Raw genomic sequence first — 115,343 nt, 5'->3', positions numbered from 1 at the left:
TGCTATATTTTCCTTTCTTTTAATATAGTAGTATACGAAAACATAGAGCGCAAGGCTTGAACATAGAGTGAATGACATTTCAGACCATCGACAACCAATCTGAAAAATCGTATAGCCCGTACCGCTGCTTCAGCGGGGTCAAAAGCTTCTTTTCTAATGCTGAACATACAAGAAAAACCCTTGATTATCAAGGGTTTTCGAAGACTACGTCTATATGCGGTTGGCAGGGCCTGAACCTGCACGTTCATGGGACACCGATGCCCCGCGTAACTAATTTGTATTACTCGATAAAACCTACAGTATGCAAAAATCGTTTCAACATGGTTGCCGCTTGGGCTCGAGTTGCGAAATCCATTGGCGCGAATCGGTTACCATCCAACCCTGTTATGATACCCGCAGTAACCGACCGGGCAACTGCAGTCTCTGCCCATGAAGAGATCGAGCCATGATCCGTGAACGCAGCAAGTGCTTGGCTATCCCCTTGCCGATTTTCTCCAACGGACGTAATGGCTAATGCTCTAGCGATCATGACCGCCATCTGCTCGCGGCTAATCCGTTCATCCGGTCCAAAGCGATCCGCAGTTATCCCATTAACCAACCCTGCTTTCACTGCCGCTTCTACGGCAGGAGCGTACCAGGTAGTTGACGCAACATCGGTATAGCCCTTATACGCTGTGTCATGCTCCGTCGATATGCCCATTGAACGCACGAGCAATGAAGCGAATTCCGCCCGCGTGATGCTGGCATCGGCCGCAAAACGATCGGCCGAAACGCCGTTCACGATCAGCTTCGATGCAAGCAGTTCCACATCTGTTTTTGCCCAATGACCGTTCAAATCAATAAACGATCGATCGTTCGTCTCGACGACAGCATAGATACTATAATGAGGTACCTTCATAACAGCTTCTTTTTTACCATTTTCCCTCATGCTCAAATGAGTAGGGATATACGAAACTGTGCTAGAGATCGGGTCGTAATGAACCGCTATGACATTGCCCTTTGCAGATCCTGCTTCATATACAATGCCTCGGACCATATACGTACCGCCAAAATCCCGTATATCCACTACTTGACCGTTTGCTTCGACCATCACCTTAAAGTCCACCGCGCTGCCCAGTACTCGGAAGCCTATGTAGGTACCCATTCGTTCGAGATCAGTCCGTACCGAGCCACTGACTCGTTCCATCGAAGTCACGATTTTCAAATCCGATACGGCAACACCAAGGCGTTTGGCCAAGCCCTCCAGGTCAAGCACACTTGCCTTAAGCTCCAAGCTGGAACCGATCAGTTCGATTTGGATGACAGCATTCGGGAAAGACTTGGCTAAAGCCGCGATGGATCCACCGGAAAGCTGTACATGTACAGCTGGGTCTGTGTCCGTAACCCTAATGGTAATCACTGAATTTAAAGTATCCTTCAACAGTTCCGCAGCTTGATTTAGAATGTCGTCCGGTAGGGTTAGCTTCTGAACGCTCGTTCCGTCCCAAGTTGTTTCTGTTACCAGGACTGAGGGATCGACGATGATGACAATCCGGCCTGACGGATCTGTAATGATTTGGTACTTAGATGGTTCTGCAGTAGATGTCGGAGGCGAATTTGACTTTGAACTATTTCGTGACGGAATCGGCGTCGAATCGCTTACCGTTATCGTTAACATCTGTGCCGCCCCTCCGCTGAACGTGAACGTCAGGCTGGCTGTACCTGTTGGCTGTGCCTGCAAATACGCCTTCAAGATTGTTATCGTACTGCCCGTTAAGGTGTAGTCTGTTCCCAAAGTCAGGACCGTTGTTCCATCGGCTATACTTGTTAGCGTATTGCCGTTCAGCGTCAGCGCCGTCGTCACATCCACATTCGCCGCCGCTCCCGCATATTTATCAAAGCTTGCTGCTGTCGGGCTGATCGCGCTATTGCTCGGTGTCGAATCGCTTACCACAATCACAAGCGTCTGTGCCGCCCCTCCGCTGAACGTGAACGTCAGGCTGGCCGTACCTGTTGGCTGTGCCTGCAAGTACCCCTTCAAGATCGTTACCGTGCTGCCCATTACGGTATAGTCCGTTCCCAATGTGAGAGGCGTTACGCCACCCACAATACCGCTTAGCGTATTACCGCTCAGCGTCAACGTTGTCGTCACATTCACATTCGCAGCCGCTCCCGCATATTTATCAAAGCTTGCTGCTGTCGGGCTGATCGCGCTATTGCTCGGTGTCGAATCGCTTACCACAATCACAAGCGTCTGTGCCGCCCCTCCGCTGAACGTGAACGTCAGGCTGGCCGTACCTGTCGGTTGCGCCTGCAAGTACGTCTTCAAGATTGTTATTGTGCTGCCCGTTACGGTATAGTCCGTTCCCAAAGTGAGGGTCGTTACGCCGTTCGCAATACCGCTTAGCGTATTACCGCTCAGCGTCAGCGTTGTCGTCACATTCACATTCTCTGCGGCTCCAGCATACTTGTCGAAGCTTGCTGCTGCCGGACTGATCGCGCTATTGTTCGGTGTCGTATCGTTTACCGATATCGTAAGCGTCCGGGCTGCTCCGCCGCTGAACGTGAACGTCAGACTGGCCGTCCCTGTCGGTTGTGCCTGCAAGTATGCCTTCAAGATCGTTACCGTATTACCCGTAACAGTATAGTCCGTTACTGGATTCAGGACCGTAGCTCCATTCGCTACGCTGGTTAGCGTGTTGCCGTTTAGCGTCAGCGTTGTCGTCACATCTACATTCGCCGCGGCTCCAGCATACTTGTCGAAGCTTGCAACCGTTGGGCTGATCGCGCTATTAATATTTGCAATCTGTATCTTTGTGACCTTCTCATTGCCTGCCAGATCTTTAGCATATGTCGTATAGATGCCATTACTGGTAACCTCAAAGCTTCGAGCAGCCAGTATATCGGTCCCTGCGCTCGCAAATGCAGCGGCATTCCTATCCCCCGGCAGCCACTTCAGGTCGGCAAGCGAGTTGGCGGTACCATACGTTTGCGCTGTCACGGTCAGCGTCACAGGGTTATTCGTATTGGCCGTTGTCGATGGAACAACAGCTATTGACGGTGCAGCCGGCATATTCACTGTGAAGGCGAGATTTCCTGAAGTCTGAGCCAAGTAGATATCATCACCCTTATAATTTGCAGTGAGGGTGTGGGAGCTGGCTTGCAGAGTCGCAATGTTTAATTGGGCTGTTCCATTCACCGCAAGCGGCACGCTGCCTAACACAGTTCCCCCATCCTTGAAATCAACTACACCCGACGGCGTGTCGAAGGCACCGACAATCGAAGCTGTCAGGGTAATCGGCTGGAGATAAGTAGAGGATGTCACCGATGCGGTTAACGACGCTTGAGGTTTAATATATATATTTTTCGGTACCTTTTGCGAACCGTTCCCCGTTGTGTTGTCGCCGAGTAATTGTTGTGCTCCCCACGACCATAATCGGCCGTTGACATCAAGTCCATACGATACATCATAACCAGCCGATAGGGATGAGAATTGGAAAGGAGTCCCGTTATCCGATACCAGAACCCTATGGGGGACGTCAGAATTGGCGGTTGTGCCATCTCCTAATTGACCCAAAGCATTTAGCCCCCATGTCCACATATCGCCCTTATCATCCAACGCCAACACCTGCTTCTTTCCTCCGGTTATCTGTGTGAATTTCACCGGATCTCCGTTGTCCGTAACCGATATTTTGCCTGGGGACCATGTTGGCGTTTCCGAGGTTTGCCCGTTTCCAAGTTGCCCTTGATCGTTTCCTCCCCAAGTCCATACATTACCGCTAAGGTCGATTGCTAAACTTAAGTGCGTGCCCGTTCCATAACCTGAGCCAACCGCAATGCTTTGGAACTCGGTCTCCACATGATCATCCATTAAAGTTAATTTTTGGGGGTTATATGTGCTCATGTAAATCTCCCAAATATGCTGCGAGGAATCGATTGCAAGCCCCGCCTCATTGTTCCCCTCTATCGTTTTGAAGATCGGATCTCCAGCCAAAGACATTTTGGTAGGTACATACTCATCAGCTGTAAATGTTCTGAACCCCCAAATCCACAGCTTCCCGTTGCTATCCAGAGCAAGTGAACTCACACGTAAGGCGGCGATCTTCTTAAAAACAACGGCTACTCCTCCGTCATCCATCACATCGACTTTCGTCCAGACACGCGTGCTGGAGGTTCCTGCCCCGAGTCCCAATTGACCTAAACTATTATCACCTGTAGCCCACAGATGTCCGCCCCTATCCAGCGCAAGAGCGGAATTGAAGCCCACTTTTACTTCCTTGAACAACACTGGCAATCCATTATCCATGATCGTAATCAGCGTGGGCGTTCGGTATTCATTATTCAATGTCCCGTCACCCAATTCACCAAAGTCGTTCCTACCCCAACCCCATATACGACCTTTGTCGTCTAGTGCCAATGTTGTGTCGAATTGCGATGAAACGGATGTGAACATCATACCCGCAGCATCAACCTGTGCCGGCTTTAATAAAGGACATACGATCAGAATCATAAATAGAATAGCAGATATCAGTTTTCTCACAATAAATCCCCTCTCAAATATCGGGTAAATTCCCAGTTAAAATAAAAAATAGCGTTAACGATAGTTCCAACAGTTCGCGGGAATACGACACTTCCATACTATAATTCTTATAATTTGTAGGATAAGTGTAACAGAACCCTCTGAAAGGATTCTGAAAGAAACTAGCCATTACTGCATAGATCAGCATAGATCTATTCAAAGCCTGGTTTCGTTGCTGATAAAGTAAAAATATTACTACGAAAAATCAAAATAAAGATAAGGAAAGAAATTCATTACAACTATAATGAAATAGATAATAGGTATATTGTTCTTTTACAGGAAGGTTCATAATGCCTATGAACGATAGGGGGATACGAAATGGAATTGGGATTAGCAGGAAAAGTAGCTCTGATTACCGGTGGAAGCAAGGGGATCGGATTAGTAACAGCGATAACGCTGGCCTCTGAGGGCGCCCATATCGCCATTTGTGCTCGCAATGAGGATGACCTTCGCAGCGCAGCAGCGAAGATTGTTGAGAAAACAGGCGCAAACGTTCACTATATTCAAGCGAACGTTTCATCCCAGGAAGATTGTCAGAGAGCTGTTGCGGAAACCGTAGGGCACTTTGGGCGATTGGATATATTGATCAATAATGCCGGCACCTTCGCCGCCAGCCCTTTCGAGCAAGCTACGCACGAGGTTTGGACGCAGGATCTCGACTTGAAATTATTTGGTGCTATTCATTGTTCCAAAGCAGCGCTGCCTTACTTAAAAGAATCAGGTAAAGGCGCGATTGTGAACATGTCTACCTCCTCCGCCAAAACCCCTGGCGCGTCTACGCTGCCCACTTCGGTCAGCCGTGCAGCAGGCTTGGCGTTAACCAAGGCCATGAGTAAAGATTTGGCCTCCAGCCATATTCGCGTGAATGCCGTGTGTGTGGGATTAATTCAAAGCGATCAAATCGAAAAGGGCTGGAAAAACCAGCATCCTGAGCTTACCTGGGAGCAATTCTCGCAGCTTCCCGACCATCAAATTCCGTTGGGACGCATAGGCTATACACAGGAGGCGGCAAATGTCATTACGTTTCTCGTATCCGATGCGGCCTCTTATGTTACTGGCACGGCGGTGAATGTCGACGGTGGAAAAGGAGCCACACTATAAATCGTTGAAGAAGAAGACCCTCCAGCCTGATACAACAGGCTGGAGGGTCTTCTTCTCATAGCATTGGCCTTCCCTTACGCTTAAAGCTGCTTTCTCAAGGCCCATTGCCCCGCCTGAAGGATCAGCTTCCGGTACGTCGGGTGCTTGAATGATTCAACGTGATGCCCCGGCATAAGATAGACAACTCTGCCCAGACCGTACTCATGCGCCCAGGCAGCAGGCCACTTCTCGCCTTCATGGGTATATTCGAGCAGTACCGTCTTCTCTGACAACGGATCCATGTCATAACGGTAAGGCTCCTCATCCATCGTAAAGGGCTCAATTCCTTCTGTAATCTCGTGTTCTGCGGAAGTAAGATGGAAATCCAACGTTGTATAAGGAGGATGTCCGGTAAATTTGGCTCCTATCAATTGGCTCAGCTCATATCTGGCTTGCAGCGACACTCCATTATGAATAACTAGCAGCCCTCCGCCGCTGCTTACATAAGTTAATAGTCCCGCTACTTGCTCTGGCGTTACCTGAACGCGCCAGCTATCGGTATAGGAAATGAATAAATCGAATTCCTTGAGCTGTTCAACCGTCAACTTCTCCCGGTCTTCCGAAACCTCCACACGAATATGATCCACGAACACGCCGATGATGTCATCTGCAACCGCTTGAAGCGGATGATATTTGGCGTTTATAATGTCGCCCAGCAATAAAGCTTTTTTATTAGTTTCCATATGGCTTATAAGCCCCTTTCGATCTGTTTACCAGCTCATTTCCTCAGCCTTGTAATTAAGGAAAGCCGGGTGAGTTAATACCTCTTTGTTTTCTTGATACTGCAGCAGCGTTTCTACGATCTGTGAAGCCGCTTCCTCTGCTGCGACATCTGCGGATTCGTTTAATTTCCCACTCATATACGTCTTCATCCAGCCTGGGTGGATGACAAGAACTCGTCCGCCCTTGTTTTTCAATTGATTATGGACAAGGTTAGACTGAATGTTTAATGCCGCCTTCGACATGCAGTAGCCATACCAGCCCTCCCGCCATGTTTGATTAATTTGTCCGGCTTCCGAAGAAATATTGACAAGCAGTTTGTCTTCACCGTTCATAAGAAGTGGTAGGACAGCCTGCGTCACCCGAAGCGGACCCAATGCATTGACATTGAATAGCTGTATGATGTTGTTAAAATCGATCTCTCCAAAAATCTCATCGTCCTTGCGACCGCCGATGCCCGCATTATTAATAACGACATCCAGCTTACTCGTATGGCCGCCGATCACACTTGCAGCTTGCTGAACACTTACTTCGTCAGATACGTCCAAATCCATCACGATTAACCTACCGTCATACTCAGGTACTGCCTTGTCCAGCTGATCCCAATCACGCAAATATCTGCCAGCAAATACGGTATATTGCCTGTTCAGCAGCTGCAGAACCAACTCGTACCCCAACCCCCGGTCCGCTCCCGTTACAAATGCAAACTTTGTCATGGATAACCCACCCCGCAATCATTCTCTACACACTTATTCAAATTCGTTAACCGCCAATCATACTTTGACACTAGTAAACGATTTTTGCTTTCTGTATTCAACTGGCGTCAGCCCGTTATAGGATTTGAATATTTTGATAAAATAGCTCTGGCTGTCATAACCAAGCAGCTCGCAAATTTTACACATCGGCTCATTGGTCATATCCAGCAGTTCTTTCGCTCTTTCCATCTTCATTCGGGTCACATACTCAATAAACGTCTCTCCCGTTTCCTTCTTAAACAACCGGCTGAAGTAACTGGAATTCAAAAAGAGATGTTCGGCCACTTCCTCCAGAGAGATGCGTTTATCCAAATTCATGGACACATATTGCAAGGCATTCAGTACAGACAGACGTTTGCTATGGTCCATAATTTCTCCCGTCACCGATATGGCGGAATGGAAGTAATCGATAAGCCAGCTTTCCAGCTCCGTCAAGGTATCGATCTCTAAGATATCCTTGTGCATCACATCGACGGAATACGTGGACCGGAAATGCTGTAAGGATTGCAGCTTTAGCTTCAAATCGAGCAGCAGCTTCAATACCCAATCCTTAACCATCTCCGGCGGGCAAGACTGCTCCTTAAATACGTTCATCCAACGTTGGATCGTTGGGAGCAAGGCCGCTTCCCGTTTATCGATCAGAATGTCTCGGAACTCTTCATTAGCCTTATCGTAAAACGAGAATACGTGTGCTTTGACAAGCCCCCGATCCTGTTGTCTGGCGATCTCTCCCTCACCTAAATAAAAGCGTTGTGCTGAGCTGCCCAGCAGCCCTTTTAGACCCAGCTTCAGCTCATCATGGTTGGTGCTTATCGATCCGATCAAATAGTTCATGGTTATTTTCAAGGAACGGCGTAGTGCTCCTTGTATCAACTCAATCGTTCGTTTCGTTTGCTCATAAGGATTTACCTTAAGGCCTGGCGGGTACAAATACAGCATAAACGATTCTTTGGCATCGTAGCTGACATGAATCGTCCGGGAACTCTCCTTGTCCAATACCTCCTGAATCACATTATTGACAGCAAAACGCAAAATATCGTTGGAGCCGAATCGCTGGGTGACGCTTCTGTAGTTGCTGATAAAGCCCATGACCGGGAGGCATATTTGCCCTTGAAAGCTTAAGCCGAAGGCGTTCGCCTCCATTTGCCATTTGGCTGCATCCAAAATTGGTTCCTGGATGGTACTGCGAATAAACTTTTCCCTCATCAGCTCTTTGCTGCGATCAACCAGGTCCAGCAGATGGGTATGGAGTTGATCCTGCTGCTGTTCCTGGTCCAGTTTGTCCTTAAACTGCAGCAGCAGCTTCTCCAGATCTGCAGGATCCAGAGTATCCTTCAGCAGGTAATCCTGAACATTCAGCTTCATCGCCTGCTGTGCCAAACGAAATTCATTATGGCAGGACAGAATAGCGACCCGAATATCCGGTTTGCGCTGCTGCAGCTCACGAATGAGCTCCAAACCATTCATCTTGGGCATGCCAATATCCGTAATGACAATATCCGGCATATCTTCAGCGCACGCTTCCAGAGCGCTTATCCCATTCTCATGAACGCTGGTCAGCTGCAAGTCGAGGCGTACCCAGTCTATGGCTTCCGATAATAACTCAAGAACGGGATAGTCATCATCTACCAGCATCACTTTATACATCGCGGCGACCCTCCAATTCCCTTGGAAACAGCATCGTTACCCAGCTCCCTTTTCCGCGTTCACTGTCGATCTTCATTTCAAAGGCATCCCCGAAGGTTAGCTTCATCCGTTCCCAAACGTTAGGCAAACCCACACTGGAAAAGCGGTATTCATCCTCTCCCTCTGATGTGTCCAAGCCTTTGCCGGTCAGTACATTTTGACGAAGTGAAGCTAATACATGGGGTTCCATTCCTTGCCCATTATCCTCGACTACCACTACGAATTGCCGTTCATTTACTGTTGCCCTCAGCGTAATGGTTCCAGCGCATTGATTTAATCCGTGAATAAGCGCATTTTCAATAATCGGCTGTAAAAAGAATCTCGGTACCTTCTCATAAAGCACATCCGGTGACACATCAATTTCAAGGTTCACCTTTTCCTTTTGCCTCATATCCATTAATTGAACATACTCCTTGACGGTCCCCACCTCTTCGTGAAGGTAGATCAAATCTTGATCCTGAGAGATCGTCATTCTGAGAAGCTTGGAGAGTGAGCTCATCATTTGCGCGCTTTCCACATCACCTTTCCTCAGTACCTTCATTCGAATCGAATTCAGTACATTAAACAAGAAATGCGGATTGATCTGCACCTGCAGCATAGCCAGTTCTGCCTTGCGCTTGCGCGTCTGGGTTTCTGTAATTTCAGCAATCATATATTTGATGTGGTCCAGCATTTGATCTATGGACATGCCGAGATTTCCAATTTCATCCTGGCCCCGGATGTAGGAACGCACCTCCAAATTGCCTCGCCGTACCGTTGCCGCCACCCTTCCCAGATGCACGAGTGGCTTTGTAAAAGCTTGCAGGAGATAGAGCAGCAGCAATAAAAATACAAGGAATGAGATGACCTGATAAATAAGTACCCGCTTAAAGATCGAATCGATTTTGAAAATCGCTTTTTTATAAGGAATTAAAGACACCAGCTTCCAATCGGTAACGCTTAGCGGGAGCGTAGTCAGCAAATAATCTTCATTCTCAATACGGATGATATCCGAGGCACGCTCTGCCGCTTGCTTCACATAGGGGAATTGGGTGCCGACATGTTCGCTGTTCCTTTGTGAAAGGATCGTATCGGACTCATCCAGCAGCAAGGTTTCCTGACCCGATGCTATTCGGTTGAATATTTGGTTCACTTGATTTTCCATGACCGTTACAATGACATAGCCGTAAATATCGAGTCCATCACCACGCAGCGTGCGGGCTACAGAGAGTTGATGCGTGTTTTTTAATGATCTTTCGGTCGTAAACACCGTTGGCGCCGTGCCTACCCAGTAGGATTGAAGCCCGTTCAATTCTTTGAGCTTACCGAACCAAGGCTCTTGAAAGATTTGTGCCGGATCATACTCATACAGTGGGTAGTTCGTATAATACGTTCCGTTTTTCAATAAAATCGTCACATAGCTCTTCTCGCCGGTGAAAGTAATATTCGTGATTTTACTAGTGATCTTGTATCGGTCCGCAAATCTCCGATATTCAATATCGGCACCCTGGTACCCGGATTTTGAAACCTCATTCAAAATCGTGTTAATTTCGGAATCAATTTGAATATAATTTGCAATATTAAGCATGTATTTCAGCAGATTCGTGACGTAGCCGTCTACCAGCTTTAGTGATTCCGCAGCATTGGAGACCGCCTGCTCCTTAACCGCGTCTCGCGTTAAATAATTGTAGACCGAGATGGTTATACAAGCCGGAATCAAAATGCAGACAACGGATGCAATCATCAGTTTAAATCGAAGCGTTCGGGGTGGCACCATTCTAGCTAGCATTTTCCACATCTGCTATCCTCCCTTATCGACCTAGAAAGGGTATAGAACAGGCCCCCTCCTACTTGCTTCTATTATAACTTCTTATTTTTTATTCGTATCAATCAATTTTTGAACACGGTCCTTGGATTTTTTGATCATGGTGTCTATATCCTGCTTGCCGAAAATTAACAGCTCAAATTCCTCATTGATCGCTTTATTAATTTCAGCTTGATACGTAACAGGAGGAATCGACTTGCCTGACTTGTAACCGGTCATAACGTTCGTGATCGAGGCTTTATCCACCTTTTCCGGATTTTTCGTTTTGCTCAGAATGACCTCGACAATTTTACCCATTTCCTCCGGCTTTACTTTGCTCCATGATGGAATTTGCTTGCCTTGTACGATTTGACCTTCTGTCGTGTACCAACGAATGAACTTATAAGCTTCTTCCTTATGCTTGGAGCTGGCAGCAATAGCCATGTAATCGGTTATATAGGGTGCGTATCCGCTTGGATCGCCAGGCGCATTTTTGGGATATGGCGCTACTGCAACGTTAAAATTCAGCGGGAATTGGTCAGTGCCACCAAGCTCACTTGTAAACCAGCTGCCCATCAGAACCATACTTGTCGTTTGGTTAAAGAATGCAGGACGATAGTGCAGCTTTTGTGAAATTCTTTCGTCGTACGGAGTTAAGGATTTGTCCTCCTTCTCCATTTTGAGGTACAGCTCAAGCGTCTTTTTAAATAACGGGCTATCGAGATTTGATGTGCCGTCCGCTCTGAGGAACTCCATATTATCTGACTGATTGCCCAGCTCAAGCTTCATAAACTCCATGAATCCGCCGTCGGTCGGTCCGTGAAAAAATGCGCCGTAACGCTTGGTTGGGCCCTCGCCCTTCGTCAATTTCTTGGCGTAGTCCCTAAACTCATCCCAGGTCCAATCCGTAGGTACCTTCAGTCCAGCCTGATCCAAATGGTCTTTATTGAGGACCACATACCAAGGAGTCAGCTTCGTCGGCAGCGCGTAATATTTGCCGTTAAGCAGCGTATCTACCTTATATTCTTCGCTGACCTTAAAGCCTTCTTTGGCAATAAAATCATCCATTGGTGCGGCAATCCCCAGTGCAACCCGCTTAGCAAAGCTGGCCGGGTCCGTCAGCATCAAGACATCCATCGTTTCCCCGGATGAAGCGGCCAAATCGAGCTTTTTGTTAGCCTCAGCCGTATCTCCCTTATCGCTAAGCTGCACCAAATCAATCTTAATATCGGGAAATTTTTTCTCAAAAGCGGGAATGGTGTCCTTCCAGTTGTAGTTCGAGTCCATACCGTGCGTCAAAAATCGAATCGTAACCGGTTCCTTCGCTTTCCCGCCAGACGGTGTGCTGCTCCCCTCATTGGATTGCGTTTTACTTTCGGTTGAACAACCGGCCAACAGACTAAGTACCATAGTTCCTGCAAGCACAACCTTGAACTTATTGTTTTTCAAATGAACCCCTCCATCATTTGTGATAACGCTTCCACTTCTCGCTCATTGTAACAATATCTTGGGCTCCTTCTCTAAAAGAGAATTGACTTTTTTATCTAATATTTTGACTTTATAACGCCAACCCGCTCTATTGTTAACCTGATTATCCTTTAACGCCTCCCATCGAGATGCCTTCAATTACACTTTTTTGTCCAATCAGGAAAACGATCAGCAGTGGGAAAATAGCTGAAACAGCGGCTGCCATGATGAGTGAATAAAATTCGCCATTAATGCTCGAAAATTTTTGCATAGCCAATTGGATCGTATACAACTTATCTGTTCTTAAGAAAATTAGCGGATTCTGATAATCGTTCCATGTCCAAATGAATCGCAGGATGGCATATGTGGCTATAGCCGGACGCACCAGAGGAAGCGCAATGCTATAATAAATTCTGAAATGCCCCGCACCTTCCATTTTAGCCGATTCAATGTATTCATTGTGGATACCCATGAAAAACTGTCTCAGCATAAACGTGCCCAGTACACTAAAGCTATTAAGAACAATCAATCCCATATGGGTATCAAAAAAACCGACGGAGCGATATAAAATAAACTGCGGAATGAGAATCGCCTGTCCAGGAACCATATAGGTAGCCAATACGATCAGGAACAGCCACTTGCCTGCAGGAAATTGAACTTTGGAGAAGCCATAGGCTGCCAAGCTTGAAACCGTGCAGGAGATCAGCGTTGTAAGTACACTAATTTTAATGGAATTCCAATAGTACGTATAGAAGGGATATTTGCCAAACCATACCTCCGTGTAATTTTGCCAAGCATTCCAGTGGACAGGAATCCATTGAATCGGGAAATTAAATACATCGGCTTCAATCTTGAAGGATGCCGAAATCATCCAGAAAAAGGGCATTAGAAAAAGTAGGCTGAACACAAACATGATGATTGTAAGCGATAATTTACGTATATTGAGTGATAGCTGCACGCTGCTTCCTCCTTTCTAGTAATTGACCCATTTCTTTTGACCGAGCCATTGCAATATCGTAATAAGCAATACACAGAAGAATAAAACGGATGCCATCGAGGAGGCATAACCAATCTTCAAATTAACAAATGCCATTTCATACATGTCCCAAACCATCATCGAAGTGGATCTCATCGGTCCACCCCTTGTCAGGATGGCAATCAAATCGAATACCTTAAAGGTGGCAATGATACCGGACACTAGCAAAAAGAAAGTAGTAGGCGACAGGAGCGGCAGTGTGATTTTCTGAAATTTCACCCAACCGTTGGCACCATCAATGTCGGCCGCTTCATATAGATCCTTGGGAATGTTCTGTAGTCCGGCAATATAAATGATCATGTTAAAGCCGATAGAAATCCATATGGATACCATCATCAGTGAAGGCAGCGCGTAGGATGGGTCTGCTATCCACTTAGGCGGATTGTCAATACCGATAGAGGTCAGAAATTGATTCACAGGTCCTGTAGACGGATTAAAAAGCACCATCCACACGGTCGCAACAGCTACCACGCTGGAAATATAGGGCATGAAAAAAGCGACCTTAAAAAAACTTTTAAAATAAATATGCTTTTCGATAAGAATCGCGAGCACCAAAGAAATACCCATATAAATAGGGACCGTCAGTAAAAACATAGCGTTATTTTTCATCGACTTCAAAAACGCGGTATCGCTCATAAGCGTTTGGAAGTTACTCAGGCCAACCCATTTGAATCCTTGAAGCCCCATAATAAAGTTCCAATCGGAGAAGGATATCAGGAACGTCGCTATAATAGGGATCAGCGTTAAAAAAGTAACGCCTATAATCATCGGACTGACGAACAATAAACCAGCCAGGGATTCTTTGCGCTGCAGCGATCCTGTCCGTTGCTTAGAAATCGGTCTATCCATGGACACTACAGAGGAATTTCGGTTCATAACATTCACCTCTCTAATAAAATCTAATTATTGCTGTGCCGACCACTCGCGAATCTTTTTGTCGGATGGAAGAAAGAAGCCCATAGCGCCCAATAACGGCATAAACGAGCAGGCTGTAATGACCAGTGTCAAGCTGGTGGCATCAATCAAGCCTCCCAATGCTACGGCGCCAATCGCGCCCATACCGAAGGATAGTCCTGTAATCAGGCCCGAAACGGTTCCCACCTTGCCAGGTACCAGCTCCTGCACATAAACCACCGTGACAGAAAAACTGCTGTGATTGAGAACACCAAGTATAAATAGCAGCGGATAGGTCCACAGCTCATTGGCATGCGGAAGCAGCATGGCGAACGGAGCTGAGCCGAGCAGAGAAAGCAAGATCACATTTTTCCGGCCAATTCGGTCTGACAGCGGCCCCCCCACAAATGTTCCGAGTATGCCTGCACCCAAATAAATGAAAATATAAAGCTGCGCAGTGGGTACGGATATTTGAAAATGCTCAATCACGTAGAACACGAAATAAGTCGAGATGCTCGATCCAAACCAAGACCTGGCGAAAGCAATGAAAATGATCAGAATGATCGCATAGCGAATCGTTTTTTTGTGTTTTTCGTCTAACTGCCTGGCGTTCATACTGCTTTTTTTCACCGGAATGAGCGATAAATGCGCTCTATACCAGCGCGCGACCCACAGCTGAATAGCTATGCCTGCAGCAGCTAACAGCGTGAACCAAATCGCCCCGAATTGTCCGTATGGAAAAAAGATTAGTGCCGTCATGAGCGGCGCTAGCGCATTACCCGTGTTGCCTCCGACTTGGAAAATCGATTGTGCCAAGCCTCTGCGCGGCCCGGCAGCCAAATAAGAAATTCGCGACCCCTCCGGATGAAACATCGCCGACGCCAAGCCTACACAAGCAACAGCTGCGAGCACCATCGCATACCCCGGGGCAAAAGCCAGCCCCAGCATGCCGAGAACCGCGATTACCATACCAAGTGGCAGCAAATTCGGCGTAGGCCGCGCGTCCGCATACATGCCGACAAAAGGCTGTATAACCGAGGATGAAAAATACAAGATGAACGTAATCATACCTATTTGCGTAAACGACAAATGCAACGAATCTCTCAAGATCGGGTAAGAAGCTGGAATGACCGCTTGCAGCGCATCGTTGATCAAATGGGCCAAACTTATGGCAAATATGACAGGATAAATAGTAGGTTTTGCCTTCTGTTCACTTAATTCACTCATGGCTGTCTGTTAACTCCTTCTGATTGGTTCATGCTTTACTGTACCTCCCTTGCCTTTTTCATATTGTTCATTATAGGGGAATGAGTTTTTATAACTTTGCTCTATTTTGATTTTCTTTTGTAGAATTATGACTTTCTTCTCGATTTGTTGAAGGAGTGATTCCCGTACTGTACATCTTGACGACAAAAAAAGACAAGTGCGATATACACTTGTCCGGGTTGTGGAGGAATCCAGATTATTTTTAAGATAGCGGCCATCCAGTCAAAGATACAATCACTCATGGTTTCACAGTGGGAAAACGGTGTTATTTAATGCTATCAACTTCTAAAGGCCGCAGCGTAGATACGGTGTGAGAAGTTGTACCGGCCTTCTTTGTACTACTTTCAAAAGTCTTAATAAAAAAATAAAACATCAAGCTGTCAGACCTGATGTTTTAAAATCCAATGTTCTATGTCCTCTTCTTTCAATAATCCTTCTGCAACTCTTAATCCCAAATCAATGAGCTCACTCTGACTGTAATTTATTGTTATGTCATTAAGTGTGAGCAGTAACAACATAGTGGCAACACCAATGCGCTTATTCCCATCGACAAACCCATGATTCTTAATTAATGCGTAACTAATTACCGCGATCTTCCTAATAAGCCCTTCATATAATTCCTTACCATCAAAAGTTAATATTGCCTTATTTAAAGCACTATCGATTAATGTGCGATCCCTTATTCCATCCGATCCACCAGTTACATTTACGATCTTCCGATGGAATATTACGATCTGTTCTACAGTGACTGTATTCATTACTTTGCTAACTCCTCAAGAGCATCGCGATTCTCGACTATAATATCGTCCATTAAAGCTTCAAGTTTATTCTGATTTCTAGACTTGAGAAATTCCACAAAATCAATAACTTCTAATTTTTTATCCTCTGGTAGCGCTAAAAAATCCTGTAGCAACTTTTCTTCGATACTCATAGCTACACCCCCAAATACTGATACATCCAGTATACACCAAATTACTATGTATTTTAACATTGGCTTCATGAACTACTCACATATTATATATTGCCGATATTTCTTCTAACGTTTGTGTATCTACGAACCCTCACTGCCTTAAAGGAGCGTAGCAACTGGCCGCGACGCGGTTAGGCTGTACAGGGTTGTCTGCTGATTATGCTTCCTCGAAATTCCTCTTGCAGACCAAGGCCGTCAGGCCGCAGCGTAGATACGGTGTTATATGAAGGTCCGGCTTCTCGAGTCCGCTACAATCTTGTTATTGATATCACTTCTATTTCATTGCAATAAAACATAACGTCGTTATGACTTTCATAGTCATTAACTTTATAATTCAAATCACACCATCCATCTTCTCTTATATCAGTGACTTCAAATGCGGATAATTGTATACCATAATTCGTTGTACTTGAAAGCTGTAAGTTTTCTATTCCTTTGAAACGAAATTTAATTATATAGGTACTTACATCCTCTTTATACTCCATAGTGAAATCTAAGATAGGAACTTCATCAAAGAATTTATTAAGGACTTTATAAAAGTGAAATTCAGTAATGCAATTAAATTTAATCCAACAAAAAGAACTAAGTACAGAAGTTATTAACTCAAAGTTCTTTATTTTGTTATTCAATTTATCACTTTCTCTCATTAAAGATTTTCATAAAATGTTTCCGGACTTTCATATAACGTGGTATTTGCGAACTTCGCAAATACCACACAACTTACAGTTCGGGCAAGCTCCATAGCTCTTTCTTTGTCCCCACAGTCGCGAGTGGGTTAATACCTGATTTAATGGCCTTTCTGAGTCGTAGATGTAACAATTGGCCAACAGTCATCACAATTAACTTCTGTCTATTATGCCAACAAAGGTAATTGAAAACACATAAAGAAAAAGCATAAGTTGCTGATACGGCAACTTACGCTTAATTTATGCTTCCTTTAACATACGGTTTTTTTGGTTATTCGGATTTGCTTGTTTTTTACCAGCTAAGTCAAGTGTCTGTGCGGTTGAAGTATGAATTTCGTCGATAAGCTCTGGGTTTTTCAACAGTGACACGCCATAAGAAGGAATCATTTCTTTTATTTTCGGCTCCCACGCTTTGATATGTTGTGGGAAGCATTTATTGATGATCTCAAGCATAACGGAAACGGCGGTAGAAGCACCCGGAGAAGCGCCGAGCAATGCAGCTATCGAGCCATCAGCGGCATTAATAACTTCTGTACCAAATTGAAGCGTTCCTTTGCCAGCAGCCGTATCTTTAATAATTTGCACACGCTGACCTGCTACCAGTAAATCCCAATCCTCGCTTTTGGCATTCGGAACAAATTCCCGTAATGCTTCCATGCGCTTTTCTTTCGATAACATAACTTCCTTGATCAGGTAGGTGGTCAATGGAACGTTTTTTACACCTGCCGCCATCATCGTTACGAGATTATGTGGTTTTACGGAAGTTACCAAGTCAAACATGGAACCAAATTTCAAAAACTTTGGTGAAAAGCCGGCAAACGGTCCGAAGAACAACGATTCTTTATTGTCGATAAATCTGGTGTCAAGATGTGGAACCGACATTGGCGGAGCACCAATCGCAGCTTTACCGTATACTTTTGCACGATGCTTGGCTACAACATCCGGTTTCTGACAGACCATAAATAGTCCGCTTACCGGAAATCCACCAATACCTTTTCCTTCAGGAATACCGGATTTTTGCAGCAAATGCAGGCTTCCGCCGCCGCCGCCGATAAAGACGAATTTTGCAGCATGACTTTCAACGGTACCGTTATCGACATTACGCACTTTCAATTCCCACGAGCCATCGCTAGTACGTGTAATATCATCAACATTATGTTTGAATTTTATATCGACATTTTTACTTTTCAAGTGGTCAAACAATGTACGCGTTAAAGCGCCAAAGTTGACATCCGTGCCAGATTCAATTCTTGTAGCCGCTATAGGTTTATTGGATGTCCGGTCTTTCATCATTAGCGGAATCCATTCCATCAGCTTTGCCGGGTCATCGGAAAATTCCATCCCTTGAAACAGGGGATTGTCAGACAGTGCTTCAAAACGATTTTTTAAGAACGTTACATCTTGTTCCCCTTGTACAAAGCTCATATGAGGCACTGGCACGATAAAATCCCGCGGATTACGTATCAGATTGCTGTTAACAAGATAAGACCAAAACTGCTTTGAAACCTGATATTCTTCATTAACTTTAATAGCTTTGCTAATATCTATAGATCCGTCCGGTTGTTCGACGGTGTAGTTAAGCTCACACAGTGAAGAATGCCCCGTTCCCGCATTATTCCATTCGTTAGAACTTTCCTCTCCTGCGTTTTCACGCCTCTCTAACACTGTAATTTCCCAGTCCGGTACTAATTCTTTCAGCAGCGACCCCAAAGTAGCACTCATGATTCCAGCACCAATTAAGATAACGTCTGTTTTAGTTTGTCTGTTACTCATTTTTACCGTCCTTATGCCCTTAGATTTGCAGAAAAAATGTAGGCGCTACGAGCATGGTCGCGACCTATCACACATCTTTTCTGGATCAAATATAACCTACTCATAGTGTACCACTATTAATTGTAGATTAAAATATTAAAATTTACTATTATATGATAGTTGTAAACAAAAAAAGAACCAACGTTTATTATAGGCGAATGGATGACCTTATTTCAAATGTTGAGCGCTGTCCAGTTACTGGGATCAACTTATATAAGTGAAGCAAGCAGGAATAATAGAACTATCGTTCTCCGTCAGATTTAAGGTCATCTTAACTTTTAGCTATTCATATACCTTGTTTGACCAACTCATCCATTAACGTGGTAATTTATACGACAACTACCCCTAAAACCGAGTTTTAGAGGTCCTGGATGCTATTATCAGACAATATTTTTCACTGTTGCTCGTGAAAGGGTTCACCGCGGGAGTTCAAGCACAAGATCCTCCATATCCGTCCTCCGGATACCCTCACGGCAAAGCGCGTCCTCGCTGTTGATTACACACTACTCTACGGTAGGCTGTCTTAGCTTCGCGTCCATTTTATAATCTTTTTAACCAATCCATGATTGTATCTACCGCTTCCATATATCTCTGCCCTACGAGCACGCCGGTATGAGTTGTGTTCCAAAGCCCTTTATACTCAGCACGGAGGTGCTCCGCTGTCACTCTACCCCGACGGTCGTCATCATCACCGTTTACTGCTTTGACAACCAGGCAAGGGCAAGAAATCGAACTGCTGTCTATAGATATACCCTTTGCTTCGATTGAAAAAACAAAAGCACTAAATGCCTTCGATGACTCCATGGACAGATATTTCTTTTGAAATTCAATGTCATCTGTCGTTTCATCTATACTTGAAAGCTCTTCACGGACTGGTGCAGGCAATAGGATACCAGGTGTCATCTGGTCTAACTCTTTGTAGGGCACTACTTCAAAAACTTCTTTGCTTATGACTGAATCGATCAACACCAACCCGGCGATCTCGACGGTTTCGGCCAACTTTTGGTTCAAGATTCCCCCCATGCTAAATCCGATAAGAATCGGTGGAACCCCACACTCAGCGATAACCTCTTTCATATCCTCCAAATAATCCTCTAAAGTTAACTTCGTCATATCCAGTAGCCTACTTTTGTAGTGACTTCTCAAGTTCATAACATAGCAGTACCACCCTTCACTGATAAAGTGAGGTATATATTTGCTCCACATCCAGCTTCCAGTGAAGGCACCGTGTACAAAAAGTAACGGAGGCCTTTGTTTAGTTGCTTTAGGCAGGTTATCCCCCTCGAATATCTCTAAAAATAAATCGTTGTCCCCGATGTATTTCTCCGTATGATCAGGTAATTCTTTCGTAAAATCCCTCATGATTTTTCCTCCTCGCCATTTAATTTGATATCAAACTATATATCGAAAAAAATTTAAAAGTTGCCATAAATCTTTTTTAAAATGTTAAGCAAATCTTCTTTTTCTTTTTCAGAGATGTTGAAGTAAAACACGTCTAACATTTCTTTCGATATGGATTCAAAGATTGGTTTCAGCTCACTCCCCTTATGGGTTAAAGCAACATAAACAACCCTCGTGTCCTCTTTGTCCCTTTCCTTTGTCACATATCCGAGCCGAACCAGCTTGTCAACAAGTGCTGTGACTGTAGATTTATCCTTATTAATCCTTTTAGAAATGTCCGCCATCGTGAGTCTGGGGTTCTTAAATAGCGCATAGAAGATATCACCATGCGAAGTGCCTATACCGTCTACCCCATTCTTCACCATCTCATCTACAATAAACCGATTGACTCTCTCTCTAATTTTGGAGATTAATGAAATAGCATCTCTATTTTCCATAACCACATTATAGTTTGATATCAAACGAATGGCAAGTGCGCTTGGTGTGCTTCCCGCGGCGGGATACTGATGAAAGACCATCGACATTTATGGATCATTTAATTAAAAGCTTGCTGTTAGTTGTGGTAGGGCTCAGCATGTCATCTAAAGACCGAAGTCGAAGGGCATCTGGTTCGGTGCCCTACGCAGGGGTGACAGATGTTAGGAACGGTGGGGCAAATAACTACCTGCCATAGGTATACTGAAGTTGCTTGGACAGTGGCTTAGAATTACCACAATGCCACTGTTTAGAACATATAGTTAGAGTAGAAGCTCCGATATTTGATAAGTATTAAATGTACCTTTACATCCAGAGAATTTTGTAACTTCTCTATATTCTGTACGTTTTACTACATCCGTCAAGCAATATGATGCACCTGTTCTTCATCTTTTCAAAACGGTTCTAATTTATTTCAGCTTTAACAACTTGTCTCCTTCAGTAACCGTTTGTTTAATGAACCCAGATAATGTTTTAGGATATTTACCTAATCCAGTTGTCAATATAATTTGGTAATCCATAGATTGAAATTCAGAAATTCTATCCATACATTTATCCAAATTATCTTTATCAATCCCCAGGTTTTCAGGTGTATCAACAAGTAAAAACTGAGGGAATGGAATTCGATTCTTAGAGTCCAATGACATAGCCAAAAGAGTTAAGAAATATAAAAAACGTTTAGGTACATCTGAACTGGCTTCTCTATAATATCCATCGTTTATGATAGGCATGTAATCCTCATTAATCTCTGCGCTTGTTACTCCATTCAAAGTCTTCGTCATAAAGTCGTTGTAAATTCCATTAAACCGCTTAATTTGTGCTTGTATCAATTGTTCTATTACATCCTGCGTATTTCTCACTTTTGTTTGAAGCGTATTAAAATCATTTTTTGCTTTATTAAAAGCTCGTTCAATTCCTTCATACTTTTCAATGATTTTAATCCTATTTTCACTATCTTGAATAGCGTTCCTTAAGTGATATACACGTTCATTCAATTGGAGTAATTCTTGATTATTAGCATTCGTGTGCTGTTCGGCTTCTTTCAATTGGCTGCGTATGCCCTCCAAGTTCAAATGAATTTGCTTAATAACTTCTTGTAAGGACGAAATTTCTTTTCCACACGAATTGATAGCAACTTCTATGGTTTCAACTGATTTTTGTTTTGAGCGTAAAATCTCAATATATTCCTGCGAATTATAGAAGAAACGTTCACTTTGTCCCTCTTGTATTTCTGCACCACATAAGCAAATGCCACTGACACGTTCCACTTTATTAAAACAGCAAGGGCATAGGTCTGGAGAAAAAAGATGTAGTGTGTTATGAGAAAAAATAATTTTGTTAATATGTGAAACTTCTCTTATCAATTCTTCTTTCAGTTCAATCAAATCACGCTGTTCAAATGAGACATTGCTAAGATTCGTTTGAGCCTCTGCTAGTTCTTGCTCTTTATGGACTAACGCTTGACGAAGTTGTTGAATTTGTAGTTCGAATTTTGAAGAATCTGATTTTCTAGTCTTAACGTCATTACGCAATAGTTGAACTCGTTGAAGTTCCAGTTTATCATCTGTCAATTTTCTCAGCAGCTCGCTTGATGGAAAACCGCTTACGTCATATCCCATCTCGGTAGCCAAAACACCAAAATTATCAAATAATATTTTTTTGGCGTCTCTTTGCTTCTCATACTCACGTAATTGTCCAAGCATTGCATAGTAATCGGAGAATCGATGACCTACCAACAGCTCGAAAATGACTTTCCGTATATTAACTGAATCTGAAATAAAACTGCCATCTGTTTTATGCTCTTTATATATTCTTTTTGGTTCGGTCCCTTGGTCATAATGAATAAGACGAAACAAATCTGTAAAATTAACTTTAAAGTGAGATGTGCCTTGCCAAACGTCAACCACTTCAATACCAAGTTTTTGAAGTAGCCAGTCTGAATAAGTGGATTGACCCTCTGGCATATGTTGTCTGTTTAAATACAATGACTCATCCTTGCCATTCTTGTCTTGGACAATAATCATGTTATTCTGCTTTTGACCAAAATAACGTTTAATCAAGTAAGGCTCATGATTGATTTCAATTTCAAGAAGCACGAAATTATTAGTATCGTTTTTGACTTCTTTATGAACTTCTGTTTTAGAGAAATTAAACATGTGAACGTAATCGCCAAGCGCATAACAGATTAAAGCACTAAATGTAGACTTTCCTCCACCATTTCCAGCTTCAATAATATTTACGCCATCTGTTAATTTGGGTGAACTATAGGTGTACTTATCGCCATTGTAATGCACTCGATTAATTTTTAATCTTCCCATATATTTACGCCCCTTTTGCGAAACAATTCATCAAGTAATGAATCGGTTTTCATTGTTCTTATATATGAGAACATGGATTTTATTTGCTTGCTGTGTTCACGTTCCATTCGAAATAATTCTGAGGACGAAAACTCTTCTGGAAGATTTTCAATAGATAACCACATATCAAATGATTTTCTAGTTTCATTTTTGGACATGGAAAGAATGCCCTTTTGTTGAAGAGCATAGAACAATGAACCTGCCCAGTTTAGTCGCAGACGACTTTTTAAGTAGGTTTCTTTCAAATGATTTCTATCGATGGGCGAAGCTTTACTATCCAATGCTTTATTGGAAGCAACAATAGAAAATAATGCGTGATTAGACAAAAAAGGAATTAGATAATTTAATTTCGACCATTCTTGTAAACGTTGCTTCTCACTTGTAAAACCAAGTGTCTGTAAGAAAATTATCGTATTGTAAGCGAAATAATAATAATCATCTTCCGCGCTAAACATCATGCGTTTCTTAACATTCACATTGTTATTCTTTATTTGGTCACTCATTGCACATTCAACTCCTCCTGTCAAAAGCTAAATAACATGAGTTAATTAATTCATAAATCGTATCACGAACAGCATTTTCACTTTTGAAAGGGTAATGATAATCTTTACCCCAATCTTCTAAATGCGAATTCGCTGAACGAACCAACATATCTATCCAATCATCAACGACTGGCGGTTCAACTTTGTATTGGCGTGTTTGCTTATATACGACTCGTATCAGTTGTTCTTCACAAGATTCAAATACACGATAAAGATATGCACCACGTTCCTGAGGCTGAACTCTCAATAGTTGTTTTTCAATCGAACCAATTTTTCTTGCAAAAATCTCAAAAGTCGACTCATCATATTCAGGGGATACATCTTTAATTTTACTGTCAATATTTCGACCATCAAATGGTTTTTCCATCGACTCCCAATCTTCATAACATGGGTCTAATGGTTTTATAGATGCAACATTGTTACCTATTTCAAGAAATTTTGCTCTTACTGTATCTACATTAATCATTCGATGAAGAGGGTCTTTAAATGCTTGTCTTTTTTCAAGCTCTTTATCAAGTGCATCAATAATATATTGCTCTTTCCCAGATATGGTCACAGTATCATATAAGCGACAACTCTTAACTTTTGATACTAATGTGATTTCAAGTTCGTTTTCGTCTTCCTGGTCAAATTTCCAATCAATTTGTTTTAGGAATTGAATCCATATTTCATCCGGATATCTCTCAATTACATCTAAATATCCTGTCTCATTTTTGCCCGCGTATTGCTTTTTATAATCATCTAATATGATGCATTTCAAATAGGGAAGTACCTCATTATAGTCTTTATCTAATAATAGACGCATAAGTTCTTTTTCAGGTAGTTCCAGCTTATGTTTTTTCAATAACTCAGTTGTGCGTTCATTAGTAATACCAGTGTTGGTATAAAAACCAAAACGAATATGCTGTCCATGATGTAAAAAAACATCAAGAAAACTCACTAAACTATTCTTAACTTCATCTGAATTTAATGAAAAACATTTTGATTCATAACTTTTATCGCTCTCTAAATATTCATTACTTTTACCATTTCCATCATTTGAAGTAATATAGACATCCTCAATATACTCACATGCTACAAGCACAGATATATTAGTGGATTTTTCAAGTTCGTCAAAAATTAACTGGATAGCTCTTAATCGTTGCAGCCTTTCCCCCTTACTTTGCTCACCTACTACCCGACTGATAATACTTCTCTCCATAGGTTCCCTTCCTTATAATTATGAATCTTATGCACTATGGCATTTCGACATCATCCTCCATTTTCCTTTTTATTGTCCATATTTTTGGATTTTAAGGAATTAATATCCTAAAATGGAACATATGTTCCTATATTATCATTTTGGAATTAGAATATCCACAAAAAATATTCGTTGTAAGTGTTCATCCTGAATCCAATCCCCCAAAAAACTGATTTCGAAATTATGTAGTTCGAGATCTGTTCGTTAGTTGTAATTTGAATAACTTTTTCTTCGTTTACATCACTCCCACTATAAAGTAATATTTTTTGTTGTCTTCACATTCTTTCTTAGATTTCCAACCCTTGATAGCTTGAATGGTGCTGGCAGCGAATATAGCCACGTCATTTCGCCCTATTTTTGATATTTTTCAGTTTTAACGGGGCTATAGGCAAGAAATCCGCCTTGATAGGCTGTCAGCTCTCCACCACCGAGCGTCCTCCCATTACTAAAATAAAAATCGCCGTCCATTCCCGACAGGGAACGTAAACGGCGATAATTTTAGAGTCATCACATAACTGGCACAGTTCCAAACCGATATCACTTCGCAAAGCTAGTAGGCCAATCCGCCAGTACCTTGCCAAGCCGGTCAAGGTTTTGTTCATTACCTTCTACGCAGTACGGCTTAGCTTGTTCAAACTCCTCTTTTTTCTTGAAAAGTTGACGGAAGGTGACCCTGGTGCGGCCCTCGAAGCCCTCGAAGGTAGCCGTTACCCGAAATTCGTGGCCAGATAGATGATCAAGCACAACCCGCTCCGGCGGCACGATTTCAACAAAGACGTTATGGTTAGGATAATCCACGCCATCTGGTCCGTGCATAGTGTACCGCCACGTGCCTCCCGGCCTCATATCGCACTCGTGAAACGTATTCGTAAAGCCTTGCGGTCCCCACCATCGGGCTAACAAATCGGGAGTTGTCCAGGCCTGAAACACGAGCTCCTGCGGGACATCGTACTCGCGTGTAGCAATAAGTTCATTTTCACCTATTGTCATGTTCCTAACTCCCCTTCTACTACCTTACCCAGTGCGTCCAACATAACGTTTGTGCCGTGTTCCCGTACTTCCGGCGTATCGTGTCCGTCAAAGAACACACCTTGCTCCGTGAAAATCAGCTTCGTACCGCCCTCCAACTTGATAAGCTCGACCGTTGTGATCGAGACGGAGATGCGTATGCCGTCTGCATCCAGGGTGTACGTATAGACAATGCGCTGCTCTGGAACAAGCTCCTGGTAGTTGGCGTCGAAGGTAAAGATCGGCCCTTCCGGCGGCCCGCCGCTGCTGTACTCGCGCCCGCCAACCTGGAAATCGAAGATGTCTGGCTTCGAAAACCACTTGGCCTTGGCAATCGGGTCGGCCCATGCGTGATAAACCCGCTCCGGTGAAGCGGCATAAGTCCGCTCGACGACGAAGGTTCCATGCTTGACAAATCGTTCGTTCATTGATTCTCCTCCTTAAGTTTCGGAATACCGCTCTCTTCGGCAAGAAAGTCTCCCAACAGGTCCAAATGTCGCTCCCAACTCGTTTGCCGCTCAATGACCGGTTTCTCAAATCCCACCTTCATCGCTTGCAGAAGGTTCGTGAAATCTTCAACCGTTAATTCCGCCTTGCCCTGCATGAGCTTGGATACATAGCTGAGCTGCTCCAATAGTTTCTGCTGCAGTTTGATCTGTTCTTTGATTTGGTTTATCTGCAGGTTGACGATCTCAAGCGGACTGATCTGCCCGCCATTTAAAGCGGACTTAATCTCCTCGAGAGATAACCCCAGCTCCTTAAGCGATAATATCTGGTGCAATCGCGACAAGTCCAATTCATTGTACAGCCTGTGGCCGGATTCCGTTTGTCCCGACGGAGGGAACAACCCGATTTGATCATAAAACCGCAAGGTTCGTACGGTAAGCCCCGTCAGCTTGGCGAGATCTCCGACCTTCCAATGTCTCTTCATGAACCATCTCCACTCTTTGGCGCTAGCTAGGTACCGGTAGCTCTATTGTAAAACATTACGTTACGTAAGGTGCAAGCAAAATCGTGACGCTCTACCAGAATTTTTTTACGCCCCTGATTTTGAACACTAGCTATTATGTATAACAGCGTAAACTCCGCCGCTGCGCTCGTTAATGCCATTTTATAAGAAATATTCGTTTGGAAAACCAAGCATATATTCGAGTGTTTTTGAAAATTTAAGCAAACAAGATAGAGCCTCTATTCTGCCAAACGGAATAGAGCCTTAATCTTCACACTCAAGAGTAGCCAGTAACATATGACTCAAAGAGCCCTGCTATTTGAACTATTGCCATACAGTTCTCCAGTCACGAAAGCACCAGCGAAACGCGTTAACATGGTTAGCCTGAAGATGGTCCGAGTCCACCATCCTGTACCCGAATAGACTTGCATCCATATAAGCCTGATCCCAGCGTAGACGACTCAGACCGCAATGACTGGATTCCTCCACTTGCGCTTTGGCTTACTTTAATATTGTCCTTTAATAACAAAAAACGAGCCCCGAATTGTTCCAGCTAGTTTCGACTTCTGCCTAGCAAACTTAAACTTCCCTTCCAATTCCTTGGGTACCTCCATCCCCTCAGAAAGCTTAAAACCAACAGCCCGCTTCTTAGGGTCATCAACCGTGTACATGACATTGACCCCAAGACCATCCTCATAAAAGACGTAGGTAAATTGGATATTTTCCACTTGAAAACGCGACGTTTCTAAAGGCTTGGCCGCAAACGCAATATCACGTTCTTTCAAAATGCGGTTCACATATTCAAGGTTCTCCTGACTTTCGCTAGCTGGTACAACCGTATATTCATGTTTGTATTTATTCATAAAGTAACGGGCTTCATTGGCACGTAAACCAGCAAGCGCTTCTGCTACAGGTGAAGACTCTAAACCTACCGTAGACACATTTTTAAAATCAACGATATACGACATTTCCATCCCTCATTTTCTCTCATTATTTCTTGTATACAAAAATTCAATCTTCTTTATCTACCAAATATTATACCAAAAATGATTCAATATAAACGTTCACGTTTTGGATATGATAAACCACGTTGTTTGGTTCTAGGACTATTATCTTGCTTTTTTAATGTACAAATAAGACCGTCGAAGTAATCGACGGCCTCGTTCAATATGCAGACTTAGTGCTTATCGAATTCCACTCCGTATTTATTGAAGATGGTCTTGTATTTATTTTCGAAGATGCTCCATCGATTCTCTGTTCCGTGCTTTTCCTGCAAAGCCTTCAAATAATGTTGAGCCGCTGCTACATCATTGGATTGTAATAGCAAATGAAAGCTCTCTTCACCCAGATGTAAAAATGGACCTGAAGTGTAATAATCAACAATTGATCTGACACTGGTCATCGTATCATAGAAATGAATAACCTCTTCTAATCCGCTTAGCAGCGTTTTTATTAAATCATCCCTATTCGTATCAGAAGTGATAGAAAATCGATCTGGAACGGACTCAGCAATTTGCCCAATTCTTGCTCTGAAATGACACTCTGATTCTTTGGGTGCTGTCAGAATCTCTCTCGATTGTATCTGTGCCAACTCCGCTGAATAAATACCGCAGTTCACATAAAACATTACATTGTCCGCTGTATTGCCAGAGGATTTTTGGAAATTGAACATGTAGATGAGGTTTCCTGTTATCTTATTAAAATTCAAACTCTTCTTTGCGAAGCCACGCTTGGAAAGAAACGATTTAACGTCCTGCTTTATCAGATCGTTAAAGAAATGCTGCAATATGACCCCTCCTAGAAGATTGCTTTTTCTAAATTAACCCCATAAGAACGATTCTTCATCATCTCCATTTAAGCAAGGAGCCACACCTATACAGCTCATGTATTTTCAAGGTGGGGGGAAAATCCCGCCCTCACTTATGATACGGTTCAACGCAACAAATCTAAGGCAAAGTCGAAGGGCGCCCAGTTGGACGCCCTTCCGTCTTACACATCTGTTTCTAGTGCATTGTAATGAGTGATGCATCCGTTGTTTTATTTGAGCATTTGATACACTTGTTCGACATCCTTATCCCCGCGGCCAGACAAATTGACGATGATAATTTGATCCTGACCCATCGTAGGCGCCAGCTTCTTCGCGTAGGCAATCGCATGCGCACTCTCTAGGGCAGGGATAATTCCCTCCGTGCGGGACAGTTCCTGGAAGGCTTCCAGAACTTCCTCATTGGTGACAGTTGCATATTCAGCCCGTTCCGTCACCTTCAGGTGGCTATGCTCCGGCCCAATGCCCGGATAATCAAGTCCCGCGGCGATCGAATAGGTCTTCCTCGGCTGGCCTTCCTCGTCCAGCAGCACTAAGCACTTGAAGCCATGAATGATGCTCGGGACACCCTGGGTTAAGGATGGCGCTTGATCGGGCTCAACACCGATCAAGCGAACGGTTGGCTCGTCGATGTAATGGGCGAATGCACCAATCGCATTGCTGCCACCACCTACGCAAGCCACTACCGCATCCGGCAGACGGCCTTCTTTCTCCATAATCTGCAGCTTCGATTCTTCGCTAATAATCGCCTGAAAGTGCTTGACCATCGTCGGAAACGGATGCGGACCCACTGCGGAACCCAGCAAATAAAACGTGTTTTTATAATTGCGAACTAGATCGTCCAACGCTTCATCTACAGCGTCCTTCAATCGTCCTTGGCCTTTATGAACCGGCACGACAGTCGCACCGAGCAGCTCCATACGGAACACGTTAAGCGCCTGACGGCGTGTATCTTCAGCCCCCATGTAGATGACGCATTCCATATTAAACATGGCACAAGCCGTCGCCGTAGCAACACCGTGCTGTCCCGCACCGGTCTCGGCGATAATCCGCTTGGCACCCATCCGCTTAGCGAGCAGAATCTGGCCAATAGCGTTGTTGATCTTATGCGCTCCGGTATGATTCAGATCCTCTCGCTTCAAGTAAATCTTCGGCCCTCCCCAAGCTTTGGTCAGCCGCTCCGCATACGTCAGCGGATTCTCGCGACCAACGTATTCGCGCAGGTAATACCGAAGCTCTTCCTTATATTCTGGGTCGTCTCTAAACTTGTAAAATTGCTCACTCAAATAGCTCAACACTTCCTGCAATTCCGGCGGGACAAAGCTGCCCCCGAACTCTCCAAAGTATCCCTCTTGCTGCAAATCTTGCTCCATAAGTAAGCGCCTCCACTAATTGAAATAGAAATGGTAATCCACACCTAACATCTTACCATAAATTACAGAAGGCCTGAATATGGTGTTATGCAAAGTTATCTTTGCCTTTGAGATTAACAAGTTCGATAAATTGCTCAAGTGACTACATATTTTTTGTCCAAGTTCTTGCCATTAGTACAATCACACCATTTATTAGAAAACATTGTAGTTCGTACTTAAAAAAAATGTACCAACCTCTTTAGGGACTAAGAGTATTTCTCTAAATTAAGATGATTCACCCAACTTACAAGCCACTATGTTTTCCCTACATCCAAATTTTCTGTATTAATTATGACTATCCTTTGTTGATGTTCTTATGGGTTTTTATTTCCATGATCTGCACGACAGGCTGACGATTCGGTGCCGAGGCACTTCGAAAAATCGGCCTTTTTATTGATTTACCTTGTAGAGTTGACCGGCACGTTATCATAATCCCCAAATCTCATCCTGTCAAGAGATAATGTGCGAATGAGCGACATAGCGGGGGATCCCCCCTTATGCTTTCGAAATATGAATGAATTTCCGAGTATGAAGGGCGATATCGCTTTTTCCAATTCAACCGGTTTCATGTAAAATTTTCTTCAGGTCGATGGGGAGATAAGGGATGTACACACAAAGGACAGAACGCAATGAATTCAAGGCCATTACGAAAGACAGAAAGGGAGGAGCTGCATGAACAGCGTGGATAAAATCAGATTTATACTCCTTTACGGTGAAGCGCCTGAGGCAAAATGTTACGGGTACATGGAGTTGAATCGGGATGGCAATATGACCGCGCTCTACAATAGGTATGGCGAGGAAATAGACATGTATGGTGGACATGAATTTGTCAGGGTTCGGACGCTTGGCAAATTCGATGACAAAGACCGCGATAATTTTTATTCCTTGTTAGAAAGTGATGGTGTAGGATAATCTGCACGAGAGACTGGAGATTCGGTGTCAAGGCACTGCGAAAAGTCGGCTTTGTCGATTGATTAACCTTGCAGAGTTGACCTGCCTTCAGGTCGATCGGGGGGATATTGGATATACAAACAACGGACGGAACGCAATGAATATTCGGGAGGTAGAAGATGAACAAACGGGTTCAAGAGGCAAGTGGAATGAAGAGAGGGCCGATGTTAACTGCGCTACTCATCGGTGCATTTGTTGCGTTTCTTAACGAAAATTTACTTACCAATGCATTTCCTGGATTGATGCGGGAATTCAACGTTGCTGCTGCGACCATACAATGGTTATCGACGAGTTATATGCTCGTGATCGGCGTACTGGTGCCGGTGACCGCATTGCTGCAGCAATGGTTCACGACTCGCCAGATGTTTATGTCTGCGATGGCGTTATTTTTGGCCGGTACCTGCTTGTGTGCAGTATCCCCGGGATTCGGAATCTTGCTGATGGGCAGGGTTGTTCAGGCTTGCGGGACAGGATTATTGATCCCATTGATGATGAATACGATTCTCGCCCTTTATCCTCCAGAACGCCGGGGTGCCGCCATGGGTCTCATGGGGTTGGTCATTATGGTCGCCCCTGTCATCGGGCCAGCTTTGTCGGGTCTGGTCATCGATACCTTACATTGGCGATGGCTATTCTATATGGTGATTCCTGTCGCATTGTTTTCGATTATTTATGCATTCATGTACATAAAGAATGTGACAGAACAAACCAAGCCAAGGGTCGATATTTTATCCATTGTGATGTCAACCGTCGGTTTCGGTTGCATCACCTACGGCTTCAGCCAAACAATTCTTTGGGTTGAGCCTTTGGGTTACGGGTCAATTGCCATAGGCAGCCTCTTCTTGCTCTTGCTTGTATGGCGGCAGCTCACGATCAAAGAGCCGTTGATCGATCTTTCCGTATTCCGGCATCCTACTTTTTCTCTGGTTGCGGTATTGGTAGTAGTCCTGATGATGGTTCTATTCGCCACCACGACATTGTTGCCGATCTATATGCAGGATGTGAGGCAGTTGACAGCATTCGCGACAGGTTTACTTCTGATGCCAGGCTGCATTTTAAACGCAATGATGATGCCGGTTACAGGGAAATTATTCGATAAATTCGGGCCGAGATTCGTCATAGTGCCCGGATTGCTCTTGATCGCCATATCGTTGTGGCAATTTGCCGGCATCGACAGTGATACTGCGCAAGGTTCCATTCTATTCAATCATGTCCTCTTATTCTTAGGCATATCGTTCGTCGTCATGCCGGCTCAGACAACAGGATTGAATCAACTTCCGCGTCATCTGGTCCCCCATGGCACAGCCATATACAATACGCTCCAACAGATTGCTGGGGGAATTGGCATCGCATTGTTCGTCGGCACCATGTCATCCGGAGCCAATCGTTATCTTCACCATTCGCTAGATCCCACTGCAATGCACGAGAAAACACAAAGCATGGTTGCCGGTCTGCAAACGGTTTTTTGGATTGAATTTATTCTCGCCATACTTGTTTTGGTACTGGGTTGGTTTATAAAAAAGTTACCTGTACATAATGAAAATGACTCATTACAAGCACAGATTGAATCGTAAGTTTGCAACCGTACAAGAAGCAAAGGTCCCACCATAAAGGTCGGCCTCTTATTTCGTTGTACCTTAGAATCGCTGACTATAAGGAGAGCTGATCATGAATCGAATAAGGTGATTGAGAACAGGGTAAATAGATGGAAATATGAATTTTACTGAGTTTAAGAATTTCTTAACACTCACGAATGTTCCCTAACACAGCTTTTCGCCGTCACTTATGATACGGTTCAGCTCGTTGGCTGCTTCGGCAACGGACCCCATCCATATTTGTTCAAATGACATAATCGTTTCCGTTACTTATGATATGGCTCAGCTTAACGGGTCTATCGGCGAAAAATCCAGTGCGACGAAACACTCTGTCCCCATCTTAGCCGCATACCAAACAGCAGATACCGTTTGACCAGCACCTGCTGAATTCAAGCCATTCTATTTCTTCTATTCTACATCTAGCGAATGATCAAGACTGGCATTCAGCATGCGCAAGATCATGAGTAACGATTCAGATCTAGTCGCATTAGCATTCGGTTTGAATAAACCGTCCGACGTACCCTTTACAATCCCCATATCAGATAATGTATCAATCTCTGCCTCTCCCCAGTGTCCTACAACATCCTTGAACTTCGAATGCTTCACGAGATTCGCGTTCATTACTTTTGAAAGCATATCTACGATTTCCGCTCTGGTTATCGTTTGATTTGGTTTGAACGTTCCGTCTAAGTAACCCTTAGCAATGTCCATTTTTTTCAATGTAGCAATGGTACCTGCTGCCCAGTGACTTCCCTTGCTCTCCTCAACAATCCAATACGGCTAATCGGGTATATTGGGTATATTGGGTATATTGGGTATATTGGGTATATTATATTTAGTCTGACCGCATCGCTTGGTCAATGTCAAAGCAAAGCTGCATAGTCAGGCAGGCGCAGCATGCTGTGTACTTTTCCAGACTCATCGCCTGGCATACTTTTCTGATTAGGCAACTGTAGGGCTGCAAGTGCCTGATTACGAGCTTCGAGTTCCTCACATGTCCGCGGTAAGAGAAAGGTTCCACCGCTACCAGCTAGGGCTTGATTTGCCTCAGCAAAAGGTCGCATGATTTTTTCATAAGCTGCAAACGCCTCTTCGTGATGTTCGTGGGTGGCCAGTTCGCCTGCCAAAATATACGCTCCTACCAACGCGACACTTGAGCCTTGTCCTGACAAGAAAGATGCAGCGTAGGCTGAATCGCCCACCAGCGCGATGCGCCCCTTTGTCCAATGAGGCATGTGGATCTGGCTGACAATGTCATAATACAAATCGGCAGACTCCTTCATTGCCTCAACGAGACGAGGCACTATCCATCCGCTGTCGGCGAACATCTCGGCGGTCAACTTCCGCTGCCTATCGGCATCTTGATAATTGGTAAATGGAGGCTCTTCGGATGAGAACGTCAAAAAGGCATGTAGCGTATCGCTGTCTCCTACGGCAGACAATATGGCAAACCGTCCCGGTGTAGCGTAGGTGACAGATTCGTGAGACAAGCCTATATCATTCGGGATGGTAAAACCATTAAAGCAATAACCGAGATACTTACTAAACTGATTCTCTTCACCGAACGTGAGACGACGAGTATTCGAGTGCAAGCCATCGGCACCGATAACGAGGTCAAATCTGTCACGTCGTCCACTTTTGAAGGTGACGTCTACGCCATCGCCATCGTCATTCAGGCTGGAGATTGAATCATTAAACATATATCGGACCGGCTGAAGCTTCGTCAGATCAAAAAGAGACTCTGTCAGACTTCCCCGCGGCAATTCGATATCCCTCCCTTCCATACCGCCAGTTAGTTCCTCCGGCAGTAAGATCCCGGCAACACTACCGTCGGGATTGACAAAAGTAATCTTTTTCGAATGAATATGAGACGCCTGAAGCTGTGGAAGTATTCCCATTCGTTCGACTACGTCGATCGCTGTCCCCCGAACATCGATAGGGTAGCCCCCACCCCGGATCGTGTCCGAGCGCTCAACCACGGTAACATCAAATCCGTATTTGCAAAGCCAGAATGCGAGAGTTGGCCCGGCGATGCTTGCACCTGAAATTAGTACGGTCTTAGGCTTGTTAAACATATATTATTCCTCCTAATAAATGAAATTCGATAATAAGGTACGATACGTACCTTATGTCCATATGATATAATATGTTCATACGAAATGCAAATGCAATATAAAAACCATCAACAGCAATAAGAAATATTTTGAAAGAAGGAAACCATACATGAATAAAAAAGGAAATGAGGGATTTGGGAACGAGGTTCAGAACGCAGGTTCCAGACGCCGAGGGGATATCCTGGAAAATGCCATTCTTCAATCCGCTTGGGATGAGCTTAACGAGGTTGGCTATTCCCGTTTGTCGATGGAAGGAGTTGCTGCGCGGGCAAAAACTAATAAAAATGCCGTATACCGCCGATGGCCCGGCAAGGCAAAACTTGTTATTGCAGCGATACTCAAGCATGTGCCCAAACCTTCCATGGAAGCCCCGGACACAGGAAATTTGCGCATTGACGTACTTACGCTGCTTCTCAGCATAGCCAAACCGCTGCAAATGATCGGTGCCGAAACGATACATGGCATTATGGTCGATTATCACGGTAAAGATTTGATTTCTTCTTTGCCGCAATTCATGCATCGAGGTACCGAAGACAAATTAACAATAATAATGAGAACAATATTAAAAAATGCGGAGATGCGCGGAGAGATCAACCGGACACCAAGCAAATCGAGGGTGATGTCGCTTCCCTTTGATTTAATTCGGTACGAGTTGCTAACAACACACGAGATGCTATCCGACAATGCTATAACGCAAATTGTTGACGACGTTTTTTTACCGCTTGTCCTTTTTAATCGATGACAAGTCAACCCTGATAATTAATCCGGCATTATTCATATCAAGGAGATCTTACCGCACGGATCGGGATACAAAGAAGATATTACTTTGAGAATCTGGGCCATTGGCATTGAGCGCAAAAGCGTGCTTCAAAATAAGGAGATCAATGCAAAGTCGTATTTAGTTCTTGATCATGAAGCGATAAGAAAAATCAAATGACAGACCAGCGTTGCAGCTATTGAATCTGCAGCACTATTCACTTACAACGCTACTATGAGTGCATGTTTTACAACAAAGAGGGGTTCGTATCTCGAAACATCGCGCGTCGGTGAATTGTGATTTATTGAGCCGTGGCTCGTCTCCATATGCCAAATTATTCACAACAACTTAGAGGCAGTTATCACTGATGCCTGCCTTTAAGTATATAAAGGAGTTAAAGCATTGTCTAAGTGGGCAACGAATGCTTAGGAGATCTAATTCAGTTTATATATTCGAGATATGATAGGTGAAGTAGTTAGGGAATTGCATCATTCGCTGTTCGATCGGAACTCTTACTTTTGAACGAACAATGTACTTATAGTGTGGATTAAACAATGTCGTTATTCTAAATCTAATCATCGAGGGCTGATCATTACGTTTATACAGCTTAACGATACGGGGTGAACATGATGAGAAGAAATCAAGATCGACTCAAAGACGGAACGAACAAATTCATGCCCGGCAAGGTAGCGGTACTGGTGAAATGGAATAACAGGTCGCTTCTGGACAAGATGATTGATGACGGTACGCCTGTGAAGGAACTGGTGGCGTGGTGTAATGATAACGGGTTCCCGATCAGCCTTCCCCCTATGTACTCTTACATGAAGCAGCGCCGGGAAGCGATTGTAAACGGGCTCACGATGGAACTGATCCACTCAAAGGAAGACACGCTCAAGAAGGCGTTGGAAGATTCCACAAAAAAGAAGACAAGAGAACAGGGCAGCGCGACGAACCGGAAGAACCGCCGTGAAGATCGTGCCAAGGTTAAGGACACGTTGGAGAAGAAACTGGCAGATCAAGACAGCCCCAAGCGCATCCGGCACGATCTGGAGCTGTTGGACGAAGTAATACAGAAGGGCTTCGACACGTTGAGCAAGATGGAATTTTTCGCCTAAGCGAAATATATTTGTGCTCTGTTTCATCGTACCACTCTAAAGCGAAAAAAGAGCGCCTTTAGATTTTCGATGAAAACAACCAGAGGTTAGTCCATATCCCATTCTAAGAGGTGCTCTTATTGAAAAAGTTGCTTCGTATCCATTAAATTTCTTTTAATGATGCAATGCATTACCTTACTTGCTTAATGGTTTCATAACAAATATATGGTTTTAACCATTCGATATCCTGACTTTTATAGCATTCTAACAGCAATTGTTTCTTTGTTAATATTTTTTCATCTAATTTTTTTTCCGATGTTTCGAATACGTAGATATTTTGATAAACCAATTCATGAACAATTTTGGATATCGCGATGTGTTGTGTGTGTCCATATTCCCCTTTTAAGTTATGAGTGACCACTTTTGATATAGGTTTCCGTGCAAGTACCTCAGCTATATCTGATTTCAAACGAAGCTGATCAAAATCGCCATCCCATTTATCTTCATACTCCCACATTTCAAATTCCGCATGAACCTTCTTCATTACTTTCTGGAATTCTTTGCGTCTGAGCTTGTTGTTTCCGTTTGTCACACAAATGACCAGCCAGCCATTTTCTTGTATGAGCTGGGCCCCGCCAAATATCATTTCATCATCGGGATGAGCAACAATCATTATTTTATCATAGCTCATTATTTCTCTCTCATCTCAAGTACCCTTGTTCTATATATGTTAAATATTCTCTTTGTTACTATGGAAATATCCATAGATTTCTTCATATTTTGCCTCAACTCTTTTTTCCAATTTGCATGTTGTACTTTATAATGCACGCCATCTAGGATAGCTTTTGTAATATGTTTCTGATCCATAGGCAGATAACATTTATGATCACAGAAATAGTAGTTCAAGGCCTCATTGAAATTGTCAAGAGTAACTAAGCCAAACGTTCCTTCGGTACCAATCGCGATTACGGGGCATTCGCAAGAAATGGCTTCCAACGCAACTCTGCCAGTTCCCACAACATAATCGCATATCGAGTACAACTCAGACATATCCTTTCGGTTCCCAATATACTGGATTCGCTTTGAATTTATTTTATCGTTAATACGTTTCTTAATTCTCTCGGCATTCATACCACCGCCAGCGATAAGAAGATATAGATTAGGTAGTGCATCTAGTAATTTTTCTTCACTAGCATCTAACAACAGATTGCAAATCTCATACTTTGTATCCTCTAACCTGCTGGCGTACAGAATGACTTTGGATTTGTTGGGAATGTTTAATTTTCTTCTTAGATTCGACTTGTATGGCCTGAACTCTTTCATATCAATCCCATTTGGGATGAATACGGTAGTGATGCCACTCTGTTTCAAATGATTCTGAACGGGTACACTAACGCTAATAAGAGTAGGTTCAATTGAGCATTGTTTGAATAACTCCATTGATTCCGAGGGGTTGTAAAAAATTCCATGAAATGTATAAACCAAAGGTATATTTAATTCCTGAGACAATTGCACGGCAATCCTGCCACTGCTCTGTAAATGAGCGTGGATCACATTAATTTTGTTGATTCGAATCCAATTCTCAAGTTTCTGTTTATTGGTTTTTTCTTTATAAATTTTGCAATTAAGCATTTTAAATTTACTTTCGAGCGGCCCAGGATCCCCAGTTACAAATACAGAACTACCTTGTTTTATCAATTCTTTCGCAAGTGATAGAACATGCGTCTCCGTTCCTCCAATATCAAAAGCATCAAGCACCAATAGCACCCTTACGTCTTGACCTTCCAATTCCTCATCTCCTTCATTAATCAGGTAACTCTCAGTAAACCTTTATAATGTAATAAGTAATGAAGGAAGAAGTTGAAATGAAGCGGCTCCTAACTATAGCCCTGCAATATATATAGCAGTCCTGAGGGTTTCTCCCGCTTCCTCCTCAGCCGCAGCCGCTAGCTGCTGTACTTCTGTCAGAAACGGACGGTATTCACTCGCTTCCCGAGGCCCCGTAGAACCATGCAACCCCGTTTTCTCCATCGGTATCATATCAAAAATTTCGCCGTCACTTATGATACGGTTCACCTCGAATAATCTTAAACACCCGATACACCTGCTCCACCAGCACCAGCCGCATCAGCTGGTGCGGCAAGGTCATGCGCCCGAACGCCAGCTTCAGCTCGGCGCGCGCCAACACTGCGGGGGCTAAGCCCAGCGAGCCCCCGATCACAAACGCCACGTGGCTGCGCCCATACGTGGCCAAGCCCTCTACATGCCGCGCGAGCTCATCGCTCGTAAGCGGCATGCCATCAAGGGCGAGCGCCACGACGTAGGCGTCGCCCTTGATTTGCGCGAGGATACGTTCCCCCTCGCGCTGCCTGACGAGCGCCTCTTCAGCGGCGCTCATGGAGTCCGGTGCCCGCTCATCGGGCACCTCAACGATCTGCACCTTGGCATACGGCCCAAGGCGCTTCACATACTCGGCAATCCCTTGCACGAGGTAAGCTTCCTTCAACTTGCCAACCGCAATAATCTGAATCTGCTGCATAAGCAACCTCCTGTGATCTATTTTTTATGCCCAACCGCACTTTACACGCAGCCCCATACAAAAAAAGAAGCCCCAGCCGCAACCAACATGCGACAGTACGGCTTCTTTCCTTATCGCCCCTTACGCTATACAACCAAAAACCTTGCCTGCTCTGCACACCGCTCACAATGGACAGGTGGCTTCCATGCGGTAAAGGACACTTCCTGGATATCCACGATATCGGGTGCATCCTCATACTCATCAACGAACTGATCAATCGCTAATTCCAAATGCTCCTTGCATACGACAAACATAACCTGACCCCACTCTTCTCTATACTAGATCCTCGCTGTTAGCGGTCCTTCAGCTCTGCCATCGTCATGGTAGCAGTCGCCTTTTTCCCGCCGCGGTAATACGTAATCGTGATTTTATCGCCAATTTTCTTTTGACTGTATATATATTTACGAAGCGCCAGCGTGCTGTCCACCGCCTGCGTATCCAATTGTACAATAACATCGTTTGTCTTCAAGCCCGCATCTTTGGCAGGACCTGTGACATCGAGCACGATAATACCAGCTTTCACATCAGCAGGCAGCTTTAATACCTCTGTCCCTGTAAAAGATTGCAAATCCTGCGTCACCACACCCATATACGGCCTTTTGATCTTGTGGTCCTTAATCAGCACCTCAACAATCGACTTCACCGAATTGATCGGAATGGCAAAACCTAACCCTTCCACGCCAGTGTCAGCCACCTTCAGCGTATTGATTCCGACGATCTTACCTTCAAGATTGACGAGCGCACCGCCGCTGTTGCCCTGATTGATCGCCGCATCGGTTTGGATGACATCCATTTCCCAGTCATAATCACCCTGTGCGCCCAACGACACAGGAATGGTCCGCTTCGGCCAGCTGATGATGCCTCTGGTCACCGTTGGTGCATAACCCAAGCCAAGCGGATTCCCCACGGCAATTACCGTTTCGCCTGCCCGCAGCGCATCCGAATCGCCGAAGTCCGCTACCGATTTGATCCCGCTGCCTTCAATTTCCAGGACGGCCAGGTCTGTCATTTGATCCCGACCAAGCAGCGTTGCTTTCTTGCGTTCACCACTTGAGGTTACGACATCCAGCTGAGCAAAACCTTCCACGACATGGTTGTTCGTCACAATCCGCACTTTATCTCCCGATCTTTGGAACATAACACCCGATCCGAGTCCCATCGATCCGCGCGCGCCTGCCTTTTCGCCTTCCTTTTGAGAGCCGATAATGCTGATAACCGTTGGGCCAATCCTTTCTGCCGCTTTGACAACCGAGTCACTGCTCAGCTTCTGGGTATCCGTTCCATTCCCGGATGCAGACTCGGTTCCATTCGCAACAGCCGCAGCGACAGGTGCCGCTGCTGGCTCGGAGCCACTGCCCAGACGGAACAACGCTAAGACAATCAGCATAATGGCGGCTCCTCCGAAAGCAGGAAGAAGCCAGGAAGGGACTTGTCGTCTTCTATAGCCGCCATGAAACTTCTTTCCTTTGACAGACCATTCATTACGGCGAGACACCTTTGTAGAATAAAAATCATCGTCAAACAACCCCATCGTCTTCCGCTCCCCCCTCTGCCGTTCCCCGTACAGAGCACCCATCCATACTAGCAATCTCAAAAACTTTCAAATAACAGGAATGATTTCTACAAGTTCGGACTAGACTAAGTATATAACCCTTGAATCCGGAAAGGACGAACCCTCCCATGAATCGTATTAATCAGCATTTGGACCAGGTCAATTGGATTGCCCAGCTAGCCGATCTGAAGCATGCCCATTACCATAATAGCTTACTTGTTACAGCTCTTATCGAGCTGCTTGTCGAGAAAGGAATTATGACGGCACATGATATTGCCGTGATGTCGGCCGAGCTCGACAAGTCGTTTACTCCTCTTCCAGCCGATCCCAAGCTGTAGCGCGGTCATAATACGTATCCATCAGCCGGGCGCGGTGATCATCAGGAGCTAACCGCTCCTCCACCATCTGGCTGACCGTCAGTTTGGCTAAATCCATCATATTATGGTCGCGGCTCAAATGCGCCAAATACACACGTTGGGTTTTCTCTGTCATCACATCACACAAGCCGATACCGGATGCCTCATTGGATAAATGCCCGATATCACTCAAAATACGACGTTTAATATTCCACGGATATTTCCCGACGCGCAGCATCTCGACATCGTGGTTCGATTCCAGCACCAGTACGTCGCTATCGTCGATTTGCTCCTTTACCTTGGGGCTCATATACCCCAGGTCAGTTGCCACACTCAGCTTTTGATTCTCATGATAGAAGCAATAGCCTACTGGCTCGGCAGCATCATGGGAAATCCCGAACGATTCCACTCTCAGCTTGCCCAGATCCAATACACCGCCTGTTTCCATCACACAACGTTTGTCATTAGCAATCCCGCCTATCAGCCTATCAAGCTGCTCCCAGGTCTTTTCGTTGGCGTAAACCGGCAAATCATATTTACGAGCCATCGCTCCAAGACCTTTGATATGGTCGGAATGCTCATGCGTCACGACAATCGCATCCAGATCGGCGCCCGACAAATCCTTTTCGTTCAACAGCTGCTCTACCCGTTTCGCACTCAAACCGGCATCAATCAGCACCTTGCTATCCTCTGTTGCCACGATCGTACTGTTCCCCGTGGAACCACTTGCTAACACACTAAACCGTATTCCCATCTAACTAGCTCCCATCTGACCCCTTAACCTGATGCATTGCTTTTATTTTTCTGCGGCGGCTCAACAGCCCCGTTAAACGCATGCACATAATAAATATCTCCATTACCCAGCGTTACCCGCCAATACGGAACCAGGAACATCGTCTGTGAATCAAACACTTGGCCATGATAACCAAGCTTAATGCTGCTCACTACCGATCCGCTTGGGAAATAGGTTTCGATTAGGCTGCGAAGCACCGTATAAGGAGAGATTACCTTTTGCTCCTTCTGGGCACCTGTCAGCTGATCCTCCACATATCCCTGACGGTAAGCGGTCACCATCCCATTTTGCTCAATGAATTCAAGCCTTACTTCGAACATCGGCAGTGTCCCATACAGCTGATGAAATACATACAGCTCATTAGAACTCATCACCGGATCGTATTGATACTTATCCAGATTGGGGATGGCGGCCCGCGCTGCCACATTATCCTTGGAAGATCCTTTACTTGCCAATGGGTTATACTTGAACGGAATTTCGAGATTAATCTGCTTATTCGAATTTCCCGGCTCTGTAAACCTGACCACAATCTCCTTCAGACGAGGCACTTCCTTCGGAAGCTCTGCCGATATCTGAATATTTTTACTTTTCAAAAGCCGCTGAATTTCCTCTGCTGCGCTCGTCGTATTGGCATCGAACTCCAGCAGGTCGGAACGGGTCGTCCACAGCTGGTAGCCGAGCACAGCATTCAATATAAAGAATGACACGATGAGAATCATTTTGGCCCGGCCCCAGTCCATCGCTTACCCCCTTCTCGGCTTAACCGCTTGCTGTACACTTCTGCTTTATTCCAGAAATTCATAGCTTCCATCCCGCAGCTCTACAGCCCAAGCGGGTATCAGATCCATCGATTGATCATTGACAACAGTACGATATCCAGGAAATACGGAGATCACTGAATTCTTTTTGCTATATTCATTCAGCTTCTCATCCAGCGCATCGCCGCCGATAATCGTCGTCTCCTTGTTGCTTATGCTGCTCATATCGGGAATAATCGTCGATCGCTCATAGCTGGCGACTACCCCTTTTTGCACAATAATCTTCATCGGTCCGAGCGTATACATACGCTGATCGATCAACGGCAGCGAGCCGTAATATTGCCGGAAAATAAAAGGCTGATTGCCCGGAAGCAGCCGCTGCGGAACCTTTTGCAGAGAGTACACTCCGTTCCAACCACCATGCTGATTCACGAATTGAACCGCTGACAACAGGTTTTCCTGCAAGCCCTCTTTATTGTCAACAGCCGTTGCTGCTGCGACCGGGTCGGAATAGGTCATCCACCTCTGATCGTTTTTGAGCTGGAGGCCTCGCTTGGCATCTGTATAAATTTCTGAACCGTCGCGCTCTGAGAGATTGCGGGTAATCGCCGGATCCACGAAAAAGCTTCGCTTCAGCTGATCTACGGTGAACTGTTTGAACGGCAGTCTTACCTCGGCAAACGTAACAGGCTTCAACGGCAAATAATAATCCCCGTTCGTTGTTTTATAAGGAATCATCACTTCCTTACCACTTGCATCCGGCTTCTGCACCTCAGTGACAAACCGTTCAATATCCTTGCCGGAAATATCTGATTTCTGCACTTCATACACGAGATTCGGTATATCGGTGAACAGTACCGTCCTTACCTCATCCTTGGTTTCCTTCGTAAAGATCCAGATTTTAGTGATAGTATCATTTTCAAGCGGCATCTCACCCTTGAGCTGCATAACCCGTTGCAACACATTAATCGGTATACCATCACGAAATTTCACTTCGATACCTTGCTGCTTGTTGCGTACATCATCCCAATTTATGTTTAAGGCGCTCAGGTTCATTTTACGAAACCCTTCAAGCGAACGCTGATTTACACCCTCTACTACCATCCGATAAGCAGGTGTTCCTCGATACAGAACCGTATGCTGCAGGTTACCCACATGCAAAACAACCTGATCCGGAAACAATAAATCCTCCAGCACCGCCTGTGAGCCGATGCGATCCGTCTTTACATACTCGTCCTGCACTAAGGGATCAAAATTCGGGGAACTGTAGGATAAAAAATAGCTCTGTACGAAACTGAGTCCAACAAGCAATATCAGAGTAGCCGATTTCAGCGTCTCCATCATAATGCAGCCTCCTCATCCCCAGGGTACGGCAGCGTGAATGTCACTTTCGTTCCCTGACCAAACTCCGAATCCAGCCATACGTTCCCACCATGCAGTCTTACTATTTCCCGGGCAATCGAGAGACCAAGTCCTGTCCCGCCCATATTGCGCGAGCGAGCCTTATCCACACGATAAAACCGTTCAAAGATCCGACTCAAGTCCTTCTTCGGGATTCCGATCCCGTTATCCTGCACAGCAATTTCCAGCATATCCGGGTCAGGAAGGCGAGCACCAATCCTTATGTGTCCTTGCTCTGACGTATACTTAATAGCATTGGACACGAGATTATCGAGCACCTGGTCGATCCGGTCGCGGTCAATCTTGATTTCCTCCAGAAAAGGGGCTACCTCAATCACAATCTTGATTCCCCGCTGCTCCAATTGAAATGAGAACCGGTCTGCCACTTCTTCCAGCATCTCGAATACATTCGTGTATTCCTTGCTCAGTGTCGCCTGCTTCGAATCCAGTCTGGACAGCTGGAGCAAATCGGTTACCAGCCGAATCATACGCTCCGTTTCGTTACGCGTTACACTAATGAACTTGCCGGCCAGCTGCGGATCGTTGATAGCACCATCCTCCAAGGCCTCCACATAGCTTTTAATCGTCGTCAGCGGTGTCCGTAGCTCATGGGATACATTCGCTACAAACTCCCGTCTGGAGTCCTCCAGCTTCTCCTGATCCGTCACATCCTGGAGCATCGCAATGGTGCCGGAGCGGCCCTTTTCCGTATTGGACAGGCCTGTAAAGCTTAGCTTCACAGACAGCCGTTCTTCCTCGTCATGCTCAATCTGTAGCAGCAGCGTCGGATCTTCACCGAATTCGAACTGTCGCAGCACGTCCCTTGAAATACCGAGTACCTCATGCAGCTGTTTGCCCAGTGTCGTGTCCTCATTTACCTGCAAAATCTGCTTGGCGCGCCGATTAATCACAATCACCTTGCCATCATCGTCCGCAGCAATCAAGCCATCATTCATATTCGTGAGGATCGAGGCCAGCTTTTCCTTTTCCTCTTCATTCAAGGAAAGTGCTTCCTTCAAGCGCCCCATCATAAAATTAAACGTTTGCCCCAGCTGCCCGATCTCATCCCGGCCGAGTACCGGTACCTCCGCATTAAATCGTCCTTCAGCGACAGCCGTTGCCTGTTTCGTGATTGCTTTGATCGGGTTCGTAATGGTGGCTGACAGCATCACTCCGAGAATCGCCGTCAAGGCCAGCGCCATCAGCGTACCCGTGATCAAAAAACGATTGATTAAATTCATCGGCTTATACATTTCTTCCATGGAAGCGATAATATAAACCGCGCCGTTCACCTTGACGCCCGTACCTACAGGCTTGGCAATGATCATCTTGCGCACTCCGTCAAAGTCAGTAAACATCCGCTGGTTATCCTTAATTCCCTGTAAGGCACGAGTGACCTCGGTCTGGATGTTCTTCTGATTCACAACCGCCTGGTGGCTTGCCATCGACGTCGACAGCACAATCCCGTTGGCATCGATAACCTGAATCTCCGCATTGCTGATCGCAAACAAATTATTGACGACATCATTAAGATCGGCATTCGTCTTACGCGCTTCCCCTGACTTCGTCTCTTCATTGTTCACAGATAAGTAAGGCTCCACATATTGGGCCAGCAGCTGTGCCTGCGTGTTATGGGAATTAATAAATTCGGTTTTAAAATAGCTCTCCAGCGTCCGGGTAAAGTAGACTCCGATCAATTGCATCGCAATGACAATCAGCAGCACATAAATAATAATCAGCTTAGCCTGGATCGATTGAAAAAACCGAAGACCTTTCATGGATCAAAAGCTCCCGGTCTTCGGATTACGCATCATGTATCCGAGTCCACGGCGTGTCATAATATATTCCGGCCGGCTCGGGTCATCCTCGATTTTCTCACGCAGTCTGCGAATAGTAACGTCCACGGTGCGCACATCTCCGAAGTATTCAAAGCCCCATACAGCCTGCAGCAGATGCTCCCGAGTCATCACTTTGCCACTTTGCTTGGCCAAATATTGTACCAGCTCAAACTCACGATGTGTCAGATCCAGCGGCTGCTCTCCCTTGTACACCATATACATATCACTGTCGATAAATAAGTCATGGATCTTAAAGCCTTGGCGGGCATCCGATTCCACAGGAGGTGTCAGTTGCACCTTCGTCTGTCTGCGCAAATGCGCCTTCACCCTTGCCAGCAGTTCCCGGGTACCAAACGGTTTGGTGACATAATCATCCGCTCCCAGCTCCAGCCCCAGTACCTTATCAATCTCGTTATCTTTTGCGGTCAGCATAATGATAGGTGTGTTCAGCTTCATTCGTACCTCACGGCACACATCCATACCATCCTTAACCGGAAGCATCAAATCCAGTAGGATCAAGTCCGGCTTCTCTTCAAAGGCAAGCTCTACCGCTCTGCCCCCATCATAAGCGCATATGACCTCATGGCCTTCCTTTTCCAAATTAAACTTTAATATATCCGCAATCGGTTGTTCATCATCGACAACGAGTATTTTCGCCATCCTTACGATCACCGCCTGTTCCTTCTCGAATTCACTACCTGTATCTTACCACATCCTGAAGCGAGGATAAACGGCTGTACCTGCTTTAGACCGTCAATTTACACATCATGGTAATAAAAAGAGAGATAACGAGCAGCCTTTCGCTGCCGGTTATCTCTCAAGCTATCATTCACGATTCCAATAACATATAATTACGGTTTTGGGGAATATCCTCAACCTGTATAAGTGCTAACGATTCAAATATTTCGATGGATTTTCGGCGGTATCATTTTTTTGTACCTCAAAGTGCAAATGTACACCTGTAGAGTTGCCGGTACTGCCCATAAAACCTATCTTCTCGCCTTTTTCTACGATTTGTCCAACTTTCACATACATTTGACTCATATGTCCGTACAACGTTTTGTAGCCATTCATATGATCGAGAATCACATGATTGCCATAGCCGTTATCATAGCTCGCATATACGACCTTTCCGTTATCCGAAGCCAGGATCGTTTTATTCGGTGATGTGAGATCAAGCCCTTTATGCAATGCGCCCCAACGGTAGCCGAATGTACTGGTAATACTGTAGGATTGAACCGGCCATGCAAATTTACCTGTACCCTGGCCTGTAATGACCTTCGTACCCTTGCGCACAAGCGCCTTGACTGGCTGCACGACAACTTCCTCGCCCTGGACGGCTTCCTCAATGACCAAGCCATTCACTTTTGTAACGAGAATCGTTATTTTTTTCATGCCATTTTTGCCTTGCCTCAACGTCTCATCTGTCCCCAGCATCACGTTGCTGTCCTTTTCGAAATCCGTATCGAACTGGATCTCCTGGTTCTCGACTACCTTCTCTACGGTACGAACCGCTAATGTTGGCTGCAGCACGGTTAAATCAAGCTTTTGGCCTACTTTTAATTTATCATCAACGACCGTAGGGTTATTTTGATAGATGACTTGCTTGGAAATATTAAGCTTGGTTGCGATGCAGGAGACACAATCGCCCTGTACCACTGTATACTGTACCGGCTGCACATCTCCGGTTTCCAGCTTTTTTCTGAGCTCATCAGGATTGACTACATCCTGAGGCTGAATCGGAATATCGTGAAGCTCTACCTTTTGCACAAACTCTATCTTCTGCAGCTCCCCCGATTCTACGGGTGCCGCCGCTGATAGAATCCGAACCTTTGCGTCCTTCTTCTTATCGAGCACGTTCGTCTTGATCTGCTCCAGAACCTGATTGGCGGTTTCCTTGTTTTTCACAACGCCTACGTTTTTACCGTCAACCAACAGCTCGGTCCCGATCGGATAGGCTGATATATATCCTGTAAGCTTGTCCAACACTTCCTTATCGTTGGCTTTTGCCATGAAAGCCCTTTCAGCGCTATATGTGACCATAGGCTCCTGAACTACCATTCTCAAATCCTGTTGACTACTAGCTAATTCTTTGACTTTAGAAGCCTCAAACTGCTCAACCATCGATACATCAGACACGACACCAATCTCTGTACCATTCACGGACACATGATACACCTGGTTCATATTGCTAACAATATAATGGTTACCGCCCCATATTACTGCCGTAATCACACTGGCAACAGCTGCCGTCTTGACTAAGGTCCACTTATGTCCAAGTCTAAGGATTCCTTTTGTTCTATGTATCGCTTCTTCAGTTGCTACTGACGCCAATACTTGCTCGGTTTCCACGGTTTCTGCTGCTGATAAGGTACCTGTACTTTCTACTATCTCTACCAATTGTACGGTTTCTATCGATTCTGATGTTTCTACTGCTTGTACGATCTCTATCGATTCCTTAGAATCTACCGATTCTACGAGTTGGATTGCTTCTGCTGGTATATGTGATTGTTCATGTTCATTCGTCGATACGGCCGATTTCAGATGACGCTTTAAATTCAAATTGCGTAACGGGTTATTGGTAAGCTTCTGCTTCGACTTGTCCAGCAGCTCCTTAGCCCAGCCCATTCCTTTTAAAACACTCATATTGTTCTCCTTTAACTTGTTTTTTGCCAAATACATAAACAAAACTTAAGTAGGCATACTAATGAAAGCCGTAGGCTCTTAATCAATTTAACATAGGTTAACTGTGAATTTCAACACATTGTTAAGGAAGCGTGTAAACGAAGGTCGAAACATGACGGGGGTGTGAAGCCATTAAATGGAAAGTTTAATTGCCAGTTTTAGCAGTCAGGCAGATATGGAATCCGCGATCCGCTTACTGAAAGAGCAGGGAGTAATCGATATTAACATGCAAGCTGGGGATTTGGCTGCAGACAATGGAGCAGAGTCAGCGATCCCGAGCTTGTCGAATACTGCATCCGAACCCACCTCTGGATTCATGATGCAAGTCGTTGTCGAGTCATCGCGACTCCGCCAAACGGAGGATACGATTGCGAAATATGGAGGTATTGCAGGACAAGCCGGGGTGGAAGGCTAAGGTTTGATCATACCAAGAAGCTGGGAGAATTCTTCCGGCTTCAAATAATTTTTGAGGATCTTCTCGATTTCACTCAACTCACTGGCTGTGATCCCATCCTCCATCATACTGGAAATATGCTGAATTTCAGTCTGAGGGACACGGGTCAGCAGCAGTTTGAAAATCTGATTCTTATCCTCGTTGGATAGCTGCTCCTTTTTCTTCGTGAACTCTTCTCCAGAAACGACCACTTTTCCACCTGAACCAATATCCGTACTGCCGTCCGCTTTGAGACTGCTGCTTAAAGTGTTCGGTGAAGCTTCAGAAACCGCTCCAGCATTTGGCTTATTTAACCCACTGCCAGCTTCAGAGGAATTCGGGGTATTGGTCGAGCTTCCTGTGTTAGCTTGATTTTCCGATTTGCTCTCTTCTTTCTTGTCAGTACCCTGCTGATGTCCAAATACAGCTATCGCATCATTCGGTGGTGTCTCGCGGTTAGTGCCTGTTCGATTATCAGGTTGTGTTCCTTTTGGTGGGATTTCGTTCTTACCCTCCGCAAATAAATGAAAGCCTTCCGCTTGTTTACCCAAATGGGCAATAAATTGCGACCAGCTTGGTGCTGTTAGTGTACTTGATTTCAGTTCATATTGATCAAGAACCATATCGACATAGGCATTCATGACTGTGAATGTACATACTACACATACGATAGAGGTGATCATGATGCTTACTAGCAGCTTGATCGTACCTTGAATTAGTTTCATTTGTTATCCGCTCCCGCCATTCAGTTCTCAGCAGCTGCTAATACAGCTTGCTTCCTTCAGTATGGACGGCTTTGCGCCAAATCAACCCATTTCAAACAAAAAATCTCTCAAAACCTGTATAACAGGCCTTAAGAGATTGAATAGAGCATGCTTTAAAATTAGAAAATTTCATGTACCAAATTCGTTTGCTCACGGTTACGGCCTACAGAGAAAATCGAGATCGGAATCCCGGTCAGCTCTACAACGCGTTCGATATATTTACGGGCATTAACTGGCAGATCCTCCAGCTTCCGAACGCCTGTAATGTCCTCGCTCCAACCTGGCAGCTCCTCATAGACAGCTACACACTCGGACAGCATTTTCAAGCTGGCTGGGTAATGCTCAATCGTTTCACCGCGATACTGATACGATGTACAAATTTTCACAGTTTCTAAGCCCGCCAGCACATCCAGCGAGTTCAGGGATAGTCCTGTAATACTACTTACTCTGCGAGCATGACGGATGACTACACTGTCAAACCAGCCCACACGACGAGGACGACCTGTTACCGTACCGTATTCGTGGCCTTTTTCACGAATCCAATCACCGATATCGTTGTTAAGCTCAGTTGGGAATGGACCGTCGCCTACACGTGTTGTGTAAGACTTGGCAACCCCGATAACCTGTTGAATTTTGCTCGGTCCTACACCGGAACCGATACAAACGCCACCTGCGGATGGATTGGATGATGTAACGAATGGATAAGTCCCTTGGTCGATGTCAAGCATAACACCTTGAGCACCTTCAAATAATACTTTCTTATCAGCATCGATCAAATCGTTCAGGATGACAGAGGTATCGGTTACATAAGGGCGAATCCGCTCTGCATATCCCAAATACTCAGTAATGATAGCCTCTGCATCTACAGCTGCTGCGCCGTATACTTGCTCGATCAACACATTTTTCTCGGCAACAACCTGACGTACGCGGTTCGTGAATTCCTCAGCATCCATCAAATCGGCAATCCGGATACCATTACGAGCTGCTTTATCCATATAGCAAGGACCAATTCCCTTACGTGTCGTACCGATCTTGTTCTCACCCTTGCGATCTTCTTCCAGACCATCAAGCAGCAAATGATACGGCATAATGACATGTGCGCGGTCACTAATTTTCAAATTATTCGTAGTAAAACCATTATCATGAATATATTGAATCTCTTCAAGCAGCGCGCCTGGATTAATTACCATACCATTACCAATAACGCACACTTTATTTTCATAAAAAATGCCTGAAGGAACCATTGTTAATTTGTACTTTTTTTCATCAATCAAAATCGTATGACCCGCATTGTTACCACCCTGGTAACGTGCCACCACTTCTGCAGACTCAGCAAGAAAATCGGTAATTTTACCTTTTCCTTCGTCGCCCCATTGGGTTCCGACAACCACAACCGTTGACATGCAATCTAACCCCCATCAGGTGAAAGTTTCACCTATAATTAGCCAAAAAGGCATAAAGCACCTTTAGTATTCTAGCAGTTACTTGATCTAAAGTCAATAAAAACGAACGTTTGTACAGCTTCGTGTTGAAATGTTCGTCCATTGATTTATCGGCCTGCTGCTTCCTGATGCGTGCGGTCCAGCCCGACAAATTTATTATAATTTTTCAAAAAGGCCAGCTCTACCGTTCCTACCGGACCATTCCGCTGCTTGGCGATGATAATCTCGATAATGTTCTTTTTTTCGGATTCCTTATCGTAGTAATCATCACGATACAAGAAGGCAACGATATCGGCATCTTGCTCAATGGAGCCTGATTCCCGTAAGTCCGACATCATCGGACGTTTATCCTGACGCTGCTCGACACCACGACTCAGCTGGGACAATGCAATAACCGGTACATCGAGCTCCCGGGCAATTTGCTTCAAGGTACGAGAAATTTCCGATACCTCCTGCTGCCGGTTATCGCCTTTACCGCGGCCATGAATCAACTGCAGGTAATCGATCAGGATCATCCCAAGCCCCCGTTCCTGCTTGAGTCTGCGGCATCTTGCGCGAATATCCGCAACCGTCACCGACGGGGAATCATCAATGTAGATGTTGGCTTCCGACAGGGAACCAATCGCCATCGTCATCTTCTCCCAATCCTCGGCCTCCAAGGAGCCCGTACGCATCCGAGTCGCATCCACGTTCGCTTCCGCACAAATCATCCGCTGTACCAGCTGCGGAGCACCCATTTCCAGACTGAAAATAGCAACGGTTTCCTTCTCCCGTACACCTACATTTTGCGCAATATTCAGGGCAAATGCCGTCTTTCCTACCGAAGGACGTGCGGCAACGATGATTAAATCCGAACGTTGAAAACCGGATGTCATTTTATCCAGATCTTGGAATCCAGACTTGACTCCGGTCGTTCCGCCTTTATTGTTATAAAGGTATTCGACCTTGTCAAAAACCTCCATTAACACATCACGAATCGCTATGAACCCGGTTGAGGAACGACGCTGAGAAATTTCAAGAATCTTCTTCTCTGCTTCACCCAGCAGCTCAGCCACATCGTCCGTACTGGCATAACCATCCGTAACGATGTTGGTAGCCGCCCGAATTAACCGCCGCAGCATCGACTTCTCTTCCACAATCTGTGCGTAGTAGTCGATGTTGGCCGCAGTAGGCACCGCATTTGCAAGCTCAGATAAATACTTGATCCCGCCGATTTCCTCCAGCTGCTGCTTATTTTGCAGCTTGGACGTCAGCGTGATCAAGTCAATCGGCTCATCCTCCTCAGCCAACTCCAGCATCGATTCAAAAATCCGCTGATGCGACGTGCGATAGAAGTCGTCACTATTGATCCGCTCCATCGCAGTGACGAGTGATTCGCCGTCAAGCAAAATAGCGCCGAGCACGGCCTGCTCGGCTTCCAGATTTTGCGGAGGGATACGATCCAAAAACATGCCCTCGTTCAATGATTTCCCCTCCTGGGCACTTCCATCAAGAAAGTTTACTTATCCTCACTCACATGAATCTTCAGTTTAGCGGACACTTCTGTGTGCAGCTTCACACCAACCTCTGTCACACCCAACGTACGAATCGGCTCGTCCATAAGAATTTTCCGTTTATCCAGCTTCAGCTTGAACTGCTTTTCCAGTTCCTCAGCTACCTGCTTGCTTGGAATGGCTCCGAACAAACGGCCATCCTTACCTGACTTCGCCTTCAATTCCACGGTTAATGATTCCAGCTTCTTCCCAAGCTCTACAGCATCTGCCTTCTCTTGCTCCTTCTTGCGCTGCTCAGCTTTCTTCTGCTGGTCCAGCATTTTCACTGAACCTTCGTTAGCGGCAGCTGCCAGCTTCTGTGGCAGCAGGAAGTTCGTTGCATATCCCTCGGAAACCTCTTTAATATCGCCTTTCTTGCCTTGACCCTTAACGTCCTTTAATAAGATAACTTTCATTCAAAAAGCCCCTCCTCAGCATTCATCTCATTTAAAATTGCTTTTAGCTTCTCAGCTGCTGCCTCAAGCGTCCCTTCGAACTGCGTAGCTGCATTCGTTAAATGCCCGCCGCCACCCATCCGCTCCATGACAACCTGTACATTCAATTGTCCCAACGAACGGGCGCTAATGCCGACTAATCCATCAGGTCTTTCACTGATGACGAACGAGGCCGACACACCGGTCATCGTTAGCAGTGTATCGGCTGCCTGAGCGATCAACAGCTGTGAATATTTACGATTTGGCTCCGTTACGGCTAGTGCAATATGTTCATAAATGACCACTGCATTCTTAATGACATCCGCACGCTGGATATAAGCTTCCAGATCTTCCTTCAGCAGCCTCTGAATGAGCGAGGAATCCGCTCCATTGCGCCTCAGGAAGGAAGCCGCCTCAAAGGTACGGGCGCCCGTGCTGAGCGAAAAACTTTTCGTATCCACGACAATACCCGCGAGCAGCGCGGTTGCTTCAAGCACACCCATTGTCAGCCGATCGTTAAAATATTGCAGCAGCTCCGTCACCAACTCACAAGTCGAGGAAGCGTAAGGTTCCATATAAACCAGTGTAGCATCCTGAATAAATTCCTCGCCGCGCCGATGATGATCAACAACAAATTTACGATTCGTCAGCTGCAGCAGCTTCGGCTCGGCTACCATCGACGCTTTGTGGGTATCAACAACAACGGCCAGCGACCTTTGATTCGTGATCTGCATCGCCTGCTCAGGTGTGATAAACCAGCGGTTCAGCTTCTCGTCCTCATAGATCGTTTCCATCAGCTTCTGGATGGAAGGGTTTACCCCTTCGAGCACAATATAGCCTTCCTTATTGCTGACATGGGCCGCTTTCAGCACACCGATAGCCGCACCAATCGAATCCATATCCGGATATCGATGACCCATAATGATAACCTTGTCACATTCCTTGATCAAATCACGCAGCGCATGGGATATTACCCGCGCCCGGACTCTCGTTCGTTTCTCAACCGCATTGGATCGACCTCCATAAAAGGATAACCTTTCACCGATCTTCACAGCAACCTGATCACCGCCGCGGCCAAGCGCCATATCCAGACTTGTCTGCGCCAATTGCCCCAGTTCCGTTAAGGAGTTGTTGCCGGAAGCGATTCCCATACTTAAAGTCAGCTGCAGCTTATGTTCGATCGTCAGATCGCGGACCTCGTCCAAGATTTCAAAACGTGACTGCTCCAGCATTTTCAAACCCTTCTGGTCAATCAATATCAAGTAACGATCCGAGGCCGTACGACGTAAATACACGTTATACTTTTGCGCCCATTCGGTAATCTCACCGGTTACCTTGGCCATCATGATACTCCTGGATTGATCATCCATGCCTTGTGTCGCTTCTTCCAGATTATCCATCATAATAATACCGATCGACAATCGTTCTTCCTCATAACGTATGGATAGTGTTTTGTAGGCCGTAATATCCGTCACATACAGCAGCCGTTCATTCGGCTTTACCTGCACCTGATAAATACATTTACCAAGAGTAATCTCGACCTTGCCTACATCCTTGTCCTTACGACCTTTCAAGATCGGGAACAATTCCAACAAACCTTCACCGATCAGAGAGTCCTTGCCGACCATTTTGGCCACAAATGGATTGTGCCACTCCACGATCTTTTCTTCGTTATACAGCAAAATGCCGATAGGCAATTCATTGATCACCTCATTGCCTGCCCGCTTGATACGGTGGGACAATGTCGTTACGTATTTATTCATATCCTTGCTGAATGCCCGCTCGGCCCTCATCGTAAAAAATCCGAGAATCACGCATGCAAGCAAGGCGATCACACCAACTACCCATTGAAACAGCATGAGCACAAAAATTAATATCGTCATTACAGCAAAAATCCATACGATATGCGCGCCATGCCATCGATTTAACAGGAACTTCGGCATCCCTTTCGCCCCTAATCCAATCTTATTTTCGAGTCACACGTTCACGGAGCGGAAAAGCAGTATCGAACACACCCAGCAAACTTAATATAAAGGGTGCAAAAAGCAACGATACGATAATTCCGCAAATCGGCAAAACCCGGTTCCAACGTTTATAGTGAGCCAGGAAAAACAGAAAGGAAATGGCCTGCACCGCGAACAAGAACGACAGCATAGGCAGCAGGTTAATCAGGATCGTGAATAGCATCGAGCTCGTGTCTCTTACAAAAAACTCCATGAACAAAGCGATTACGTAATACCAAACTAACGATTTGTGAAGCTTCCAATCACGAATGGGTCGAAACCCTTGAATATGCTCGCCTGATCGATTGAGCAGCTTTCTGGCTGCCCAGTGCGTCACTAATACGATAAATAAAGAAATCCCGATCATGTAGAGGGGAAGCATATGGCTTGCGATCTTTACCAGCATTTCTTTATCCATGACCAGTGAATTTTGCAGGTAAGCAGGCATGATGCTTATGCTTTCCAACATGAACATTTTCATTTTTTCAATCAAATTAATTCCAAAAGCATAACAGACTACCAAGCTAAGCAGCATCTCCGCCAGCAGGGTAAGTGTTCCCGCAGTGACAACATTTCGCGCTGGTGCGCCTTTTTTGTATTGATTGCCCATTTGGAAAACGGGGGGTAAAAAGAATATGGATACGGCAATAAGCATGACAGCAACCCATCCCACCATCAGCAAGGAGGTTACCAGATAAACGACAATCAGACTAATTGCGTAAAATACTAAAAAACGTTTCGTATCCAGCTTCACGTACTGTACCAGCAGTGGCACCATCAACAAGCAGATCGTAATGCTACTGACTAGCGGTACCATTATCGACAGCAATAAAACAACCGTCGCCAAGCCCCAACCCAGTAATCCCAAGGAACCGTTCCTCAATCCGTTCACCTCTTACACATATGTTCTCACCTTTAACCTGTTAACGATGACTTGACCATTATAACACATCTCACACCTTTTGTTCTGCCTGCCACAACTTGAAGCAATAATCAATAATTTCTCTTCTGCGAATGATTCCGATAAAAACCTCATTGTCATCAATCACGGGAACATAGTTCTGGTTGGTTGCGAGCAGGATCAGATCCTCCATCTGTTGATCAATCCGGACCGGTTTGATCTCCACATGCTGAGCAACGTCCTTCAACAGGACTTTGTGCGTATGGTCAAATCCGATTTGCGGCTCACGTTTGAGCTTCCACAATAAATCGCCCTCCGTAATCGTTCCGGCGTACTTGCCGGCATCGTCGATGAGCGGAACTGCCGAATACCGATGGTATTCCATTCTTTCAAGCGCTTGGCGCATCGTGGAATTCGGAGATAAGTAAATGACGTCTTCTTTAGGAACAAGAAAAAACGCGATGTTCACAAAACCAATCCTTTCCTGACTGAAATCACAGTATATCCTATCTACTTAATAATACACTATGACGCAATTAGAAGATATACAACTAAACCCCTTCTATATTTAACAATAGTAGACAATAGCAGGCTCACCCATTCCGATTATGACCGCCAAGCCACAATTTACGAATAGTAAGCGAGTACCCGGTTGCGAGAACATATACCAAAGAAAGTATCTCAAATGCCATGCTGCAAATGTATGATCATATATACCAATAAAAAGCACAGTCAGCGCGAGGCTGACTGTGCTTTTTATTGGCCTGTCTCTATTATTTAACAGTGACCTGAACGTACCATCTGATATTGGAGAACATAACCGTTACTCTCGTTTTCCCTTTGCCGGTCGCTTTAATAACGCCGTCCTTTACATCGGCTATCATACTATTCGCTGATGTCCACATTGCAGGGATCGTAACATCTTCATCTGAGCCATCCGAGTAAGTTCCTGTTGCTGTAATCTGAACCTCTTGACCCTCTGTAAGATCTACCTTCACGACGTCAGTCTTCAAATATTTGAGCGTGTTCACATCGATAGGCAAGCCGATCGATTTACCACCGAAGGTACCTGTCACGATCGCTTTACCGGAGCCTACAGCAGTAATCGTTCCTGCAGTCACATCGGCCACTTTATAAGCCGAAGTTTTCCAGGTAGCCGCGGAAGTCACATCTCTTGTGCTTCCATCAGACAACGTTGCGGTCAGCTTAACGGGAACTGACAGACCTGTCTTCATCGAAATGAAACGTTGATCGACTTCCAGCTTTTGTACAACACCGATTTCCACACTGATGGTAACACTTTTGCCACCATAACTCGCTGTGATCGTAGCTTTACCTCTGGATACAGGAGTAATAGTCCCTTTGGACACCTGTGCAATTTGTGCATTGCTCGTTTTCCATTCGGCCTCGGCTTCTACATTTTTGGTTACATTTAATGGATCTGTTGCTGTTAACACAATTTGCTTGATCTCACCCAGATCAAATACCAAATAGGTGCTGCTTGCGGTCAAGTCATCGGCCGTATCCACACTGACCGTAATACTGACTGACTTGTTATCCAGAGTTGCGGTAATCGTAGATTGACCCGAACCCACAGCTGTCAATTTCCCAGCCTCAACGGTTACAGCCTTCAGGTTGGAGCTTGTCCATACCGCTTCGGCACCGGCATCCTCTTTGATCGTACCATCCTTATACTTCGCTCTTACAGCTATATTGTTAATATCGCCCTTTTTCAAAACCAGCTCTGTTTTTTCTGTAGTCAGGCTTTCCAGTACGCCTACGGTTACCTGAATCGATACCGTTCTTGTTCCATATTTGGCTGTAACCACAGCGGAGCCTGTTGCAAGACCCGTTATAAGACCACCAGAAACACCAACAACGTCAGGAGCACTTGATTTCCACTCCGCTGCACTGGTAACCGTATCTTTTCTGGTTGCATCATTGGCATATGACGCTTCCAAAGTGATTTGTTCATAGCTGCCAACCGCTAAATTTAGCGTTTTCTTATTCGCCGTTACAAAGCTCGGGATATCCACCAATACTTTTACCTGAATGGTTTTACCTCCGTAAGTAGCTGTAACCAGCGCCTCACCGGATTTATAAGCTGTAATTTTACCTTTTACTACATCGATCGCCGAGCTGTTGTCTACGGTCCATTCAGCACGGTCTGTGACAGCCTCTCTTGGCGCGGTGGAATCTGCATACGTAGCATACAGAATAATCTGGGAGTTTTCCCCTGATTTTAACGAGATCGTTTCTTCATCCACTTCCAGTCGGCGCGGTACATCAACATAGATGGTCCTTGTAATTTGCTTTTCACCATACTTGGCTGTAATCGTAACTTCACCGATCTCATTGGCTGTAAGCTTGCCTTTTAACGCATAAACAATACTGTCATCACTGGAGGACCATTCTGCACGATCCGTAATATTCTCGGTATTTCCATTGGCATAGGTTGCATTCAGCGTAAGCTGCAAGGTCCCATTTTTCTTCATCAAATGCGTTTGCTCAACGAAATCCAGTTTAATAGCATTATCGACATCTACTTTAATAGTAGTGCTTTTTGTACCATACGTTGCCTTTAACGTAGCTTGACCCGGACCATATCCGGTAATCGTGCCTTTAAGCACATCAGCAACCGTGGACTTATCTGTTTCCCACTCTGCTTTTTCTGCAACATCCTCCGTCGTTCCATCAGGATATGTCGCTATCAGCTTGATCTTCTCTGTACCCTTCAACAGCAACGATACCTGGGACTTATCGGCATCAATACGTTGAACGATTTCTACATTCACGGGCAAGCTTAAGCTTAAGCTATTATATTTAGCCGTGATCGTAGCTTTACCTGAGCTGAGACCCTTTACCTGTCCATTAGTAACGGTAGCGATGGAGTTGTTGTCACTGCTCCAGTCCGCTTTACTGGTCACGTCAGCGGAAGTACCATCATCATAATAGGCAGTAATCAATATGTTATCCGACTGATTCAAACGTAAATTAATCAACTGCTTATCTTTGGTTAATGATTTCACTTTTTTAGTTACAGTTACATGAATAATAACGGTTTTGCCCATGTAAGTAGCTGTTACCGTAGCGTTGCCTTCCTTCTTCGCTGATATGGCGCCAGCATATACGGTTGCCACATCCGTCGACCCGGAATTCCAATCTGTCTTGACCGTTACATTCTCAGTAGTACCACTTGTAAACACCGCAGTTGCTGTTATATTCGACGTACTTCCTACCTCTAGAGTTACCTCATTCTTGCTCACTACTAAACTTGCAATGTCGTCTGCCGCCAATACACGGGTTCCGTTCAAATTGCCTGCTGCCACAATCAGCACGAGTAACAAGGATAACACTCTAGCCATTCTAACCATCATAAATAATTTACCTCCATTAATATAAATCTTCATTCTTCAGGTCCAGCTATACTTGATCCTACTATCGACATTGGCATCAGGGCATTGATTTTCATGCAAATAACATGACTTCTAAGTTTTATCGGAATTTTGTCGATTAAAATGAATACCTGACTGTCGATTCTTTGTTTTATCCAACCCGGCTATCTGCAATTATTCACAAAATAGGGATAACGGGACTTTGTTTTTTTTGTGATCGATTCTGTTATCATAGGATGTAGCGCTATTCCGATAATCGATCTTTACACGAAGAAAGAAGGATTTCTGTCATGAGCTTTCAACTGACCCAACGGGTTATTAAATTGTTATGCGGTCGTTTTGCCTACGAAGATGGAGAGGCCTACTATCAGGACCATAAAGTAAAGCTGATCGATCAAAATACCGATGAGCGTATCTATGAAGCGGAGGTTCAAGGAACCCGCCTCTATCAGGTCAGAGTCCAGATCGATCTGCAAGGTGATGTTGATGCCGAGTGCACCTGTCCTTTATTTTCCCAGCATCCTTTCTGTAAACATATTGCCGCCTTGCTGCTGCACATACATGATAGCCAACATACAGACCGATCACCCGTTCGTTCCGGTATATCCTCACTCAGAGCCCCCGGGGTTCCAGCCACGGATCTTCGTCTTATGGACGAAATGCTCGATCTTTTCAGCGAGAAACCGCGGCGGCCGGCCAGTTCACGGTCTCTCATGCATACACGACTGAATCTCGATATGGAAATCATTTGTCGACCTTTCCCCTACAGCTACCGCAAACATATGCTCGGTATTGAGTTGAGAATAGGACCGAAGCGACTCTACATCGTACAAAAAATAAGAGAGTTTCTCGACCACTTCGACAAGCGGGAAGCTTATGTGTTTTCCAAGCATTTTATTTATGATCCGCTGCTGCACAGCATTCAGGAGCAGCAAGCTGCCATTCTTCAACAGCTGATCGTGATCTATCATAACGAAAAAATGTTCCGTGAGACGTTGAACGGCTATTCGATGCATACCAGCAGCTCAAGCGGTGAACGGATGCTGCTGATTCCCCCACTCTCTTGGGCTTCTCTCTACCCCCTGCTTGCCGCGGCACCTGGTGTACAGCTCCATCAGGGTGACCGCGTCTTTGAAGGTGTTCATCTATCGGACGAGCCCATCCCGCTCCAATTTGAGTTCGATCAGGCACAGACAGAAGGTTACCAGCTGGACATTCGAGGGATGGAGACTTTGACCGTCATGGAAGCCTATGGTCTTGTCTTGTCCGAAGGAAAGCTGTTGAAGCTGCAGCCGGATTCAATCAAGCGGCTTTCAGAATTGAAGCACATACTAGCCGACTCTCGTAACCGCCACATTCAGATTCCACAGGAGCATATGGAAGCTTTTATGGAAAAGGTCATCCCGAGTCTCATGAAGCTGGGCAGCGTCAACATTGCCCATACTATTTCCGAGCGTATTGTATATCTGTCTCTACAAGCCAAGCTTTATTTGGATCGGGTCAAATCGCGACTGCTGGCCGGATTGGAATTTCAATATGGTGATATTGTTATCAACCCTCTGGAGGCAACTGGCCCCGTGCGCGGTTCTGACCAGATTCTGATGCGGGACGGCGAGCAGGAGCGACGCATTCTGGAGCTAATGGAGCAGTCCCCTTTTGCCAAAACCGATGCCGGGTATTTTATGGATGACGAAGATTCGGAGTACGAGTTTTTGTATCATACCGTCCCTGAGCTTGAAAAACTTCTTGATGTATACGCGACCTCTGCCGTAAAGGCAAGGCTTCACAGCGGCCCTGTTGCTCCCAAAGTAACCGTGGATATGAATGAACGGACAGATTGGCTCGAATTCCGCTTTGAGATGGAAGGAATCCCTGAATCGGATATTCGCAAGCTGTTACAGGCCCTTGAGGAGAAGCATAAGTATTACCGCCTGCCGAATGGTTCCCTGCTTCCGCTCGAAAGCTTGGAGTTTCAGGAAATCATTCGCTTCATGAACGAAATCGGTATCCAGAAAGCCGATTTGTCGGGACCGAACATACGGCTGCCTGTGCTCCGCGGCATGCATTTGTTGGACTCACCCAGACAAGGCAATGCCATTAAGCTCGGCAAATCGTTCCGTCGACTGCTGGAAAATATGCGCAACCCGGACCATTTGGATTTCCCTGTGCCCGACAGCCTGTCTTCTGTGCTGCGAGATTACCAGCACTATGGGTATCAATGGTTACGGACGTTGGCCCACTACCATTTTGGTGGCATTCTGGCCGATGATATGGGACTCGGAAAGACGCTGCAAAGTATCGCATTTATTCTATCCATGCTTCCGGAGATTCGTAATCGACAGCAGCCTGCGATCATCGTCTCCCCTGCATCGCTGATTTATAACTGGCACAATGAGCTTAAGAAATTCGCACCCGAGCTGCGTGCTGTTATTGTGGACGGCAGCAAGGAAGAACGCAGCAATAAACTAAAGGTTACACCCAAGTCTCAGGTAGATGTCATCATTACCTCCTACCCATTATTGCGCCGGGACCTCGAGCTGTATGCCCAGCTTTCATTTCATACGCTGATTTTGGATGAAGCACAGGTTTTCAAGAACCATACCACGCAAACGGCAAAGGCAGTCAAAGCAATTCAGGCCGTATACCGGTTTGCGCTTACTGGGACACCTGTGGAGAACAGGCTGGAGGAATTATGGTCGATCTTTGACGCTGTATTTCCCGAGCTCTTCCCAAGCCGCAAAGCATTTAATGAATTACCGAGAGAAGTTGTCGCGAGGCGGGTTCGCCCTTTCCTGCTGCGCCGCTTGAAGACGGACGTGCTTAAGGAGCTGCCGGATAAGATCGAATCGCTGCAAGCCTCTGAGCTATTGCCGGAGCAAAAGAAGTTGTATGTCGCCTATTTGGCCAAGCTGCAGCAGGAAACCGTGAAGCATTTGAACGAAAAAGGCTTTCAGAAAAACCGGATCAAAATCCTTGCCGGCTTGACTCGGCTTCGCCAGCTATGCTGCCACCCTGCGCTGTTTGTCGAGGGCTATACCGGAAGCTCCGCCAAATTCGAGCAGCTTATGGAAATCATTGAGGAATGCCGGAGTGCGGGAAAACGAATGCTCGTCTTTTCCCAATTTACCGAAATGCTTGGTCTGATCCGACGGGAGCTCGGCTATCAAGGGTTACCGCATTTCTACCTCGACGGCAGCACACCTGCATCTGAGCGCGTAGCGCTGTGCAATCGATTTAACGAGGGCGAACGCGATCTGTTTCTCATTTCGTTAAAAGCAGGCGGTACTGGACTGAATCTGACTGGAGCCGATACGGTAATCCTTTACGATCTGTGGTGGAACCCCGCTGTGGAGCAGCAGGCAGCCGACCGGGCACATCGAATTGGGCAGAAAAACGTTGTACAGGTGATTCGTCTCGTCACCCAGGGCACCGTCGAGGATAAAATGTATGAGCTTCAACAGAAGAAAAAGAATCTGATCGACGAAGTCATCCAGCCTGGACAAGAGGCTTTATCTACGTTAACAGAGCAGGAGCTTCGCGAGATTCTGATGATACCATAAAGATGACGCTCAAGATTGCACTCAAATAGTAACCTCATATATAAACCTTGGCCGTGTATATCACGGCTTTTTTTATTGATTTTATAAAATAAAGCTCGATTGCAGCTATGCTTCCAAACAAAACGAACAAAATATTTACGAGCGAGCCCAAAAATATTCCATTCAATTTAAATATCAGGATGACTATAATTTGAACAGTAAACGAACGAAAATCATCATTAGCCTTAGGGGGAATCAACTTGAATCATAAAAAGAAAATGTTATTACCGCTGTTGATATGCAGCAGCACACTTATTTTTACGGCATGTGGTAATACACCTGAAGCGTCCACGGATGGTGGAAAGAAACCAGCTCAAGAAGGTGGAGCACTCACCTTATGGATGTTTGATACGACCGATTATATTAAGCCGGCAGCCGAAGAGGTAGCCAAAGAAATGAACCTGAAATTGAATTATGAGTTCATTAATCCGGAAACGTACAAGACCAAAATCAAAGTCGCTGTTGCAGCCAATGAGCTGCCAGATGTATTCGGACAATATAACGGCAGATCCGAACGAGAATTAATATTGAATTCAAAAATGGCCGCGCCTTTAAACGATGTGTTGAAATCGACCGGGCTCGAATCCAAATATTTAAACGGCAGCCTGATTAAGGAAGCTGACGGTAACGTTTACTCCATGCCCTACCGTTCAGAGCAATCCGAGGTGTTAGCTTACAATAAAAAACTGTTAGCGGAAATGGGTCTTCAACCTCCAAAAACGTGGGAAGAGCTTGTCAATGTCATCAAGGTTGCCAACTCCAAAAATATCGTTCCCATTGCTTTAGGCGGGAAGGATCGTTGGCCGGGAGATTTGATTTATAATACGCTCGTGTTACGAGAGGACGTAGACGCTTACAGCAAAGCGCAAAAAGGCGAAGTTAAATTCACCGATAAACCTTTCGAGGATGCTGCTCAGAAAATCATTCAGTTAGTCAACGAGAAGGCATTTCAACCTGGATTTTTAGGAAATAGCGACCTTGAAGCGCGTGAAATGTTTTATAGCGGTAAAGCGTTGATGATCATGAATGGCTCCTGGATTTTTGCAAAAGCGATCCCTTCCCTTGGAGACGATCTCGGATATATCAAATTCCCACAAACCGGAGCAGCCAAAGATCCATTTAGCTCCAATACAGGAGATCGGAACAACGCACCTTACGGTTTATTCGTCAACGTTCAATCCAAGCAGCTGCAAAAAGCGAAGGAATTCGCTATCCGATATTCTCTGAAAGTTAACGATCAGCTCGTCAAATCAGGTCAGCCTTCCTATGCGAATACAGAAGCTAAGCCGGATAAAAAAATCAACGAATCGTATGCCCAATATTTGGACGATTACAAAGGCTACAAATTTATTCAAACGTATTGGTATGACACGGTACCGGCCGCTGTAGGGGATGAATATCGCGATCTGAATCAAAAGCTCTACACAGGAACGTTATCCGCTGCCGAGTTTACTCAAAAAATGGAACAAATTATGAAAAAACGATAGATGAATGTTGAGAGGCACTTATACCTCGGTAGTGCCTCTTTTACCATGTCTAGAATTGTAGAGGGGGATTTACATGGAAAAAGCTTTATCGAACCGCTGGGTGCTAAGTTTATTTTTATTGCCTGGTTTACTCTTGTTCACGGTTTTCTTTATATACCCTGTTGCCCAAACGGTCTATTACAGCTTGCATCAATGGGATGGCGTAACCCCCATGAAGTTTATCGGAATAGATAACTACGTGAAGATGATGACTGACGATCCGAATTTTGTAAAAGCGTTCAAAAATGGCTTGATTTTCGTTTTTTTCTCATTGCTTTTCCAGCTTCCGTCAGCCTTTGTATTGGCACTGCTCGTTTCCAGAAAGGTTAAAGGAAGCAAATGGTTCCGTAACATCTATTTCTTCCCTGTTATCATGTCGACCACGATGGTTAGCTTGATGTGGGGGAAAATGTTCGACCCTACCATTGGTTTAATCAACAGCTTCTTCCGAGCCATCGGATTAGGATCATGGGCACAGCTATGGCTGGGCGATAGTCATACAGCGATCTATGCGGTTGCTTTTGTCCTTGTCTGGCATTACATCGGGTACCATATGCTGATTATGTACGCAGGTATTCAGAGCATCCCCGAACAGATTTACGAGGCTGCCAAACTGGATGGTGCTACAAGCTGGAGGCTGGTGTATCACATTACCATCCCGCTTTTGGCCGATGTACTCAAAGTCAATGTGGTTCTATCCGTAGTCGGTTCTCTCAAAGTATTCGAGCAAATCTATGTCATGACAGGCGGCGGGCCTGACAATAGTACGACGGTTATCGCCCTGCGCATGTTCCAGGAAGCATTCCTGAAAATGAATTTTGGTTATGGAAGTGCGTTGGCTGTTTTTCTGGTAATCCAGTGCATGGGAATCGCTTGGCTCATCAATAAACTATTTTCCAGAAGTGTTGCTCGATTGTAGGAGGGATTTATGCAATATGATAATTGAAAAAACCAATTCTTCATCCTTTACTTCCACTCGGAGAAGGGCTCATAATTCAAAGTCGGTTAAGAAGCTAAGTGTGTATACGATTATGGTGATTATCGCTCTGCTGCAATTGATTCCTTTAGCCTGGTTAGTCTTGATTTCGTTTAAAAATAATTCCGAAATACAACTAGGCGGCATATTTAGCCTTCCTAAAGTGTGGCTGTTCAGCAATTATTCATCTGCCTGGATTCAAGGGCAAGTCGGCGAGAACTTTTTAAATAGTTTAATTGTTGGTGTCATCACCGTATTTTTCGTTCTATTGCTTAGCTCTATGATGGCCTATGCGCTTACGCGTATGAGGTTTAAGTTCAGTAATATATTGCTGCTCATCTTGCTTGCTGGCGTCATGGTTCCGATTCATGCCACATTGGTGCCGCTGTTTATACTGTTGAAAAATCTCGGGTTGCTAAAGACACAATTGTCGATCATTCTTCCTTACATAACTATCAATATTCCGATAGGCATATTTATTCTTTCAAGCTTTTTGCGCAGCTTGCCCAAGGAATTGGAGGAAGCCGCATTCATCGACGGATACGGGATTATTCGCACCTTTTTCCAGGTCGTACTTCCCCTCTTGAAGCCGACACTTGCATCTGTCGGAATCTTTACATTCCTCCATGTATGGAATGAACTACTTATGGCCGCCACCTTTATTCAAAAATCTTCACTCCGTACGCTCCCCTTGGGCTTAATGAATTTTAGTGGAGAGTATAGTGTGGAGTGGGGGCCGCTATGTGCAGCCATGTTAATCTCGACCATTCCTTTGATCCTCATTTATATTTACTTTAGTGAACAAATGGAGAAAAGCTTTACAGCTGGCTCTATCTTAAAATAGACAATACCATCTATTGGATAGGTGACATTAAAGGATAACTGCATAGATTACCGAATACAGAAAGAGGAGCATGATAGGTAGCTCCTCTTTGATTTACCTGCATATCGTTTATGGGTGGGGATTTTATTAAAGCAATCACATATTTTCAGGACATGCCGATTCGAAAAAAAATTCAGATTATTAATATACTGATCATTTTGCCCAGCATTCTTTTTCTTACGATCACTCTATACAATATGACACTTAATCAGGTCATGGAACGTGCCCTTCGCAGCTCCGACCATAAGCTGGAGTTAATTACCAACACGATCAATACATTATTTAATAATATAGAGAATTATTCCAAGCTGGCTATTATTAATAAGCCCTACCAGTCCGTGCTGAATTCAGACGGTACCGATCCACAAAGCCTCGAAGACATTCAACTGATGTATGTAGGATTAACTTCATTGGTAGAATCGAGCCCGTACATTGATTCTGTCGTCATCCAGTCGATTCAAGGAAATAAAACCTACTATACCAACAATTTAACTAATGTTACCGAGAACAACCTTTCTATCTATCCGGGAGAGCAGCTTATCAAGGCAAAAGGATCAGCGGTGTGGATTGAAACCTTCCAGAGCCCCTTTCTTGTCAATGCTCAACATATTAATTTGCTCGCCGTTGGGAGACGAATTATTAATATTAGCAACGGTATCCCTCTGGGTTATATTTATATCAATATGGATGAGAGTAAATTGTCCAAGCTATATGGCAACGATGAAGAAGGCATATCGAGCAAGCTGATGATTATTAACACCAACGGTACCATCATCTCTTCAAATGATCCGGGCTTACTGCAGACCACCTTGGATACAGAGAAATTACAAATGATATTCAGCAATGACAACAGCTCGCAAATCTTCGATAACGGCAAAGAACAAACAATTATTTCCTCCAAGGTCTTGAGTAAAAAGGATTGGCGTATCGTTTATGAGGTGCCCAGCAAAGCGCTCATGAAGGATCAGTGGAAAATCACCCTGTTTATTTTGGGTTACGGCGCACTGGGATTATTGTTTGCCCTGGTCCTTTCGATTGTTTTCTCTAATTGGATTACGAAGCCGATTGTCAGGTTAAGCCGAGCCATGATGGCTGTTGGGAATGGTAAGCTGGACACACGATCACCCATCACTTCTAAAGATGAAGTCGGTCAGCTCGCTTATAAGTTCAATGATATGGTTGGAGAGATCCAAGGGCTTATGGACACTGTGAATCAAGAGGAGAAGCAAAAAAGGAGCTTGGAGCTCCGATTGATGTACTCACAGATTAAACCTCACTTTTTGTATAATACCTTGGAAACGATTCGTTCCATGGCATTGATGACGAAGGCACATGACATCAGTAAGGTAGTCAAAGCTTTGGGTGACTTTTACCGAATGTCGCTCAATAAAGGCCAGGAGCTTATCCCTGTCATACAAGAAAAGAAGCACCTGGAAAGCTACTTATATATACAAACGATCAGATACAGTCATATCGATTATATAATTGACTTTGATAGCCAGATAGAAAATTGCCGCATACCGAATATGCTTCTGCAGCCGCTCGTCGAAAATTCGATTCAACATGGATTAAGAGAAAAGCAGACAGGTGCATTGTGCGAAATATCGGGGTTCATTGAAACCAAGGACAGCGTGGACGTTGTATGCTTTGTCATCAAGGATAACGGTAAGGGTATGAATGAGGAACTGCTAGCCAATATATGGCATCGAGAACAGAACCAGCTTGATTTATCCAGCTTTGGTATCCGCAATATACAAGAACGTATTCAGCTCCGATATGGCCCGGGTTATGGCATTAGCATCTCTTCGGTCATTGGATCAGGTGTGGAAGTGCAGCTGAGAATACCTCTTGCTTTCGACAAAAAAGGAATTCCAGAAAGGTCTGTAAAGAGTTCATGACATCTAACTGTTATCGCGTAATGATTGTGGACGATGAGTATTATTTTCGCAAGCTTCTTATCCATTTAATCGATTGGACTCAGCTCGGATATGTGATTGAGGATGAAGCTGAGAATGGCTCCCAGGCGTTGGAATTGGCGCACAACCATCATTATGATTTAATTATCGTTGATATTAACATGCCAGGTATTACAGGACTCGATTTTGTTGAAGCATTAAGAACCGCAAGCATCGAGGCCAAAGTCATTTTTATTACAAGCTATGATATTTTTGAGTATGCGAGAGCGGCTGTAAGCTTAGGAGCCTCTTACTATTTGCTGAAGCCGATCGACGAAGATGAACTGATGAAAGCATTAGTCGAAATTCGTGGCGATCTGGACCGGGAATTGGAAGACACCGACTATTTGATAACACTGAAGGAGCAGGCTGAGCGAGCGAAGCCTCTTATCAAGGATCAGTTTGTCCGGCAGCTTTTACTTCATGAGCCTTCCGTTCAACCGGAAATACTAGAGCGTCAAGCCGAGTACTATCACATTCCTATAAGTCCTATTTATGTAGTCATTGTGGCAGAGATTGATCACTTGAACCATCGGTTTAACAAAGAGGAAGAGCGCCAGCTTTGGCGATTTGCGGTCAAAAATATTTTACAGGAAAGTCTGGAGACAGGCGGAGCTTATTGTGAGGTCATTGATGGGGAGGACAACCACGTTGTTGTTTTGACCGGTTTCCAACAGATTACAGACTCCGAGCTTTACACCCTTTGCGAGCATGCCCGAACCTTTATTGATCATAGAATGAAGCTTCGCATTACTTTGGCTTTTGGTCAAACGTATGAAAGCTTGAGTCAGGTGCACCTTTCCTATTCAGAAAGTGTTCATGCTTTAAAGCAAAAGTTCATCAATGGGGGCAATCAGGTTATTGCCTATACCCATGATCATATCAACTCAGAGGATACCATATTTTCCCCACCTCTGAACCGGGTTGAATGGCTTAGGGTCATTCGTCAAAGAAATCGTGAAGAAGTGGTTCTTAAAGTCGATGAAAGCTGTATGGAGCTTATCAACAATCGTGCCAGTAAAGAAACGGCGTTGTTTGTTTTGATGGAATGTATTTCTCTGGGCAACACAGCCATCCTGGAGCAAGGTGGGACTCTTCCTATAGGCTGGATGACAGACCGCCACCCTTTGTTTCGGCAAATGCATGGTCTGGAGACCGTCACCAGTATGCAGCAGTGGCTTGTTACTTTTTTTGATGACATTGTATTTAGAGAGCTGGATGATCAGCTGCCGCGCCGTAGAGGCTCTGACATTGTGATCAAAGCAACAGAATATATCGAAAAGCAGTTCTCGCAGGAGTCCGTCACCTTGCAGCAAGCCGCGCGGGAATTATCCGTGAATCCGAGTTATTTAAGCCATATTTTCAAGAAGGAAACAGGGAAATCCTTTATTGAATTTTTGACAGATGTGCGGCTGGATAAGGCCATGGAATTGTTGAAGGATGTTCCTCATGGAACATCGGTATCGCTCAAGATCGTCGACGTTTCACAAAGTGTAGGTTATGCCGATCCCTATTATTTCAGTAGATGCTTCAAAAAGAAGTTTGGGGTTGTACCGAGTAAAATCCTGTTATAAAAACTCAATCCTACGTCCTTCATATGTGTAAAAAACACAAAAGCTGCCTCCGAGTCATTACGACTTGGGGACAGCTTTTTTTGGGGAATCGTTGCCTATTCCGTTGTGTATGGCAGCAATGCGATTTGACGCGAGCGTTTGATCGCAATTGTCAATGCACGTTGGTATTTAGCAGAAGTACCTGTTACACGGCGTGGAAGAATCTTACCACGTTCGCTAACAAATTTCTTCAGAGTTTCGATATCCTTATAGTCAATGTGAGTAATTTTATTCACAGTGAAGTAACATACTTTACGACGTTTTCCGCCTTTGCCACCCTTACGGCCGCCAAATTTGCGTTCGCCACGTTCTTCGCTATTGTTATCTCTTCTTTGAAAACCCATTCGTTTATTCAGTCCTTTCTACGTCAAAATGGCAATTATGACCGGTGATATGTGTATAATCCTAGTCATAGTATCACTTCACTGTTCAATTATCCGTATCTGTGAGTAATTTGGCGGTAGCTCATTAAGAGGTACCGTTCTCCATCACGATTGGGATCAGCTAGCTACTTGTTCTCTTTGACCTTCAATCTGGTTTTATTATTGCGTCGCCATCTGTATCGACGTAGACATTAAAATACTTCGTGATTGTAGGGGAACAGCCGTGGGAATCGAAATAGATCTCCACATCCTCATCTTCTCCGAACAATTCATTTAGCTTTGATATAAACACCGATTTTCTCATGCTTTTCATCCTTTCATCAAGTCGTGGGCGCCATTCCGCTAGTTCACCGTAAGGTGGTGCAGCACTACTCTACGAGTTGCACACACCATGACGGTTCTCTACTCGGCTATACTCTCATCCAAATTACACAGATTACACATATTATCTTTCCAACGATAATCAACATCTAAGTCTTGAATTCACTGATCTAGATTACACACTGTGTAACACCTCAAAAGCTTGATACATCAACGATTTTATGACATAATCTAGATTACACATAAATTCACCTTCTAAAATGGCAATTATGACTGGTCATATGCGTATAATCTTTATATTTTCAGCGATAAATAGTACTATTTATATGTTCGTGTATAATCTTAATCAAAATCACAAAATTTCGTTAGAACAATTTTTGAGTATTTGTATGTTAATGTATAAATATGCATCTGTAAATTGCAGCACAAAAAACGGTTCTACCCGAGTCCCGAACAATGTTCGGTTATCCACCAGGCCCTCACAAGATAATGTGCGAGGCTCGGGAATCGAGTAGAACCGTCTTATTGATATTATCTTACAATATACTTACTTAATTTTCAAGTGCCTCCCAGCATTTCCAGTAATGTTTCACCAACTTCTGACCAATCATTAATCCAAACTAATCTTACTCCTAAATGGGCAACTGTTGCCTCAATCCATTTGATTTCCTCTAAATTGTCAGGAACTTTTCTCATCCAAAAATGAGTAGTACTAGAAATACTTTTTCCCTTAATAGTAAATAATTCGTTTGTTCTATTAAAATGTATCCATGCCAGCCATCTGCGCATATTGGGATCCGTTAAAGATACTCCTATAAATACAACAGGCTGAGAAGAACATATATTATAAAATGTCGAAGATTGCCAAGAATATGAATTATTCGCTAAAGATAGATATTCATTTTCAGAAAATACTAACTTATCAATGGATACAAGGCCTCTTTTTTGTATTTGATTTGGTATAGGTAAAAAACCATGACAAAAGGTATAAGTTAATCTGTCTTTATTTTTGTTAGAGATACTTCTTGTAACAAAATCCATATATTTTTTAGTATTTGGATCAAAGTTAAACCTTTCACATAAAAAAGAATTAATTAATGTAAATAATAATGGTTCAGCATTAAAAGATAATATTGCATTTGGTTTTAATTCTTCTCCTAATATTGGTGCAATTACTTTTGCTATTTGATAAGCACTTGTGTTTTTAAAATACTTCTCAATTATATTTATAGTCTCCAACCATAGTTCTTTTTTCATTTCTGCAGGAGAAGTTACTGATAGTGCCTTTGAAAATATTTTCCACTCATTTTTTTCCATTTGATTCTTTATATCTCCGTAAAGCTGTTCTGAGATTAATATAGAAAATTCTTCTACGGATAAATCTAAAATGTTACACGCTGCTTGAATTAACGCATCTGGTCCAAACTCCTCTAAAAGCTTTATTATTTTGTTGGCATTATCATCTCCATCAATCCGACTAATTAGTTTTCTTACCAAGGTTCCCCAGTCTGAAAAAGCAGGTCGGGAAATACCTGCACCAACACATAAAGACCATCCAATATCTTTGGCAGATTTTTTCAATATATTTCCGCAAGAGCCTTTTTTCAAACCTTTTTTTAAATTCATTTTCTTTTCCTCACCAAAAAATTATTTTATTACTAATTTGAGTCTTGCAAATATATTGCGGTCCAAAATCAGAAAATAGCAAGACTCAAGTTAAATATTTATACACTTGTGGAGAACAACACCTTAATATCGTATTAGATTTAAAACAAAGCGGGTCTCCAAAATATTGATTAATCACTATCCAACAACTTATTTATATCAGTAAATATATTTTCAAAGCGACTCAAAGTTTTTGCATCAATCTTGCTTATTGGTAACGGCTTAGAGGCTAAATGAGATGCTATCAGATAATGATTAAATCCACCAGAGGGCCTAAGGTTGATAGCATTCACCTGTAAAAATTTATTTATCCGATCTACGATACGATCTCCTAATGGTAAGTCGGGTTCCTTCAATTCAACACCATTTAACTCCTTACGATAGGCCGAATTAAATAGAGTCATATAAAGTTTCGGCGACAACATATCCTCTATGTCACTACTAAATAAGGGTGTAGCTGAACCTGACTTCGTAATAGTTTGTGAATCTCGATACATTGCAAAATTTAGAACTTGTTTGTTCGTGACAAGTTTTTCTTTCACTAAAGATTCTAATCTTGCATCGGGTTTTTTATTGTAGTCGTGTAATATAGCAAACATAAGTTGATTTCCGCCAAGAAGTGCAACAAATGATACGATTTTATCAAGGCCTCCAACTGGAACAATAGTTATATCTGGATTTATATAAGTTCTATTACTTGCTTCAAATAATGACGAAAAGAATTTTAGATAGATAAGGTCTGCAGGACCTTCCACAAGAAGGTTTTTCTTTGAGATAAATAAATTCTGAGCTATAGAATAGCCCAGTGCAGCTTGCAATGGAAAAAGTGTTTTTGGATCTGACGATGAAACATTACTTGTAACTTTTGTGCCTTCTTTTATCTTGTCCTCAACCATTCTTACTTGATTGAAATTCTCTTTAGGTACCATGAATGGTGAATGTGTCGAATATATGATTTGATGGTCTTTCGCCAAATTATCTATATATCTCAAAAAATCGTTTTGTGCTAACGCATGTAAACTTAGACCCGGCTCGTCTAATAAAAGTATCAAATCTCGATCTGTTTGAAGTTGCTGCTTAATACAATCAAACCAAATAATAAAACTAAAAAACCAAATAAATCCCTTACTCCGTTGACTGAATGGAACCGTTACTCTATGACGTCGGTTACGGATTCGGATATATAGATTATTTCCATTGTTAAATGGTGCTTGGTCATTTGGGTCTTCCCTAATATCGAACTCTACATCTAATTCTTGGTTTTGTCTCCAATATTCAAACACTTTATCTGTAATAGAGTTTGATATAGCCTCTAACTTTGCTTTTACATTCTCGTATCCGCTTGTACTTGTCAGTTCAACAAGTTCTACCCCTGCTATTTCTAACAGGCTTAAAGCAGTTTTGTCTTCATCAGATAGAACTTGATTACTATTTTGATTGGCATCGACACGCCTGATTAACTCTGGAAGATTTATCTTCCCAGGCAATAACCGATAATCATCGAAATATAAAAACTTAGGAATCTTAGGGCTGATATATTCAGACCAAATGTAATGGGCAAGAGTGAGATTCCTCCATGAGGCAGGTGTTTTATCAAACATTCCCTTTATTTCTTGAAGAAATTCCATTTCATCGCTTTTTAGTTCAACCGCTTCGAGCTTACTAATTAAGTCGGGTATTGAATTTGATAATTTCACTGTTGCCTCAACTTCAGAGGAGAGATTACCATTTTTCAATTTGTATTCAATATAGGGCTTTTCGTTAACATTCATATCAACTGTTCCAGATCCATTATATTTTCTACTCCATGAGAATGAAAATGTATCAAGTAAATTAAAACCAAAATCGTTATTTATATTTTCAATTTCGCTTTTTGTTAATTCGTATTTCAATACACATACGACTGCCGGGTCATTTGCATGTTCACGTTGGTATACATTTAAACCTTTTCTAGGATATTCTTCTGTAACGTTATACGATATATTTGATTCCACTGGATTAGATTTATAGAGTGCTTGTAAAAAACCTGTTTTTCCGGATTCATTTTGCCCAACTAATATTGTGGTCAGGGGGTCTATAGTTACTTCGTTACTATCATCAATGGACTTGAAATTAATTATCCTTACACTTGTAAGTTCCATATAACACCCTTCTTTCATTGGTTAAATATGTATATTTTATTGAAAAACTATATCATAAAAATCTGAATATTATCGGAATTTCCATATGAGCATTAATAAGTCGTCTTACTGATGATATTATCTTTAATTCAAACCGGTAAGCACAGCCGTTAGCTGAAAGTGCGATCCGGGAAATGAAATAAGCAAAGAGATGTACTTCTAAAGACGGTGTTGACATGGACTTTAGCTTCAATTTAGCAAATTATTGATTATCCTCAAATTATCTATTTAAAATTGCTCCATACATGTCCATCTTATGTTTAAATGAAGGTTCTCCTCCTTCTAAATAATTTATTATGTGCTTCATTATTACGGCATTACTGGGATAACCCGATTTCTCTACCCAACCTTTATTATTATCCGACTCTAAAACAATAACCTGTTCCGCATCAGCATTTGTTACTATTGTTGAACTGTGTGTAACAATAATAACTTGCCTACTATTTTTGATCAGCCTCAAGCTCTTTACAAGGTTTTTATAAATGTATTGGTTGTCAAGATTATCCTCAGGTTGATCAATAATCAGTGGAGTATTATCGTGAGAGAATTTACCATATTCAAAAAGAAATGTTAATATCGCGACAACTTTCTGTCCAAGCGATAACTGGCTGATTTCCTTCATGTTAGTTTCAGTTGATCCGACTAATTCTTTTGAATTAACATTAAAAACTAATGAGAAATCGTCTGTGATCTCAAGAAATCTACCAAAGCTTATTTCCAAACTGGTCCTATCTTCTGTTAATTTGTTTTTAATCATTTTGTAAATATTGTGTACATTACTGGTGTTTACCGGTTCTCTTCCCTCGTTTATATCCTTAAAGGAGATTCCTGAGTTCGAAACAAATTTACTTATACTGAGATTTTTTTCAATCTCTCTAAAATTATCGTTCAAAAGTAATATCAAAAGCTCTAAGTAACCTAGTTTTTGGACAGCAGCCTCAATAAACCTTTCCGCATCACCCCATGTAAACTTTATAGCTGGAAAGTAGCTTTCCCGTTTGAACCCCTCTGTTAAAGGATCAATAAAATAAGAAACCTTTTTTTGATTAGGAGAATAAATAATTTGAAGATGTCGCTCATAAAGAAAATTAAATTCTTTTAATTTTTGAATAACATCACTTTTTCGAGCTTCAATCCTATCGTTTAAAAAAGGTAATTCTTTTCTTAAAAAACTCCTAAGTTGTTGTTTATTTATCGTTTGAATTGTTCTCAAGAAATTATTCTTTGCTTCAAAGGGCAATCCGTTGAAAATAGCCTCTCGAATAAAATAACCAATCTTACCATGATTGATTTCATTAACAATATGATTAATGGAGTAACTCTTTCGGTAAAAGGCTCTCAGTATAGTTAGTTTTTCTTCTTCTTCTATTATTTCAAACTTTAAATTATTTGCTTCAGTTTGAGAAACTTCGTAAAGTTCATTCCAATGATGTCCTAAAACGATTTTTCCGGAATTAGGCCTGTATTCTATAAAAGCTTTTTCCGAATAGAAATGAACTCCCGTTGAAAATGGATTTGCCTTGTCTGTTTGAGGGATAAACCTCAAAAAGAATTCTTTGTTTTGATAATAAAAAATAATACAGATCATTTTATTCCTACAAATAAACCTCAACTTTTCATCTGAATCTACCTCAAGCGTGAAAATAACCTCCATAGTCGTTAGGAGCGTACTTTTCCCTGTCCCTCTACCACCTATCACACAATTCAAGTCATGGGAAAATTCAATTGCAAAATTCGTTTGATCTCTTCCTTGTAAATAACCATTTTGACCCGGTTCAATCAATAAACCTTTAATATATTTATCTGTAATAATCGGCTTATCTATAAAAACACAAAATTTATGATTTAAAAATGCCTTTTTTAAGGACGAAAAACTAATATCACTTAATTTTATCCATGTATTTTTAACACCAATCTGATTTAATGTGTGAGCATCACCTTCATAAACGAAACAGAATTTTTCATCGGGATTGCTGACATTAAAAGATCTTAATTTACTTAGTTCACGCTGATATGTTTCTTTATTTGTTAATCCGATAATATTTAAATCAGGGTGTCCAAATAATGTTTGTTTATATAGACCTGTTGTTCTAATTTCCGTAGAATTAATATGGGCGATATATCCCATGCCACCGATTTCTTTTATTTTCATTAACATAGACAAGCAAGTTTCGTATGTGCCACTTTCGGCTGATATTATATTATCATCTATTAATTTTTGAACTTGTCGATGCATATTGGAATCGAATAATCCAATTAAGTGAATTTGTTCTGAGCATGTAATCTCAACTCCCAGCATAAGATGAATACACTTTCTTTTTTCTTCTTTTCCCTTATACCTTTCAATGAAATACTCACTGATCGCTGCATTAAGTTTATGGTAACCTAAAATAGTATTATGATCAGATATAATAGCGACCTCTATATTTTTTATGTAAAGTGAATGAGCTATTAATTTATATGCCAGATACTCCTTAAAGGATTCGTATGGTGTTGAAGCTAAATTTTTTAGATAGACCTCTGATTTAAATAATCCAGCTTCAACATGGTTTAACATATGTTCTCGTTGTTCATTATTAAAATAATTTATTTCCCAAGCATAATTAATGACTTCCTCTTCAGCAAGCCTTTTATAGAGTGAACCCTCTATTAACTGATAGTCATGTGAAACAGGCGTATGAATATGAAATTCACATTTCTTAAGATCTCCAATTCTCCTTGTCTCCTGGGTAATCTGCCTATAATATTTTGATAGAATAGATCCATTCATACAAAGACCACCTACATCAATAAAGTATAAAAACTTCACAATTTCTCGTATATTGTCAATATTTAGCATACCATATTTTTAGTGACGATTGTTGTTTGTTTTCCTTGTTATCGTTACTAACCTCTTAAACGAAAATGTTCTCTGTAAGGTTTAAAATCCTTAATACTCAACACTTAAATAGTTTTGTTGCCGTGTTTCTAAATCATTCTGTTTTAGCCAATTAAAAGTGACCGGCATTCCTTGATAGATAAGGAGTCACGGTCTAACATAGTGTAGTGCTTTAGCAACAGTAAATGACCCCACCATCATTGTTTGGAAGCTACATAATTTCCAATTTCTAAGGGGCTGGGCTATAAGAATGCTATTTAAGGCCGTGTAGGTGCAAACATATCATGTATATTGCTAGTCTTTTGTTTCTATTGACGGGAGATTAGAGTAATACAGGGATCTGGAGGGAACTGTATATTTGTAATATACTTATAAATAAAAGTGATAGAAGGCCTTCATAGGCGGGGAGCGATATGAACATGAATCATTTCACTAGCGAAACAGATTTACCATTTCAGGCAAAACTACTATCCGGATGCATTTATTGTAGTGGTACGCTTCCAGCGAAAAATCATGAGCACATATTTACTTCCTGCTGGGGGGGTACACATAAAACAGGCCAGTTGATTTGCGATACTTGCAATAGCGCTTATTCCCAAATAGACAACTCTTTCGCACCCTACACCAAATATGTGATGAATGCTTGGCAATTCAAAGGGCAGCGACACAAGGAAGTTCCAAAGATAGCGACCGAAACGAACTATACTATTGAAAAAGGCGCGAAACCGAAACGAAAATCCGAAGTGAGTTTCGAGCTCCAGGAAGATGGCGGTTTGCGTATACGAGCCAATGTAAGTAGCAAGAGCGAGGCTCGAAAACTGATTCTAAATCAGAAGGGCTTAATTGAAGAAAAGATCGGGCGCAAATTAACCGATGACGATGTGGAGAAGATACATGATCACATCCGTAATTCTGCTTTCGTCGAGGAAGCGGTGGGGGCACTAGATGTGGAAGAAACGCTATGCATTCGGGATGAATATCGTTCAGCGGCACACACCTTAATCAAGTGCATGGCATTGTTTGACCCGCAGACAGCAAGCAGTGAGCTTATGAGCCAAGTAAGAGATTTTGCGCGATATGATCGTGGTAATTGGGAGTACTTTGCGTTAGAGGCTTCGACTGTAGTTTCTTTCGTAGGTCAGATCAATTCTTTAGAAGTAAAGTACAATTCCGCTGAAATTTACTATTCGAGACTGCTTGGCAAAATTATTGGTGTCATCACGATACTAGGCCGCGTAAAACGATGGATGGTTCTGTCGGGCACATATTCTGGGCCTGATCAGATTTTGTTCGTATTCGAGAGAATTAATAGCGGGGGAAGACTTGAGTCAATGCGGTTAAGTGCGAGATCACATCTGCAACCAATTCCTTTAATTCAAACAAACTTTAAGCATCCGACCTTTGAACAATTTTATCTTGAAATTAGTGTGTTAGCTCAAGATTCGGTTGCATTTGATGCACCCTACGCAGATCTGATTTCCAGTGCAGATAAATTAAGAAAGGAATTTACTGTTGTCGACGAGGATTGCCTCAATGAATTTACACGAATTTATCTGGACTATCTTAAAACTTTAGCATCCACAGTGGACTCGAAATTTTACCCACAGGAAATGCGAAGACAGATATGGGAGCTAGGATTTACAGAACTTCTTACACGGTTCCATAATGTTAGTCTGAATGAGCCCGAAATACAGGAAAAGCTCTTTTACCCTTTTACCACACTTATGGAAAGAGTCACGAAAAATGCAAAAAAAGCTGAATAGATGACGCTAAGTCAAAGCCAAATTCAAAATCAGGGATCAAATTGCCGGGTGAACAATGTCTAACCAAAACTGAAACAGCAAACCCCGTCTGGAGATTGGGATGGGGTATTATTTTCTTTCTGACAATACAAATGTCACCATAAAATATACATTAGACTGGTTTTTATTATTACTTTTGCAAAGACCCTATCGGTAATCCTATTATAGTAAGACTAATCACTGAAAGCATTAGTGCGAATGGATTTGAGAAGCGGATTTTTTAACAAGATAAGTACACCCCATTAATTTGTCTAAAACTTTAAAGTCTGGGATATATCGACTGCATTTTGTATGTATAACTGACTACTTTATATTTTTATATAATTGAACTGTTCTTATCACATCATATAACATCTTTAGTTCTTCTATTTTTTGATTTGTTAGTATAATATTAATTTTTTCAATAAAATCTCGCTTATCTTTATTAGTACCTTTACTTTGCTTATGGAACAACTCAAATGGATCTACTTTTAAAGCCAAAGCAATTCTTTCAATAGTATCTAATGACGCATTTACTTCCCCACGCTCTATCTTCCCGATATATGACCTATCAATATTCAATAATTCACTTAATTCCTCTTGTGTTAAGTTTGCAGCCTTACGATAGAATCGTATCCTTTCGGAGACATGTTTTAATAATTTTTGCACATGACTACCTCCCCTTTTCAGAGTAGGTGAGCCAAGCAATAAGTTAAAGTGATAAATACTACCATTTACCATTTGATATTGGGCATTATAATACCCTATTATTAGGCATAGATACTTTCGCTAAGGAGACTGACAACTGTGAATCAATTACCCCATCAACTAGTTATAGAGAATGTAGTACAATATAAACAACGTGGTAAGGTAAGCTACTCGGGTAGTGTATTGGCAACAAACGCATTGACACTCAACTATGTAAAACCATTTGATCATTCATCAGGAAAAGGATATCAGCGACCTGTTGACTTAAAGAGATGTAAAGATTTTGCTAACTATTTATCCAAAGGTGATATATCGCTTTTTCCCCCTATACTATTAAATGCCGAATCAAACTGGGAATTTGTTGCTTATGATAAACATAGACCTAACTTCGGACGACTTTTATGTAATAAAAAAGCATCGCTCATTGACGGGCAGCATAGGCTTGGTGGTATTAAGCTATATATTCAAGAAACAGACTCTGAATTGAATATCCCTTTTGTTACATTTCATTTTCTTGATGAAGATGAAGAAATTCAACTATTTGATACTATAAACACTAAAAGCAAGCCAATAGGGAATTCTTTAAGCAAATTTCTTCAAAGACATGCTGATGAGTTAAGTTGGATCTCCACAGAGTTAGTTTTGCAAAATGGCAGCCCCTTCCAAAACATCTCATCAATTACAGGAAAAAGAAACAATGGACGCCATATAACCTTACAAAATCTTTATCGAATGGTTGAGTTATTAACAAAATCACCACATGTATTTCATCTTACAAAAGAAGAAAAACTTATGCTTGTTCTAATTTATTTTAATGCACTAAAAGAACACTACACTAAAGAGTGGTCCGATTATAAAGAATATAGAATTACACATATTGTATGTCTAAATGCTCTGAGTATTGCCGGTGCAGATATTTTATCTGTATGCGTATCTGAGGATAAGAAACATATCGACTATAATGCTATTGTAAAATATGTTAGAAAATTAAAAAAAATGGATTGGTCCAGTTCCAGTGCTTTGAGATATATTCGTGGTACTTCTGGTTCAAAAACCCTTGCTGCAGAGTTATTAATCCAAATGATGCCTGATCAATGAATCTATAAATGTAATTTGCCGGAATAAAGTTACCTGTTTTATCAAGTAAGCGTAAACTATTACCCCCAGTTAACCTTATTCCCGCAGAAGTAAAGGTGGTCGCTAAGAAATAGATAGTAACCGCAGTGAAACCTCGATCAAGCCATTTGCCATTTGTCGCAAAAACTGAATGTTTCCTGGACTGGAGGAACTTCATGCGCTTTAAGGCGCTTTACTGTTTTTAAGTCACCTTCTGCAATCCTTATGCGGGACATGATCAAGTTGGGCAGGAGAAAAATGATAGTGAAGCTGTTGGGCTAGTAAATGCATTTCTTCGCTGATAGAAAGTGGAATAGAATTTATGGCAACCCATCTTTTCTATGGAATTATGCTTGAAATAGAAAGGATAGCTTTTGGGGTATAGATTCATCTTAGCTTGATGGGCATGGGGTACTACCAGCGAAGCTGTCACCACCCGCAAACAGGGCTAAGCAGCACCGTGTCGCCCGGTGCGGCCAGCTTGTGCGTCTGCGCCACTGCCTCGGCCAGGCCTTCGCAGCTGAAAATAGGCGGGCAACTCGGCACTCTGAGTGCTGCAGCCTCGATTTGACTGGCCGCTTCGCCGATCAACAAGCAACACCTTGACATGATCAGGCAGCAGCCTGGCCATCTCGTCAAACGGTACCTTCCTATCTTTCCCGCCGGCGATCAGAAGCACTCGGCCCACGTGTGCGTGCAGGGTGGCGACGGTACGGGCGGGGCTAGAGCCGATTGAATTGTTGTAATAATGCACGCCGCCCACAGTTGCCACCCACTGGTTTCGGTACTCCACGCCGATAAAGGTGCGTACCGTCTCTAGGATTGCCTCGTCCGGCACGGTCCCCCTTACGGCAGTCATGGCAGCCATAACGTTTTGACCTTATGTAACATTGCCCAGATAAGGTTGGTTGTAGTTTACCAGTATTACAGGATATTCTGTACCCAATTTGAGAATATCCTGTTGATCATTCATACCTTTTAGTTGCTTCCAATTCTTTTAGTCCGCATAGTAATCAGTGAGGAACGTTAATCTTCATTTCTTTTTTCTTTTTAGTTCCTTTTGCCACTCGTCCCATTCATGATTCAGAGTAGTAGTTAAAATACTTTCCATTTTTTCTAGCCACGTTTTAATCTCATTTTTAGAAAGCGTTTGGTTATATTCATCAACAATTTCTTTAATAAATGCGAGTGAGGGATGCTCTTTTCCTAGGAATTTCATTGAATCAATGTAAGTTGATTGTCTAAGAGCAACCGCATGTTTATGATATTCTTCCGTAGTCTCGTTATTTACATTCTTAACCAATTCCCTTATGTTATGCTGAAGATCACGTAAATCCCCTGTATCATAATAAAATGTGTATTCATCTGGAACCTTAGGAATTGGTATCTCTTCACCTGGGGCATAATAAAGTACTGAATATGGCTGACTACTGACCATATCTTTAATATCTACCACTTCGCTAACTTCTCTTAATTCCTGAAGAAAGTTTAACGGTGCTCTACACCACTGCCAGTCTGACTTCTGGATCGAGAGTTTTCTATACTGAGTTTCGATATTATCTTCCCATCCCCTTGAATATGACTCATGATAGTGAGTACCATGCTTCCATTCCCCATCGTAATCATAATAAGCTACGGTACAAGCCCACGAAGAACTTGAAGAGAACGTTATATCTCTATAAAGTAAGAAGCCACGTGGTAATAACCACACAACTCTCTCATCCTCGCAATCAGTGTCTAAAATAGGTACCTGCTCTTGTTTTCCTTTTTCAATCGTATTGACTTCAAAGTTCGGTTTTGTACCACGTGTAGGTGGTTTCAACTGTGGTTCTTGCCAAATCAATCTCTCCAACTGCACATAATCTCTTTCAAAGTCATCAGGTTTAGTCATACCGAGTGCGAATCGAGAACTAATATACGTCGGGAGAAGATAATCTCCGTTATCTTTTTTCTTTAGTGCAATTGGAATGAATTTCTCCTGTTTTGTGTATTGGTACACATCTGGGGTGATGATCAAAGTTTCTGTTCCTACCCCCCCTTGCCTATTGTTTGCCTTTTGGCAGTATTGCTCATCACAAATAACGATAACTTTATCCGCCTTTTTTATACTTTCCTCCATAAACTGATACCTGTCATGGCCAACCACCCCATGCCATCTATCAAGGATTACCTCAACTCCTGATTTCTCCATAAGTCTTGTGGCTAGATCTAAGACCCATTGCATGTGTTCACTGGTTGTCCAGCAATATGAGATAAAAACAACTGGCACTTTTTCTTCACTCAAAACAAATCCCCCCCAAAAAAATTCAGTGTTGTTGGACGCATCAAAAAAGGGCAGCGATTGTTTATTTTCACGGCCCTTTCTTGCACGGTATTTCCACAATAAAATGATCATAGCTTGGCTGGAATTACTTGTCAATCTATCGTTGTTGAACAACTTGAGTCACAACTATATTCTAGTAATGTCGTCAAATATACTTAATTCATAAGTTATAATCGGCTTAACTTTAGATGATTCGCGTTTGTCTTTCTTCGTAATAAACGGAACGACCTCAGCCGTAATTACAAATCTAGAAATAAGATCAAGTATTTCCTCACGGCTGTACTCATTCTTAACAGTAAGGACGTTCAACTTTGCTATCTTCGATTCCAGCATGGCTTTGGTAGTAAGAAGCCTTTTGATCAGCGTCAACATGATGAACTGAACGCGTTCATTGCCAAAGCAAGAAAAGATTCTACCTACAAATTAAACAATGATTGACAGAAATGGATTCACGACCAATGATATGACGGGCAACAAAAAACTAATCCTATAGGAGCGTGACCACTAATGGCACTATTTACGGTGTAACAGCACCATCATAAAATGCGAAAAACGTTGATATATCAAGGTTTTATAGTACCATGATAATGTATCATAACTTGTCGTAAGGACTGCTTCAATGAGATCATCCTTCGACCAAAGTTCTTCGAATATTTCCAGTGGCTGCACCCTGAAGCAAAAGACCATTAGATGAAAGTTGAGTAATTAATTCGTTGATTGTTTTAATGGGGTGACCTTCCCCTGTCGAATTAACAGTAATGATTCCTCCAAAGAAACCTGCCGTTGCTGCAGATCGATAGCTTGCTCTGTTAGGATTTTATTTTGTTCCAGTAGTAACTTCTGTTCTTCTTTTAGCCGTTTGTTCTCATTTCGAAGAACTAGCAAACGCTTCTCCTGTACGGACATTTTTTTTTCATTATTTCTATCTGGCTTTGTCTTATCTTTAATCAAAGCTTGTGACTCTCGAACTAATGCCATTAAATCTTCCCGATTATAAAGCGTTTTTCGGGTTATTCCAGCCTTCTTAGAAACCTCCGCTATGTTGAGAACCTTCTTACTACGTTTGAACGATTCAAGGGCATTCTGAACCTTCTCAGTGGTTCTTAGTCTATTCCTTTCAGCTAACGTAAGTTCGTTTTCATTCATTGCTTGCTACCACCGCTTCATCAATCCCCAGCTTCATTTGTTTTTTAGCCAATTTAGCACTTAGATCTTGTATGTAACTCTGTAGGCGGCCAGCTTGATACCTCAGTTTAGAATTATAGATGGATTTTTCTCCTTCAGGAACTGCCTGAAGCTCTTGATTTACCCTCGCTAAGCGTGCTTCGTATTGAGGTAACATCTCGGCGGGTGCCAGGAAGTAATTGCATCCTAAACATACACCATCCTGGGCACAAGGGTCACCACGCAGCGGATGGTGAAGGCAAAGTCCATGTGGTAAAATTTCAATTTTCATGGCTCTGCGCATTTTATCCATCTGATCTGTTGTTTTTCCCTTAAAAGGATTTTGCTGGCCTTTAAGTGCCTCCAATACAACTTTATTCGTACTAGACACGGGCATCTCCCCAGATAAAACATCAACCATAACCTTTCTCAGCTTTTCCTGAGCATGATTATACGTTTCTGTCATTTGTATAGAAGCATGATCAAGCATATCAGCTACTACATGTATAGGCATACCACCTTCAATTGCTTTAGTTGCAAATAGGTGCCTAAAATGATGGCTGGATAAATCAACAAGTTTGCCATTCGCTTTCCTAAGATTATTTTTTTCTAAGAAGGGTCGAATTCGGTTTTTTGTCCAATTACTAAATGAAGCTATAACAATTTGTCGATCGTAGTCCCGGAAATCAAGAAACAAGTAGGGACTGCCTGATTGCAATCTTAAAGGTCTAGTGTACTCTTCAAGACGCTCCACCATTTTTACCACGAGACTGTTTACCGGCTTAAGAATGGTTATCCTTTCCTTTTTGGTTTTCCCCCCGATATACTCAATGTGGGGATCCCCACCAATAATTTTGATGCAGCCCTCTTTTGTCGACAATGCCTCACTGATGCGTATACCCAATTGAGTCTGCAAAATGATACTTGTGCCAGTCAAAACGTCTGCTTCTGTCTGTGCTAATTCGATAACCCGACTCATGACCTCTTCCTCGGGTAATTCTTTCTTACTTGAGCCAAACTTAGTATCCGTCCTTATTCGTTTGTTCTTTAATATATGTTTTTCATATAACCCCTCAACAAAAGAAGTGTTCGGGTATACGCTCCACCCTTTTATGGAACCACTCTGTAAAAGCTCTTTTACTACTTGAGCGGATTTTTTTATGGTCATCCCATTTAATAAAGAATCGTCTCGCTCACTCCTTGCATCTAATAGATAATTAAAATAACCTATTAGTACTTCCCGAGAAAAATCTAAAAAAGACAGGACATCTCCTCGTGTAAGTAGAAATTTACGAAGTTGATTAAATGCAGCTAATTTTCTTTTTACAGAATTAAAACCAACAGATAATATTTCTGCCGCGATGTACTGTTTAACCGTAAGTTTTATAGACGTCCATTGATCTAGATCCTTAAAATTAAGTTTAAACTTCGCATCATTCCAATGAGGAGCATCAACAAAGCCTTTATAATCCCAAACATCCTCAGAGAACATACTATTACCACAACGAAAGTCGTCTTTATCTTTTAGACTTGGATCATACTCCGTTAGAAGTCTGTTTCCTTGTTCCATCAATGCCCACAAACCTCTCCAAACGTAGGATGATATCCAACAATGCTGCTTCTGTTTCGTTAATCAAATAATCAGTACCAATAAAGCGTTCTTCCTTATAAGAGTTCTTATCTTGTCTAATCCGTTGAAGGTGGTCTTTATGTGTTTCTAAGAATTCAGGGGTTGTTATGAATTTTGGACAGAATAAGCAGGCATTGGGTTGTTTACAGTTACTTACTTTCTCTTTTATTGGTCTGGCACAGAGACCATCTGGCAACTGGGCCATAAGTCTTTCCGATTCATTAATTTTTTTATCGTCTTGATCTGAAATATCTTCCAAGCTATTTACAATCAGGCCGATAAACCCAAGTTTCTTATAAGCTTGAACTAACTTGCTATTCCGAACCTTTGCATAGAGCCTTGTGGAATGAAGTGACTCATGACCTAAATAATCTTTAATTTCAGTCGGGCTCATTCCATTAGCCAGCATATCCGTCGCTAATGTATGCCGAAATTGATGAAAAGTAAGCTCGTATAACTCCCCCGGAACATGACTGATGCCATAATTCCTTACAAATCTCTTTTTAAGCCACGATCGTGCAGTCACTTGCCATAGGTACTCTGCTCTTTTTGCATTCGGCAAGTAATGCACAAATAGACGTTTTGTTCCCAATATAGATCTATTTTCGGCTGATAATTCCTTTAAAAGCTCAATAGTATCAACAACTTCCTGTCTCACCACTATATATCGCTCTGTTTCATTTTTCTCACTGATAACCTCTAGTAGCGGTTTGCCGAAAAAGTCATTTGTAATACTATTTTCATTTAACATAAGAGCTTCCGAAATACGTATCCCAGTGTACATGCATATGATAATAAGACAACCTAGCAATCTTAAATCATAATCTTTTTGGGCTAATAAATCATCCGCGGCTGATTTGATCTGCTGCATAACGGGGTCTGGGATAATCATACTCTTCAAGATGTCTTCTGTTTGCAACATTCGAAATGCTGTACGATCAAACAGATGAATTTTAGGATAACCCTCCAACTCAAATATCTCCCCGTAATTTAACAAATGCTTTAAAGCAGATAAGGCCACAGCTCGTGTTGAAGATGTTTCAACCTCTACCATTAAGTAATGGATAAATTTTTCGATGATTTTGGGTGTTAAATCAGCAAACGTCTCAATTTGGATTTCGTTGAACTCAAGATACTCAAAAAAATGCCGTAAACTATAATTATACCGGTGTGAGGATGATGCTTTTATTTTTCCTACTTCTAAACAGTCCAAGGTATAATTTTTTATTTCTTCTTTTATCCATTCATTCGAAAAAAAATCAAAATAAAAGTAATAATTCCCTTGATCCTCTTTTGATGGAATAGTCCATACATCATTTTTCTTATCAATTAAGTAAGACACGTTACTCAAGTCGGTCCATTTCTCCTTTTGTCTCCAGGTAACGTTCAAAAGCCATGATCTGTGTGTCTAGGGACATCTTTCCATATTTCGATGCTGTTACAATACTATGTCCTAATCTTTCACTGATCACCGTGAGATCTAAACCCATCTCCTTTAAATTTGACGCATGGGTATGCCTTAGGGCATGTGGTGTACACTTAATTCCGGAATACTCTGATACTTCTCTAAAAAAGTCCTCGACGCTCGTTCGGCTTACGGGCTCACCTTTAGTCTTTGCGTGATGCGTAACGAAGATATGCCGAACCCCTTCTTTTTCCGGACGGTGATACATAATGTAATTATCTATTTCAGCCAACAATTCGCTTGATACAGGTACGATTCTCTCCCCTGTTTTTAGTTGACGGTCTGGGTTGGGTTCATCTCTTTCTACCAAATATAAATTACCGGTTTTTCTGACGCCATCAGGATAATCAAAATCATCCATTCGCAGGTGCAACACTTCACTGATTCTAAAACCTGATTCATATAACAATTTAAAGATTAATTTATTACGAATCATCAGATCTTCATTCGTACTCCATATCTCTCCGATTGCTTTATAAAATTGTAGCGCTTCCTGATATCTGATCCACTTTATATCTATAGAGCTCTTTTTTTTCTTCCTCTTTAAATAATGAATTCCATTTTTATTTAGCGGGGAAATTACATGCCTTAAAAAGCCTTGATTAGCTTGAGGGTTATCCCGATCAAAAGTTTTTGCAATAGGGTTTTCTATAACCCAACCGCCCATTGTTGCATGATGTCGGTAAAAGGAGTTGACTGTGGACAGGTAGCCCGACAAAGTAGAAGCACTCACTTTTCCAGATCTATGTCTGCCATCAATAAATCTTACGAAATCTCTAATATCCCTGGTCTTTACTTCAAAAAATTGATATCCGGTTTCGCTCATCCATTCATAAAAGACTTTCAAATCCCTTAAATAACTTTCAATAGTGTTAACTGAGCTTCCATTCTGTATAAGATAATTTATGAAATCAAGGACCTCAGGAATAATTCTCATGTTTTTATCAACCAAAACAATTGATGAAACAGTTTTTTTTAGTTGCATACCTTCACCGTCAAATTCAGCTATTTATCCCCATATTAGGACAAATAATCTTCCATAGCAACAAAAAAAGACCAACTACTAAAAAGTAGTGGTCTTTTTTTATGGTTGAACTATTCCGTTGTATAAGGTAGCAACGCAATTTGACGGGAGCGTTTGATCGCAATTGTCAATGCACGTTGGTATTTAGCCGAAGTACCAGTTACACGACGCGGAAGAATCTTTCCACGTTCGCTTACAAACTTCTTAAGCGTTTCGATATCCTTATAGTCAATGTGAGTAATTTTATTTACAGTGAAGTAACATACTTTACGACGTTTTCCGCCCTTGCCGCCCTTACGGCCGCCAAATTTGCGTTCGCCACGTTCTTCACTATTGTTATCTCTTCTTTGAAAACCCATCGCTGTTTCACCCTTTCAGTTAAAATATTTCTGTGAATGGACTAAAGCCACATCCACAACATCATCATTTCACATTCTATAATGATCTTGCCAAGTGCTACACTTGAATTGCTATACCCAAGATTACACACATAATTCTGATCCGGTCATAATCACCGGCTAGGTCATTGTTTTTGTATTCCAGATTACACACTTATAAATGACTAAAATCCGCATACCTACGGGCTTTAATTAGCATAATCTAGATTACACATAAATCCACCGCTCAGAATGGCAAATCATCATCGGAAATATCAATCGGTTTTCCGTCATCCTGAAATGGATCTTGATTGTTGTCGCGCGGTCCAGCATTACGCTGTTGACCATAGCCTTGATCTTGACGGCCGCCCATTCCTTCTTCACGATTTCCTCCACCACTATTGGAAGATTCCAGGAAACGTACATTATCAGCAACGACTTCCGTCACGTATACGCGGCGACCTTCGTTATTGTCATAGTTACGTACCTGCATTCTGCCTTCTACTGCGGCAAGTCTACCTTTACGCAGATAGTTGGCACATGTCTCAGCAAGCTGACGCCATGTCACAACAGGGATAAAGTCTGCTTCCCGTTCCTTCTGTTGGTTCGCATAAGGACGATCCACAGCTAGTGTAAACGTAGTTACAGCTACTCCCGCAGGAGTATAACGTAATTCAGGGTCTTTAGTAAGCCTTCCGATCAAAATCACACGATTTAGCAATCTAAACCCTCCCAGCATGTCAATTACAGCATTTCGTACTGTTTACGCTACATCTTGTGTGATCAGGAAACGAATGATTTCATCAGAAATCTTCATTACACGATCAAGCTCGGTCAATACCGTATTGTTAGCGTTGAACTTAACTAACACATAATGGCCATCACGATGCTTGTTGATCTCATACGCAAGACGGCGCTTACCCATAACATCATGCTTCGTAATTTCTCCACCGTTGTTGATGATGTTTTGAAACTTTTCAACCGTAGCCTGAACAGCTTCTTGTTCGATATCCGGACGAATGATATACATAATCTCATATTTGCGCATGGTTTCACCTCCTTTTGGACTAAACGGCTCCACAGATCGACAATGGTCAATCGGAGCAAGGAGCGAGCAATTAAATAGTATTCAAAACTCGCACTGTAATACTATATCAAAACGTGAGGACAATAACAAGTGCAAGTTCAAATGCTTCTTCTTAATGTCCCCAAAAGGGATAGTTGGCAATATTTATCGTCATGACTTGAACCCTTGCTGGGCACTCTATCTATATACTTCGTAAGGAGGTCTAACAACGATGGGCGAATGGCGTCAATTCAGTCCAGGTGATACAGCTCCCAATGACGGGAAGTACATCGAGGTCGGAGAAAATGATTTTCACATGGGCATCAATGATCCCCAAATCATTACCTTGGTGAAAGGTGAGGCTTTCCCGCAAACCTCCAACCATAACCGCAAGTGGATACGTAGAAAAGCGTAGGTCAAGCCCTCTACACCCGCGCACACGGCTTTAAAGGGGGTGTAGAGGCCCATAACAACATTAAAGGAGCATCCTTATGAGATACACATACACCCTGCTCTTGACAGCTATAGGAGCCGCATTGTGCCTGATGCATATGATTGGCCATGATTCGGACCCTGTCTATATGATTTTTTACAGTCTTAGCGTCCCCGCCTGGATTTACTCTTTATTTACCTACACCAGAGTTAGCATGACTCTTCTCTATACTACGACTATTTTATCCTGGACTCTTATTGGCTACGTGATCGATCGTTTGTCATGGAGAAAAAGAGTTCGGCATTAGCTTCGTCGGTTTTTTATATTGTTGAGAAGGATAATCGTTCTCATTTACTTATTTTTTATAACAAGCTTTACTTTAGTAAGTAAGTGTTATATACTTAACAATATGAAAAACCAAATAGGCAGGAGGCTACACAAATGGGTAAATGTGCATGTGGTAACACTCAAAACACGGAAGGCAACTGCGACGGATCTCACGCTAAGAAAGACAGCAAGTAATCAATAGCAACTAGCAGCTGTATCCTCTTCAAAGGCTGCAGCACAAAAACGACCACGGATCTTTATGATCTGTGGTCGTTTTTGTGCTGCAATCTCATTTTTCATCATTGTGGATTCATTTTGTGGATATGTGAATAGGTAGCTGGATTCCCTGTTTCGTCCGGTTATCCACATGTGTACAACATCATGCTTTATGTTATCCCCAATGTTAACAAGTTCGGATGACTGCAAAGATATTCACAACGGGACAAAAAAAGCCTTTCACGACCTGAATCGTAAAAGACTTCTTTATACTACTTATTTAGCTTATGTACCTTGCGTATATGAACCGCACACAGCGGACCTTAAACGAAAATGGCGGAAAGAGTGGGAGTCGAACCCACGCACGCCTTGCGACGCCTAACTGATTTCGAGTCAGCCCCCTTGGACCACTTGGGTACCTTTCCATGAAAATCGGACAATTGCTATTGTATCACAGCCAAGAGATACTTTGCAACCCCCTGGCTGAACTTTTTTTATAACAGCTTTAAAGCTAATCCTCACCCTCACGGGAAGCCGCTTCCGGATTGGAGCGCAGCACCTTTTTCAGCTTGCTTTCAAATTTGGCACGAGGCACGAGTACGCTGTGCTTACAGCCTACGCATTTGATACGGATGTCCATGCCCAGACGAATGACCTCCATCTCGTTGGTCCCGCAGGGATGCGGCTTCTTCATCTGCACAATATCCCCCAATTGATACTGCTTTCTTTCCATGCTATTCCCCCCTTGAGCTAGCCACTTCCAGGCGATATTTGTCCAACGCCTTTTTCACCTCTGCGTTAAGCTCGCGTGATATTTGCAGCTGGCTATTAGGCTTGCATTCGACCGTTGTTCGAATAATGATCTCTGAAGCGCTTAACGTTTGTACGCCCAATACCTCTGGCTCCTTGACCATATTTACGTTATTTTCGTAATTTTTCATAACGGTATCTTTCAACACCTGCATCGCATTGTCTATATTCATATCTGCCGGGATCGACACATCTACAACGGCAATCGAGTTATTGACTGAAAAATTAGTTACCTGCGTAATCGTACCATTCGGAATAATATGAACCTCACCCGTCCAGCTTCTAACCCGAGTGATCCTGAGTCCGATTTCTTCAACTGTACCTTTGTAGGTGCCGGTTTGAATAACATCCCCAACAGCAAATTGATCTTCGAAGATGATAAAAAATCCGGTTATGACGTCTTTCACCAAGCTCTGTGCCCCAAATCCGATAGCTAGGCCCACTACTCCGGCACCGGCCAATAATGGCTCCAAACGAATGCCAAATTGATTCAGAACCATCAAGATCATAATAAAGTTGACGACATATGAAGTAATATTGCCCAGTAGCTTGCCAATCGTTTTGGTACGTCTACGATCCAGATTCAATGGATTTCGTTCCCGTTCCACCATTACATGCTCTAGAGCCTTGTTGGCCAGCTTAATAATGATTCTTGCACCTAATAATATAAAGGTTACCTTTACAAGAATGAGAATAAATCCTGTCCATACCGCAGGGTCAGCAATGTATTGGAACAATTGATCGCCAAGCTTCTCCCAGGATGATATTACCGAAGCTGCGCTCTCTCCTGTCAGGTATGATATGTGCCATTGCTTCATCTGTCAAACCACCTTATACCTCAACATAATAGTCTTCTTTTTTCATATAAATACCACGGATCTCTACATTTTCTTCGCTCACAATTTGCTTCACTTGGTCCAAATCGTCCTCAGGGAATTCCAATGACAATGCACAGCCTGCCGTAATCTGTTTGGGAGTCGGACACATATCGTTTTCAATGTCAGCATATTCTAGCAGCATCTCGGCACGCAGCGCCTGCTGTGTGGAGTCAAATGCCATCAGCAGCATGTGGATTCCTCCCCCATTATTTATGGAGTTACGTATAAATTACCATCACTATCCGTATACTAATAAAAATATCATTCTTTCATAAAGATACGGAGGTTATAAGATGACATTGCCTTTTCGTAGAGAGATTGCAAGCCCTCAAATGATTGAAAATATTAAGGTATTACATTCAGACCTCAACACGATTGACACGCTCGCAGAAAGACTTTATTCGATATTGGGACAAATCCCCAGCCATCAGCCCATCCTCATCATTTGCGTGGGTACAGATCGTTCTACAGGCGATTCGTTAGGACCTCTGGTTGGCTCCTATTTGGAAAAACAAAACTTGCATGGCGTCCACCTCTATGGGACACTCGATCAACCCGTACACGCTGTAAATTTAAAGGATACGCTCGAGTCCATCCAGCAGCTCCACCATAACCCCTTTATTATAGCCATTGATGCTTGTTTAGGACAGCTGGCAAGTGTAGGCTGCATCCAAATCGGTAACGGCCCTGTCAAGCCCGGTGCAGGCGTTAATAAGGATCTCCCACCAGTCGGCAATATGCACATAACAGGCATTGTGAATGTTGGCGGATTTATGGAATACTTTGTGCTGCAAAACACAAGACTTAGCCTGGTCGTCAATATGGCTGAGGTTATTGCACAATCGTTTCAGGTCGCGCTCAGCAGCCTAAATCGGTTCACTGCTACTTCTTTTGCCCAGATCGAAGGATAGCTTCCTTTTCCTCCGGTGAAAGCATGTATTTGGAAGTTCCACGCTCCAGCGGCTTGGCAAATACATAGGTTTCATCCCGATTATGAATACCTGATATGACCACACCGTCCTGCTCATCATCCACTAATGCAATAGAAAAGCTCTGGTCGCTGCCGCTCTCTGCAAAAGCATTGAAGCGGTAGACGCCCAAATTCGATTTCATCTTTTTCATTTGTCCAACAATCGCATTCATTTGCTGTTGGGCATTGTCTGTCTCCTGCTTCAACACCGCATTGTTTTGTTGAATTTCAATTAGTGTCTCCTCGACGTTCAGCGTTCCGCTGCCATTCAGCATACTCACATACATTTTGCGAAGCTTGTTTAACTTGCTCCATAATATAATAACCACAATCAAAAATACAAGAATAAGGACGGAGCATGCCAATAAAAGCAGTCTCACGTCTAATAATTGTACCAGATTTTCCATGTTAATTCCCCCTGCAAGTCTGTCTAGCTTTATGATTTCATATGCTTGGCAATTTCTTTGACGGCTGCAACCAGTCGATCCACTTCTTCATCCTTTGTAAAATAACCGATACTTGCCCGTACCGCACCCCGTTCAAGAGTTCCTGCAACTTCGTGAGCAAGAGGTGTGCAGTGATAACCGGCACGAACCGCAATATTAAAGGTTTGATCGAGAATAAAAGCAACTTCCGAGGAATCCGTTTGATGGATAGTAAAAGTAACGATGCCGGTTTTATTTTGCCCAAGATCCGGACCTAATAGCTGCACCCCTTCAATCTCCATGAGTAATGCCATGAGTTGCTGCGTTTGAGCCCATTCTTTTCCATGTATTTGTGCTACTGTTTCTTTCAGCACGAACTTCACACCTTCGCCTAACCCCGCAATACCGACTGTGTTCTGAGTACCCGACTCATATCGATCCGGACGTACGTTCGGCTGCTCAATCATTTCTGACTGACTGCCTGTACCTCCAAATAGCAGCGGCTCCAGCTCCAGCTCTGGTTCTATGTATAATCCACCAGTACCTTGTGGTCCCAACAAGCTCTTGTGTCCGGGAAAGGCCAGCATATGAATACCCATCTTCCCAACATCGATATCAAGTGTTCCAGCAGACTGAGCCGCGTCTACCAACAATTTAATCCCATTTTCTTTGCAAAGCTCACCTAATTCTGCTACAGGCAGTATACTGCCAAGTAAATTCGAACTGTGACTACATACCATAAGCGAAGTGCGATTCGTAACCGCTTCTTTGACTTTATCAAGGCTAAGCTCGCCTTTGGAATTGGTTTGCACATAAGTAATTTGCACACCACGAGTTTTCTTCACATATTCAAGAGGTCTGCGAACCGAATTATGCTCTACCGATGTACATATCACATGATCTCCCTCTTTTAGGAAGCCAAGAATTGCCTGATTTAGTGCCATCGTGGTGTTTAAAGCAAACGAAATATCATTCGGATTTTTGATTTTAAACAGTTTAGCCAGCTGCTTACGAGTTTCAAATAAAATCCGGCTTGCTTTCACAGCCATTTGATGGCTGCCTCTACCGGGATTGGCTGCAGCATGCAGCATACATTCCTGCATCGCCAGCAACACTTCTGGCGGCTTAGGCCAGGATGAAGCGGCATGATCGAAATAAGCAACGTTCAACCGAAACACTCTCCTTCACAAAAAGTAGCATACCTATTCTGCCCAAGTGAGATGGCAATAATCAGGTATGCTACCTATGTTATCATGATTGATTTCACACTGAACCATTTCTAAAGGTTGTTCAAAAAGTCCCCTTTTGATCACGAAGTCACACAGGAAGCTTACTTGGCATCGACGCTTGCACCCAGGCTCGAAATGCGATGCTCTTACTTGGCACATCTAAAACACTACGCATACGAAGTCGTTTTTTCTTCATAAAGCTTGTTACCCCGCCCCTGATCCATAACAGCTTACGAAGCAACTTCCGCAGTATTTCCACTTCATGGTACTAAACATCAACAATTTGAACTCGATATCTGGAACAATTAAGAGATTTTACCTTGCAGGATCTCTAACAGCCTGTTTAAATCATCTTTGGAGTAATACAGCAATTCGATCTTGCCTTTATTATTGTTATGCTTGATTTTTACCGTTGTACTATATAATTCTCTTAAGTTTTCTTCCAGTTCATTGATATAAGGATCACTCTTTTTCGACTTGGATTTAGCTTTAGCCGTTTCCGGTTTATCCTCAAGTCGTTTCACTTCTTCTTCCAGCTCACGAACGCTCCACTGTTCTTTAATTGATTTTTCAGCTAAAGCACGAATCAGCTTCGCATCCTTCAAACCAATAATGGCTTTTGCGTGACCCATCGAAAGTGTTCCACGTGAAACATACTGTTTTACCTCATCAGGCAATTGCAGCAGTCTCAAAAAATTAGCAATATGCGATCTACTTTTCCCAACTTTAACGGATAGCTCTTCTTGAGTCAAAGAAAACTGGTCAATTAAAGCTTGATAGGCGATAGCGATTTCCAAAGCATTCAAGTCTTCTCTTTGCAGGTTTTCAATAAGAGCAATTTCCATTACTTGTTGATCAGTGAACTTCTTTATTACAGCAGATACGGTAGCTAACCCGCATACTTGAGAGGCTCTGAATCGACGCTCGCCTGCAATAATTTCATAGCCCTTCAAAACACTTCTTACAATAATCGGTTGAATAATCCCATGCTCCTTAATAGAAGCAGCCAGCTCATTGATCGATTCGTCATTAAAATTTCTTCGTGGCTGATAAGGACTCGGTCTGAGTTGTGATAACGGAATTTCCATTACCTTATCATCATCATTAATACTAAGCGCAGGAAGAAGTGCATCTAATCCTTTTCCAAGCCGTTTACTCAAAACTGATCACTTCCTTCGCAAGTTCCATATACACTTCAGCACCTTTAGAACGAGGATCATAGGTTATTATCGACTGACCGTGGCTCGGTGCCTCACTCAGCCTGACATTACGTGGAATAATGGTTTTATATACTTTTTGTTGGAAATATTTCTTAACCTCTTCAATCACCTGCATACCCAAATTCGTTCTGGCGTCAAACATCGTTAACAATACGCCTTCGATCTGCAGCGTTGTGTTCAAATGCTTTTGCACCAAACGAACCGTATTCAACAGTTGACTTAACCCCTCCAATGCATAATACTCGCATTGAATGGGAATAATAACCGAATCGGCGGCAGTCAAAGAATTAACGGTAAGAATGCCAAGTGACGGTGGGCAATCGATCAATATATAATCAAATAAATGTTTAACCAACTGCAATGACTTTTTCAATCTCACTTCACGGGAGATCGTAGGAACTAATTCAATCTCAGCACCTGCCAGTTGAATCGTAGCCGGAATGATTTTCAAATTCGGTATGTTCGTATCGACCATGACATCTTTAGGGTGAATATCGTTGATAATCATATCATAGATACAATAAACAACATCGGCTTTATTAATACCGATACCACTTGTCGTGTTTCCTTGAGGATCAATATCGACGAGCAGTACCCGTTTGCCTAATGCTGCCAGTGAAGCACCCAAATTTACCGATGTAGTCGTTTTACCAACCCCACCCTTTTGATTTGTAATTGCAATAATCTTAGCCAAAATCTGTTCACCTCAGTATCTAAATGAAAAACATACACACGAAATCTGCCCCTTAACGCAGCTGCATAACAAAGAAGTTTGGAACAAACAATTATTTTTTAGGAATTTTGATAACTATTTCATAGTGATCCTCATAATCTTGCTCCGAGGTATTAATTTGCAGACCTGAAGACGTGACCATATCCACGGATTGCCTAATTGTGTTTAAAGCCAACCGAACATCCTTGGAGAAGGATACACGTTTTGTTTTTTTGACTGCAACTACTTCTTTTAAAAGCTGTATTCTCGCTTCTGTTTGTTTAACATTTAACTCCTTGGTAATAATCTCATCCAAAACTTTCTGCTGCAGCTCTTCCTGGCTTAAAGATAATAAAGCACGCGCATGCCTCTCCGTGATTTTACGTTCCATTAAAGCCTGCTTAACAGGCTCACTTAGATTTAACAGACGGATTTTGTTAGCTATCGTAGACTGACTTTTCCCAATTCGTTGAGCAAGACTTTCTTGCGTCAAATGATGCAGGTCGATAAGCTGCTGATAAGCGCTAGCCTCTTCAATCGCAGTAAGGCCTTCACGCTGCAAATTTTCAATTAATGCAATAGATGCAGCTTGCGAATCATTGAAATCGCGAACAATAGCAGGAATCGTATCCAGTCCGAGCTTCGTAACTGCTCTCCATCTGCGTTCCCCAGCAATCAACTCATACACATTATTCCGAATTCGAACAATGATAGGCTGTATAACTCCGAGGGTTTTAATGGTTTGACACAATTCTTCAATCCGCTCATCATCAAAAATAGTTCTGGGCTGATATGGACTTGGGACAATATCTTGGATGGAAATATTTCTAATTTCATCTGACGATGATTTTTCCGTAAATCCAAACAATTTCGAAAGTTGTTCCTTCATTCAATTACCATCCGATCTTTATTTGCATCAAAGTTTACCCAGACATCTGCATTGCCTTACTATTAAATATTCTCTAGTCATATCCTTTTTCCTGCCAGCCCGAGGCCAACTATATGAATATATCTTATAATTAATATGTTCTACGTGGAACATTATTTGATCAATGGCGTTTTCAATGGCGTACCTGCCTTACGCGGGTATGATTTCGGAGTAGGCGCAAACTTCCGTATAAACAATAGATTTCTGGAGGAATGTTCTGCGTCAGGTAATTCCAAACTTCGGGTGTAAATATATTTGCCACGAAGTTCATTCAAACTGTAGGAAGAATCATCCAGTTCCTGTTGAAAATCGCTTCCTTTCATCGCTACAAAAGTACCGTTAACTTTGACAAAAGGCAAGCAAAGCTCATTCAACCCGGCCAACTTAGCGACTGCTCTCGCTGTTACAAGGTCATATCGATCCCGATGCTCCGGCAGCCGCGCAATATCCTCAGCCCTGCCATGAACACAGCTTACATCACTCAGCCCCAATGCAGCAGTCAAATGATTTAAAAATTGAATTCGTTTATTTAAAGAATCAACGATTGTCACTTTCATATGTGGAAACATGATTTTCAGAGGAATACTTGGGAATCCTGCACCAGAGCCAATGTCGGACATCTGCATCACATCACGCATCGAAACAAAAAAAGAAACTGACAGAGAATCGTAAAAATGTTTTACGTATACTTCTTCTCTATCAGTTATACCAGTCAAATTCATTTTTTCATTCCAAGTAACAAGCTCATGAAAGTAAGTTTCAAATTGAGACAATTGATGCTCGCTTAATTCTATATTTTTCATGGCCAATTGTTCTCGGAAACGGGTTTGTATCAGATCCATTGTCATCTATCCTCTAGCCGCCAATACTCGGTTATAGTGTTCCAGGTGAACTAGTAGTACGGAAATATCTGCTGGCGTTACGCCAGACATTCGGGATGCCTGACCAATCGAAAGTGGGCGAATTTTCATTAGCTTTTGCTTGGCCTCTGTTGCAATTCCGTAAACTTCTTCATAATTAATATCGTCCGGGATTTTCTTTTTCTCCATCTTGCGAAGTCGTTCTACTTGAATTAATTGCTTATCAATATAACCAGCATATTTAATTTGAATTTCGACCTGCTCCGTTACTTCATCGGATAGCTCAATAGGTGCTGGAGACATCTGGTGAATATGTGCATAAGCTACCTCTGGACGTCGTAACAAGGAAAGCAGATCGATCGCGTTATTCACTTCCGCACTGCCTATCGAAATCAAAAGCTCCTGGATGTCTGCCGGCTTCACTTTAACCGATTTTAAACGCTCCACTTCTTCCTCGATAAGACGTACCTTTTCAAGGAAACGCTGATGACGCGCCTCGGGAATTAATCCAATTTTATAGCCAATCGGCGTTAGTCTTTGGTCTGCATTATCATGTCTGAGCAGCAAACGGTATTCGGCACGTGAAGTCAGCAATCGATAAGGCTCGTTAGTCCCCTTGGTCACGAGGTCATCGATCAATACGCCGATATAGCCTTCAGAGCGATCCAGCACAATCGCTTCTTCGCCTTGTACCTTGCGGGCTGCATTGATCCCGGCCATAATACCCTGACCAGCTGCTTCTTCATATCCGGACGTGCCATTGATTTGTCCAGCTGTAAATAAGCCAGCAACAGCTTTTGTTTCCAACGATGGTTTCAGCTGTGTTGGAACAACCGCATCATATTCAATCGCATAACCTGTTCGCATCATTTCAACCTTTTCCAGTCCAGGTATCGAACGAAGTATGCTTAACTGCACATCCTCAGGCATACTCGTAGACAAGCCTTGAACATAATACTCTGAAGTGTTGCGTCCTTCCGGTTCAAGAAAAATTTGATGCTTTGGCTTATCATTAAATCGAACGATTTTATCTTCAATGGAAGGGCAATAACGGGGCCCCGTTCCTTCAATTGCGCCAGAGAACATAGGAGCCCGATGCAAATTATCTGTAATAATTTGATGGGTTTGCTCCGTCGTATAAGTCAGCCAGCAAGGCAATTGATCAGGTATTTCCTCAGTGGAATCAAAACTGAAAAATCGCACCTTTTCATCCCCTGGTTGAATAACGGTTTGATCAAAATCAATCGAGTCCTTGTGTACACGCGGAGGTGTCCCTGTTTTAAAACGAACAAGCTCGAGACCATGCTCCCGCAGGGAATGAGACAACTTGACAGCAGGTTGCTGATTGTTCGGCCCACTCTCATACATCAATTCACCCATAATAATTTTGCCGCGCAAATACGTTCCGGTTGTCACAACCACTGCTTTCGCCAAATATTGTGCGCCTGTTTTGCTGATGACACCTTTACAGACACCATCCTCAACGATCAATTCTTCAACCAAACCTTGACGAAGGGTCAGCTTCGGTTCATTTTCCATCGTTTGCTTCATTGTGTGCTGATATAGGAATTTGTCTGCTTGTGCACGCAGTGCATGTACAGCCGGACCTTTTCCTGTATTCAGCATCCGCATTTGTATATAAGTTCTATCAATATTACGACCCATCTCTCCACCGAGAGCATCAATCTCACGCACAACGTGACCTTTAGCCGGACCACCTATGGAAGGATTACATGGCATAAACGCAACCATATCCAGGTTGATCGTAATCATCAAGGTCTCACAGCCCATTCTTGCTGCCGCCAAAGCCGCCTCACAGCCGGCATGACCCGCGCCAACAACAATGACATCATAATTTCCTGCAATATAACTCATCATAAACCTCCTTAAATCATTCTATAGAATCACTTACCCGAGTAAGTATAATTGAAAGTATACATTTATTTACCGAGACAAAACTGCGAAAATATTTGATCAATCAACGACTCACCAACAGAATCACCAATAATTTCACCCAGGTATTCCCAAGCATTACGAATATCAATTTGAATCAAATCTATCGGGACCCCAGCACCAGCAGCCTCAAAAGCATCATCTATCGCGATTTTCGCTTTTTTCAACAAAGCTATATGACGTACATTACTTACATAGGTCTGATCGTTTAATTCTACCTGCCCACTGAAAAATAGGCTAGCTATAGCTTTTTCCAAATCAGCAATCCCCTGCTGTTCCAGAAGCGACATCATGACAATACGTTCAGCTGGAAAATGGCCAGCCAGTATGTCATTCTCAATCTGCTGCGGCAAATCAAGCTTATTCACGATTACGATGGTTTGCTTATCCTTCAACTGCTCAATCAAGCTCAGCTCATCAGACTCCAGCTTTTCCGAACCGTTGAACACGAGTAAAATCAGATCCGCATCCGCTAGAGCGCCTTTCGATTTCTCCACACCAATTCGCTCAACAATATCCGAGGTTTCCCGAATGCCGGCTGTATCCAGCAGCTTCAATGGAATACCATTAACTGTAACGAACTCTTCGATAACATCACGCGTTGTCCCTGGAATTTCAGTGACGATAGCTCTATTTTCCTGGGCAAGTGTATTCATGAGCGAAGATTTTCCGACATTGGGTTTCCCGATAATCGCGGTAACAATACCTTCACGCAAAATTTTACCCTGATTCGCCGTATTCAGCAATTGCTCGATCTTGCCAAGCGCCTGGGTACAACTGTTGGTTATAAATGCATTGGTCATCTCTTCCACATCATGCTCGGGATAATCGATATTGACCTCGATATGAGCCATCAATTCCACCAGGTTATGTCTCAGCAGTTTGATATTCGTAGAGAGACTGCCCTCTGCCTGCTTCAAGGCAATACGATGGGCGCGATCCGATTTGGCTCGAATTAAATCAATGACTGCCTCTGCCTGTGACAGATCAATACGTCCATTCAAATAGGCACGCTTTGTAAATTCACCTGGCTCCGCCAATCGTACCTGCTGCTCTAACAGCAGATCGAGCACTTTTTTCACCGAAATAAATCCGCCGTGACAGCTAATCTCCACCACATCTTCCATGGTGAACGATTTGGGTGCTTTCATGACTGTGACCAGCACCTCATCCACTCGTTCCAGTGTGAGCGGATGCTTAATAAAACCATAATGTACCGTATGTGAAGGCACTACACCTAATTCGCTTTTGCCAAAAAAAATGCGATCCGCCGCCGCAACCGCCTCATCACCGCTTATGCGTATAACGGCAATACCTCCCTCTCCCATTGGAGTGGAAATAGCAGCAATCGTATCCTGGATCATAATTCACACCTCAACTTCTTATATCTTATACTCAGCAATTTCGAACTTAAAGAAAATCTATTAAAAAAAAGCAATGAGTCATAACGATGACATCATTGCAGCAGTTCACCTTATCTGAATACGATTACGACTCTTCGATTCGGTTCCTCACCTCTACTGAACGTACGGACCTTGGCATGATCCTGCAGTTGGGCATGAATCACCTTCCGCTCATGTGGTGACATCGGTTCGAGAATAACCTCTTTTTTGGTTCGAATGACTCTCTCTGCCAATCGATCGGCTAATTCCTCTAACGTTTTTTTCCGGCGCTCCCGAAAATTTTCCGCATCCAGTACGATTCGCATATGAGTGCTTGAATATCGATTAGCTACAATATTCATTAAATATTGCAGGGCATCCAAGGTTTGTCCTCTTCTGCCAATCAGTATCCCCAGATCAGCCCCATATAGATGAAGCTCCAAATTTTCGTTATCCAGTTTTTTTTCAATTCTTACTTCAAGCTTCATGGTACGAAAGACATCCTGTAAAAAATAAATGGTTTCTTCAACAGCATCAGGAATAAGCTCCAGCTCAACTTTCGCATCCCTGGTTCCTATTAGGCCAAACAACCCTCGAGAGGGTTGTTCAAGCACAACAATTTTTACCCGATCCTCCGTGGTATTCCATTGACGAAGGCCATTTTGCACGGCCTCCTCAATCGATTTACCCGTAACCAACAATTTTTTCATTTTGTCAGGCCACCCTTATTGTTTTGAGGTTCTTTCGGTTTTTTATAAATAAAGTAGGATTGTACGATTGTAAACGTATTACTGAATACCCAATACAATGGAAGGGCAGCAGCAAAATTCATTGCCATAACGAAAATCAAAACCGGGAAAATGAACATCAGATTTTGCATTTGTGGAGTCATTTGCGATGACATCATCTTCTGTTGGAAGAAGGTAGTGACCGCAGCGAGTAACGGTAGAATATAGTAAGGATCTTTTGTTCCCAATTGAAGCCAGAGGAAGGAATGCTCTGCAATCGAGTGGTTTCGCATAATCGCGTTATATAAAGCAATCAGGATTGGCATCTGCACAATTAGCGGAAAACAACCGGCTAATGGATTAACACCATTGCTTTGAAACAGCTTCATCGTTTCTTCCTGCTGCTTTTTAGCATCGTCCTTGTATTTCTCTTTCAACTTTTTGAGCTCAGGCTGTAAATCCTGCATCCGTTTGGAGCTTTTGTACTGCTTCAGCGTAAGCGGTAATATAATCAAACGAATAATAATGGTAACAACCAATATGGACAATCCGTACTGTCCCCATAGTGCTGCCGCAAACCAATCCAAAACATCAGCCAAAGGACCTACGAAATACTTGTCCCAAAAACTATTGGTAGGGTCGATTTTAGTTGTTGCCGGCGTACATCCAGCAAGCAGTAAAAAGACGAAAAAAAGCGGCCAATATTTAGCTAATCGACGGGTCAAAATGAAATCCTCCTAAATGTTCTTTTCCAATAATAAACTATAGCATATCTCACCCCAAAAAAGAAATGCAGCTTTCTACTTTCTTATAAGTAAAGAGCCGCGCATTAACACATGCAAAATACATTTTTCCATTTCCTTATATTTCATCCCGACTACGGGTTTGCGAGCAATCAATATGAAGTCATAGCCACCCATTACTTTGGGGGCATTCAGACGGACAATTTCCTTGATCATGCGGCGAATCCGGTTACGAACTACGGCATTACCCAGCTTTTTGCTGACCGAGATTCCCAGGCGAAAGGATGGCTGCCGAGCCCGGGTATAGGAATAGAGCACAAACTGGTGGTTAGCCACCGACTTTCCTCCGCGATATACCTTGTCAAAATATTCTCTCTTCGTTAGACGATGTTCTCTATCCACATTCAGCTCTCCATTACTTCCGGATCGTTGCGACTTGATTCCATTCATTCCATTATACATGTAGTTATCTGAACAACAAAAAAGACCACCTGATGAGTGGCCTCTTGTATTACGCGCTTAGAACTTTTCTACCCTTTAAACGACGAGCAGATAATACTTTACGACCGTTCACGGAACTCATTCTTTTGCGAAAGCCGTGTACCTTCTTGCGTTTTCTAGTATTCGGTTTAAACGTAGGACCCATCTATCCTGCACCTCCTTGAGGAAAAAGCATTCCCAAAAATACCTCTTAATATTAAACCACATAATCGCTAGAAAAGTCAATCTAAATAAAACCGCGCATTTTGCAGGCGGGTGAACAACTTTTACGTCGAAATTTACGACCTGTGTATAAAAATTAAAGATTTCCACACCTTCTGTCGATTTAATCACAGGGTACTAACAATATATAGTGCTGTTGATAAAACTTACACACAAGCTATAGACAATGTGGATAATTCTAAACAATACGTTGATAATGCCTACAAATTTTGATATTATGGTTATGCCCTCCCTGTGGATAGCCATTTTTTCATGATAATGTTATCAACATGCTGTGGATATCTTTGTGCACAAGTATTTGGCTTATGTATAAGTTATTAGATGTGCCTTGCACACTGTGGACAATATTCGACAGATTCCGATAATTTTAATATATACGTTTTACGGCTTACGCCACATCGCTTAATTTCCAAAGGAGTGAACAGATTGTGGAAAGCCATCCTAACGAGCAATGGCAGCAAGTTCTTTCCATTATTCAAACACGGCTTAGTAAACCAAGTTTCGAGACCTGGTTTACATCCACAAGAGCCGTAACTTTTAATGATGCCAAGGTTGTGATATGTGCCCCTAACAACTTTGCCCGCGAATGGCTAGAAAATCGTTACACCAAGCTGATTCGTGATACCATCGTGGATTACAATGGGAAATCTACAGATGTCAAATTTATTATCGAATCCGAGGAAGACAAAAACGTTGATCTTCCCCCCTCTTCGGCGCAATCCAGTGCACAATCTACGCTAGCTGTCCCTGAAGAAACCTTCAGTCATATGATGAATTCCAAATACACATTTGATACGTTTGTCATAGGTTCAGGTAATCGATTTGCCCACGCAGCCTCGCTTGCTGTTGCAGAAGCACCGGCCAAAGCCTACAATCCTTTGTTTTTGTACGGGGGTGTGGGACTGGGAAAGACACATTTGATGCATGCGATCGGACATTTTGTTCTCGAGCATAACCCGCGTGCCAAGGTTCTTTATATTTCGTCCGAAAAATTTACAAACGAATTTATCAATGCGATACGGGATAACCGCGGCGAAAGCTTCCGCAACAAATATCGCAATATTGACGTGCTGCTGATCGATGATATTCAATTTTTGGCTGGTAAAGAAGGAACGCAAGAGGAGTTTTTCCACACTTTTAATGCTCTTCATGAGGAACGTAAGCAGATCATTATTTCCAGTGATCGGCCTCCCAAAGAGATCCCAACGCTCGAAGAACGATTGAGATCCCGCTTTGAATGGGGATTAATTACGGATATTCAGCCGCCCGACCTGGAAACCCGGATTGCTATCCTGCGCAAGAAAGCCAAGGCAGACAATCTTGAGGTTCCTATAGAAGCGATGGTGTACATAGCCAATCAAATCGATACGAACATTCGGGAGCTTGAGGGTGCATTGATCCGTGTTGTTGCTTATTCATCATTGATTAATGCGGATATTACATCTCATCTGGCAGCTGAAGCGTTAAAGGACATCATGCCAAGCAGTCGTCCACGTGTCATCACGATCCAGGATATCCAGCAGAAGGTTGGAGAATTTTATGGGATGAAGATGGAGGATTTTAAAGCACGCAAACGTACCAAAATGGTCGCCTATCCGCGTCAAATCGCAATGTATTTGTCACGCGAGCTGACCGACTTTTCATTGCCCAAAATCGGTGAGGCTTTCGGCGGCCGTGACCATACGACTGTGATTCATGCGCATGAGAAAATCTCTGTAGCGCTGAAGACCGATCAGGAGCTCTACAAAATTGTCCACAGCCTGATTGAAAAAGTAAAAAATGTAACTGCCTGAACAGTCTATTAACAACCAAATATTCAGTCTGTATAACTTGAGGCCTATGCACAAACTATTCACATGTGGATAGGCTTTTGTATTGTGCCTTTTGTTCACATATCCACATATCCAGAGCCCCTACTACTATTACTAATAAAAAAAGAGTAATATAAGGGGATAAAGTTGTAATTACATTTTTGAATTCTAGGAGTGACAGAATGAAATTAACAATCCTTAAAGAATACTTGAATGAATCCATTCAACATGTATCAAAAGCCATATCGAGCAAAACTCCGATCCCCATTCTGAGCGGAATAAAAATAGATCTGGATTCGAGCGGAATGACGCTGACTGCCAGTGATACCGATATCTCCATTCAAAGCTTTATCCCATTAGAAAAAAATGAACTCAACATCATTGAAATAGAGCGTCAGGGCAGTATTGTGCTGTCAGCCAAATTTTTTGTTGAAATTATTCGTAAGCTTCCGGCCCAAAAGGTAGAAATTGAGGTCAAGGAAAATTTCCAAACGATCATTCGTTCGGGTTCTTCGGAAATTCAATTGGTCGGACTTGATCCCGAAGAATATCCAACCTTGCCAAGTATCGAAGAATATAGAAGATTTCAGCTTCCCAGTGATTTATTAAGAACGATGATCAAACAAACGACCTTTGCGGTATCGACTAATGAATCGACGCCGATTCTTACGGGTGTTCTGTGGACTGTGGATAACGGAAGGCTTAAATTTACGGCCTGTGATCGCCATCGTTTGGGGACTCGTGAAACAAATATAGAAGTGGATGCTGACTTTAATCTTAATAATATTTCCATTTCTGGGAAAACTTTAAATGAACTGTCCAAAATTTTACCGGATCAAAACACGCTGATCGATATTATCTTTGCTGAAAATCAGGTGTTATTTAAACTGAGCTCGATATTATTTTATACCCGGATTTTGGACGGCACTTATCCGGACACCTCCAAACTGATCCCGCAATCCTATAAAACAGAGCTGGTCATTAACGCACATCAGCTTGCCGATGCGATTGATCGTGCTTACCTGCTTTCTAAAGAAGAAAAGACGAACATCGTCAAGCTGATCATGAATGAGGACCAAACCATCGAAATATCCTCCAGCTCCTCCGAGCTTGGAAAAGTAACCGAACAGCTGGAAGTTTCAAGCTTAAGCGGAGAGCTGCTTCGCATTTCGTTCAATTCCAAATATATGCTGGACGCACTCAAGGTCATGGATAGCCAATTGATTCATATCGGATTCACAGGTGCGATGCAGCCGATCATTATCCGACCGGAAGAAACGACCTCTCTTCTGCAATTGATTCTCCCTTACCGAACAACTAATTAAGCAAAAGGAGCACGGCTTGTCATGAATCCTATATCCATTCATACGGATTACATCACGTTAGGCCAATTTTTGAAGTTGGCAGATTGCATATCTACAGGGGGGCAGGCTAAATTTTTTCTGCAGGAGACCGTTATCCATGTCAATGGAGAGCTGGAAAATCGGCGGGGCAAGAAGCTGGTTCATCTGGATCAGGTCCGTGTCGATGGCTGCGGGGAATTTCAGGTCGTACGTTCTTAATAACCTTGTAAAACGGCTTTGCTTGGCAGAGTCAGTCTGTAGGAGGAACCGTTTTGCAGCTGAATAAGCTTTCCTTGCGGAATTACCGCAACTATGAAGAAGTGCATTTTGAAACCAGAGATATGGTTAATATCATTATCGGCCCTAATGCACAGGGCAAGACGAACCTGCTGGAAGCCATTTTCGTGCTGGCTCTGACCAAATCCCATCGTACCCACCAGGATAAAGAGTTGATTCATTGGGATGCACGCCAAACCATGCTGCATGGAGAAGTTGATAAAAAGTACGGAACCTGCAAGCTGGATCTCACTATTTCTCCGCAGGGCAAAAAAGCTAAAATAAATGGCTTGGAGCAAAAGAAGCTGAGCCATTTTATCGGCTCTATCAATGTCGTGATGTTTGCACCTGAAGATCTCGAAATTGTTAAGGGCTCCCCATCTGTCCGACGGCGTTTTCTCGATATGGAAATTGGCCAGGTCCATCCCACATATTTGTACGACTTATCCCAATATCAAAAAGTACTGCAGCAGCGGAACAATTATTTAAAGCAGCTTTTTACTACACGGGACACAAAAGCGGTGCTATTGGACGTGTGGAATGAACAATTGATCCAGCTCGGTATTAAAATTATCAAAAAGCGTCAAAGCTTTATACAGAAGCTCCAGCGGTGGGCAGAAAAAATTCATTATGGCATTACGGCAGGTCAGGAGCATATTCAGATTACCTATGCCAGCTCCTTTGACGCTAACAGCCTTGAAGATGAAACTGTTTTATTTGATCAATTTATGATAAAGTTATCACAGGTGAAAGAACAGGAGCTTCGGCGCGGTGTGACTATGGTAGGCCCGCATCGGGATGATTTGTTGTTTACGATCAATGGCAAGGATGTGCAGACCTTCGGTTCGCAGGGCCAGCAGAGGACCACGGCGCTTTCTCTGAAGCTTGCGGAAATCGAACTGATTCATGAGGAAGTAGGCGAATACCCTATTCTACTTTTGGATGATGTGCTATCCGAGCTTGACCAGTACCGACAAACTCAACTGATCGAAACGTTTCAAAATAAAGTGCAAACCTTTATTACAACAACCGGAATTGAAAGCATAGATCGTTCAAAGCTCGAAAACGCTTCTGTGATACACGTACGGAACGGAAGCCTGATTTAAGTCATTGCCTGCAAGTAGTCTCACGTTTTGAGGAGATGTCCCCCATGTTCATTCATTTAGGCGGAGAAAAAATCATTCGTGCATCCGAGCTCGTGGCTATATTTGATCTATCCATAGAGAAATCATCCAAAATATCAAAGCAATTTTTAAGCTATGCCAATAAAGAGAAAAAGGTTGAAGTGATCGGAGAGGAAGACAGCAAATCGCTCGTCGTTACCAAATCAAAGGTATATTACTCTCCGATTTCATCTATGACCCTCAAGAAACGGGCAAACCAATTGTTAACAAACTAGATTTTACCTTGGAAAAGAGGGTGTCAGCATGTCTGTGAATGAAAATGCATATGATGAAAGTCAAATACAGGTGCTCGAGGGTCTCGAAGCTGTTCGTAAGCGTCCGGGGATGTATATCGGATCCACCAGCTCAAGAGGTCTCCATCATCTGGTTTGGGAAGTTGTAGATAATAGTATCGATGAGGCTCTTGCCGGCCATTGTTCCAAAATCGATGTTATCATTCATCGTGATAACAGCATTACGGTTATAGATAACGGGCGTGGTATCCCTGTTGGGGAGAACACCAAGCTGAAGAAGTCTACGCTTGAGGTTGTTTTGACCGTATTACACGCGGGCGGTAAGTTCGGCGGGGAAGGCTATAAAGTTTCCGGGGGACTGCATGGAGTTGGTGTATCGGTTGTTAATGCGCTTTCCAAGAAATTAATCGTTCAGGTCAAGCGAGATGGACATATCCACCAGCAGGAATATCAACAAGGTGCGCCTCAATATGATATCAAAGTGGTTGGAGACGCTGAGGATACCGGTACCAAGATTACTTTTTGGCCTGATGACGAGATTTTTACGGAAGTTACTGAATATGACTATGACACGCTGCAATCACGGATCCGTGAGCTGGCGTATTTAAATAAAGGCATTGAAATTACTTTGGCGGATGAACGGACAGATGTGGCCAATTCCTTTTTGTATGAAGGTGGAATTGTCTCTTTTGTTGAGTATTTGAATCGTAACCGCGAACCGCTGCATGCTCCGATTTATACCGAGGGCTCCAAAGACAATATTCAGGTTGAGGTTGCCATTCAATACAATGAGGGCTACTCCGAAAATATTTATTCATTCGCTAATAACATTAATACACATGAAGGCGGTACCCATGAATCCGGGTTTAAGAGTGCTCTTACCCGTATTATGAATGATTTTGCGCGTAAATATAACGCGATTAAAGAAAGTGACGCCAATTTATCCGGTGATGATGTGCGTGAAGGCTTGATTGCGATCATTTCCGTGAAAATTCCTGATCCGCAGTTTGAGGGACAAACCAAAACCAAGCTTGGCAACAGTGAGGTTCGCGGTATCGTGGAATCCTTGTTCTCCGAGAAGCTTAGTGAATTCATGAATGAGAACCCGGCGACAGCCAAGAAAATCGTAGAAAAAGGCATACAAGCCTCACGTGCGAGAGAAGCAGCCCGTAAAGCCCGCGAATTGACGCGTCGCAAAAGCGCGTTGGAGGTTAGCTCACTACCAGGCAAGCTGGCTGACTGCTCATCCAAGGATGCTTCGATCAGCGAAGTTTATATCGTGGAAGGTGATTCTGCCGGTGGTTCTGCCAAGCAGGGGCGTGACCGTCATTTTCAGGCGATATTGCCGCTGCGCGGTAAAATATTGAACGTGGAAAAATCGCGTCTTGATAAAATTTTATCCAATGCGGAAATTCGCGCTATTATTACAGCCTCAGGCACAGGCATCGGGGATGATTTTGACGTCGCCAAAGCCCGTTATCACAAAATTATTATTATGACAGATGCAGACGTCGATGGTGCACATATCCGGACCTTGCTGCTTACCTTCTTTTTCCGTTATATGCGTAAGCTGATTGAAGTCGGCTATATTTACATCGCTCAACCGCCGTTATATAAGATCGAACGTAACAAAACGATCCGATATGCCTACAATGACAAGCAGAAGGATCAGATTACGCAGGAATTCGGAGAAGGCGTCAAGCTTAATATACAACGCTATAAAGGTCTTGGTGAAATGGACCCTGGACAGCTATGGGAAACGACCATGGACCCGGATACTCGTACTCTGCTGCAGGTTAGTATTCAGGATGCGATTGAGGCCGATGCGATTTTCGATACCTTGATGGGCGATAACGTAGAGCCGCGCAGAGACTTTATCCAGGAGCACGCCAAATACGTAAAAAATCTAGATTTTTAAGCCGATCATGCTTACGAAGTAAACTTTCCCTTAGGGAGAGTTCTGTATATGTTTACGAAGTAAACTTTCCCGCAGGGAAAGATCAGTATATGCTTACGAAGTCAGTTTTGCTTTAGCAAAACTTTTAGGAGGGCAATATGTCGGAAGAACAGTTTTCTCAAATAAAAGAAATAGATATCGGCTTGGAGATGCGTACTTCCTTTATGGACTACGCAATGAGCATAATCGTCAGTCGTGCTCTGCCGGATGTTCGTGATGGCTTAAAGCCTGTTCATCGCCGAATTTTGTTTGCGATGTCGGAGCTTGGCATGTATTCAGATAAGCCGCATAAGAAATCAGCCAGAATTGTCGGCGAAGTTATTGGTAAATACCATCCGCATGGTGATTCCTCCGTATACTTCACGATGGTACGGATGGCGCAGGATTTTTCCTTGCGTTATATGCTCGTCGATGGTCACGGTAACTTTGGTTCGATCGATGGAGACATGGCAGCGGCGATGCGGTATACGGAAGCTCGTCTGTCGAAGATTGCGATGGAGCTTTTACGTGATATTAATAAAGAGACAATTGACTTTATACCCAACTATGATGGTGAAGAGCATGAGCCTGCTGTTCTTCCTTCGCGTTTTCCGAATCTGCTCGTAAACGGCAGCTCTGGTATTGCGGTAGGGATGGCTACGAGTATTCCTCCACACAATTTAACGGAAGTGATCAACGGACTTCAGCAGCTTATTGAAAATCCGGACGTTACGCCGATGGAATTAATGCAATCTATCAAGGGCCCGGATTTTCCTACAGCGGGATTTATTTTGGGACGAGAAGGTATTAAGCAAGCCTATAATACGGGCCGTGGATCGGTTACGATGAGAGCCAGAGCCGTTATAGAAGAAAACAATAACAAAGCAAAAATCTTGGTGCATGAGCTGCCCTATCAAGTAAATAAAGCTCATTTGATCGAAAAAATTGCGGAATTGGTCAGAGATAAAAAGATTGATGGTATCACCGATCTGCGCGACGAGTCGGACCGTAACGGAATGCGTATTGTAATTGAGCTGCGCCGCGACGTGAATCCGAATGTAATCTTGAATAACCTGTACAAGCAAACTTCGATGCAGTCTAATTTCGGTATCATTATGTTGGCTCTCGTTAACGGGGAACCGAAGGTCCTGAACCTGAAGGATATGCTGTATCACTATTTGGAGCATCAAAAGGTCGTTATTCGTCGTCGGACGGAATATGAACTGCGCAAGGCTGAAGCCAGAGCGCATATCCTCGAAGGTTTGCGTATCGCACTCGATCATCTTGATGAAGTGATCACACTGATCCGTTCATCACAAAATGCGGAAGAAGCACGTGAAGGGTTGATCGAAAGATTTTCATTAAGCTATGATCAAGCTCAAGCTATTCTGGATATGCGTCTACAGCGCTTAACCGGTTTGGAACGCGACAAGATTGAAGAAGAATACGCAGAGCTGTTGAAGAAAATCGCTGAGTACAAGGCTATCCTCGGAGACGAGCAATTAGTGTTAGCGATTATTAGTACCGAGCTTAATGAAATCAAGGAAAAATTCGGTGATGAGCGCCGTTCGGAAATAACGATTGGTGGAGAAAGCATCGAGGATGAGGATCTGATTCCTCAAGAAGAAGTGATTATCACTATCACGCATAGCGGTTATATCAAAAGATTGCCGGTTACCACCTATCGCAGCCAGAAGCGCGGCGGTCGAGGCGTCATTGGGATGGATACGAAGGACAAAGACTTTGTTGAACATTTATTTGTCACCAATACGCATCACTTCTTGCTCTTCTTTACGAATAAAGGCAAGGTGTACCGCCTGAAGGCTTATGAGATCCCTGACCTTAGCCGTACAGCTCGTGGAACGCCAATTATTAATCTGTTACAGATTGAGCAGGGTGAAACGATTAATGCGGTCATTCCAGTGGAGGGCTTTGAGTCCGAGCAGGAGCTTTTCTTTGCTACCAAAAATGGTTTGGTCAAAAAGACAGCTTTGAATGAATACGGGAATATCCGTAAGGGCGGATTGATTGCGATCACGCTGCGTGAAGATGACGATCTGATCGGAGTCAGACTGACAGAAGGCAATCAATCGATCATTATGGGAACAGCACAAGGTGTCTCGATTCACTTTCCAGAGCAGGATGTCCGTTCAATGGGCCGTTCGGCAACGGGAGTCAAAGGCATTAATATCGGTGAGGACGATACCGTTATCGCGATGGATGTCGTTCATCCCGATGATACGGTGCTGATTGTAACGTCCAAAGGATTCGGTAAACGAACACCGGTTGCCGATTACAGACTTCAATCACGCGGTGGTAAAGGTATCAAAACTCTGAACGTCACTCCGAAGAATGGACCTGTCGTCAGTCTGAAGATTGTAAAAGATGATGAAGATCTAATGATTATTACAGCATTAGGTACGATTATTCGAACCAGCATGGCGGGAATTTCTGTTATGGGCCGTTATACCCAGGGTGTAAGACTGATTCATATCCGCGATGAAGATGAAGTAGCAACAGTAGCTAGAGTTGAAAAGAGCGAAGATGCCGCAGAGGATGAAATCGATGGAGAAGAAACAGCCTTGTCCCCAGAGAGTGAAGAATAAATAAATATATCAAAAAAGGTTGAAGAATGGGGTGACAGCCCCATTCTTTTTCGTTTAGAATAGGGAGAAGATAGAAAGTAAAGCGAGGGAATACCATGGCCACAATTTCCGTTTCCCAGTTAAAGACCGGCGAAAAGATGAGCGATAACGTACAAACGAAGCTCGGGAACGTTTTATTTATGAAAGGGAAAATAGTAAGCGAGAAGGATATAGAGATATTGAAAGCTTTTTTAATTCCTTCCATTTCTATAGAATCCAAAGAAAATGATCCGGTCAATGACGATGTGATAGAAGAGCCGAACAACACCATTCTGCCTTTCTATGAACAATATGATAAGATGCTCTCGCTTTTAAAAAAGGTATTTAATTCGGCGAGTGGGCAAAACTTCCCTATACTTGAGGTTCGTACGCAGCTGGAAGCGCTGCTGCAGCATATTGATCAATATCATATTTTGACTTTTAGCCCCAAAACGTTTCAATTGAATGATTATCTGTTCCATAATAGCATCATGGTTAGTTTAACATCCTATTCATTGGCCAGATGGCATGGACTGGCTGCTAAGGATCTTATGCCTATTGCGATAAGCGGTCTCTTGCATGATATAGGTAATGCAAAAGTGGATCCCGGTATTTTATATAAACCGAACAAGCTGACTCCGGTGGAATTTGAAGAGCTGAAGCAGCATACCACGATTGGTTACAATTTATTGAAGAATGTAGCTGCCATTAATGAAGGAGTGAAATTGACAGCGATTCAGCATCATGAACGTGAAGATGGATCAGGCTATCCACTAGGAATCAAAGGAGATAAAATTCATCTATACTCCAAAATCGTTGCCATCAGTGATATATTTCATGCGATGACATCGGATCGGTACCATAAAAAAGCGGCTTCTCCTTACCTGGTGTTGGATCAATTGTTTACAGAATCGTTTGGTAAATTGGATCCTGCGTTAGTTCAGACCTTTATACAGAAAGTAACGCAATTCCATAATGGGGTTCTCGTTAAGCTAAATGATAAACGGATTGGTGAAATTGTGTTTTCAGATCGTGCTAACCCCACTCGTCCTTGGGTCAATGTGAATGGACAAATTATTAATTTAACAACGGAGCGCAGTCTTTATATACAAGATGTTATTCAAAAGTAAATAGTTTTGATATTTGCTTGACGCTTGGCTTACATATATGGTAGATTAATCTTCGCTGCTTCAAGCAACGAAGATTTTTTATAAGAAACTTTTTTTAATCTAATAAAAAGCTTGCAATGATGCAGTGATGTGTGTTATATTAAAAAAGTCGCCACTAAACAGCGAATGAATAAATCAATAAGAGTGAAAGTCGACAGCAATGTTGATGGATCGCGTTTTGTCCTTTGAAAACTGAATCAACGAGTGAGTAAATAGCAGTACAAGAGAATGCAAATTCTC

100 protein-coding genes and 1 tRNA gene are annotated in these 115,343 nt (G+C 43.1%); 26 read left to right on the top strand and 75 right to left on the bottom strand.

The window, feature by feature from the left end:
- Positions 1-280: 280 nt before the first annotated feature.
- Positions 281-4,519, bottom strand: a complete 4,239-nt coding sequence (locus tag OB236_RS07475) for a X2-like carbohydrate binding domain-containing protein (RefSeq protein WP_262683379.1) — start codon at positions 4,517-4,519, stop codon at positions 281-283.
- A 357-nt stretch (positions 4,520-4,876) separates the two neighbouring features.
- Between OB236_RS07475 and OB236_RS07470 the strand changes: the two genes are divergently transcribed.
- Positions 4,877-5,659, top strand: coding sequence for an SDR family NAD(P)-dependent oxidoreductase (locus OB236_RS07470; RefSeq protein ID WP_262683378.1), 783 nt, complete (start codon positions 4,877-4,879; stop codon positions 5,657-5,659).
- Positions 5,660-5,739: 80 nt separating this feature from the next.
- On the opposite strand, the gene OB236_RS07465 is transcribed toward OB236_RS07470, so the two are convergent.
- From OB236_RS07465 to trpB, 22 genes are all read right to left on the bottom strand, one after another.
- Positions 5,740-6,381, bottom strand: coding sequence for a ThuA domain-containing protein (locus tag OB236_RS07465; protein WP_262683377.1), 642 nt, complete (start codon positions 6,379-6,381; stop codon positions 5,740-5,742).
- Between the two features lie 27 nt (positions 6,382-6,408).
- Entirely contained in the window at positions 6,409-7,134 is a 726-nt protein-coding gene (locus OB236_RS07460) for an SDR family oxidoreductase (protein WP_262683376.1), read from the bottom strand.
- A gap of 57 nt (positions 7,135-7,191) precedes the next feature.
- Complete coding sequence (locus OB236_RS07455; RefSeq protein WP_262683375.1) at positions 7,192-8,820, bottom strand: response regulator transcription factor; 1,629 nt, start codon at positions 8,818-8,820, stop codon at positions 7,192-7,194.
- On the bottom strand, positions 8,813-10,636 hold the full coding sequence (locus OB236_RS07450) for a cache domain-containing sensor histidine kinase (RefSeq protein WP_262683374.1): 1,824 nt from the start codon (positions 10,634-10,636) through the stop codon (positions 8,813-8,815). Before OB236_RS07450 ends, OB236_RS07455 begins: the two co-directional genes overlap by 8 nt.
- Before the next feature lie 72 nt (positions 10,637-10,708).
- Positions 10,709-12,091: an ABC transporter substrate-binding protein gene (locus OB236_RS07445; protein ID WP_408638421.1), complete on the bottom strand. Its 1,383-nt coding sequence runs from the start codon at positions 12,089-12,091 to the stop codon at positions 10,709-10,711.
- A 142-nt stretch (positions 12,092-12,233) separates the two neighbouring features.
- The gene (locus OB236_RS07440) at positions 12,234-13,022 is read right to left on the bottom strand and encodes a carbohydrate ABC transporter permease (protein ID WP_179097576.1); all 789 of its coding nucleotides are present in this window, start codon (positions 13,020-13,022) and stop codon (positions 12,234-12,236) included.
- Positions 13,023-13,082: 60 nt separating this feature from the next.
- The gene (locus OB236_RS07435; protein ID WP_262683373.1) at positions 13,083-14,021 is read right to left on the bottom strand and encodes a carbohydrate ABC transporter permease; all 939 of its coding nucleotides are present in this window, start codon (positions 14,019-14,021) and stop codon (positions 13,083-13,085) included.
- Between the two features lie 27 nt (positions 14,022-14,048).
- Positions 14,049-15,266 (bottom strand): MFS transporter, encoded by a 1,218-nt coding sequence (locus OB236_RS07430; RefSeq protein ID WP_262683372.1) that lies wholly within the window; start codon positions 15,264-15,266, stop codon positions 14,049-14,051.
- Positions 15,267-15,685: 419 nt separating this feature from the next.
- Complete coding sequence (locus tag OB236_RS07425; protein WP_262683371.1) at positions 15,686-16,063, bottom strand: type II toxin-antitoxin system death-on-curing family toxin; 378 nt, start codon at positions 16,061-16,063, stop codon at positions 15,686-15,688.
- On the bottom strand, positions 16,063-16,236 hold the full coding sequence (locus OB236_RS07420) for a hypothetical protein (protein WP_262683370.1): 174 nt from the start codon (positions 16,234-16,236) through the stop codon (positions 16,063-16,065). The genes OB236_RS07425 and OB236_RS07420 overlap by 1 nt, the downstream gene beginning before the upstream one ends.
- A gap of 965 nt (positions 16,237-17,201) precedes the next feature.
- Positions 17,202-18,749: a malate:quinone oxidoreductase gene (locus OB236_RS07415; RefSeq protein ID WP_256711412.1), complete on the bottom strand. Its 1,548-nt coding sequence runs from the start codon at positions 18,747-18,749 to the stop codon at positions 17,202-17,204.
- A 564-nt stretch (positions 18,750-19,313) separates the two neighbouring features.
- Positions 19,314-20,135, bottom strand: coding sequence for an alpha/beta fold hydrolase (locus tag OB236_RS07410; protein WP_262683369.1), 822 nt, complete (start codon positions 20,133-20,135; stop codon positions 19,314-19,316).
- 53 nt (positions 20,136-20,188) lie between these two features.
- Positions 20,189-20,611: a MarR family winged helix-turn-helix transcriptional regulator gene (locus OB236_RS07405; RefSeq protein ID WP_262683368.1), complete on the bottom strand. Its 423-nt coding sequence runs from the start codon at positions 20,609-20,611 to the stop codon at positions 20,189-20,191.
- Positions 20,612-21,058: 447 nt separating this feature from the next.
- On the bottom strand, positions 21,059-22,966 hold the full coding sequence (locus OB236_RS07400; RefSeq protein WP_262683367.1) for an AAA family ATPase: 1,908 nt from the start codon (positions 22,964-22,966) through the stop codon (positions 21,059-21,061).
- Positions 22,954-23,508 (bottom strand): hypothetical protein, encoded by a 555-nt coding sequence (locus OB236_RS07395; RefSeq protein ID WP_262683366.1) that lies wholly within the window; start codon positions 23,506-23,508, stop codon positions 22,954-22,956. Before OB236_RS07395 ends, OB236_RS07400 begins: the two co-directional genes overlap by 13 nt.
- Positions 23,509-23,515: 7 nt before the next feature.
- Entirely contained in the window at positions 23,516-24,748 is a 1,233-nt protein-coding gene (locus tag OB236_RS07390; RefSeq protein WP_262683365.1) for a hypothetical protein, read from the bottom strand.
- Positions 24,749-25,324: 576 nt separating this feature from the next.
- Positions 25,325-25,777 carry an SRPBCC family protein gene (locus tag OB236_RS07385; protein ID WP_262683364.1) on the bottom strand — a complete coding sequence of 151 codons (453 nt, stop codon included), beginning with the start codon at positions 25,775-25,777 and terminating at the stop codon, positions 25,325-25,327.
- A complete protein-coding gene (locus OB236_RS07380) occupies positions 25,774-26,223 on the bottom strand; it encodes an SRPBCC family protein (protein ID WP_262683363.1) in 450 nt (149 codons plus the stop codon). Before OB236_RS07380 ends, OB236_RS07385 begins: the two co-directional genes overlap by 4 nt.
- Entirely contained in the window at positions 26,220-26,726 is a 507-nt protein-coding gene (locus OB236_RS07375) for a MerR family transcriptional regulator (RefSeq protein WP_262683362.1), read from the bottom strand. The genes OB236_RS07380 and OB236_RS07375 overlap by 4 nt, the downstream gene beginning before the upstream one ends.
- 524 nt (positions 26,727-27,250) lie before the next feature.
- Positions 27,251-27,712, bottom strand: a complete 462-nt coding sequence (locus OB236_RS07370) for a phage tail protein (protein WP_262683361.1) — start codon at positions 27,710-27,712, stop codon at positions 27,251-27,253.
- A 209-nt stretch (positions 27,713-27,921) separates the two neighbouring features.
- A complete protein-coding gene (locus tag OB236_RS07365) occupies positions 27,922-28,533 on the bottom strand; it encodes a DUF4304 domain-containing protein (protein WP_262683497.1) in 612 nt (203 codons plus the stop codon).
- Between the two features lie 248 nt (positions 28,534-28,781).
- On the bottom strand, positions 28,782-29,942 hold the full coding sequence (gene trpB, locus OB236_RS07360) for a tryptophan synthase subunit beta (RefSeq protein ID WP_262683360.1): 1,161 nt from the start codon (positions 29,940-29,942) through the stop codon (positions 28,782-28,784).
- Between the two features lie 711 nt (positions 29,943-30,653).
- On the opposite strand from trpB, the gene OB236_RS07355 reads away from it, so the two are divergent.
- Both OB236_RS07355 and OB236_RS07350 read left to right on the top strand, forming a co-directional pair.
- Positions 30,654-30,893 (top strand): hypothetical protein, encoded by a 240-nt coding sequence (locus tag OB236_RS07355; protein WP_262683359.1) that lies wholly within the window; start codon positions 30,654-30,656, stop codon positions 30,891-30,893.
- A gap of 158 nt (positions 30,894-31,051) precedes the next feature.
- Positions 31,052-32,506: an MDR family MFS transporter gene (locus OB236_RS07350; RefSeq protein ID WP_262683358.1), complete on the top strand. Its 1,455-nt coding sequence runs from the start codon at positions 31,052-31,054 to the stop codon at positions 32,504-32,506.
- Positions 32,507-32,935: 429 nt separating this feature from the next.
- Here OB236_RS07350 and OB236_RS07345 read toward each other — a convergent pair whose 3' ends face one another.
- Positions 32,936-33,298, bottom strand: coding sequence for an S-layer homology domain-containing protein (locus OB236_RS07345; RefSeq protein WP_262683495.1), 363 nt, complete (start codon positions 33,296-33,298; stop codon positions 32,936-32,938).
- Positions 33,299-33,390: 92 nt separating this feature from the next.
- Positions 33,391-34,602, bottom strand: coding sequence for an FAD-dependent monooxygenase (locus OB236_RS07340; protein ID WP_262683357.1), 1,212 nt, complete (start codon positions 34,600-34,602; stop codon positions 33,391-33,393).
- A gap of 148 nt (positions 34,603-34,750) precedes the next feature.
- Between OB236_RS07340 and OB236_RS07335 the strand changes: the two genes are divergently transcribed.
- Positions 34,751-35,383, top strand: coding sequence for a TetR/AcrR family transcriptional regulator (locus tag OB236_RS07335; protein ID WP_262683356.1), 633 nt, complete (start codon positions 34,751-34,753; stop codon positions 35,381-35,383).
- A 644-nt stretch (positions 35,384-36,027) separates the two neighbouring features.
- The gene (locus OB236_RS07330) at positions 36,028-36,513 is read left to right on the top strand and encodes a hypothetical protein (RefSeq protein WP_262683355.1); all 486 of its coding nucleotides are present in this window, start codon (positions 36,028-36,030) and stop codon (positions 36,511-36,513) included.
- Positions 36,514-36,682: 169 nt separating this feature from the next.
- Here the strand turns inward: OB236_RS07330 and OB236_RS07325 are convergent, their stop codons facing one another.
- From OB236_RS07325 to OB236_RS07300, 6 genes are all read right to left on the bottom strand, one after another.
- Positions 36,683-37,183, bottom strand: coding sequence for a PIG-L family deacetylase (locus tag OB236_RS07325; RefSeq protein WP_262683354.1), 501 nt, complete (start codon positions 37,181-37,183; stop codon positions 36,683-36,685).
- A complete protein-coding gene (locus OB236_RS07320) occupies positions 37,183-38,280 on the bottom strand; it encodes a glycosyltransferase (protein WP_262683353.1) in 1,098 nt (365 codons plus the stop codon). Before OB236_RS07320 ends, OB236_RS07325 begins: the two co-directional genes overlap by 1 nt.
- Positions 38,281-38,373: 93 nt before the next feature.
- Positions 38,374-38,568 (bottom strand): hypothetical protein, encoded by a 195-nt coding sequence (locus OB236_RS07315; RefSeq protein ID WP_262683352.1) that lies wholly within the window; start codon positions 38,566-38,568, stop codon positions 38,374-38,376.
- Complete coding sequence (gene rlmH, locus OB236_RS07310) at positions 38,549-39,031, bottom strand: 23S rRNA (pseudouridine(1915)-N(3))-methyltransferase RlmH (RefSeq protein WP_091174447.1); 483 nt, start codon at positions 39,029-39,031, stop codon at positions 38,549-38,551. The genes OB236_RS07315 and rlmH overlap by 20 nt, the downstream gene beginning before the upstream one ends.
- Before the next feature lie 125 nt (positions 39,032-39,156).
- Entirely contained in the window at positions 39,157-39,324 is a 168-nt protein-coding gene (locus OB236_RS07305) for a CxxH/CxxC protein (protein WP_076237551.1), read from the bottom strand.
- A 38-nt stretch (positions 39,325-39,362) separates the two neighbouring features.
- A complete protein-coding gene (locus tag OB236_RS07300) occupies positions 39,363-40,601 on the bottom strand; it encodes a S1C family serine protease (RefSeq protein WP_262683351.1) in 1,239 nt (412 codons plus the stop codon).
- A 149-nt stretch (positions 40,602-40,750) separates the two neighbouring features.
- On the opposite strand from OB236_RS07300, the gene OB236_RS07295 reads away from it, so the two are divergent.
- Positions 40,751-40,960, top strand: coding sequence for a hypothetical protein (locus OB236_RS07295; protein WP_076237553.1), 210 nt, complete (start codon positions 40,751-40,753; stop codon positions 40,958-40,960).
- Here the strand turns inward: OB236_RS07295 and OB236_RS07290 are convergent.
- The 6 genes from OB236_RS07290 to OB236_RS07265 all read right to left on the bottom strand — a co-directional run bounded on the left by OB236_RS07290 (position 40,929) and on the right by OB236_RS07265 (position 48,414).
- Positions 40,929-41,732, bottom strand: a complete 804-nt coding sequence (locus tag OB236_RS07290; RefSeq protein WP_076237554.1) for an MBL fold metallo-hydrolase — start codon at positions 41,730-41,732, stop codon at positions 40,929-40,931. The genes OB236_RS07295 and OB236_RS07290 overlap by 32 nt on opposite strands.
- Before the next feature lie 23 nt (positions 41,733-41,755).
- Positions 41,756-42,511: a two-component system regulatory protein YycI gene (yycI, locus tag OB236_RS07285; protein ID WP_262683350.1), complete on the bottom strand. Its 756-nt coding sequence runs from the start codon at positions 42,509-42,511 to the stop codon at positions 41,756-41,758.
- A 45-nt stretch (positions 42,512-42,556) separates the two neighbouring features.
- The gene (locus OB236_RS07280) at positions 42,557-43,873 is read right to left on the bottom strand and encodes a YycH family regulatory protein (RefSeq protein ID WP_076237556.1); all 1,317 of its coding nucleotides are present in this window, start codon (positions 43,871-43,873) and stop codon (positions 42,557-42,559) included.
- Positions 43,870-45,708 (bottom strand): cell wall metabolism sensor histidine kinase WalK, encoded by a 1,839-nt coding sequence (gene walK, locus OB236_RS07275; protein WP_076237557.1) that lies wholly within the window; start codon positions 45,706-45,708, stop codon positions 43,870-43,872. Before walK ends, OB236_RS07280 begins: the two co-directional genes overlap by 4 nt.
- A 3-nt stretch (positions 45,709-45,711) precedes the next feature.
- On the bottom strand, positions 45,712-46,428 hold the full coding sequence (gene yycF, locus OB236_RS07270) for a response regulator YycF (RefSeq protein WP_076237558.1): 717 nt from the start codon (positions 46,426-46,428) through the stop codon (positions 45,712-45,714).
- 228 nt (positions 46,429-46,656) lie between these two features.
- Positions 46,657-48,414 carry a peptidoglycan DD-metalloendopeptidase family protein gene (locus OB236_RS07265; protein ID WP_262683349.1) on the bottom strand — a complete coding sequence of 586 codons (1,758 nt, stop codon included), beginning with the start codon at positions 48,412-48,414 and terminating at the stop codon, positions 46,657-46,659.
- Between the two features lie 175 nt (positions 48,415-48,589).
- On the opposite strand from OB236_RS07265, the gene OB236_RS07260 reads away from it, so the two are divergent.
- Complete coding sequence (locus tag OB236_RS07260) at positions 48,590-48,868, top strand: hypothetical protein (protein ID WP_262683348.1); 279 nt, start codon at positions 48,590-48,592, stop codon at positions 48,866-48,868.
- Here the strand turns inward: OB236_RS07260 and OB236_RS07255 are convergent.
- The 8 genes from OB236_RS07255 to OB236_RS07220 all read right to left on the bottom strand — a co-directional run bounded on the left by OB236_RS07255 (position 48,865) and on the right by OB236_RS07220 (position 59,339).
- On the bottom strand, positions 48,865-49,611 hold the full coding sequence (locus tag OB236_RS07255) for a hypothetical protein (RefSeq protein ID WP_262683347.1): 747 nt from the start codon (positions 49,609-49,611) through the stop codon (positions 48,865-48,867). The two genes, OB236_RS07260 and OB236_RS07255, sit on opposite strands and share 4 nt — an antisense overlap.
- 158 nt (positions 49,612-49,769) lie before the next feature.
- Positions 49,770-51,053, bottom strand: a complete 1,284-nt coding sequence (locus OB236_RS07250) for an adenylosuccinate synthase (protein ID WP_076237561.1) — start codon at positions 51,051-51,053, stop codon at positions 49,770-49,772.
- A gap of 146 nt (positions 51,054-51,199) precedes the next feature.
- Entirely contained in the window at positions 51,200-52,543 is a 1,344-nt protein-coding gene (gene dnaB / locus OB236_RS07245; protein WP_179097727.1) for a replicative DNA helicase, read from the bottom strand.
- Positions 52,544-52,590: 47 nt separating this feature from the next.
- A complete protein-coding gene (gene rplI / locus OB236_RS07240) occupies positions 52,591-53,040 on the bottom strand; it encodes a 50S ribosomal protein L9 (RefSeq protein WP_076237563.1) in 450 nt (149 codons plus the stop codon).
- Complete coding sequence (locus OB236_RS07235) at positions 53,037-55,001, bottom strand: DHH family phosphoesterase (RefSeq protein ID WP_262683345.1); 1,965 nt, start codon at positions 54,999-55,001, stop codon at positions 53,037-53,039. Before OB236_RS07235 ends, rplI begins: the two co-directional genes overlap by 4 nt.
- Positions 55,002-55,023: 22 nt before the next feature.
- Positions 55,024-55,944, bottom strand: coding sequence for a YybS family protein (locus OB236_RS07230; RefSeq protein WP_262683344.1), 921 nt, complete (start codon positions 55,942-55,944; stop codon positions 55,024-55,026).
- A 70-nt stretch (positions 55,945-56,014) separates the two neighbouring features.
- A complete protein-coding gene (locus tag OB236_RS07225) occupies positions 56,015-56,431 on the bottom strand; it encodes a CBS domain-containing protein (protein WP_076237566.1) in 417 nt (138 codons plus the stop codon).
- Positions 56,432-56,735: 304 nt separating this feature from the next.
- A complete protein-coding gene (locus OB236_RS07220) occupies positions 56,736-59,339 on the bottom strand; it encodes an Ig-like domain-containing protein (protein WP_262683343.1) in 2,604 nt (867 codons plus the stop codon).
- Positions 59,340-59,647: 308 nt separating this feature from the next.
- Here OB236_RS07220 and OB236_RS07215 point away from each other — a divergent pair, with 308 nt between their 5' ends.
- The 6 genes from OB236_RS07215 to OB236_RS07190 all read left to right on the top strand — a co-directional run bounded on the left by OB236_RS07215 (position 59,648) and on the right by OB236_RS07190 (position 69,870).
- Entirely contained in the window at positions 59,648-62,917 is a 3,270-nt protein-coding gene (locus OB236_RS07215; RefSeq protein WP_262683342.1) for a DEAD/DEAH box helicase, read from the top strand.
- A gap of 239 nt (positions 62,918-63,156) precedes the next feature.
- Positions 63,157-64,443 carry an extracellular solute-binding protein gene (locus OB236_RS07210; RefSeq protein ID WP_262683341.1) on the top strand — a complete coding sequence of 429 codons (1,287 nt, stop codon included), beginning with the start codon at positions 63,157-63,159 and terminating at the stop codon, positions 64,441-64,443.
- Between the two features lie 73 nt (positions 64,444-64,516).
- Positions 64,517-65,401, top strand: coding sequence for a carbohydrate ABC transporter permease (locus tag OB236_RS07205; RefSeq protein WP_262683340.1), 885 nt, complete (start codon positions 64,517-64,519; stop codon positions 65,399-65,401).
- A gap of 16 nt (positions 65,402-65,417) precedes the next feature.
- Positions 65,418-66,302 (top strand): carbohydrate ABC transporter permease, encoded by an 885-nt coding sequence (locus OB236_RS07200; RefSeq protein WP_262683339.1) that lies wholly within the window; start codon positions 65,418-65,420, stop codon positions 66,300-66,302.
- Positions 66,303-66,412: 110 nt separating this feature from the next.
- Positions 66,413-68,239 carry a sensor histidine kinase gene (locus OB236_RS07195; protein WP_262683338.1) on the top strand — a complete coding sequence of 609 codons (1,827 nt, stop codon included), beginning with the start codon at positions 66,413-66,415 and terminating at the stop codon, positions 68,237-68,239.
- A complete protein-coding gene (locus OB236_RS07190) occupies positions 68,236-69,870 on the top strand; it encodes a response regulator (protein WP_262683337.1) in 1,635 nt (544 codons plus the stop codon). The genes OB236_RS07195 and OB236_RS07190 overlap by 4 nt, the downstream gene beginning before the upstream one ends.
- 95 nt (positions 69,871-69,965) lie before the next feature.
- Here the strand turns inward: OB236_RS07190 and rpsR (OB236_RS07185) are convergent, their stop codons facing one another.
- From rpsR (OB236_RS07185) to OB236_RS07170, 4 genes are all read right to left on the bottom strand, one after another.
- Positions 69,966-70,253, bottom strand: coding sequence for a 30S ribosomal protein S18 (gene rpsR, locus OB236_RS07185; RefSeq protein WP_076237573.1), 288 nt, complete (start codon positions 70,251-70,253; stop codon positions 69,966-69,968).
- Between the two features lie 918 nt (positions 70,254-71,171).
- On the bottom strand, positions 71,172-72,239 hold the full coding sequence (locus OB236_RS07180) for an SIR2 family protein (protein ID WP_262683336.1): 1,068 nt from the start codon (positions 72,237-72,239) through the stop codon (positions 71,172-71,174).
- 170 nt (positions 72,240-72,409) lie between these two features.
- Positions 72,410-74,419 (bottom strand): AAA family ATPase, encoded by a 2,010-nt coding sequence (locus OB236_RS07175; RefSeq protein ID WP_262683335.1) that lies wholly within the window; start codon positions 74,417-74,419, stop codon positions 72,410-72,412.
- Positions 74,420-74,678: 259 nt separating this feature from the next.
- On the bottom strand, positions 74,679-77,228 hold the full coding sequence (locus OB236_RS07170) for a Spaf_1101 family AAA-like ATPase (protein WP_262683334.1): 2,550 nt from the start codon (positions 77,226-77,228) through the stop codon (positions 74,679-74,681).
- 521 nt (positions 77,229-77,749) lie between these two features.
- Between OB236_RS07170 and OB236_RS07165 the strand changes: the two genes are divergently transcribed.
- Positions 77,750-79,099: an HNH endonuclease gene (locus tag OB236_RS07165; RefSeq protein ID WP_262683333.1), complete on the top strand. Its 1,350-nt coding sequence runs from the start codon at positions 77,750-77,752 to the stop codon at positions 79,097-79,099.
- A 342-nt stretch (positions 79,100-79,441) separates the two neighbouring features.
- Here OB236_RS07165 and OB236_RS07160 read toward each other — a convergent pair whose 3' ends face one another.
- Entirely contained in the window at positions 79,442-79,786 is a 345-nt protein-coding gene (locus tag OB236_RS07160; protein WP_262683332.1) for a helix-turn-helix domain-containing protein, read from the bottom strand.
- Positions 79,787-79,924: 138 nt separating this feature from the next.
- Here OB236_RS07160 and OB236_RS07155 point away from each other — a divergent pair, with 138 nt between their 5' ends.
- Complete coding sequence (locus tag OB236_RS07155; RefSeq protein ID WP_262683331.1) at positions 79,925-80,923, top strand: DGQHR domain-containing protein; 999 nt, start codon at positions 79,925-79,927, stop codon at positions 80,921-80,923.
- A gap of 466 nt (positions 80,924-81,389) precedes the next feature.
- Here OB236_RS07155 and OB236_RS07150 read toward each other — a convergent pair whose 3' ends face one another.
- From OB236_RS07150 to rpsF, 9 genes are all read right to left on the bottom strand, one after another.
- The gene (locus OB236_RS07150; protein WP_262683330.1) at positions 81,390-81,629 is read right to left on the bottom strand and encodes a hypothetical protein; all 240 of its coding nucleotides are present in this window, start codon (positions 81,627-81,629) and stop codon (positions 81,390-81,392) included.
- Between the two features lie 345 nt (positions 81,630-81,974).
- Positions 81,975-83,225 (bottom strand): SEFIR domain-containing protein, encoded by a 1,251-nt coding sequence (locus tag OB236_RS07145; protein ID WP_262683329.1) that lies wholly within the window; start codon positions 83,223-83,225, stop codon positions 81,975-81,977.
- A gap of 744 nt (positions 83,226-83,969) precedes the next feature.
- Positions 83,970-84,410, bottom strand: a complete 441-nt coding sequence (locus OB236_RS07140; protein ID WP_262683328.1) for a hypothetical protein — start codon at positions 84,408-84,410, stop codon at positions 83,970-83,972.
- The gene (locus tag OB236_RS07135; protein WP_262683494.1) at positions 84,403-85,998 is read right to left on the bottom strand and encodes a tyrosine-type recombinase/integrase; all 1,596 of its coding nucleotides are present in this window, start codon (positions 85,996-85,998) and stop codon (positions 84,403-84,405) included. Before OB236_RS07135 ends, OB236_RS07140 begins: the two co-directional genes overlap by 8 nt.
- The gene (locus tag OB236_RS07130) at positions 85,964-87,400 is read right to left on the bottom strand and encodes a tyrosine-type recombinase/integrase (protein ID WP_262683493.1); all 1,437 of its coding nucleotides are present in this window, start codon (positions 87,398-87,400) and stop codon (positions 85,964-85,966) included. Before OB236_RS07130 ends, OB236_RS07135 begins: the two co-directional genes overlap by 35 nt.
- A gap of 1 nt (position 87,401) precedes the next feature.
- Positions 87,402-88,508, bottom strand: coding sequence for a tyrosine-type recombinase/integrase (locus OB236_RS07125; protein ID WP_262683327.1), 1,107 nt, complete (start codon positions 88,506-88,508; stop codon positions 87,402-87,404).
- Positions 88,509-88,618: 110 nt separating this feature from the next.
- Positions 88,619-88,906: a 30S ribosomal protein S18 gene (gene rpsR, locus OB236_RS07120; RefSeq protein WP_076237573.1), complete on the bottom strand. Its 288-nt coding sequence runs from the start codon at positions 88,904-88,906 to the stop codon at positions 88,619-88,621.
- A gap of 265 nt (positions 88,907-89,171) precedes the next feature.
- Entirely contained in the window at positions 89,172-89,645 is a 474-nt protein-coding gene (gene ssb, locus OB236_RS07115; protein WP_076237574.1) for a single-stranded DNA-binding protein, read from the bottom strand.
- A 42-nt stretch (positions 89,646-89,687) separates the two neighbouring features.
- On the bottom strand, positions 89,688-89,972 hold the full coding sequence (rpsF, locus tag OB236_RS07110; protein WP_076237575.1) for a 30S ribosomal protein S6: 285 nt from the start codon (positions 89,970-89,972) through the stop codon (positions 89,688-89,690).
- Positions 89,973-90,222: 250 nt separating this feature from the next.
- Here rpsF and OB236_RS07105 point away from each other — a divergent pair, with 250 nt between their 5' ends.
- Together OB236_RS07105 and OB236_RS07100 are read left to right on the top strand one after the other, a co-directional pair.
- The gene (locus OB236_RS07105) at positions 90,223-90,405 is read left to right on the top strand and encodes a YjzC family protein (protein ID WP_076237576.1); all 183 of its coding nucleotides are present in this window, start codon (positions 90,223-90,225) and stop codon (positions 90,403-90,405) included.
- 76 nt (positions 90,406-90,481) lie between these two features.
- Positions 90,482-90,730: a hypothetical protein gene (locus OB236_RS07100; protein ID WP_076237577.1), complete on the top strand. Its 249-nt coding sequence runs from the start codon at positions 90,482-90,484 to the stop codon at positions 90,728-90,730.
- 570 nt (positions 90,731-91,300) lie between these two features.
- Here OB236_RS07100 and OB236_RS07095 read toward each other — a convergent pair.
- The 4 genes from OB236_RS07095 to OB236_RS07080 all read right to left on the bottom strand — a co-directional run bounded on the left by OB236_RS07095 (position 91,301) and on the right by OB236_RS07080 (position 92,844).
- Positions 91,301-91,391, bottom strand: a tRNA-Ser gene (locus OB236_RS07095).
- A gap of 86 nt (positions 91,392-91,477) precedes the next feature.
- The gene (locus OB236_RS07090; protein ID WP_076237578.1) at positions 91,478-91,699 is read right to left on the bottom strand and encodes a DUF951 domain-containing protein; all 222 of its coding nucleotides are present in this window, start codon (positions 91,697-91,699) and stop codon (positions 91,478-91,480) included.
- 1 nt (position 91,700) lies between these two features.
- On the bottom strand, positions 91,701-92,594 hold the full coding sequence (locus OB236_RS07085) for a mechanosensitive ion channel family protein (RefSeq protein WP_262683326.1): 894 nt from the start codon (positions 92,592-92,594) through the stop codon (positions 91,701-91,703).
- A 13-nt stretch (positions 92,595-92,607) separates the two neighbouring features.
- A complete protein-coding gene (locus OB236_RS07080; protein ID WP_076237580.1) occupies positions 92,608-92,844 on the bottom strand; it encodes a DUF3343 domain-containing protein in 237 nt (78 codons plus the stop codon).
- Positions 92,845-92,947: 103 nt separating this feature from the next.
- Between OB236_RS07080 and yyaC the strand changes: the two genes are divergently transcribed.
- Entirely contained in the window at positions 92,948-93,565 is a 618-nt protein-coding gene (gene yyaC, locus OB236_RS07075; protein WP_076237581.1) for a spore protease YyaC, read from the top strand.
- Here the strand turns inward: yyaC and OB236_RS07070 are convergent.
- The 12 genes from OB236_RS07070 to rpmH all read right to left on the bottom strand — a co-directional run bounded on the left by OB236_RS07070 (position 93,537) and on the right by rpmH (position 104,450).
- Complete coding sequence (locus tag OB236_RS07070; protein WP_262683325.1) at positions 93,537-94,031, bottom strand: DUF4446 family protein; 495 nt, start codon at positions 94,029-94,031, stop codon at positions 93,537-93,539. The two genes, yyaC and OB236_RS07070, sit on opposite strands and share 29 nt — an antisense overlap.
- 29 nt (positions 94,032-94,060) lie before the next feature.
- Positions 94,061-95,218, bottom strand: coding sequence for an aminotransferase class V-fold PLP-dependent enzyme (locus OB236_RS07065; RefSeq protein ID WP_262683324.1), 1,158 nt, complete (start codon positions 95,216-95,218; stop codon positions 94,061-94,063).
- Positions 95,219-95,583: 365 nt separating this feature from the next.
- Positions 95,584-96,438: a ParB/RepB/Spo0J family partition protein gene (locus OB236_RS07060; RefSeq protein WP_076237584.1), complete on the bottom strand. Its 855-nt coding sequence runs from the start codon at positions 96,436-96,438 to the stop codon at positions 95,584-95,586.
- Complete coding sequence (locus OB236_RS07055; RefSeq protein ID WP_076237585.1) at positions 96,431-97,192, bottom strand: ParA family protein; 762 nt, start codon at positions 97,190-97,192, stop codon at positions 96,431-96,433. The genes OB236_RS07060 and OB236_RS07055 overlap by 8 nt, the downstream gene beginning before the upstream one ends.
- A 91-nt stretch (positions 97,193-97,283) precedes the next feature.
- Positions 97,284-98,099: a nucleoid occlusion protein gene (noc, locus tag OB236_RS07050; RefSeq protein WP_076237586.1), complete on the bottom strand. Its 816-nt coding sequence runs from the start codon at positions 98,097-98,099 to the stop codon at positions 97,284-97,286.
- 152 nt (positions 98,100-98,251) lie between these two features.
- On the bottom strand, positions 98,252-98,980 hold the full coding sequence (rsmG, locus tag OB236_RS07045; protein WP_262683323.1) for a 16S rRNA (guanine(527)-N(7))-methyltransferase RsmG: 729 nt from the start codon (positions 98,978-98,980) through the stop codon (positions 98,252-98,254).
- Positions 98,981-98,986: 6 nt separating this feature from the next.
- Positions 98,987-100,873 (bottom strand): tRNA uridine-5-carboxymethylaminomethyl(34) synthesis enzyme MnmG, encoded by a 1,887-nt coding sequence (mnmG, locus tag OB236_RS07040; RefSeq protein WP_262683322.1) that lies wholly within the window; start codon positions 100,871-100,873, stop codon positions 98,987-98,989.
- Positions 100,874-100,938: 65 nt separating this feature from the next.
- Positions 100,939-102,315, bottom strand: a complete 1,377-nt coding sequence (gene mnmE / locus OB236_RS07035) for a tRNA uridine-5-carboxymethylaminomethyl(34) synthesis GTPase MnmE (RefSeq protein WP_262683321.1) — start codon at positions 102,313-102,315, stop codon at positions 100,939-100,941.
- Positions 102,316-102,425: 110 nt separating this feature from the next.
- The gene (gene jag, locus OB236_RS07030) at positions 102,426-103,043 is read right to left on the bottom strand and encodes an RNA-binding cell elongation regulator Jag/EloR (protein ID WP_076237589.1); all 618 of its coding nucleotides are present in this window, start codon (positions 103,041-103,043) and stop codon (positions 102,426-102,428) included.
- Positions 103,040-103,786 carry a membrane protein insertase YidC gene (yidC, locus tag OB236_RS07025; RefSeq protein ID WP_076237590.1) on the bottom strand — a complete coding sequence of 249 codons (747 nt, stop codon included), beginning with the start codon at positions 103,784-103,786 and terminating at the stop codon, positions 103,040-103,042. The genes jag and yidC overlap by 4 nt, the downstream gene beginning before the upstream one ends.
- A gap of 75 nt (positions 103,787-103,861) precedes the next feature.
- Positions 103,862-104,206: a ribonuclease P protein component gene (rnpA, locus tag OB236_RS07020; RefSeq protein ID WP_262683320.1), complete on the bottom strand. Its 345-nt coding sequence runs from the start codon at positions 104,204-104,206 to the stop codon at positions 103,862-103,864.
- A 109-nt stretch (positions 104,207-104,315) separates the two neighbouring features.
- On the bottom strand, positions 104,316-104,450 hold the full coding sequence (gene rpmH / locus OB236_RS07015) for a 50S ribosomal protein L34 (protein WP_076237591.1): 135 nt from the start codon (positions 104,448-104,450) through the stop codon (positions 104,316-104,318).
- 505 nt (positions 104,451-104,955) lie between these two features.
- On the opposite strand from rpmH, the gene dnaA reads away from it, so the two are divergent.
- The 8 genes from dnaA (at position 104,956) to OB236_RS06975 (ending at position 115,064) form a co-directional block, all read left to right on the top strand.
- Entirely contained in the window at positions 104,956-106,320 is a 1,365-nt protein-coding gene (dnaA, locus tag OB236_RS07010) for a chromosomal replication initiator protein DnaA (RefSeq protein ID WP_218639068.1), read from the top strand.
- Between the two features lie 200 nt (positions 106,321-106,520).
- The gene (gene dnaN, locus OB236_RS07005; RefSeq protein WP_262683319.1) at positions 106,521-107,663 is read left to right on the top strand and encodes a DNA polymerase III subunit beta; all 1,143 of its coding nucleotides are present in this window, start codon (positions 106,521-106,523) and stop codon (positions 107,661-107,663) included.
- Between the two features lie 21 nt (positions 107,664-107,684).
- Positions 107,685-107,900: a S4 domain-containing protein YaaA gene (gene yaaA / locus OB236_RS07000; RefSeq protein WP_076237594.1), complete on the top strand. Its 216-nt coding sequence runs from the start codon at positions 107,685-107,687 to the stop codon at positions 107,898-107,900.
- A 53-nt stretch (positions 107,901-107,953) separates the two neighbouring features.
- The gene (gene recF / locus OB236_RS06995; protein ID WP_262683318.1) at positions 107,954-109,063 is read left to right on the top strand and encodes a DNA replication/repair protein RecF; all 1,110 of its coding nucleotides are present in this window, start codon (positions 107,954-107,956) and stop codon (positions 109,061-109,063) included.
- A gap of 44 nt (positions 109,064-109,107) precedes the next feature.
- Positions 109,108-109,356 carry an extracellular matrix regulator RemB gene (gene remB / locus OB236_RS06990; RefSeq protein ID WP_076237596.1) on the top strand — a complete coding sequence of 83 codons (249 nt, stop codon included), beginning with the start codon at positions 109,108-109,110 and terminating at the stop codon, positions 109,354-109,356.
- 28 nt (positions 109,357-109,384) lie between these two features.
- A complete protein-coding gene (gene gyrB / locus OB236_RS06985) occupies positions 109,385-111,292 on the top strand; it encodes a DNA topoisomerase (ATP-hydrolyzing) subunit B (RefSeq protein WP_076237597.1) in 1,908 nt (635 codons plus the stop codon).
- A gap of 137 nt (positions 111,293-111,429) precedes the next feature.
- Positions 111,430-113,916, top strand: a complete 2,487-nt coding sequence (gyrA, locus tag OB236_RS06980; protein WP_076237598.1) for a DNA gyrase subunit A — start codon at positions 111,430-111,432, stop codon at positions 113,914-113,916.
- A 95-nt stretch (positions 113,917-114,011) separates the two neighbouring features.
- Complete coding sequence (locus tag OB236_RS06975) at positions 114,012-115,064, top strand: HD-GYP domain-containing protein (RefSeq protein WP_076237599.1); 1,053 nt, start codon at positions 114,012-114,014, stop codon at positions 115,062-115,064.
- Positions 115,065-115,343: the final 279 nt, after the last annotated feature.

This window comes from Paenibacillus baimaensis, from assembly GCF_025567575.1.
The sequence above is the reverse complement of the archived record's forward strand: the minus strand, read 5'-3'. Positions and strand labels throughout refer to the sequence as shown.

Coding starts and splice junctions, on each gene's coding strand:
- OB236_RS07175 (WP_262683335.1), bottom strand. CDS start 74,419: ATGGAACTTACAAGTGTAAGGATAATTAATTTCAAGTCCATTGATGAT.
- OB236_RS07455 (WP_262683375.1), bottom strand. CDS start 8,820: ATGTATAAAGTGATGCTGGTAGATGATGACTATCCCGTTCTTGAGTTA.
- OB236_RS07410 (WP_262683369.1), bottom strand. CDS start 20,135: ATGAGGGATTTTACGAAAGAATTACCTGATCATACGGAGAAATACATC.
- rpsF (WP_076237575.1), bottom strand. CDS start 89,972: ATGCGCAAATATGAGATTATGTATATCATTCGTCCGGATATCGAACAA.
- OB236_RS07105 (WP_076237576.1), top strand. CDS start 90,223: ATGGGCGAATGGCGTCAATTCAGTCCAGGTGATACAGCTCCCAATGAC.
- rlmH (WP_091174447.1), bottom strand. CDS start 39,031: ATGCAGCAGATTCAGATTATTGCGGTTGGCAAGTTGAAGGAAGCTTAC.
- rpmH (WP_076237591.1), bottom strand. CDS start 104,450: ATGGGTCCTACGTTTAAACCGAATACTAGAAAACGCAAGAAGGTACAC.
- mnmE (WP_262683321.1), bottom strand. CDS start 102,315: ATGATCCAGGATACGATTGCTGCTATTTCCACTCCAATGGGAGAGGGA.
- yycI (WP_262683350.1), bottom strand. CDS start 42,511: ATGGACTGGGGCCGGGCCAAAATGATTCTCATCGTGTCATTCTTTATA.
- walK (WP_076237557.1), bottom strand. CDS start 45,708: ATGAAAGGTCTTCGGTTTTTTCAATCGATCCAGGCTAAGCTGATTATT.
- OB236_RS07440 (WP_179097576.1), bottom strand. CDS start 13,022: ATGTTTGTGTTCAGCCTACTTTTTCTAATGCCCTTTTTCTGGATGATT.
- gyrB (WP_076237597.1), top strand. CDS start 109,385: ATGTCTGTGAATGAAAATGCATATGATGAAAGTCAAATACAGGTGCTC.
- OB236_RS07380 (WP_262683363.1), bottom strand. CDS start 26,223: ATGAACGAACGATTTGTCAAGCATGGAACCTTCGTCGTCGAGCGGACT.
- OB236_RS07135 (WP_262683494.1), bottom strand. CDS start 85,998: ATGGAACAAGGAAACAGACTTCTAACGGAGTATGATCCAAGTCTAAAA.
- OB236_RS07070 (WP_262683325.1), bottom strand. CDS start 94,031: ATGGAAAATCTGGTACAATTATTAGACGTGAGACTGCTTTTATTGGCA.
- OB236_RS07165 (WP_262683333.1), top strand. CDS start 77,750: ATGAACATGAATCATTTCACTAGCGAAACAGATTTACCATTTCAGGCA.
- yycF (WP_076237558.1), bottom strand. CDS start 46,428: ATGGCGAAAATACTCGTTGTCGATGATGAACAACCGATTGCGGATATA.
- OB236_RS07385 (WP_262683364.1), bottom strand. CDS start 25,777: ATGACAATAGGTGAAAATGAACTTATTGCTACACGCGAGTACGATGTC.
- OB236_RS07460 (WP_262683376.1), bottom strand. CDS start 7,134: ATGACAAAGTTTGCATTTGTAACGGGAGCGGACCGGGGGTTGGGGTAC.
- OB236_RS07265 (WP_262683349.1), bottom strand. CDS start 48,414: ATGAGTGTTTTAAAAGGAATGGGCTGGGCTAAGGAGCTGCTGGACAAG.
- OB236_RS07080 (WP_076237580.1), bottom strand. CDS start 92,844: ATGCTGCTGATGGCATTTGACTCCACACAGCAGGCGCTGCGTGCCGAG.
- OB236_RS07090 (WP_076237578.1), bottom strand. CDS start 91,699: ATGGAAAGAAAGCAGTATCAATTGGGGGATATTGTGCAGATGAAGAAG.
- rpsR (WP_076237573.1), bottom strand. CDS start 88,906: ATGGGTTTTCAAAGAAGAGATAACAATAGTGAAGAACGTGGCGAACGC.
- trpB (WP_262683360.1), bottom strand. CDS start 29,942: ATGGAGCAAGATTTGCAGCAAGAGGGATACTTTGGAGAGTTCGGGGGC.
- noc (WP_076237586.1), bottom strand. CDS start 98,099: ATGAAGGAACAACTTTCGAAATTGTTTGGATTTACGGAAAAATCATCG.
- OB236_RS07255 (WP_262683347.1), bottom strand. CDS start 49,611: ATGAAACTAATTCAAGGTACGATCAAGCTGCTAGTAAGCATCATGATC.
- OB236_RS07420 (WP_262683370.1), bottom strand. CDS start 16,236: ATGAGTATCGAAGAAAAGTTGCTACAGGATTTTTTAGCGCTACCAGAG.
- OB236_RS07395 (WP_262683366.1), bottom strand. CDS start 23,508: ATGAGTGACCAAATAAAGAATAACAATGTGAATGTTAAGAAACGCATG.
- OB236_RS07235 (WP_262683345.1), bottom strand. CDS start 55,001: ATGCCGAAGTTCCTGTTAAATCGATGGCATGGCGCGCATATCGTATGG.
- OB236_RS07305 (WP_076237551.1), bottom strand. CDS start 39,324: ATGTTTGTCGTATGCAAGGAGCATTTGGAATTAGCGATTGATCAGTTC.
- rpsR (WP_076237573.1), bottom strand. CDS start 70,253: ATGGGTTTTCAAAGAAGAGATAACAATAGCGAAGAACGTGGCGAACGC.
- OB236_RS07330 (WP_262683355.1), top strand. CDS start 36,028: ATGAGAAGAAATCAAGATCGACTCAAAGACGGAACGAACAAATTCATG.
- OB236_RS07220 (WP_262683343.1), bottom strand. CDS start 59,339: ATGATGGTTAGAATGGCTAGAGTGTTATCCTTGTTACTCGTGCTGATT.
- OB236_RS07470 (WP_262683378.1), top strand. CDS start 4,877: ATGGAATTGGGATTAGCAGGAAAAGTAGCTCTGATTACCGGTGGAAGC.
- yyaC (WP_076237581.1), top strand. CDS start 92,948: ATGACATTGCCTTTTCGTAGAGAGATTGCAAGCCCTCAAATGATTGAA.
- OB236_RS07430 (WP_262683372.1), bottom strand. CDS start 15,266: ATGAGTGAATTAAGTGAACAGAAGGCAAAACCTACTATTTATCCTGTC.
- dnaN (WP_262683319.1), top strand. CDS start 106,521: ATGAAATTAACAATCCTTAAAGAATACTTGAATGAATCCATTCAACAT.
- OB236_RS06975 (WP_076237599.1), top strand. CDS start 114,012: ATGGCCACAATTTCCGTTTCCCAGTTAAAGACCGGCGAAAAGATGAGC.
- OB236_RS07325 (WP_262683354.1), bottom strand. CDS start 37,183: ATGAGCTATGATAAAATAATGATTGTTGCTCATCCCGATGATGAAATG.
- dnaB (WP_179097727.1), bottom strand. CDS start 52,543: ATGTTTTTGGATCGTATCCCTCCGCAAAATCTGGAAGCCGAGCAGGCC.
- OB236_RS07375 (WP_262683362.1), bottom strand. CDS start 26,726: ATGAAGAGACATTGGAAGGTCGGAGATCTCGCCAAGCTGACGGGGCTT.
- OB236_RS07340 (WP_262683357.1), bottom strand. CDS start 34,602: ATGTTTAACAAGCCTAAGACCGTACTAATTTCAGGTGCAAGCATCGCC.
- OB236_RS07205 (WP_262683340.1), top strand. CDS start 64,517: ATGGAAAAAGCTTTATCGAACCGCTGGGTGCTAAGTTTATTTTTATTG.
- OB236_RS07200 (WP_262683339.1), top strand. CDS start 65,418: ATGATAATTGAAAAAACCAATTCTTCATCCTTTACTTCCACTCGGAGA.
- OB236_RS07435 (WP_262683373.1), bottom strand. CDS start 14,021: ATGAACCGAAATTCCTCTGTAGTGTCCATGGATAGACCGATTTCTAAG.
- OB236_RS07355 (WP_262683359.1), top strand. CDS start 30,654: ATGAACAGCGTGGATAAAATCAGATTTATACTCCTTTACGGTGAAGCG.
- OB236_RS07400 (WP_262683367.1), bottom strand. CDS start 22,966: ATGGGAAGATTAAAAATTAATCGAGTGCATTACAATGGCGATAAGTAC.
- remB (WP_076237596.1), top strand. CDS start 109,108: ATGTTCATTCATTTAGGCGGAGAAAAAATCATTCGTGCATCCGAGCTC.
- OB236_RS07290 (WP_076237554.1), bottom strand. CDS start 41,732: ATGGGAATACGGTTTAGTGTGTTAGCAAGTGGTTCCACGGGGAACAGT.
- OB236_RS07450 (WP_262683374.1), bottom strand. CDS start 10,636: ATGTGGAAAATGCTAGCTAGAATGGTGCCACCCCGAACGCTTCGATTT.
- OB236_RS07300 (WP_262683351.1), bottom strand. CDS start 40,601: ATGGGGTTGTTTGACGATGATTTTTATTCTACAAAGGTGTCTCGCCGT.
- rplI (WP_076237563.1), bottom strand. CDS start 53,040: ATGAAAGTTATCTTATTAAAGGACGTTAAGGGTCAAGGCAAGAAAGGC.
- OB236_RS07295 (WP_076237553.1), top strand. CDS start 40,751: ATGAATCGTATTAATCAGCATTTGGACCAGGTCAATTGGATTGCCCAG.
- OB236_RS07215 (WP_262683342.1), top strand. CDS start 59,648: ATGAGCTTTCAACTGACCCAACGGGTTATTAAATTGTTATGCGGTCGT.
- OB236_RS07465 (WP_262683377.1), bottom strand. CDS start 6,381: ATGGAAACTAATAAAAAAGCTTTATTGCTGGGCGACATTATAAACGCC.
- OB236_RS07350 (WP_262683358.1), top strand. CDS start 31,052: ATGAACAAACGGGTTCAAGAGGCAAGTGGAATGAAGAGAGGGCCGATG.
- OB236_RS07390 (WP_262683365.1), bottom strand. CDS start 24,748: ATGGAGAGAAGTATTATCAGTCGGGTAGTAGGTGAGCAAAGTAAGGGG.
- OB236_RS07425 (WP_262683371.1), bottom strand. CDS start 16,063: ATGAATACAGTCACTGTAGAACAGATCGTAATATTCCATCGGAAGATC.
- OB236_RS07405 (WP_262683368.1), bottom strand. CDS start 20,611: ATGGAAAATAGAGATGCTATTTCATTAATCTCCAAAATTAGAGAGAGA.
- rsmG (WP_262683323.1), bottom strand. CDS start 98,980: ATGGATCTGATACAAACCCGTTTCCGAGAACAATTGGCCATGAAAAAT.
- OB236_RS07260 (WP_262683348.1), top strand. CDS start 48,590: ATGGAAAGTTTAATTGCCAGTTTTAGCAGTCAGGCAGATATGGAATCC.
- OB236_RS07100 (WP_076237577.1), top strand. CDS start 90,482: ATGAGATACACATACACCCTGCTCTTGACAGCTATAGGAGCCGCATTG.
- yaaA (WP_076237594.1), top strand. CDS start 107,685: ATGAATCCTATATCCATTCATACGGATTACATCACGTTAGGCCAATTT.
- OB236_RS07250 (WP_076237561.1), bottom strand. CDS start 51,053: ATGTCAACGGTTGTGGTTGTCGGAACCCAATGGGGCGACGAAGGAAAA.
- OB236_RS07085 (WP_262683326.1), bottom strand. CDS start 92,594: ATGAAGCAATGGCACATATCATACCTGACAGGAGAGAGCGCAGCTTCG.
- OB236_RS07140 (WP_262683328.1), bottom strand. CDS start 84,410: ATGAATGAAAACGAACTTACGTTAGCTGAAAGGAATAGACTAAGAACC.
- OB236_RS07370 (WP_262683361.1), bottom strand. CDS start 27,712: ATGTCGTATATCGTTGATTTTAAAAATGTGTCTACGGTAGGTTTAGAG.
- mnmG (WP_262683322.1), bottom strand. CDS start 100,873: ATGAGTTATATTGCAGGAAATTATGATGTCATTGTTGTTGGCGCGGGT.
- OB236_RS07190 (WP_262683337.1), top strand. CDS start 68,236: ATGACATCTAACTGTTATCGCGTAATGATTGTGGACGATGAGTATTAT.
- OB236_RS07280 (WP_076237556.1), bottom strand. CDS start 43,873: ATGATGGAGACGCTGAAATCGGCTACTCTGATATTGCTTGTTGGACTC.
- OB236_RS07180 (WP_262683336.1), bottom strand. CDS start 72,239: ATGAATTTAAAAAAAGGTTTGAAAAAAGGCTCTTGCGGAAATATATTG.
- OB236_RS07335 (WP_262683356.1), top strand. CDS start 34,751: ATGAATAAAAAAGGAAATGAGGGATTTGGGAACGAGGTTCAGAACGCA.
- OB236_RS07195 (WP_262683338.1), top strand. CDS start 66,413: ATGGGTGGGGATTTTATTAAAGCAATCACATATTTTCAGGACATGCCG.
- OB236_RS07170 (WP_262683334.1), bottom strand. CDS start 77,228: ATGAATGGATCTATTCTATCAAAATATTATAGGCAGATTACCCAGGAG.
- OB236_RS07125 (WP_262683327.1), bottom strand. CDS start 88,508: ATGCAACTAAAAAAAACTGTTTCATCAATTGTTTTGGTTGATAAAAAC.
- jag (WP_076237589.1), bottom strand. CDS start 103,043: ATGAAAAAATTGTTGGTTACGGGTAAATCGATTGAGGAGGCCGTGCAA.
- gyrA (WP_076237598.1), top strand. CDS start 111,430: ATGTCGGAAGAACAGTTTTCTCAAATAAAAGAAATAGATATCGGCTTG.